The sequence below is a fragment of the Eubacterium sp. BL-380-WT-2B genome (assembly GCF_009696115.1).
GTDB classification, from domain to species: Bacteria; Bacillota; Clostridia; order Eubacteriales; family Eubacteriaceae; genus Eubacterium; species Eubacterium callanderi.
Genome location: NZ_VUMP01000006.1, coordinates 56,909 through 172,251, shown reverse-complemented (window position 1 = coordinate 172,251; position 115,343 = coordinate 56,909). Strand labels below are relative to the sequence as shown.

The following is a 115,343-nucleotide window of genomic DNA, read 5'->3' as shown; positions in this document are numbered from 1 at the left end:
CGGGATGACCCTCTTTTTGCCCGATGTAACCTTGTCTTTCCTCGTGATGGTCATCGGTATCTACCGTGTGGCCATGGGAGTTTTTTACCTGATTGTCGGTATCGCCAACCGGGTAGAGTACGGCGTGAGCAACGGCTTTAGCTTTGGGCGGGGCATTGTCGATATTTTAGTGGGGGCGGCATTTTTGCTCTGGCCCGCCACCATCATATCTTTCTTTGTCGTGCTTGTGGGCATCTGGGCCATCATCACCGGCATTGTGCTGCTGGTCATGGGCGGAAGCTCTCTGGGCATGGGCCGGATTATAAAAATTGTGCTCGGCGTGCTTCTGATCATTTTTGGTATTTTTACATTTATTAACCCTGTTGGGCAGGCAGTGTTCTTCATTGTCTTCCTTGGAATTGTGCTGGGGATTCTTGGGTTTTTCTTTATTATTCAGTCTTTCAGTATGAAAAAGAGCTATAAAGAGCTGAAAAAACTGAATGAAGGCTTCAAAGATTACGATGTGCATTAATTGAAAAGGTTGTATCTCTTTTTTACCCTTGAAACCATATAGAAATAAGGTTAAACTTATCCTAACAACTGTGTATCTTTAAGACATCAGGGTAAGATGAAACTAAGAATTAAAGTGCAAAGGAGAAAAATTAAGTGAAAACAGTACAAATTAAAAACGACATTTACTGGGTCGGCGTCAACGACCATGAAACCTACCTGTTTGAGGGCATGTGGCCCATCGATCAGGACGGGGTGGCCTATAACGCCTATATCATCAACGACGACAAGGTCGCTGTTGTGGATACGGTAAAATCCTTTAAACAGGGCGAATATATCGAAAAGATCAAGTCCATTATCGGTGACAAGAAGGTTGATTACCTCATCGTTAACCATATGGAACCAGACCACTCCAGCTCCATCGCGGATCTGCTGGCCGTTTATCCGGATATGCAGATCATCGGCAACAAAAAAACCTTCCCGATCATGAAGAATTTCTACAATATTGATAAAAACATACTGGAAGTCGCCGACGGCGATACCCTGGATCTGGGCCATCACGAGCTGCAGTTCTACATGACGCCAATGGTTCACTGGCCGGAATCCATGGTCACTTACGACGCAACCGACAAGGTTCTGTTCTCTATGGACGTGTTTGGCAGCTTTGGCAGCACCGACGGCAGTATTTTTGACGATGAAAATGATGTGGCTTCCTACGAGGACAACACCAGACGCTACTATGCCTGCATTGTGGGCAAGGTCAGCGGGCAGGCTCAGAAAGCGCTGCAGAAACTGGGACCACTGGACATTCAGACCATCTGCCCGTCCCATGGCCTTATCTGGAGAAGCAATCCAGGCTACATTGTAGATTTCTACGACCGCATGAGCCGCTATGAAACGGAAGAGGGCGTTGTCATCGCCTATGGTACCATGTACGGCAATACGCTGCACTCCGCAGAGCTGCTGGCAGGCTACCTGAAGGACGCTGGCGTGAAGACTGTTAAATTATTCGATGTTTCCAAAACCGATATTTCCTACATTGTCAGTGACATGTGGAAATACACAGGCCTGATTCTGGGCGCGCCGGCTTATTACGGCCGCATTTTCCCGAAAATGGCCAACCTGTTATACAAGGTGGAAGAAATTGGCGTAAAGAACCACAAGGTGGGCTTCTTTACAGACTTTAGCTGGAGCAACGGGGCAGACCGTTACTTTAATGCATTTACAGAAAAGGCAAAGGCCGATGTGGTTGGCGACATGGTCAACGTCCAGGGCCTGGCAGACGCAGAAGACGAAGCGAAGCTTAAGGCATTGGCAGATGCCATGGCCGCAGCCATCAAATAAGACGTTCGCCAGCCTGACCGCACTGGGAGGAGGATAAAAATGAAAATAGTAGTAGGTATGTCCGGCGGGGTGGACTCTTCCGTCGCGGCCCTGCTTTTAAAGCAGCAAGGGTATGACGTCATTGGCGTTTTTATGAAAAACTGGGAGGAAAAGGACGAAGACGGAGTCTGTACCGCCACTGAGGACTATGAAGATGTCCAGCGTGTGTGTGAGACCATTGATATTCCCTATTACACGGTAAACTTTACCAGGGAATATTACGACCATGTTTTTGCCTATTTTCTCGATGAATACAAAAAAGGCCGTACTCCGAATCCCGATGTTCTGTGCAACAAGGAAATTAAGTTCAAACGATTTTTAGATTACGCTCTGGGGGTGGTCGGCGGCGATGTGCTCGCGACCGGCCACTATGCCCAGAAGGATGTGCATGAAGGAAAATTCCGTCTGATCCGCGCCTTTGACCATAACAAGGACCAGACCTATTTCCTCTGCCAGCTTGGCCAGCATCAGCTGGAAAATGTCATGTTCCCCATCGGGCACCTCGACAAAAAGGAGGTCCGTGAGATTGCGGAAAAGAACAACCTCATCACTGCGGACAAAAAGGACAGCACGGGAATCTGCTTTATCGGAGAACGCAACTTCACCAAGTTCCTGAGCCAGTACCTGCCCGCCCAGCCCGGAGAAATCCGGGATCTCGACGGCAATATCAAGGGAAAGCACGAGGGCCTCATGTACTATACATTGGGTCAGCGCCGCGGCTTGGGTATTGGCGGACAGGGCACAGGCGAGCCCTGGTTTGTGGTGGAAAAGGACCTGAAGGACAATGTGCTCTACGTGGTTCAGGGTGAAAAGCATCCGGCTCTGTATTCCAGATCGCTGGAAGCCACAGATACCAGCTGGGTGGCCGGCGAAGCACCGGCCCGGGAGTTTTCCTGTACGGCCAAGTTCCGTTACCGGCAGCCCGATCAGGGCGTCCACGTCACGGTGAGGGACGATGGCGGACTGCATGTTGATTTCGATAAAGATCAGAAGGCTGTCACGCCGGGCCAGGAGGTCGTCCTGTATGACGGCCAGGTATGCCTGGGCGGGGCAACCATTGACAGCATTGAGAAAATTTAATACAATACCATGCAAAAAGAGCGTATTCTCCATTTGATGGGGAACACGCTCTTTTTGTGTTTATGTTAAAGGCATAATGTTTGAAAAATCAACCTCCCGGTTAAATGCGATGGCCTCCTGTCCGATACGGTCAAGCTCCGCCTTTGGCACCCCAAGCAGCATCTCCCGGGAGGAGCTCAGGAAATTGGCCATTTCCGCGATATTCACTGTGCCGAGGGCCCCTTCCACATAGTCAATAACCATCTGCACCCGGCCGCCGTAACCAAATTTCTGCGCCATGTTGGCATAAGCATCGTCCACAAAAATGTGATAATCCTTGAGAGACTGATGATAGACCTCGGTGATAAAGTCGGCCAGCTCGCTGCCGCCATAGTTGGTCGAATGGACAGATTGGGCCTGGGTGAACTCATAATAAAAACGTTTTGTGTTTTCTTCGGTCAGCAGGTTTTCATAGTAGGGGATACTGGCGTAGAAGTGAAGCTCCAGGGCATTCAAGGGTTTGTCGGTATTTTCCAACGTGTGGTCATAGAGCCGTTCAAGAAAAATTTTCAGAATGGAGGAGACGATCGCTTCCTTTTTCTTAAAATGATAGGATAATGAGCCGAGAGCAATCCCTGTATCATCCGCGATGTCCTGCATTCTTGTTTTACTGTAGCCGTCACAGTAAAAATGCTTCTTGGCATTTTCAATAATCCTTTCACGGGTGCTGCTGTTTTTTTTCTTCTCTGCCATTGTCATTTTGCTCCTTTAGCGCATTTTCGGTATCGTGCTGATATGCACTATTATAGCAGATAATCCTTAGACAAAAAAATAAAAATACTTTAAATATTTACAAAATATACTTTTACCTGAAAAACTTAAATTTTCCGATAAAATAATCGGAAAAACTTGACTTTTCAGGCAAAAGGAATTATACTTCAATTACAAGATGCTTGTGTAAATGTTTTCCGGAAAAATAAAAAGCATACTGTAGAGATAATATTGGCGTTAATACGTATTTTATGTATGAAAATCTTAGATAATATTGGAACAATTAAGATTTTTACTATGAAAGGGAGAGAAAAATGGCTGAAAAAGTTAAACCCAGAGTTTCTCAGTTTATCGTAACAATATTTGGTTTATCAGAACTGACGGCTTTAATGGTAGCAAGCCTATCGACAAGCTATTACTCATACTTTATCACGAATGTTTTGATGGTTGCACCGGCTGTAATGGGGACGATCCTGATTTTTACCAGAGCCTTTGACATTGGTACCCTGCTGCTGTCCGGTGTTGTGGAGGAGCGGATGAACCCGAGATGGGGGAAATACCGTTCCTGGCTCCTGCTGATGTGCCCCTTGGCGGCGGTCATCGGTATTTTACAGTATTCCAGCGCTGGCGGAACACAGACCGTCCAGCTCTGGATATCGGCAGTCTGCTATATTGTGTTCTTTGCGCTGTTCAATTTTGGGCGGACCGCGCAGCTGGCGCTGCTCAACGCTCTGGGGGCCACCCCCGAGGACCGGGCCATGCTGTCTGCCAGAAAGGCCCAGTTTGCGGCCGTGGCAGGGATTGTGCTCAACTCAACCTTTATGCCGCTGGTGCTGTGGTTTTCCGGCGAAACCAAGGATGCCACATCCTTTGGCTTTCTGGCAGCGGTCGTTATTTTTCAGATCGTATACCTGATTCCTCAGATGGGGCTGTTCAAGGTCTCCAGGGAATATGACAAGCCAGAGGAAAAATCGGTGGCGGTCAGGAAAAAGCTGTCGGCCAAAGAGATGGCTGAGCAGGTCTTTAAGAACCCGCCGCTCATGCTCATGCTGGTGGCGGAAACCTGCAAGACGGTGTGCAATACCCTGGTGCTGAGCATGGCAGTCTATTATTTCAGGGTTGTTGTCAATAATCTGGAATTTCAGCCGGTCTTTTCAACCGCGATCAGCATTGCGGGCTTTGTGGGCTCCTTGATTGCCGGTCAGTTCATTGTAAAAAAGCTGGGGAAGAAAAACACCTATCTCATCGGCTTTGCCGCGCCGGCCATCGCGCTGGTATGCGCCCGGCTGTTTGGCGGTCAGAGTGATATCACCTTTATGACAATCATGGTTATCGGCTGGTTCTTCTTTACCTTTATCGCGACGCCTGGCCCTGCCATGTTTGCGGACTGCGTCGAATATGGAAAATTTAAAATCGGTAAGGAAGGGCGCGCTTTCATCATGTCGCTCTACACATTGCCCATCAAAATTGGTGTCCTGATCGCAGGCGGATTTTCAGGCTATCTTTTAGCCGCTGTTGGTTATTCGGCGGAGGCTGCGGTAACGCCGCAGGTGGTTTCAGGAATATTCAGCGCCATCACACTGGCACCGGCCGCAGTACTGGCTGTTGGCTTCGTATGTATGCTTTTCTATAAACTGACAGAAAAGCGTGTCCGGGAAATTATGGAAGTGAACCGTCAGAATGACGGAATTTAATGAAGCAAAAGGGAAATGGAGGAAAGACAGTTGGATGTGAATCAATTAAAACAGGAAAGACAAGCGGATTTAAAGGCAGTATATTCAGGCAAGGTGCCTAAAAGGGTGCCCATACATCTATCCTTTGCCTTTGAAGCGTCGGTTTCCTATGCCATTGATCAGGGCATTGTGGAAAAGGGGAAGAATCTCCGCAACATCTATTGGGAACCAGAAACCTGGTACGATATCTTTGACCGGGTCAATAATGACTTTTATTCCGATATACCGCTGGGGCCTGGCGCCATACGGTTACCGATTCTATACCAGATACTGGAGGCGAAATCTATTATCATGGGGGCCACAGGCGTCATGCAGCACCCAGAGGTGCACTCGCTGGAGCCTGAGGAGTACGATGCTTTTATTGAGGACCCTTTCTTTTATATGTCGGAAACACTGATGCCGAGGCTGTACCCGGCGCTGGATACCACGCCCGGACGGCGGGCCATGGTTCTGGCACAGGCGGTCAAGGCCAACGCCGACCAGTTTGCCGTCATCGGGCAGATGATGGGTAAAATCGCTGCAAAATACGGCTATCCAGCCGCGCCCAGTGGCCGCTCCACAGCCCCATTCGATTATCTGGCGGATTTTCTCAGATCCTTTACAGGGATATCAAAGGATATGCGCCGGTACCCGGACAAGGTTGTGCAGGCCTGCGACGCGCTGGTACCGCTGATGCTGCGGGAAGGGGTTCCAAACCCGGACAGCCTGCCGCCGGATTACCGGGTGATGATCCCGCTGCACATGGGCAGCTTTATCAACGAAAAGCAGTTTGAGAAATTTTACTGGCCCTCCTTCAAAAAGCTGATGGATGGTCTGGTAGCGCCAGGAGCCGGTGTTGACCTGTTCGTGGAGGATAACTGGATGCGCCATATGGACTATCTCAAGACCTTTAACGGGTCGGTGAAAATGCAGTTTGAATACGGCGATCCAAAGCTGGTAAAGGAAAAGCTCAGCGGAACCCGCCATGTGATCACAGGCTTTTTCCCAATCTCCCTGCTGCAGTTCGGCAGTGCGCAGGAGGTTAAGGACAAGGCCAAAGAACTTATTGACATCCTGGCACCAGGAGGCGGCTATATCTTTGGATTCGACAAGGGTTTGTTCTCGCTGGAGGGCAATACCATTAAAAACCTGCATGTGCTGACCGACTTTGTCCGTGATTACGGTGTTTACAGATAAGGAGCAAAAAATGGACGATAGAAATCAAAGCTTTGAGACCAAAAATTATGTTAAATGGGATGATTATTTGAAAGAACACGATCATCTTTCAGATATTGAAAGGGCAAGCGACATCCAAAAGTATGAGGACTTAGTATTCGCGCTGGTTCTCAGGTTATTCAGATAGTATAGAAGCCCCGGCAGTGTCTGCTTGCCGGGGTTTTTTACTGGAAAGGCAAAAAAATGAAAAAGCGTATTACAGGAATTGTGCTGTCGGCCGCTGTTTTTATCGGCTACCGGTTTGTGCCGGTTCCGCAGGGATTGGAAATGTCTGGTATGCAGACCTTGGCGCTTCTTGTTATTGCTATTCTTCTGTGGGTGACAGAGGCCATGCCTCTTGGGATTTCGAGTATTTTTGTTTTGGTGCTCCCGATGTTTTTCGGACTGGCAACCATGAAGGATTTTCTGGTGGCCTTTCCCAATCCTACTCTGTTTTTCGTGCTAGCAACCTTTGGCCTGTCGGCCGCCATTTCCAAGGTGCCCACAGCCAAGCGCATTCTGCTCATACTGCTGGAGAAAATGGGGAGCAAGGTCCACCTGTTTATTCTGGCCATGATGCTGGCCACAGCGCTCATTTCCTCCATCATGTCCAACATACCGGCGACGGTGATGTTCATGGGGCTGGCCATCAGCTTTCTGGAGCTTTACGATTCGGAGGAGGAACGCAGGCGCACTGGCAGAGCCATCATGATCGCCCTGCCCATCGCGGGCATGATCGGCGGGACCATCACGCCAGCTGGCAGCTCTAACAATATTTTAGCCCTGGGTCTGCTGGAGGAGTATGCAGGAGTGACGGTGCGATTTGTGGACTGGATGGCGATCTGTATTCCAGTAGTACTGGTCATGCTGCCCCTGGCGTGGCTGCTGATCATTAAAATTTTCAGGCCGGCGCCGGTTCATCCGGATAAAATCAGGCAGTTTATTCTGGAACTCAAGACCCTGGACAAGCCGGGCAGAGAAGAAAAAATGGTGGTGTCCATTCTGGTGGTAATGATCCTTCTCTGGATTCTGAGCTCATGGATTCCGGCGCTCAATGTCACCCTGGTTTCCATCTGCGGGCTGGCGTTTATGTTTTTGCCGGGTATTGATATTTTGCACTGGAAAGATTTCAAGGATGAGGTGAGCTGGGACGTCATTCTGATGATCGGCTCTGTCCTCTGCATCGGAAATCTGATTCTGGAAAACGGTGTGGCATCCTGGCTGGCGGACACCTTCTTCAGGGTGGACAATGGAACGAGCATTATCCTGCTCATTCTTCAGCTGGCAGTTTTCATGTATATTATGCAGCTGGTGCTGCCCAATGCCCCGGCGGTCATCACCTCCACCACGCTGCCGGTTACCATTGTGGCGGAGGCGCTTGGGATAAACGCGGCTGTTCTGGTCATTCCGCTCTGTATTTTTTCAAGCTGGACCATGATCCTGCCCCTGTCTGCAGTGCCGATGATGACCTATTCTAAGGGCTACTACAGTATGACGGATATCGGCAGGGCAGGCATCCCTATTCTGGTGATTCTCGCCCTTGTGCTGGCACTTTGGATTCCTTTTATCTGCGGGGTGCTCCTTTAGTTTTATGAATGTTGAAACCTGTATATTTGCGATGAAGCCAGAGACGGCAGAGCATGAGAAAAGCCTTTCAGGATCGATCAGACCTGAAAGGCTTTTATTTATTTGAGGCTGTCCTTATTTTCCTTGCTTTCCTCAACGAGATTGTCCTTGCGGACCTCAGATTCCTCGTTTTTGATTTCCCAGTGGATCAGGGCTGTCAGGGCAGCGCGCAGCAGGATGATCCCGCCGACGATGATAAGCTCACTGGGCTGGCGGACAACGACAGTCCTCAGGATTTCGCTGCCAAGTTTGAACTCCAGTGCCATGGCCATACCCTTGGCCAGATCCAGACGGGTGGAGGGCCTGCGGCGGATATAACCCCAGATGCCCTTGATGCCCGACCATATCAGCACGCCCACGCCAACGTACTCGAAGAACAGGATTGCGTACTGGACAATGGTATTCAGAACTTCTTCCAGAATTTCCATGGCTATTCCATTGCTACCAGATTAACGTTATGGACGCCGCGCAGTACCACCAGATCACCGACGAGATCCTCGATGCTTCCCAGAAGGTCCTTTCCGTCAAGCGTCAGGATGACAACGGCAGCGTGGTTGATAGGGATATCCTGATGAATGGTAATGATGCTGGTCTTGTGCTCGCGCAGAATGTTCAGCACATTGGACAGAATTCCGGGCTCGTCGTCGAGGATCATGGAAATGGTAAATTTCCGCCCAAAATCTTCAGAGGGCTTAAAAATATAGTCTTTGTATTTGTAATAAGTGCTCCGGCTGATGCCGACGCGCTTTACCGCGTCACTGACCGATTTGCACTGGGAGGATTCCAGCAGAATGCGGGCCTCCACCACCTTGCTGTAATACTCGGGCAGTATTTTTTTGCTGACAATCAGATAATCACGTATCATAGGCTTCTCCTTAAGAGTGCTGATCGGTACAAACGCCTGTGTTGTCCGGCTCCAGCTTGAGCAGGGTCCATCCCGGCAGCTTTTCTTTTAAATACTTACCCATTTCGGCATAAAACTGGTCATTGTCTCTGGTGGTAATGGCCAGAAGTGTGGGGCCGGCGCCGCTGATGCAGGTATTAAGCGCTCCCAGCTCCCGTGCTTTTTGGGAAACCTCATCATAATGGGCGATGAGGCCCTCGCGGTAGGGCTGGTGCAGCTTGTCCTCAACGCTGACCTTAAGGATATCCGGCCGCCCTTCAGTCAGGGCAAGGTAGGTCATGGTTGCGCGGGACACGTTAAATACTGCATCCTTGTGGAATACTTTTTTCGGCAGTGCCTTGCGGGCCTCCATGGTGGACAGGGTAAAGTCCGGAATAAGGCCGTAGAACTCAAAACACTGTGAAACCTCTTTCTTGATATAGTGGTTTTCTTCCTTGAGTCCAAGGGAAACCACCAGGCCGCCGAACATGGCGGGCGCCACATTGTCGGGATGGCCCTCCATCTCAACAGCCATGTCAAAGAGCTCCTTGCCCGTCAGGGGAGCGCCGCAGAGGGTGTTGGCCCCCACCAGGCCGCCGACAATACAGGCGGCAGAGCTGCCCAGGCCGCGGCTTACAGGAATGTTGACGTCGGTGTAAATGTAAATGCCCTTTGGCCGGTAGTGGACACGGTTAAAGACCTTGAGCATGGCCTTGTAGACCAGGTTGGACTTGCCCTGGTAGCGCCGTTCGACGCCCCGGATGGTCAGCTTGCCGTTGTCCCTTTCCTCAAAGCTGAAGATGTTATATAACTGAAAAGCCATACCGAAGGCATCAAAGCCAGGTCCGATATTGGCTGTTGTTGCGGGTACGCGTACTTTTATCATGAATGGTTCACTCTCCTATTTGTCTAAAAATGCTGTGATGCAGCCGGCCATTTCCTCCGGCCTGCAAACTTTGTCGTGGCGGTTTTCTTTCTGATCCAGATCTCTCAACGGAACGGGGATTTCCGTTTGGGTCCGGGCGGCCAGCTCCTTGAGCACTGCGTAATCGTCCATGCCTTCAGGCACTTCGCCGAAGATGCTCTCATAAACGCTGCGGCCAAATTTGTACGGGCTGGCAGTGGACAGGATGACGGTCGGAGTCTCGACATCACCGGTATCCGCGCGGTAGTCGCTGTAGACCTTGCTGGCAACAGCAGTGTGTGGGTCCATGAGGTAATGGTTATACTCAAACATACGCTTAATGGCCCCGGCGGTTTCTTCCTCGTTAGCGCAGCCGGCATAGAAAACATGGTCGTCGCCCATGAAGAGAAGCTCGCGTTCCAGCGCGTAGGAGCCGTCTGTGCTCAACTGGTTCATCAGGTCTGCGATCACCTCGCTGTTGCCGCCTGTGATGTCATAGAGCAGGCGTTCCAGGTTGCTGGAGATCAGAATGTCCATGGATGGAGACATGGTTTTATAGAAATCGCGGTTGCGGTTATATTCACCAGTGTGGAAAAAGTCGGTCAGGATGTTATTTTTATTGGACGCGCAGATGAGCCGGCTGACAGGCAGACCGATGGCACGGGCGTAGTAGCCGGCCAGAATGTTTCCGAAATTACCGGTCGGCACCACAAAGTTGACAGCCTCTCCCAGGTCGATAACTGCTTTTTTGTAGAGCTGCATGTAGCTGTAAAAATAGTATACAATCTGGGGCAGCAGGCGTCCGATGTTGATGGAGTTGGCCGAGGAAAAAACATAACCCTGTTCCCGCAGCTCCTCGATCAGGCCGCTGTTGTTCAGAATTTCCTTGACGCCGTTCTGGGTATCGTCAAAGTTGCCGGCCACACCGATGACGCAGGTGTTATCGCCATCCTGGGTTAGCATCTGTTTTTCCTGGATGGTGCTGACGCCGTCCTTCGGATAGTAGACCACAATGTTGATGTGGGGCACTTTGGCAAAGCCCTCGAGGGCAGCCTTTCCAGTATCGCCGGAGGTGGCGGTCAGAATGACGATATCCTTGCTGATATCGGCGTTTTTCATGGCCGTTGTCATCAGATAGGGGAGAATGGTCAGCGCCATATCCTTGAACGCGCAGGTAGGGCCGTGGTAAAGCTCAAGAAAATAACGATCGTCTACTTTTTTAAGGGATACGGGTTCCTCATTTTCAAATTTTCCGGTATAATAGGCATTGTGGATACAGTCTTTGATCTGTTCATCACTGAAGTCGTCCAAAAAATATTTGAAAATTTCAAAAGCCAACTCTCCGTAGGTTGCATCCTTCAAAGCTGTCAGGTCAATTTTTATGTCATGGATGAATGAAGGGACGAATAAGCCGCCATCCTTGGCGATTCCTTTGATAATTCCTTCTGACGCGGACACGTTTGCTTCGCCTCCGCGTGTGCTGACATATTTTTCTTTCATAGTTCCTCCAAAATTTTTATTGAATATCCTTAATATATATGATAGAATGTTTTCGAGATAAAAACAAGTGTTTTTTTCATGAATACATTTACAGAGGTGAAAATCATTTGAATATTGGATTATTGGGGTTCGGAACCATCGGAACCGGTGTGTACGAGCTCGTCAATTTAAACAAGGGAAGGTTCGCCAAGAACCTGGACGAAAAAGTTGTGATCACCAAAATTCTGGATAAGGATCCCAACAAGAAGGTAGCTGAGGAAGACAAGGTAGCCCGCGTGGTTACGAACCCGGATGACATTATGGACGATCCGGAGATTGAGATTGTCATTGCGCTTCTCGGCGGTATGGATTTTGAGTATGGCCTTATCAAGCGGGCGCTTCAGAGCGGAAAACATGTGGTAACCGCCAACAAGGCTGTTATATCGGAGTATTTTGAGGAGCTGCTGACCATCGCGGCGGAAAACAATGTGATTCTGCGCTATGAGGCCAGCGTCGGCGGCGGGATTCCCATTATTGGCTCTTTAAAGGAAGAATTAAAGATTAACCGTGTCAATGAAATCAAGGGAATTCTCAATGGAACCACCAATTTCATTCTATCAAAGATGACTGAGGAAGGGGCCGATTTTGCGGATACCCTGAAGCTGGCCCAGAGCATTGGCTTTGCAGAGGCAGACCCGACAGCCGATATTGAGGGCTATGATGTTTCCAGAAAGCTGGCGATTTTATCCTCACTGGCCTACGGCGGCATCATCAAGGATGAGGATGTGCGCAAGCGCGGCCTGTCTGATGTGCGCGCTGTGGATATCGAGATGGCCGGCGATTACGGCTATATCATCAAGTATCTGGGTCATTCTGTGTTAAAGGAAGGAAATCAGGTCTATACGACGGTGGAGCCGGTGATGTTTAAGGAAGCTTCTATTATGAGTAATGTTAATTCCGAATTCAACATTATCTCCATTGTGGGCGACATTATCGGTGAGCTTCAGTTCTATGGCAAGGGCGCAGGTAAGGATGCCACAGCCAACGCCGTGGTGGGCGATGCCCTATACATCATCAACTGCATTAAGGACAATAACTTCCCCAAACCGCTGGTCTTCAGGAAACAGCTGGACAAAAAAGGCGTTGGCGCCTTTAAGGGCAAGTATTATCTGCGTGTGGACATTGACAGCCATGAGACCTTCGAGCATGCCTTAAACGCTGTGGACGAGGTCTGCGCACGCAAAAATATCATTGTCAGCGACAACCGGGTCTTCTTTATGACCGAGCCGGTGGAGGCAGATGTCTTTGACGCCATGGTTGCCAAAATCAAAGAAAAACAGAGCGAGTGCTTCTACGCGCGCATCTATGAATAAATAAAAGAGAACATTATTAAAGAGGAGTATGTATGGAAGATTTAATTGTGCAGAAATACGGCGGCACCAGCGTCGGCACGGTTGAAAAAATCAAGCGAGTTGCAAGGCGGATTGTGGAGACGAAAAATGCCGGCAATAAGGTCGTTGTGGTTGTTTCCGCCATGGGCAAAACCACCGATGAGCTGGTGGATCTGGCTCTGGCCATCAATCCGAATCCGCCGAGCCGCGAGATGGATGTGCTGCTGGCCACAGGTGAGCAGGTGTCCATTTCCCTTTTAGCCATGGCCATCCAGACCATCGGCCATGATGTGGTGTCTCTGACAGGCGCTCAGTGCGGCATCCAGACATCGGACGTGCACAAGCGCGCCCGTATCAGCGGCATAGACACTGCCCGTATCGAGAGAGAGCTTGCCGATGAAAAGATTGTCATTGTGGCCGGCTTCCAGGGAGTGGATGAAAACCGCGATATCACGACTTTGGGCCGAGGCGGTTCTGATACCAGTGCGGTGGCCATTGCAGCGGCTTTAGAGGCAAAATGCTGCGAAATTTATACCGATGTGGATGGGGTCTATAATGCAGACCCGCGCGTTGTGCCCACAGCCACCAAAATGGATGAGGTCTCCTATCAGGAGGTTCTTGAAATGGCCAGTCTTGGCGCCGGTGTTCTGCACCCGCGTTCTGTGGAGCTTGCTGAAAAATTTAAAATGCCGCTCATCGTAAGATCGAGCTATAATAATAACGAAGGAACGATTATCAAGGAGGATGTTAAAATGGAAAAAGTGTTAGTTAGAGGAATTGCGTTAGACGAAAATATCGCTAAAATATCAATTTTTGAAGTACCGGACCAGCCAGGGATTGCTTTCAAGCTGTTCAGCATGCTGGCCTCCGCCAATATTCACGTAGACATGATCGTGCAGAATGTCAACCGCACCGCGGTCAATGATATCTCATTCACCGTCGATGCCGACGAGCTTCAGGAAGCGGTAGAAGTATCTCAGAAGTTTGCTTTTGAGGTCGAAGCCCAGAAGGTTGCCTTTGACAAGGGCGTTGCCAAGTTGTCTGTTGTGGGTACCGGCATTGTTGCCAATGCGGAAATTGCCTCTAAATTTTTTGAATCCCTCTTTGAGCTCGGCATCAATATCCAGACCATCAGCACCTCTGAAATCAAAATTTCCTGCCTGATCGATAAAGAACGGGCCAAAGAAGCCATGATCCATATTCATAAAAAATTCGATATGTAATATACTTTATCCGGATTGCTTTAAGGCGGTCCGGTTTTTTAATCACCAGCTTTTCATCAGAGAAAATCTGCGCTATAATATAGAGTAAGAAATCGTGCTGAGGAGGGAAAGTATGAAAACAATTCAGGATTTTGCGGCACTGTTAGACGGCAGAGAATATAAAAAGGAAATGACAGAGGATGAAATCATACAGGCCAGAAAACTTGGCTTTGTCATTGTCTTTGGCTGCTCCGACGACCGGACGGTTTTTCACGGTGCCATCGAGGAGGAACGCCAGACCGTTGACGGCGGCACCCTTTATATTACGGAAAAAGGCCTGTTCGAGGACTGCCCCTGTAACTGTATCTATTCACAGGAGGCAAAGGAAAAGGCCAGCCCCATCGAGGTGAGATGGTGTAAAGGCCCCTATGTCTGGTCCTACAGAACTGAGATCCCCCACGAAAGCTTTGAGATCATCGACAATCAGCCCGCAGAAAACCTCAAGTTCTGCCAGGGAATGGTGTTTGACCTGAAAGGAATAGAATAAGCCTTTGTGCAGCGTGCATATAAGACACGCTGCTTTTTTATTTGTTTCATTTCAGTCTCCTTTGGGTAATCAAAGAATATGATGAAAAAAGGAGAAATTAGAAATGGAAAAAACCATTGGCGACAATCGAAAGCTCAGAAATGGCTTTATTACTTATTTTATTGTCCTGATCGCCCTGGGCGCTGTCTTAATTCCCGTGCTGCCGGGAGGGGCGCTGCCTCTTGAAATTGCATTCTTAATTTTATTTCCGGGTATTCCCGGCACTGTGGTGTGGTACATTACCAATAACGGCCCCAAAAAGACGCCGAAGGAATGGCTGCAGTACAACTGGTACGGTGTTGTGCTGTCCGTTGTCATTATCTTGACCGCGTTGCTGCTGCTTTTGCCGCAGTTCCGTTACCCGACGGATTACCTGTTCTTCACCCAGACTTTTGATGAGAATATTCCACGGGCAATCGAGAATGGACGGGCCTTTGAGGGCGTTCTTCAAAATCTTTTCTCAGGCCTGACACCAGAAAGCGCCTGGATGCTCAGAGCCTTTAACGTGGCTTTTCTCGTGCTTTTCGGCCTTCTTTTGGATCAGTGGCGCCGGAGTAAATCGCACAATGACCTGGTGGCTTTTCTGGTAACCACAGTCCTCATGGCTTTTTCGGTGATCACAGATTTCACCGCCTATGCAAGCCTGGTTTCCTTTATCCCGGCCGTTTGCTGTGCCGGCGTCTGTGTTATTCTGTATGACCGATTTGACAGCGCACTGGCAGACCGTGACCTTAAAACCGCTTATATCGCGCTGCTGCTGTCACTGGTCTTTTTGCTCGTGACCTTCCTGCTGGCTCAGGTTCCCACCATGGTGACCTTTGTCCTGCTGACTGGCTACGTTTATTTTAACAGGGCGGCTCAATCCTCGGTGAAATACGTCGGCTTTTTTGCTTTGCTCTTTGTGTGGGGAACTGCCATCTATTTCGGCATCGCCCAGGCTCTGGCAGGCTCGGCGCAGCGGGTGCTTAACCTTGGACTGGACCCGGCAGGCTCTCTCGGGGCCTTTGGCGGCCGCCTGCTGTGGTTCTTCGGTACCGTGGTGCCAGGCTGTCTGAATAAGATCGTTGAGGCCTTTTTCGGCTCAGCCGTCTACTACAAAGACCCCATCAATCTGGCGGTGACGCCCTATAACCAGATGGTGGCTGGCATTTTTGTATTCTGCGTTCTGTTTTTCTTTATCCTGTCGCTGGTTACCTACTATAAAACCAGGCGCAAGGCGGCGGATGTTATTTTGCTGTTACTCTTTGTGCCGCTGGCTTTTATGTATTATCTGGTGCTTCTGCCCACCACCTTTGCCTCCTACGATACCCTTGGTGTCAATGCTGTTATTGTGTTTATCATGGTATTCGGTATCCGGGACCTGGTGCTTGTTGGGCGGGATACACCCAGTAAGCTTCAGAAGCGGGTCTACGTTTCCATCATCAGCGTTCTGATTTTTCTGCTGATCCTAAACAGTAACCTCTTTACCGCGCAGTTTATTACGGGCTGAGAAGTCCGGTCCAACGCCTCTTTGTCAACGATTTTTAGTGGCAAAGAGGTCTTTTTATACGCTTTTTCAGCAAAAACTTTGATAAATTTACAACGATGCTTGTTATGTGACAAGACAGATGCTATAATAGTTGGAAAGACTGTATACACGGAGGAGAATTATGAACGAGATGGTTGAGCGGATTTTAGAGCTCAAAAAGGAAAAGGATGTCGTGATTCTGGCACACTATTACGTGACCGGTGACATCCAGGATATAGCTGATTATGTGGGAGATTCCTACCTGCTCAGCAAAAAAGCAGCAAAGGCCAGTGAAAAGGTCATCCTGTTCTGCGGCGTCGAATTTATGGGAGAGAGCGCGAAAATCCTGAGCCCGGATAAAACCGTGCTCATGCCAGATATGGAGGCCGACTGCCCAATGGCCCATATGGTAACGCCTGAGGATATCCGGCAGCTCAAGAAAGAATGTCCCGATGCGGCTGTGGTCTGCTATATCAACTCAACCGCCGAAACCAAGGCCTGTGCCGATGTCTGCGTCACCTCATCCAACGCTGAGCGGGTTGTGGCCGCCATGCCTCAGAAGGAAATCTACTTTGTGCCGGATTCCAATCTCGGCCGCCATATTGCTGAAAAGCTGCCGGAAAAAACCTTCTATTTCCACAATGGCTTCTGTCCGACTCATGCCCGCATCAGCGAAGCACTTGTCAGGAGGGCAAAGGAAGACCACCCCGGCGCCAAGGTGCTCATGCATCCCGAGTGTATCCCGGAGGCCCTGGCTCTGGCCGACTATATTGGAAGCACCTCGGGTATCATCGACTTTCCGGGAAAGGATGGCGGCGACAGCTATATCATCGCTACTGAGGAAGGCGTTATGCACCAGATGAAAAAGCAGTACCCGGACAAGGCCTTTTATATGGTCGATGACCTCTGTATCTGCGAGAATATGAAGAAAAATACTTTGGAAAAAATCCTGCGTACCCTTGAAACCTTTGACAATACAATGGAAATGGATGAGAAGCTGCGTGTGCAGGCATCCTGTTCCCTTAAAAAAATGCACGAGTTAGCACAGTAAGGAAGTGTGTGAAAATGAAGAATCATGCCGATGTTATTATCGTCGGAACCGGAGCGGCAGGTCTGTTCTGTGCCCTTAAGCTGCCCCAGAATTTGAGAATTATCATGATTACCAAGGATGAGGCTGAAAACAGCGATTCCTTCCTGGCCCAGGGCGGTATCTGTATGCTGAAGAGTCCTGAGGACTATAAAAGCTATTACGAGGATACCATGAAAGCCGGCCATTACCAGAATGACCCACAGGCCGTATCGATGATGATCAACAGCTCGCCCCATATCATTGACGAGCTGGTCCGCTATGGGGTGGATTTCAGACATGAGGGCAGTGAGTTTGCCTTTACCCGCGAGGGTGCCCACTCTACCCCCAGAATCCTGTATCACGACGATGTGACTGGCCGGGAGATCACCAGCAAGCTGCTGGAACAGGTAAAAACCCGCAGAAACATCGAGTTTCACGAGTTTACCACCATGATTGACCTGATCTGTGAAAACAGCCGGTGCTCTGGCATTGTGGCCCGGAGCAAAACAGGGGAAATCTTCCCGCTTTGCGCGGAAAACATTGTATTGGCAACAGGCGGCCTGGGCGGCCTGTTCCGCTATTCCACCAACTATCCCCACATCACCGGGGACGCTCTGGGCATTGCCATCCGGCATGGCATTGCGGTGAAAAACATCAATTACATCCAGATCCATCCCACCACCCTGTATTCCCAGAAGCCGGGCCGTTCTTTTCTGATCTCCGAATCGGTCAGGGGAGAGGGCGGTATTCTGTTAAATGCCAGGGGCGATCGCTTTGTCAATGAGCTGCTTCCCAGAGATCTGCTGACTGAGGCTATCGAGAAGCAAAAGGCCATCGACCACAGGGAGTATGTGCGTTTATCCGTCGTCCATCTCGGGGCAGAGGCCATTAAGGGGCGGTTTCCAAATATTTACAGGCATTGTCTGGAAGAGGGCTACGATATGACAAGGGAGCCCATACCCGTCACGCCGGCCCAGCACTATTTTATGGGCGGCATTGAGGTTGATCTGGACAGCCGTACTTCTTTTGAGAATCTGTACGCGGTGGGGGAAACCAGCTGCAACGGCGTTCACGGGGCCAACCGCCTCGCCAGCAACTCTCTGCTGGAGAGCCTGGTCTTTGCCGAAAGGGCAGCCCGGCATATTGCGGCAGAGCCGCGGCACAGCCTGGCCTTTGGCCTGCCATCACCGAGGGTGCTGTCAGCGCCTCAGGTGGTTCCAGATTACAAATCATTGATATTAGAGGAAATTAAGAGAGAGGACACACATTTTTATGAACAATGGTGCAACAATTAAAATAAATGTTGACGAGGCAATACTGAGCGCCCTGCGGGAGGATGTGACCAGTGAGGACATTAGCACAAACGCGGTCATGCGTGAGCCCAGGCAGGGCAGGGCAGAGCTCATCTGTAAGCAGGACGGTGTGATGGCTGGCATTGGTGTTTTCAGAAGGGTATTCGAGCTTTTAGACGATACTGCGGCCTTTGAGCTTTACTATGAGGATGGCGACAAGGTGTCAGAGGGGACCGTTATCGGTGTTGTCACCGGTGATATCCGCTGCCTGCTCACCGGCGAGCGGACGGCCCTGAATTTTCTCCAGCGTATGAGCGGCATCGCCACTTATACCAGAGGTCTGGCCGATGTGCTGGAGGGCAGCCGGACAAAGCTGCTGGATACGCGTAAGACTACGCCAAATATGCGTGTTTTTGAAAAGTACGCTGTCAAGGTCGGCGGCGGCTACAACCACCGCTATAACCTGTCCGACGGTATTCTGCTGAAGGATAACCATATCGGTGCTGCCGGAAGTGTTAAAAAAGCAGTGGCGATGGCAAAGGAATACGCTTCCTTTGTGCGCAAGATTGAGGTAGAGGTTGAAAATCTTGAGATGCTGGAAGAAGCCCTTGAGGCCGGAGCGGACATTATCATGCTGGATAACATGGATAACGAGACCATGAGAAGGGCAGTGGCCATGGTTGACGGCCGCGCCGAGACCGAGTGCTCGGGCAATGTTACCCTTGAGCGTCTGGCCGAGATTGCCAAGATTGGTGTTGATTATGTCTCCTGCGGTGCGCTGACACATTCCGCACCGATTCTGGACTTTTCACTCAAAAATCTCAGGCCCGTCAGAGTATAGAATACACGAAAAGAAAGGTTGGTGATTATTTGGACGGAGAACAGCGGCGCAGAGAAATTATGGATGTGCTCAGGACCACCAAAGCTCCCGTATCCGGCGCCTTTCTGGGAAAAAAGTTTCATGTCAGCCGGCAGGTTATCGTTCAGGATATTGCCCTGATCCGTGCGAGCTGCCCAGGCATTATCTCCACACACCGAGGCTATATTATGACTCAGCCTGCCTATGTCAGCCGGGTCTTTAAAGTCTGCCACGGCCCCGGCCAGATCGAGGATGAGCTTAACCGTATCGTGGATGCGGGCGCAAGGGCTGTGGATGTCTTTGTCAGACATGCTATTTACGGTAAAATCGAAGCTGAGCTCAATGTGTTTTCCAGGCGGGATGTGCGCCTCTTTGTGGACAAGGTCAAAAACCATGGAGTAAAACCTCTGACCGATATTACTGGCGGAGAACATTATCACACCGTGGAAGCAGACTCTGAGAGTATTCTGGATGAGGTCGAGGAGGCCCTGCAAAGTGCAGGTATTCTTATAGGCGTTGAATAAAAATAAAGCAGAAGCAGCTAAATGCTTCTGCTTTTTTCATTGTTCTCAAAAGAGCCGAATGGGTATAAATGACATTAAATAAGGGTTTCTTTTTTGATGAAACCGTTATATAATAGAATCATCAAGGAAAAGAGGTAAGAAATGAAAAAGAGACATTTAATCGCACTTTTTATGATTCTTTTGCTCCTGATCCCGGCGCTCAGCGGCTGCGGGAAAGATCTGACCACAAAAATATCTCTGGAATCAGGAGAATACTATGGCGAACAGGAAATCACCCTTTCAAATGCCGGAACCGGAACGATTTATTACACCCTGGACGGCTCTGACCCAAGGGACGGCGGAAATGAATACAATCCTGAAATGCCACTGAAGATCAACTATGGCTCAACTCTAAAGGCCTACACCAAGGAAGGCAGCAGTAAGGGGAAGGTCGTTGAGGCTACCTACACCATTAAAAACATGGAACAGACCGATCAAAGCTCGGGTGCGCTGATGTTTACATCCTATATACGAGGCACCTACCAGAGCGGCGATTCCAAAATCATCTTTAACCAGGACCGCTCACTTGAATGGCAGAACGGCTCAGATGCCGGCAGTTCGCCCTATACCATTACAATGTCCAGCGACGAGGACCCGTTAAAGGCGACCCTTACTTACATCAATAATGATGGTAAGGAGGCTAAATACGATATTGACGCCAACGCCATCTGGGAAGATGGTTCCCTGGTTATCAACGGGACTACCTACCAGCCCGTGGATGAAGAAGAGGAATAAGTGGCTGATCAGCCAATAATAAAAAGAACCGCCCAATTGAGCGGTTCTTTTTATGTATAAGAGATTAGTAGGTAAAGAACGAGGATTTATACGCGCGGCATGGTTTTAGTCGCAACAACATCCACACCAGTGCCTAAGACGTCTTTAATGATGACATCGCCCATTTTGACAGGAGCATCGACAACAATTTTGTCGATTTCTTTCATGACATCAAAGATTTTACCCTTTGGCACAGCGTCAGCTGTTTTGACAGGCAGACGAGCCATTAAAGCGCCGTTGATCACCACAGTGGTCGGGATCACACGTTTAGGATTGGTAACTTCTTCAATCCCATATTTCTCACCATTTTTACAGGTGTTGCCCGTTACAGTGTATTTGCCGTCTTTTTCTTCAACGACCATTTGGCATCCTAAAGGGCATGAAATACATGTTACATTAGTTTTCATTTTTTTGCCTCCTTCGGTTCGACAATAAATTCTATTTTACCATTTGGGTATTTTTCCAGTACTTCTTTTTTGATATTGAAGTTTACCATTTCAGCAGGCAGGAATTTTCTGGCTTTTTTGGTAGCGATCTTTTCACCGTTAATATAGGCATTGACAACGCTGTCGGCATAGACGTTGCGGACACGCATGTAGAAGGTCAGAGCATCGTCCATATTGGCCAAGGATACATGCTGCGGCACGACATAGGAGATACCCTCACCATTGACGGTGTCAAAGTTTGTTTCTGTGGATAATTCACCCTTGATATATTTGGCAGCGCCTTTACCAGCAAGTACGGATTCTTCGGATACGAAGTCAACCAGGTCATGTACATGTACAACATTACCGCAGGCAAACACGCCAGGCATGCTGGTTTCACGCAGTTCTCCGACAACCGGACCACTGGTGCGGCCATCAATATCAACGCCTGCGTTGCGGGAGATTTCATTTTCAGGAATCAAACCAACGGATAAGAGCAGGGTATCACATGGGATAAATTCCTCTGTTCCAGGAATTGGTTTGCGGTCATCACCGACCTGCATGACAGTAACGCCTTCGATACGGTCCTTGCCGTGGATAAAGGTGATGGTGTGGGATAACTTCAATGGAATATCATAGTCATCCAGACACTGCACAATGTTACGAACCAAACCATTTGAATAAGGCATTAATTCACAGACAGCCTGCACATGAGCGCCTTCCAGCGTCATACGGCGTGCCATGATGAGTCCGATATCGCCGGAACCCAGGATTACAACTTCCTTACCCGCCATGTAGCCTTCCATGTTGATGAAACGCTGCGCGGTACCGGCAGTGAAAACACCAGCGGGGCGGTAGCCCGGAATGCCAATAGCGCCGGAGGTACGTTCGCGGCAGCCCATGGTCAGGATAACCGATTTAGTTTCAATGGCTGTATAGCCGTCTTCTTCATTGATGGCGTGGACGATTTTAGTGTCGCCCTTGTCTTCCATGTCAAGAACCATGGTGTTAAGCTCATAGGGAATTCCCAGTTCAACAACCTGGTCAATATAACGTTCTGCATATTCAGGGCCTGTTAACTGTTCTTTAAATGTATGTAAGCCGAATCCGTTATGGATACACTGGTTCAGGATACCGCCGAGTTCGCGGTCACGTTCCAGAATCAGCACATTTTCAGCACCGTCTTTTTTTGCTTCTACAGCCGCAGCAAGGCCAGCAGGGCCGCCGCCTAAAATAACTACATCATAAATCATTGCTTATGCTTCCTCCCCGTTAGATTTTGTTTTTCCGCACAGGATATATGCCTTGTCCTTTGAATCGTACATAACATCATCCATTTCACAGTCCAGTTCCCGGGCTAAGATTTCGACGACTCTCGGAGAACAGAAACCGCCCTGGCAGCGTCCCATACCGGCACGACAGCGTTTTTTAACACTCTTAACAGTGGTTGCACCGGCACTGCGGTGAATAACGTCAAGGATTTCGCCTTCTGTGATGGTTTCGCAACGGCAGATAACCTTACCGTATTTAGGATCTTTAGCGATCAGCTCACGTTTTTCTTCTTCAGACAGTTCGTTAAAGTAAACGTGCTTTCTGTTTTTAGGATTGAAGTTTTCATTTTCTTTTACATCGATGCCTTGGCGTTCGAGCATTGGGATAATGATTTCTTCAACAACATACCAGCCGGCAGCCGGAATAGAGGTCAGGCCTGGAGATTCGTAGCCAGCAAAGTTGACGAAATTTTTAACCGGAGATTCTTCGATGATGAAGTCGCCGTCTGTGGTCGTGTAGGTATCCGCAACCGGTGTGTTTCTTGTACCGGCGTAAGAACGGATAATTTTGTTGAAGCTGTTCTTTAAGGTTGGGCAGTTCTTCAACGCATTTTCCTTAATGTAGTCAAGCTTATCCTGTGTGGTGGAGATATCACCTTTTTCAACAGGGGAAGCATCTGGTCCGATTAACAGGTTGCCATGTACGGTTGGGGCAACGAGGATACCCTTACCGTTTTTAGTTGGGCATGGGAAGATAACGTTGTTAACCAGTCCGCCAACTTCTTTGTCAAAGATGAAGTAGTTGCCCTTACGCGCTAAAAGTTTGAAGTAAGGTTCTCCAACCATCTTATAGATGTCATCCGCATAAACACCGGCAGCGTTGACAACAATTTTGGCTTCAATGTCTTCGCCAGTGGTTTTAATTAAGAAGGAACCATTTTTATTCTGGATATTGGTTACCAGATGGTTCAATTTAAGTGTAACACCATTGTCAACTGCATTTTCAGCAACCTTGGCGCATAATTCGAAAGGTGAAACCAGGCCGGCAGTACCAGCGTATAAAGCACCGCAGATATCAGGGTTGATGTTTGGTTCCATTTCATGAACTTCATCCTTGAACAGGATACGCATATCCGGAACACCATTAACCAGACCATTCTGATAGAGTTCGTGGAGCTTCATCATTTCGTGCTCAGTATGGGCAACGACCAGGGAACCGGTGCGTTTGTACGGAACATCCAGGTCAGCACACACCTTTTCGTACATGATGTTTCCAGGTGCATTAAATTTACCCTTTAATTTATAGGAAGGCGCATCAAAACCAGCATGAACGATAGCTGAATTCGCCATGGTAATCTGATTTCCCACATCATTTTCTCCGTCCAACAGAACCACATCCAACTGAAAGCGGGATAACTCCCGGGCTATGTAGGAACCGGCAATACCAGCGCCTATAATAGCGATATCATACATAATAAATCCTCCTTGATTTGTTATAATATATTTAAAAATATAGACAAAGTTAGTTGTTCAATAAAAAAACCACACAATCTTCTCAGAAATTTGAAATACTAAGAAAATTAGTGCGGCTCTCCATTGCCATTGATTTAGTTTTTTATTCTCCCTCAGGTTTAAGGGGTTCATCTTCTCTATTATTTTGCTCATTTTTTATGCTTGAAAAGGCGTCCCATAACGGCTTATATGAGGTACTGGCAGAGATCGCACCAGCGTCGATGCAAGAACGAACCTCTTCTTCTGTCTCGATAAACCCGCCAGTGATGATTGGAACCGTCAGCTCCTTTTTTACACTGTGGATAATCTTGGGAACGAGTCCGGGCAAAATCTCAACGGCGTCAGGCCGGATTTTTTTTGCCGAGTTAATGGAAACGTCCATGGCGGACGAGTCCAATAAAAATAAACGCTGTATGGTCATCAGACCTTCCTGCTTAGCACGGGCAACGAGAGAATTCTTCGTTGAGATAATGCCAGTAGGGTTGATCTCTTCCTTCAGATATTTGATAAAATAATTATCCTGCGCGTATCCTTTGATAAGATCCAGATGGACAAAGGCATACTTACCGGCATGGTTCACATACTCAACCATTTTTTTGAGGTTGTAGATGTTTCCGCCCAGTAAAAAGATAATCTGCGTGTCTGATGCGATGGCATCGTGAATATCCTTGGGATTTCTGACAGCGGCGATGATCGGATTCGCTTGAAACATAAGAAAACATTTTCTTGTCGACATTAGGTCCTCCTTAGACTCATCTATGCCTGTATTCTAGCATAAAGGCATTCGGAGGTAAATAGTTTTTTTAGACTTTTTGTACTTTTGTTAAAGTTTTTGTCGGGAAAGTCCGAAAACTCCCCGACAAAAACCATTCATTTTTACTTTTGATAATAAAGAGGCTTATTCAGCTTCTTCCCATCCTTTTGCACATTCTACAGCTTTTACCCAGCCTTTGTACAGTTTAGCGCGAACTTCAGAATCCATCATTGGTTCGAAGGTTCTGTCGATCTTCCATGCATCGGTAACTTCTTCTTTGCCATGCCAGAAATCTACAGCTAAACCAGCTAAGTAGGAAGCACCCATAGCGGTGGTTTCAACGATAGACGGTCTGTCTACTGGAACACCAAGGATGTCTGCCTGGAACTGCATTAAGAAATCATTGTTACATGCGCCGCCGTCAACTTTGAGAGATTTCAGAGATACGCCGGAGTCTTTTTCCATAGCATCCAGAATGTCTTTTGTCTGGTAAGCTAAAGATTCAAGAGTTGCACGGATTAAGTGGCATTTGTTTGCGCCACGTGTTAAACCAACAATTGCGCCACGAGCGTAAGCATCCCAATGCGGAGCACCCAGGCCGGTGAAAGCAGGTACCATGTATACACCGTTTGTATCTGGAACTTTCTTAGCGAAATGTTCGGAGTCTGGGGAAGTATCGATGATCTTTAATTCATCTCTCAGCCACTGGATAGCAGCACCAGCAACGAAGATAGAACCTTCAAGTGCGTAGTCAACCTGTCCGTCAAGGCCCCATGCGATGGTTGTTAAAAGACCGTTTGTAGATTTAACGAATTTTTCACCTGTGTTCATTAACAGGAAACAGCCTGTACCGTAGGTATTTTTAGCCATACCAGGTTCGAAGCAAGCCTGTCCAAAGAGAGCTGCCTGCTGGTCACCAGCGATACCGGCAATTGGAATTTCGCCACCAAATAAGGTAGTGGTTCCGAAAACACCGGAGGAAGGTTTAACTTCAGGTAATAAAGACATTGGGCATTTGAATTCAGAACATAATTTTTCATCCCATTTGAGTGATTTGATATTGAAAAGCATGGTTCTGGAAGCGTTAGAGTAATCTGTTGCGTGAACTCTGCCTTCAGTTAATTTCCAGAGCAGCCATGTGTCAATGGTACCAAATGCTAATTCGCCTTTTTCAGCTCTTTCGCGAACGCCTTCAACATGGTCTAAGATCCATAATAACTTAGTGGAGGAGAAGTAAGGGTCAAGAATAAGACCGGTATTGTCCTGAACATAATCAGCGAAGCCAGGAATGGCGTTAAAGTCATCAGCATAGCTGGCGGTACGGCGGCACTGCCAAACAATTGCATTATATACAGGTTCGCCTGTTTTTCTATCCCAAACAACGGTGGTTTCACGCTGGTTTGTAATACCGATCGCAGCGATATCATCAGCGGTTGCGCCAACTTTTGCCATTGCTTCACTTACAACACCACTCTGAGTAGCCCAAATTTCCATTGGATCATGTTCAACCCAACCTGGCTTTGGATAAATCTGAGTAAATTCTTTCTGTGCAACGCTTACAATTTCGCTTTCATGATTGAATAAAATCGCTCTTGAACTTGTGGTTCCGGCATCCAGTGCTAATACATACTTTTTAGACATAAGTATAACCCCCTAAAATAAATTAAAATATATTTATTTAATTATGCTTCTGAGATACTATCAGCATAAATAAATCAAATGTTAATAAATGGTACAGTTTTCATTAAAAAAAGGCACAAACTAACAACATTAACATATTCTTTTTATGCAATGCGAAAGTATGGCCCTCCTAGACTCCTGCCCAATATTTAGATAACAACAATTCTACTGACATGTCTGCGATTACATCACTATTATATAGGATACGTCGCACTCAGTTCGATTTAATGATATTATAGCACAATATGGATATTGTGTAAAGGATTTACAATCTAAAAACAAAGTTAATTTTTTAACAAACCCAAAAGGCGCCTGTTTAAGGGGCTTTAAGCGGATTCTGAATTTTTTTCAGAAATAATCAGGAATCCCCAAAAAATCATTTCATAGATGAAAAGAGTGTTTTTTTGTTCAACAAACATAAAATTTTGCCAATTGAAAAATTAACTTATCAATTGGGTAAAACTGTGATATAGTATAAATTAAATAACCAAAGTTCATTAGGAGGGAATTCTTATGAAAAAATTTATCAATGATGTTGAAAACGTTGAAAACGAGATGCTTGAAGGGATCGTCGATGCCCACCCGGATTATGTCAAACGCCTTGAAGGTTTAGACGTACTGGTAAGAGCAGATAAAAAAGAAGGAAAAGTAGCGCTTGTCAGCGGCGGCGGCAGCGGACATGAACCAGCTCACGGCGGTTTTGTCGGCAGAGGAATGCTGGATGCCGCGGTAGCTGGCGCTGTATATACCTCTCCAACACCGGATCAGGTTTACGAAGCAATCAAAGCAGTTGATGCCGGAAACGGTGTATTATTAGTCATTAAGAATTACACTGGTGATGTCATGAATTTTGAAATGGCTGCTGAAATGGCAGAAGGTGACGGTATTGAAGTGGCTTCTGTTGTTACCAACGATGACGTTGCAGTACAGGACAGCCTTTATACGACTGGCCGCCGCGGCGTTGCCGGAACTATTTTTGTTCATAAAATTGCTGGGGCAAAGGCAGAAGCAGGCGCTTCTTTAGCCGATGTTAAAGCTGTTGCTGAAAAAGTTATCGCCAATGTACGTACCATGGGCGTTGCCATCAAACCATCAACCGTTCCTGCGGCAGGAAAACCAGGCTTTGAACTGGCAGAAGATGAAATGGAAATCGGTATTGGTATCCATGGCGAACCGGGAACTCACCGCGAAGCTTTAAGACCGGCGAACGAAATCGTTGACCATCTGCTTGAAAAGATTTTAGCAGATATTGACTACTCAGGTTCCGAAGTTGCTGTTATGGTTAACGGCGGTGGTGCAACACCTGCGATGGAACTTTACATTCTCAACAAACGCGTTCACGATGTATTGACCGAAAAAGGCATTAAGATTGCCAAAACCTTTGTTGGCAACTACATGACCTCCATCGATATGGCTGGGGCTTCCATCAGTCTGTTAAAACTGGACGACGAAATGAAGGAACTGCTGAACGCGCCGGCAGATACCATTGCATTAACACAGTTTTAAATAATTCTTTAAATTAGATATGATATTATAATGACAGGCCTAACCGGCCTGTCATTTTAGAGCATATTAAAAATAACACAGAGACATGGAGGATATGGAGAAAACCGCACGGAACCTCCGGCTCTGTGTCTTTGTGTTTCTTTTAATCGTAGAAAGGAATTAATTATGGCAGCAACAAAAGAAAATGTATTAACTTTTATTCACCTGTTTAATGATAAAATGCAGGAACACCGTCAGGCTTTAACCGATATGGATCAGGCCATCGGTGATGGTGACCACGGTATTAACATGAGCCGTGGCATGAAAGCCGTTGAAGAAAAATTGCCAACATTTGAAGAAAAGAACATTGACGACATCTTAAAGGGTGTTGGCATGACATTGGTTTCCACTGTTGGCGGCGCATCCGGGCCATTGTACGGCACTGCGTTTATGAAGGCTGGAATGACCTCTAAGGGAAAGGATGAGCTGACCGCTGAGGATATCAGCGCAGCTCTGGAAGCCGCCATTGAAGGGATTAAACAGCGCGGTAAGTCTACCACGGGTGAAAAAACCATGCTCGATGCCATTGTACCAGCCAAAGAAGCCTATGATAAAGCTGTTGGTGAAGGAAAAGGCATTGCGGACGCACTGGCGGATGCTGAAGCTGCTGCATGGGACGGTGTCGAGTATACCAAAACAATCATCGCAACCAAAGGCCGCGCAAGTTATCTGGGCGAACGCAGCATCGGACACCAGGACCCTGGAGCAACCTCCATCACCTATTTAATTCAGGCAGCGAAAGAGGCCGGAGAACAGGCCGGAGCGTAAACCATGGTAGGAATCGTTGTTGTATCACACTCACAAAAAGTAGCGGAAGGCGCTAAGGAACTGGCGCTACAGATGGCGGCTGATGCAAAGATTGCAGCGGCAGGCGGTCTTCAGGATGGGAGCATTGGCACTGATATGGAAAAGATCACCAATGCCATCAATGAAGTTATGTCCGATGATGGCGTTATTATGTTAGTCGATATGGGGTCAGCCATCATGACCTCTGAAATGGCCATCGAGATGTCTGACAATCCTGAAAAGATTAAAATTGTCGATACTCCTGTTGTTGAGGGAACAATCTTTGGAGCGGTTGAAGCTTCAATTGGCTCTTCAATGGAACAGATTATGGACGTTTTAGCGCAGGCAAAAACTCAGCCAAAATTTTAATTATCTTCTAATTATTATTTAATGAAGGAAAGTTCAGGACCGTATGTTTAAGCACGGTCCTTTTTCTTTTTTGATGAATTGTAATTGAGAGGTCATTATTCTTGAAACCCTATTAAAAGTATGATACTATTGGGAAAATATGAGAAAAAAATATATTGTGTAAAAGGATAAGAATGAGTGTGGTATGAATGAAAAGCAAAAAAAAGTAGTTCTCTGGATAAGCGTGGTTGTATGGATGGGTCTTATCTTCATGTTTTCGGCGCAGAATTCTACAGAGTCATCCTCCTTAAGCGGGAGTGTCGTCGGTGTGATACTCCATGCCATCAAGACTATTTTTCCAGATATACGGCAGGTAGAGCTGAATCATCTGCAATTTTGGATCGGTTTTTTTGTCAGGAAGGCAGCGCACGCCTCCATTTACTTTGTTTTAGGCATATTAGTATACACAGCAATCGGAAAAAAGGTCAGCCGGAAAAAACGTTTTTTGATGACTGTTGCGGTTTGTTTCCTTTATGCGTGCACCGATGAATTTCACCAGCGTTATGTTCCAGGCAGAAGCTGCGAATTCAGAGACGTATGTATTGATACTGTTGGAGCGCTTTTGGGGATCGGATTTGTTATTTTTATCAACTGGGTAAGGCGCATTAAGAATGGCAGACCATGGAAAGAAGCCGTCCGTGACATCCGTATTCACGGAATTCTTTGGGGGATTGCTGGTGTTATCTTTGTGATTGTTTTATGCTGCCTTTACCTGTATCTCGGTAAGAATATCCTGGTGACCACAAAATATACCATGAAATCAGCGGATATACCGGAAGCCTTCGATGGCTATAAAATACTGCAGATATCGGATTTTCACTCAAAAAAATTTCCAGATAATAACGAAGGGCTGGCAAAAACGATCAGTGCGTTAAAGCCGGACATTATTGTGGCAACCGGTGATATGCTGAATGCCGCCCAGGATGATGATGGAGAGGTGTTTTTAGAGCTGATTCCAAAGATAGACCCGGATATTCCGATTTACTATGCGGCAGGCAACCATGAAACTGTTGATGAAGTAACAGATCCCAAAAGTGCAGGTGTATATTTTGAGCAGATTGCAGAGCTGGGCGTTGTTCGTCTTGACAATGAGAAGGTCGTTTTGTATAAAGACGGTGAGAGCATAGATCTGTATGGTTTGGAAACAGAGATGACCTATTACAGAGATCGAAGAAATCCAAATTTTGATAAGCTCAAGCTGAAATCAGAGCATATTGAGGAATTGATTGGTCCGGCAGAGAATTCAAGGTTTGTAGTTTTGATGGCCCATAACCCACTTTATTTTGAAGCTTATGCTAACTGGGGGGCAGATCTGACGTTATCGGGCCATATCCACGGCGGAATGATCTATGTGCCGTTTAAGGGCGGAATGTTTTCACCGGAGTATAGTCTCTGGCCGCAGTATTATGCAGGCGACTATCATATGGGCGACAAGGTTATGTTTGTAAACAGAGGGATTGGCAGCAGCGGAACCATACCGGTACGAATCCTGGATAATCCGGAAATATGCTTAATAACTCTGGAAAAGCTTCAGTAAAATGACTTCTCAACATTGGACAGTGCTGTTGAAATTAACAGCACAAAAAATAGATGATTTATAAAATAAAAAATTGATTTATTGGTTGTTTAATAGTATAATCACTTATAAATAAATTAATTAGAAGGCATTATTGATTAAAACAATAATGCTTTTAATATGTCTGAGAGCATGGGAGAAGTTAATGAAAAAAGATTCCAAGGATATGGCAGTACGTGTCGCATTCCTGATTTTTTTGGATGCTGTGGTACTCTTTTTATCCTATTTATTCGCGTTTTTGCTGACTTACAATTTCAAAATCCCCTTTAATTTTGTCAGTGGCGCGCGTTGGTTTTTAGCCATGGGGATCGGCATTAAGGTGGTTGTTTTTTTTATCACTGGTATGTACAACACCCTCTGGCGCTATGCAAGTATTGAGGAGCTCTGGCAGATCACCTTTTCTGTTATTCTTGCGAACATTCTGACCTTTGTGCTGTACTTTGCCATCGGTGCAGGGGTTCCGACAACTGTTCAGATTCTGTCATTTGTGTTTGATTTGATCATGGTAGGCGCAATCCGCATTTTTTATCGGACAGGCAGGCGCATAAAACAAGGCGTCGGAGGTAAGGGAAACAGCAGGAATGTACTGATTGTCGGCGCAGGAGAAGCGGGTATTAAGATTCTGAGGGAGCTGGCGGCAGGCGAAATGAAAAGTTATGTCGTTGGTTTTGTGGATGACAATGTCTATAAACAGAAAAAGAAAATCAATGGTTTGACAGTCTTAGGCGGCCGAGAAGATATTCCCGATATTGTCGAGGATGAACAGGTCAACGAAATCATTATTGCGCTGCCGTCTGTTCCGAAAAAGGAAATGAATGAAATCGCGGAGATCTGCCATAAGACAGGACGTCCAGTCCGGGTTTTACCCAGCTTTGATGATATCCTGAATTATGACGTCAGCCTCAGCAAGTTAAGAGATCTGCAGATAGAGGATTTACTGGACCGGGATGAAATCCATCTGGATAAAAGTGTCATTTCTGAGTTTATCAGGGGCAAAGTGGTGCTGGTGACGGGTGGTGCGGGCTCTATCGGCTCTGAGCTTTGCCGGCAGATTATCAAGTACCAGCCGAAGCAGCTTGTTATACTGGATATTTATGAGAATACACTGTATTATTTGGAACTGGAGCTGCGGCGTTATATCCACGAACTGGAAATTGAAAGTGGCTATGGCATACGCCTGGATCTGGAGATTACAAGTATTCGCGATAAAGCCAGTGTCAACAGCCTGTTTGAACGTTATCGTCCGCAGGTAGTCTTCCACGCGGCGGCGCATAAGCATGTCCCGCTGATGGAGAAGACGCCAAAGGAAGCGGTAAAAAACAACATTTTTGGGACAAGAAACGTGTTGGACGCCTGTGTTGAGTATCAAGTTGAAAAATTTGTGCAGATATCCACAGACAAGGCTGTTAAGCCAACCAATGTGATGGGAACAACCAAGCGCATCTGTGAAATGCTGATTCAGCTTTACGATCAGCATAATCAAACGGAGTTCGTCGCTGTTCGTTTTGGAAATGTCCTCGGAAGCAATGGCAGCGTTATTCCCATATTTAAAGAACAAATTGCAAATGGAGGACCGCTGACAGTTACCCATCCCGATATAGAAAGGTTTTTCATGACCATTCCCGAAGCAACACAGCTGGTTCTTCAGGCTGGCAGTATCGCCCATGGTGGAGAAATCTTTGTGCTGGATATGGGAGAACCGGTTAAAATTAAGGATTTGGCTGAGCGTATGGTCCGCCTCTCAGGCTATGAGCCTTACACAGAGATGCCGATTGTCTTTTCAGGATTGAGGCCGGGGGAAAAATTATACGAAGAGCTTTCTTACGATATGGCTGAATTTGATAAAACACGGTATAAAGATATTTTTGTTGAAAAGCCAGAGGTTTTTGATGAAATAGTAATATGTGATGAGCTTGAAAAATTGAAACAAATTGTCGATGGTGGAACAATGTCTGAGGTGATTGACCAATTGAAAGTAATCGTTCCAGACTATCACCCAAACCGTGAAACTGCTATTTAAAAAGAGATACAAGGAATATAAAAATTCCTTGTATCTCTTTCTTTTTTAAGTTATAATTGTTTTTGTTATAATAAAATAGTTATAATTTAAAGTATACAAAATAATGAAGGGAAAATTTTGATGGAAGAGATTAGTTTACATGACATACTGGATATGTTAAAGGAAAACTGGAAATTTATTGTCATTTTAACCTTGTGTTTTATGATTGTGGTTTCAGTGTTTACCATCTTTTTTATGAACAAAGAGTACAGCAGCTACACAACATTAATGATTGGTAAATCAGAAGGCTATTCTGATACAAATGCCAATGCGAACTACAATGAAGTATTGACTAACCAGAAATTAGTTGGCACCTACAGTGAAATCGCAAAGAGTAAGAGTGTTGTTTCAGAGGTTGAAAATAATTTAAACCTTGATTTAAGCGATGGACAGCTGTCCAAAATGATCGATGTCACAACCGTTAATGATACGGAGCTGATAAAGATTACAGTTACAGATGAGGACCCTGTAGAGGCAGCCAGTATTGCCAATGAAACAGCGAAAGTATTCATGTCCAATATCGGCGAATTGATGAAGATCAGTAATTTACAGGTAGTCGATGCGGCAGAGGTCAACTCCACTCCAGTTTCTCCGAATTTAAAACTGAATGTTGCGATTGCCTTTTTGCTTGGTATTGTTGTGAGTGTTTTCATTATCTTTATCAGAGAAATGCTTAATACCAGTGTTAAATCTGTTGAAGAATTAAAAGAGCTCATTGATGGGGTACCGGTTGTTGCGGTTATACCACATTCTGAAGAGCTGATGCCCCATTCTGAAGGAGGTAAAAAATAATGAAGGATTCCATAATTACCTATAAATCTCCTAAAGACCCTATCTCTGAAGCCTTCAGGAATATGCGTACCAACATTACATTTGCGGATATTGATGAGGAACTGAGGGTTCTGACGATCACAAGTACAGGTAAAGGTGAAGGGAAGTCGACAATTATTGCGAATTATGCTGTTGCACTTGCCCAGTCAAAAAAGAAAGTGCTCTTGATTGACTGTGACCTGCGTCGCCCCAGAATTCACCGTTTGTTTGAACAGCCCAATAAACGAGGACTGACAAACATACTTTTAAGAGAATGTGAACCAACAGAAGCGATCCAGACAACCGATGTGGAGAATCTTTTTATGATTTCTTCAGGGCCTATCCCGCCGAACCCTTCGGAAATTCTGGCCAGCAAGCGGCTTATTGAATTAATTAACCAGTTTAAACTGGCTTTTGATTATATCTTGATTGATGCGCCGCCGGTTGGCGTTGTAACAGATGCTGCGGTTCTTTCGCATGTAACAGATGGTTATATTGTAGTTGCGGCAATCAGCGTGACAAATAAGGAAGGGGTGCGCATGGCCCTTGAAACACTGCGCAATGTCAATGGAAATATTGTCGGTGTCGTAGCGAATAATGCTCCAGTAAGTAAACGCAGCGGTTACTACTATTATTACAGTGCTTACGAGGAAGACCAACATCAAAGCAAGAAAGAGAAGAAGCATCGGAAAATCAAAGAAAAAAGAGGAAAGTAAGGGGCAGACAGTATGATTGATATACACACGCATGTGCTATACGGTATCGATGATGGTTCCCCAACAATTGAAAACAGTCTTGAAATGCTCAGAGTTGCGGAGCGGATAGGTTTCCGAGGTGTGGTTCTAACACCACACTATATGAGCTATACAAATTTTGTTTCCAGAGTTGCTGAGAACAAAAAAAGATTGAAAGCTTTGATAAAAGCAGTTGCGGAAGAAAATATCAATATACAGCTGTTTTTGGGAAATGAGCTCTATTATGAACCGGATATGATACAAATGGTTGAAGCAGGTGAGTTTACCACCCTGAACAAAAGCAATTATTTTTTAGTGGAAACCATGCGGCATGATTCAAGTGTCGAGCATTTGCAGGAATTTCTTTACCGGTTACAGGCTAAGGGGTACTCAACGATTTTAGCACACCCTGAAAGATATGATTTTGTAAGGGAAAATCCCAATGTATTATTGGACTTTATAGATAAAGGAACCTATATACAAACAAACGCATTGAGCCTGACAGGGTTTTACGGAAGTGCGTCGAAAGAGATTGCCGAGATCATGCTGGAGCACAATATGGTCCAGTTTCTGGCCAGCGACGCACACCGTGTTAAGAGCTACGAACTGATGGAAAGAGCATTAGAACGTGCGGAAGAAATTGTTGGGCGTAAAAAGTTTGAGCAAATTATGAATTTAAATCCGGCAATCGTTCTTAGCAATAAAGGGACGATTGAGTGTAGTCCGGTCGAATACAGCCCTAAGAAAAAACATCATTTTTTCCCTTCATTTAGGAAGACTGGCAAAAAACGTTTAGGAGGGGTGGGGATTCAGTAAATGAAACATGTAAAAAATACAGTGATTGTTATTTTGTTTGTGGTGTTTTGTGTCCTTATTGTGTATGGTTTAAAAACCTGGAACAATGACGGCAAAAAGAAAGTCGCAGCAAATGCGAACCAGCCGGCTACCACTGTACAAAATACGGATAAAACCACTGCGCCAACGATTACGATTACCTCAAATAATCTTTTTAATGAGAACAATGTGACAAATGGCGATGTGTCTGTCGCGTTTAAGGCTTCTGATTTAAAGGATGCTTTTGTCAACGGAACATCTTTGAACGATCCGCAGTCCCAGGAAAAGGTAACGGAGGCTCTTCTGTCTAATCCAGGCAGTTATGAGATCATTGTGGAAGATAATAATGGCAGTAAAGCCGTCTTAAGGTTTTCCATTGATCCTAATGTGGTTATCTCTGAAGAAGGCGGAAAAAAAGCTTCTGACATTAAATCTGAGCCTTATACAGGTGAGGTAGCACAGGTGCAGCAGGGACCTGCGATTACAGCGCAGACACCAGCCGGGCTTATAAATGGGGGAACTGTCAGTTCTGAGTTTGTAACCCTGGCATACAGCAGCCCGGAGCAGATTACATCTGTTACGCTTGACGGCGAGGCAATGGAGGTCATTGGCACGGTGACGAGCTATATGTCTGGAAAACACACAGTGGTGGTTACAGACAGTAAGGGAGCAAGCTCAACCTTTACCTTTACAAATAATTATTAAAGCTAAAAAAAGAACACCCAATGTGGTGTTCTTTTTTTTAACAGTGTTTATCAGACAGTTTGATCTTCAAAGATATAGGCATCCATTTTTTCACGGACCGTTGGAATATCAAATACCAGATAGTACACACCATCAATCATCTGCCCATTGGCGTCATCATCCTGCGGGAAACGATTCTGCCGGATCCCCTGCTTGGCAAGTGAACCGTATTTGGCAGTCATATCAAGCATTTCCTGGTTAGAAAGGCTGGTGGTGATATAAGGGGCAAGATCACTGATCAGGCCTGGATAGCTGGTTACAGGCTGCTGGATCATTTTTATGACAAGCGCATTCAGGACAGTCCGCTGACGTTCAGTTCGTTTAAAGTCATTGCCGCTGGCATAACGGATTCTGGAATAAGCCAAAGCCTGCTCACCGGTTAAAAGCTGAGTACCGGACTGGTAAAGTCCTGGAATCTGGCCGGTCGCGATTTCTTCATCAGTGATGTCAATGCTGACGCCGCCGAGCATATCGATGATTTCAGGCATTGAGGTAAAATTGACGGACATAAAGTCTGTGATGTTCAGACCAAAATTTTCGTTGAGCGTGCGGATTGCGAGCTCAGGGCCGCCAAATGCATAAGCGTGGTTGATTTTATCCATTCCGTGGCCTGCGATATCAACATAAGAGTCACGCATGACAGAGGTCAGCTTGATGCGGTTATGGACATTGTCTAAAGTCAGGATCATGATCGAGTCGGAACGGCCAGTCTCGCCTTCAGCGGCGTCGATACCGTAGAGCGCAATGTTGACAATCTCTCCGTTTTTGTTTTCAGTAATACCCAGATCCTGAGCATTATCTGAAATATCAACCTTATCCATTTTGTTCATGGTATTCTGAATGTATGAGTAGGCATATAAGCCACCCCCCAAGATAAGAGCAAAAATGACAGCTACAATGATCAAAGCTGCTTTTTTTCCGGTGCTCATGCCGCCGGCTTTGTTTTTTCCCATATAAAAAGACACTCCTTATTTATTTTATAATTGACAATTATACCATATCTCCACTGCGCTTTCTATTATAATTCAAATTATTTAACAGGAACTTTGAAAAATGCAATTGTAACCGGGAACAATATTATCCATCTGGGACAATAGGGGGTGTATTTTGTTTTCGTAATGTGATATAATATGAGAAATTATTGGAAAATAACAAAGAAAGGAGGGAATACAGATCGAATCTGAATTTACACATTTACATGTCCACAGTGAATTTAGCCTTTTAGATGGTTTTGGAAGAATTAAGCAGCTCGTGAAAGAAGCAAAGGATTTGGAAATGAAAAGTCTCGCGCTTACAGACCACGGGGTGCTTTTTGGCGCGGTCGATTTTTACAAAGCATGCCTGGAGGAAGGCATCAAGCCGCTTATCGGCTGCGAGGTTTATGTTTCTCCCCGCCGTCTTGACCAAAAGGAAGGTAATATTGACACCAATCCATATCATCTGGTGCTGCTGGCCGAAAACAACGATGGCTATAAAAATCTGATGAAAGTCGTATCTGAAGGCTTTATTGATGGATTTTACTATAAACCCAGGGTTGACCATGAATATTTAAGAAAGCACCATGAAGGCATTATTTGTCTGTCGGCCTGCATTGGCGGGGAAATTCCAAGACTGATCATTGAAGGACAGCTGCAGAAAGCAAATGAAATCTGTCAGATGTATCAGGATATTTTTGGAAAGGGAAATTTTTTCCTTGAAATACAGGATCACCGTATGCAGAAGGAAGCGCAGGTCAATGAGGTGCTCATTGACTTTTCTAAAAAATATGACATTCCTCTGGTAGCGACCAATGATGTCCATTATGTCCGGAAAGCGGATGCCGAAGCCCACGATATATTGCTGTGTATTCAGACAGCGGCTTCTGTGGACGATGAGGAGCGGATGCGGTTTCCAAATAATGAATTTTATCTGAAATCCCCAGATGAAATGTCCCGGTTATTCATTGATGTGCCGGAGGCCATTGAGAATACCAACAAAATTGCCGAGCGCTGCAACGTGAGTTTTGACCTTGAAAGCGCCCATTTGCCTGAGTTTGAACTTCCAGAGGGAGAACCCTCTGCGGGTGGTTACCTGAGAAAGCTTTGTGAAGCAGGACTTAAGGCCCGGTATCAGGAGATTACGCCAGAAATAAAGGAACGCATGGACTATGAGCTGGATGTGATCCATTCCATGGGCTTTGACAATTATTTCCTGGTTGTCTGGGATTTTATTAAATACGCCAAGGATCATGACATCATGGTCGGACCAGGCCGTGGGTCCGCCGCGGGAAGCCTTGTGGCCTATGGGCTGGATATCACGACACTGGATCCCCTCAAATACAACCTGCTGTTTGAGCGGTTTTTAAACCCTGAACGAATCACGATGCCCGATATCGATTGTGATTTCTGCTATGAACGAAGACAGGAAGTCATTGATTACGTGATCAGAAAATATGGCGCAGACCATGTGGCGCAGATTATTACCTTTGGTACCATGGCGGCAAGAGGTGCAGTGCGTGATGTGGGAAGAGCTTTGAATATGCCCTACAATGCGGTGGATAAGGTAGCCAAAGAAATTCCGATGCACCCAGGGCAGAATATTACGATTGAAAGGGCTCTGGAAGAAAACAGCGAGCTTCGGAAGATGAAGGAAAACGATCCGGAGGTTTCCAAGCTTCTGGATATGGCCGAATCCATGGAGGGTCTGGCACGTCATGCCTCCACCCATGCGGCTGGTGTGGTTATTTCAGATAAGCCGCTGATGGAGTATGTTCCGCTTTACAGGAACGGAGACATGATTACCACCCAGTTTCCCATGGGACTCTTGGAAGACCTCGGGCTTATAAAGATGGATTTCCTGGGTTTGAGAACCTTGACGGTTATACGGGACGCCCTTGAAAATATAAAACACAGCCAGGGGATGAACATCAATTTAGACAACATTGATCTCGAAGACCCCAAGGTTTATAAGATGCTGTCCAAGGGAGACACCCTTGGGGTATTTCAGCTTGAGAGCAAAGGGATGATCGCTTTTATGAGAGATCTGCAGCCAGAGCATTTCGAGGACATCATTGCCGGAATCTCGCTTTACCGCCCTGGTCCGATGGATCAGATCCCCAGATATATTGAGAATAAAAAAAGTCCGGAAGCCATTACCTATCTTCATCCGATTTTGGAACCAATTCTGGATGTTACTTATGGATGTATGGTTTACCAGGAACAGGTTATGCAGATATTCAGGGATGTGGCAGGCTTTACCATGGGCAGAAGTGACCTGGTCCGCCGTGCCATGTCGAAAAAGAAAATTGATGTCATGAATCAGGAAGGTGAAGTTTTTATCCACGGCGAGGTGGATGAAAACGGCGAGACCGTCATTGACGGCGCGGTACGCCGGGGCGTGCCGGAAAATGTGGCAGAACAGATATACGCGGAAATGAAGGATTTTGCCAAATACGCCTTTAACAAATCACATGCCGCTGCATACGCGGTTATCGCCTACCAGACTGCCTGGCTCAAATGCTATTATCCGACAGAATTTATGGCGGCGTTAATGTCCTCTGTGATGGACGATGAAAAAAAGGTATCTAAATATATTGAGGACTGCCGTAAAAATGACATCAAGGTGCTGCCGCCGGATGTGAATGTCAGCTATGACAAGTTTTCTGTAAAAAACAATAAGATCTGTTTTGGCTTAGGGGCCATTAAGGGACTTGGGAAAAATGCCATTGTGTCCATTGTAAATGCCAGAGAGACCGATGGCGCTTTCAAAGGCTTTCGGGATTTCTGTGAGAAAGTCGATTTAAAGGCTTTGAATAAACGCATGGTGGAAGGCCTGATCAAAAGCGGCGCCTTTGACTATACCGGAAGTACCCGCGCCCAGCTTTTACTTGGTGCAGAGCGGATGGTGGATCAGGTGCAGCGTGAGAAGCGTGACCGCCTTGCCGGCCAGATATCCTTGCTGGATTTTGGCGGAAACAGCAGCCTGAAGGAGGACTTTTTACCCGATGTCGCACCCTTTACCAAGGAACAGCGGCTGGCGCTGGAGAAAGAGGTGCTCGGCCTGTATGTTACGGGGCATCCCCTTGAAAAATATGAGAATACCTTAAAAGAAAAGACAAACCTTAACAGCAGTATGCTTGACAGCTACGAGGACCTGAGGGATTCTGGGATCAGGGACGGCGGCGCGGTAATCATTGGCGGACTCATTGATGATGTCAAAAACCAGATCACCCGCAATGGCAAGCTGATGGCTTTCATGACACTGGAGGATTTATACGGCCGCCTGGAGGTGGTTGTATTCCCCAATACATTGGAAAAATACCGTCCTCTTCTGACCGTGGACCACGCGGTGATTGTGAGAGGTAAGATAAATTATAATGAAGAAATGAATGTTTCTGTAATCTGTGAGCAGGTCTATCCTCTCAGCCTTAAAACGGATATTCCGCAGGTGAAAGAGGAAAGAACAGCGTATGCGCCGGCTGAAAAGAAGGAGAAGCTGGTCATTCATTTTACAGATTTTACACAAAAGCCCTTGCTAAAAGAGATTAAATCCGTTTTAATGAAAACACCGGGTCCGGTACCGGTGGAGCTGCATTTTGAAAAGGAACATAAAAAATTTGGCGCAGATAAAAACCTGTGGGTAAGCGTCTGTGATGAATTAATAAATAACCTGGAAGCAATTCTAGGGCAGAATAAAGTGGAGGTACTCAAATGAAGATTGGTATTTTAACGAGTGGTGGTGACGCACCAGGAATGAACGCGGCGATCCGGGCAGTTGTCCGGACAGCCATTTATCATAAAATTGATGTTTACGGCATCAATCGCGGTTATGCAGGACTGCTGGATAAAGATATCAGCCCATTAAACGTCTATTCAGTCGCAGATATTCTGCAAAAGGGTGGTACCATTTTAAGAACCTCCAGAAGTGAGTTTTTCCCGACAGAGGCAGGACAGAAACGCGCAGCAGAGGTTCTGAGAGAGTATGGCATTGAGCATCTGATTATCATCGGCGGGGACGGGAGCCTGAGCGGCGCGCTGGCACTGAAAAAGCTGGGTGTGAGCGTTGTGGGAATTCCCGGCACCATCGACAATGACTTTGGCGCCAGTGATTTTACCATCGGCTTTGACACCGCTGTGACCACAGCCATTGAAGCCATTGGAAAAATCCGCGACACCACCTTTTCCCACAACCGGATCAATGTGGTGCAGGTCATGGGACGTACCTGCGGGGATATTGCCCTGTATGCGGGCTTCTCAGTCGGCGCGGAGGCATTGATCATCCCTGAAATTGAAACGAACCTTGAAGGAATCTGTGACCGGCTGCTGGCAGGCAAGGATCGTGGGAAGCTCCACAGCATTGTCATGCTGGCTGAAGGCTGCGGAAGCTACCGTGATTACTGTAAAAAAATCGAGGAATTGACACAGGTTACAACTAAAGGCACCAATTTAGGGTATATCCAAAGAGGTGGATCACCATCTCATTTTGACCGTAATCTTGCGAGCTTTATGGGATATAAAGCAGTAGAAGCCATCGTTAACGATAATACCGGAAATGTTGTGGTGCAGCGCAAGGGCGAGTACATTATGGTTCCCCTTGAGGAGGCGCTGGAAACACCAAAAGCTTTCCGTAAAGATATGTATAAAATTGCGAAGATTCTGTCCATTTAACGATTCAAGAAGTTTGACATAAATAATAATATAAAGTGAGGTTATAACAGTATGAAGAAAACAAAAATGGTGTGCACCCTTGGGCCTGCATCCGATTCAAAAGAGATTTTAACCAAGATGATCCAGGGCGGGCTGAATGTAGCGCGTTTGAACTTTTCCCACGGAAGCCACGAAGAGCATGCGGGAAGAATCCAGAGAATTAAGGAAGTACGTAAGGAGCTGAATATTCCAGTTGCGCTGATGCTGGACACTAAAGGCCCTGAAATCCGTACCGGGGATTTAAAAGAAGGAAAGGTTACCCTTGAAACCGGTAAAAAGATTGTGCTGACCTCAGAACAGATCGAGGGAGATGCAGACCGCGTCAGTGTCAGCTATGAAGGGCTGCCTGATGACCTGTCTGTAGGAAACAAAATTTTGATTGACGACGGACTGATCGAACTGAATGTTGACCGTATTGACGGAACAGAAATTTATTGCAGCATCGACAATGGCGGCGTACTGGGCTCTAAAAAGAGCGTCAATATTCCAAATGTCGAAATCAATCTCCCAGGTCTGACTCCAAAGGATGAAAGTGATTTAATCTTTGGGATCAAGCAGAAAGTCGATTTTGTGGCAGCGTCCTTTGTGCGCAAGCCACAGGATGTTATCGCGATCCGTAAGGTTCTCGAAAATAACGGCGGTGGAAATATCCAGATTATTTCTAAAATTGAAAACCGCGAAGGCGTTGAAAAAATTGACCGCATCTTAGCTGTTTCGGATGGTATTATGGTGGCCAGAGGGGATCTTGGTGTCGAAATCCCGGCCGAGGAAGTGCCACTGGTACAGAAAAGCATTATTAAAAAATGTAATCTTCTGGGTAAGCCGGTTATCACAGCCACACAGATGCTGGATTCCATGATCCGCAACCCGAGACCAACAAGAGCCGAAGTCGGAGATGTTGCCAACGCAGTGTTTGATGGTACAGATGCAGTAATGCTTTCCGGTGAAACCGCAGCGGGCGCTTATCCGGTACAGGCTGTTGAAACCATGGCAAATATTGTGGAAAAAACTGAACGCTCTGAAGAATACATCAATCGTCAAAAACCAGAACACGGTGAACTGACCATAACCAATGCGGTAAGTGAAGCAGCTGTTCAGATTGCGGCGAACCTGGACGCAACAGCTATTATTGCGGCGACTTCTTCTGGACATACACCGCGTATGCTGTCTAAATACCGCCCAGAATGCACTATTTTAGCCGTCAGTGATAAAGTATCCACTGTCCGCCGTTTAACCCTTTCCTGGGGCGTTTACTGCATGTATATGACAGAGCTCAGAGATACAGATTCCATGGTGCACGATTCTGTACAGGCAGCTGTAGAGCTGGGCGTTGTCAAGATTGGTGATCTGGCTGTTGTAGCTGCTGGTGTGCCGCTTGGTGTACAGGGCAACACCAATATGATAAAAGTCCATACTGTGGGCAATGCAATTATGAGTGGCATTGGTATCGGCGATAAGCCTGTAACAGGCTATGCAAAATTGATTAATGAAGATAACGCTTCCGAATTCAAGGAAGGGGATATTCTGGTTGTCAAATCCTTATCACCGGATATTTCATGGATTCTGGATAAGGCAGCGGCCATTATTACCGAAGAAGGCGGCCTGAGTTCTGAAGGCGCCATCGCCGGATTACACTATAATATCCCGGTAATCGTCGGTGTCGAAAAAGCCCTTGAAATCATTGGACATGGTAAGCTGATCTCTGTTGATCCAAAGCGTGGGATGGTTTATCAGGGTAAGGTTCGCATGGTTTAAGTTGAAAAGTGAAATAAAAAAGAGCGTGCATTTTGCAGGCTCTTTTTTAATGGATCAAATTTAAGAATCGGTTTCGGTTTCTTCCAGCCGGACAATCTTGATTTCAAGAACACACTTCAGGCTGGCTTTTGTGATGGTAACAGCGAGATTTTCATAGGTGAAGGTATCGCCGACCTTTGGTATATGGCCAAGCAAGTCAACGACCCAGCCGTTTACCGTATTAGAGTCAAGATCCTTATTTTGAAACTGAATATTGAAATATTCAAACATATCAATAAGATTGGCATGGCAGGAAACCAGGGTGGTATGCTCATCCAGTGGTTTGAAAACCTCCACAATCTGGTCGTGTTCATCCCAGATGTCGCCCACAAGCTCTTCCAGGATATCTTCAAGGGTGACAAGCCCAAAGGTGCCGCCGAACTCATCCGCGACAATGGCCATATGGGTTTTGGATTTTTGAAGCAGGCGCAGCAGGGTTGAGATTTTCATGTTTTCGCTGGCATATACCACATCGGCCACAATTCCCTGAATGGAAGTGATACCGTGGTTGATCAGTGAATGGAAATCCTTCTCGTGGATCATACCGACAATATTATCAATACTTTTAATATAGACCGGGAGTCTGGAGTAACCGGTGGTTGAAAAAAGCTGTTCTATTTCATCCAGAGGTGTTTCGAGGTCAATGGCAGTGATATCGACTCTGGGAATGGCAATATCCCCGGCGCTGAGGTCATCAAATTCAATGGCGGAACGGATCAGCTCGCTCTCATGTTCGTCCAAAACCCCTTCGTTTTGAGCTTCATCCACAATGGTTTTTAATTCCTCATCGGTAATGCTGGGGCCGTCAGAAGATTTGAAAAATTTTGACAGCAGTCTTTTCCATTGGGAAAAGACAAAGGTCAGGGGCGTCAGAAGATAAATAAAAAAATTTAAAATCGGCGCTGAAAAAATAGAAAACTTTTCAGGGCTCTCCTTAGCCATACTCTTGGGGGAAATTTCTCCAAAAATCAAGACAAGAATGGTCATGACCACAGTGGAGATGGTGACGCCCAGATCACCAAAATGTCTGGTGAAAAGAACAGTTGCCAGCGAAGCTGAGGTAATGTTCACAATATTGTTGCCAATGAGAATGGTTGAGAGCATTTTGTCGTAGTCTTTGCTGATATTCAGTACCAGAGCTGCTTTCTTATTGCCTTCAGCTGCCATGTTTTTCATGCGGATTTTGTTAAAAGTCGAAAAGGCTGTTTCGGTGGCCGAAAAATAGGCCGACATTAAAATAAGCAGTGCGAGCACAAACATCATTATTAGACTGCTACTGTCCATAAAATAAATTTTCCTCCTGAAATGTATTCGTTATTATATCCTATTATAGCATAGTCAGCCGTTCTTTTGTTAAAAACGTGCACAGATATTTATAAAGAAAATGCCCGGGTACCTTGCTGATATCCGGGCGTTAGGATTAGTTGATGTTATAGTCGATTTTGTAAATCTGTGAAATGGGCTGTCCCTTGGTGTCGCTGGTGGCTGTTTCTCTTTTTTTCTCAATAGAGAAATAGATTGTGGACTTATAGGGGTGTGCAATAATTGCCGAGGTCAGGGTGAGCGGGGCGGATATCTGCAGCTTGTTTTTTCCGTTTGCATCCATGATCCAGATGGACTGGGAAGTCTTGGTATTGATGCTGGAAAACTGTGTGTACAGAATTTTCTCCCCGTTGGGCGTATACGCTGCCGAAGTGAAATTCCCCTCACTGACAACGGAGGGCTGAGCGCCTTTGCTGATGCTGTAGCTCATGATCCGGTTGGAGTCGCCATAGTTCTGCGTATAGATAATGCTGCCATTCTGGCGGTTAATATCAAAATTTATAACATTTTCATCAATCAGAGTGGAGCTGAGCTCATCACTTCCGTCTTTTATCTCAGACAGATACAGGTTTGTTTTTTGATCATCGGTCGGGTCTGTGCCGGTGAAGATCACCGCATTATTTTTAGGATAATACTGGATATCATGGACGGGAATGCTGCGGACCGTGTGGTAAATGCGGCGGTCACCCTCTGAGGTTGCCATGACGATCTGATTATTGGAGTTGCTGTAAATAACGCTGCTGTCATCCACAATACAGATATTCGAGTTGACATTTTCCTCAGGTGAGGAAATCGTCTTTGTAACACTTTTGTCAATGGAGGTCCAGATAAGCTGGTTAGAGGATTTTTCATTTCCTGTGTCCATCCCCTTTTCCACATAGAAGACGCCTTTGGCGTATTCATCAAATTTGGCGGAAAGCTGGTGCTTTTCAGAATTGACAAAACTGGTCAGCTGGTTCTCGTTCTCACTCACCTTAAGCAAATTGATGTTATAGGTGATGGGCGGCGCCTCGGTTGTATTGAGTAACAGGAGGGTGCTCCCGTCGTAGGAAATATCCTGAACCGTTCCTGTTCCGATGTTTTCAAAGGAAAGAATCTCCATTTTACTCTGGGGGTTTTTTTGCTGAAGCAGTGTGTTGTTGAGGGCCAGCGGTTTATCCTGAGGTACCAGGAAGCTTCTGCAGCCACCGAGGAAAAAGGGAAGCGTGAGAAATAAAAGCAGCGCGATCCATTTATTCTTTTTCATTTTTTTCACCTCCGGCGAGCGCTTTTTCAATGACAGGCAAGGTTACAATCACGTTGGTACCTTCGCCGACCTGGCTGTCAACACGGATGGTACCATTGTGTTTCTCTACGATCTGTTTTACAAGGTAGAGACCAAGTCCGGCTCCACCCTCGCCCTCACTCCGGGCGCGGTCCTCATCGACACGGTAGAAGGCATTGAAAATGCGGTCCTTTTCCACGTCGGAGATACCAACACCGTAATCGCGGATTGAGACAACAATATTGCCGTCTTCGCGCGTAGAGACCACGTCGATAATATCCCCTTTGTCGGAGTATTTGATGGCGTTGTGTAAGACATTGATGAAGAGCTGTTGGAGCCGATCATAGTCGCCGAGTATTTCCGGCAGGTTTTCATCCGATTTATAATTGATCTCAATATCATTTTGACTGGATTTAATCTGCATTTGGTCAACCACATCGATGAGCAGGGCATGCAGGTCCAGGTTTGCTTTCTTAACATCAAATTCGATTTTATCGAATTGGTTCACATTCAGCAGATCATCCACAAGACGCAGCAGTCGATGGCCCTCGCGGTTGATGGTCGATAGTGAACGGTTTAGAATTTCAGGGTCCACAACCTGTCTCCGGGTGAGCATATCCGTATAGCCGATAATGGTTGTCAGCGGCGTCCGCAGCTCATGGGAAACAGAGCTGATAAATTTTTTCTGTTCGTTCTGAAACTGCTTGGTGGCGGTGACATTACGGATAATGATCATGTAGTTTTCTTCATAGCCGGCCTCCCGGATAGGGCTGCCGATAATGAGCAGGTTACGGCCGTTACAGTCAATTTCCTCTGATATGTGGTCCTTGCCGTTTTTAAGGTCATCAAACATATCCCGAAGGAAGGACTGGTACTGGAAGTCGTAGATTGTTTTGGGGTTGGATATGTTAAAGTAGGTTTTGATATAGGAATTGGACGTGATGATGTTGCCCTTTTTATCAATGGCCAGCAGCCCATCGTCGAGTGAAGCCAGAACACTGGCGAGGCGTTTACGCTCAGATTCCAGCTGAAGGATCACATTGTTGACATTCTGGGACATTTTGTTAAAAACCTGGGTAAGATCCCCAATCTCATCATCCCGGCTGTAGTGAACCATGACATTGTAGTTACCCTTGTTAATTTCGCTTGAGATGCGGGTCAGGTCCTTGATGGGCTGGACAAAATGCTTCGAAAAGGATAAGGTGACCACAACCAGAATAGTCAGGCCGAGAATCCCGCCGATGACAAACAAAAGCGTGCACAGACTGAGGAAGGAGTCCATATTGTCCAGTGAATAAATAAAACCGACGTAGCCAAGAAAATTATTGTCGATCTCAATTGGCGACACATAATAAAGAACACTGGCGTTGTCGATATTTTTTAAGGTCATAACCGGGCTGTCCTTTTGACGGGAAAGCTCAATCTCATTACTCAGGAATTGATTATCGGGGATTGAGACAGAGTCCGCGATGGCGCTGCCGGCAGCGTCGAAAAGAATAACACGGCTGTTTTCGAGCTGGGCAATACTTTTGCTGAAGGCCAGGCTGTTGTCAATATAGCGGGTCTCATTGGCCGCCTCGGAGGAACTGGCCTTTAGCTCCTGTCCGATGTAGAGCACGGCGTCCTGACTCATCACCCCGAGCTTATCCTTAGCCTGGTTGATATAGTAGTAGGTAACCCCCTGGATCACGCAGAAAATAACAATGATAAAGGTAGCGATAAAAAGGGCGATGTTGTAAACAATCATTCGCCCCCGGTAAGTCGTTTGCATTAGATTTTCCTCATTTTATATCCGATCCCAAAAACGGTTTGGATAAATTTATTGGGCTGCGTATCAATCTTGCGGCGGATACGCTGGACGTGCATGTCGACGGTCCGGGTATCGCCGTAATAATCGTAGCCCCAGATTTTTTCAAGCAGGGTATCCCGTGGAAAGACCTGCTCGAGATTGGAGGCCAGCAGATACAAAAGGTCGAATTCCTTTGGCGTTAGGTGTACTTCCTTGCCGTCAAGCAAAACGGTCCGTTCATCCGGCATGATGCTGAGAGGTCCATTCTTGATAACGGCATCGGTCTTTTTGGCGGCTGGGGCCTTGGTAGCGCGGCGGAGATGGGCCTTGATACGCGCCAGCAGCTCGCGGTTGTCAAAGGGCTTGGTCAGGTAATCATCAGCGCCCAGCTCAAGGCCGAGAACCTTGTCGATAATATCGGTTTTAGCAGTTAAAAGAATGATGGGAACATCCATCATCGGCGTCAGGGTTTTGCAGACATCGTAGCCATTGACCTTGGGCAGCATGATGTCCAGGACAATGAGGTCCGGCTCAAAGCTCTGGGCCTTTTCGATGGCCTCCTGGCCATCATAGGCGGTCTCTACCTGATAGCCCTCAAAGTCTAACTCCATTTTGATTAAATCTACGATGGCGGCTTCGTCATCGACAACTAAAATTTTTTCGTTCATGCTGTTCTCCTTCTATATAAATATCATGTAATATAATGTGTCGTAAAAGTGATCAGAACCACAGGTGGAACTGTTCTTTGTTCTGGATGGCTTTCAGGATGCGGTCATCCAACTCTGGAATGGTCTTTCGGAGCTCTTTCATCATATCCTTCATGTCCTCACGTTTGGTATGGCCGTCGGCGGGGCAGGTGCTTTTAATGACGGGCAGCTCTTTGATCTCAGGATTATAGATAATATCCTTTTCCTTAACAAAGATTAAGGGACGGATCAGGGTGATATCTTTCCGGTCAAGATAGGTTACCGGTGAAAAGGTATTGATGCGGCCCTCATAAAAAAGACTCAGGAAAAAGGTCTCGATGGCGTCATCGGCATGGTGGCCGAGGGCAATTTTGCGGCAGCCCCGCTCAATGGCCAGGTCGTGCAGTGCGCCGCGCTTCATTCTGGCGCAGAGTGCGCAGGGATTCTTTTCCTGCCGGGCCTCAAAAACAATGGGGCCAATCTGTGTTTTTTTGATGGTGTAGGGAATGTCCAGCTCAGCGCAGAGCTGAACCAAGGGTTCAAAGTCCATTCCGCCAAAGCCCATATCCAGGGTAATGCCCTCCAGTTCAAAGGGAACTGGTGAGAAATATTGAAAGCGCTTCATGGCGACCAGCAGCGCAGTGCTGTCTTTACCACCAGACAGGCCTACTGCAATGCGGTCGCCCGGGCGTATCATTTCGTATTTTTCAACTGCTCTTCGCAAAGGTCCGAGGATCTTTTTCATGATGTCTCCTTTATATAACAAACTACTGGTATTTTACCATTATACAAAGGAAAAAACAAATTTTGCATCAGGTTTTTAGCTGAAAATAAAACTTTTGGAAAGCTTGTCAGTCGCCTTTATAGTTGTTTCGGATAGAAATTAATGTTATAATTTTAAATTGCATATTCCGATATTGGAAATGCTTAAGTTTTGATAAAGATGATTAAAAACAAAGGAGAAACGAATGTCCCAGGCGATTATTAATTTTTTTGCTTTTTTACCTGACTGGCTGGAGGTTTTCATTATTTCAGCCATCCCGATTGTTGAACTCAGAGGTGCGATTCCATGGGGAACCCTGGTGCTGCATATGCCTTATTTACAGGTTTTTCTGTTATCCTGGCTTGGAAGCATTATTCCGGCGCCTTTTATACTGCTGTTTTTACCGGCGGTCTTAAAATGGATGCGCGGTACCAAGATTTTCGGCCCTTTCGCCAACTGGCTGCATACAAGAGGGATGAAAAAGTCACAGAAAATCACACAATACAAATTTTGGGGATTGATGATTTTCGTGGCCATTCCTCTGCCGGGTACTGGCGTCTGGACAGGCTGTCTTGCCGCGTCGCTCATTGAGATGGACTTTAAGCGCGGCATGCTGTCAGTTATTCTGGGCTCAGCCATCGCAGGTGTGATTGTAACAGCATTGTGTGCCCTTGGCCTTATGGCCGTTGGGGGATGATGATATGGTTCGTTTGATTGCCCTTGATCTCGACGACACCCTTCTGACAACAGACAAGCAGATTTCCCGCAAAAACCGGGAAGCGCTGAAGGCGTGTATGGACAGGGGAATCCGGGTGGTTACAGCAAGCGGACGGTTCAATGAATCACAGCTGGTGTTCATTAAGAATGTTGGACTGGGGCTCGAAAAAGAATACCACGTCGGCGACGGCGGTGGGACAATTTTTAATGAGGATAAAATTTTAAAGGTAATGGGCGCCATTGACAAAAGCCGGTATCTCAGCGTTTTAAGCCAGACCCGGGAGCTCAAGGTGCCCTGCTTTGTGGCCACGAGCCACAATATGTTTTATGATATACCAGACCAGCCGCTGTGCCGAGTCTATGGAAAGGTGCCCGGTGTGCGCCGGCCGTATATTGAACAGCTGGAGGATCTTTCGGCAATCGAAAATGCCCTTAAGTTTGTGTTTTCCTATCAGTCTGAGGAAGAGCTTGAGCGGATCCAGTCGATCCGCTGTGATGGGACCATCACTTTTCACGCAGGGCGAAATCTCATGGAAATCACCATGGAGAGCCTGAACAAATTCGCGGCCCTTACGGAGTTGGCCGGGCTTTATGGCATTGCAACCGATGAAATGGCCTGTATTGGGGACAGCGAGAATGATATTCCGATGATCGAAGGCGCCGGGCTTGGGATGGCGGTCAAAAACGCCATGGACAGCGTTAAGAAGCATGCCGATATTGTTGGTGAGAAAACCAATGACGAGGATGGTGTGGCCTGGCTTTTAGAAAAGTATATATTGTAATAAAAAAGAGGCGTGGTGAAAAGCGCTGCCAGTTTTGCCTAAAGATCAAATTCAGCGCTGTGAATAACGGCCAGGAATCGTGCGGTACTACCGTAATAGCCGGACACTGGTGAGATAAAGCATTTGCTTTAGTCAATAAGCTGCCGGTGAGAGGGTAGCGTCCGCAGAACGCTTTTGTCTTCCTTAGGTAAAAGGTTTCGTCTCTCAGGTTTTTTGACAGACTAAGATCAAATTCAGTATTGAATTTGGTCTTTTTTATGTTTACAATAGACCTTGGTGACAAAATAATGAAAAAGGAAGTGTGAAAATGCCATTATCACAGAATTTTTATAGACAAACCCGCAGGGAATTAGGCGAAAAGCTGGAGCCGGAAAGCCTGGCGATCATCTATTCTGGACGGGCAGTTCAGCAGTCTTTGGACGCGGACTATCCCTTTTATACCGATAACAACTTTTATTATCTGACCGGCATTGAGGAGCCTGATGTGACCCTTTTGATGAAAAAGGATGCAGGCGGCGAGGTTTCGGAGTGTTTATTCATTGATGAGCCAGACCCCTTCAAGGAAAAATGGGTAGGTGCTAAGATCAGTATTGAAGAAGCTCAGGCGTTGTCTGGCATTAAAGATGTTCGCTATAATACTGAGCTGGAGTCTTTTATTTTACAGGAAACCCGTTTTGATAACCTGTATTTCGATTTTACCATGCCCAAGCACCAGAGTTTTGCAACCAGCGACCCGCAGATCAAGCTGCTGTTCGCGGATATGGAGCTTCAAAATCTTCAGCCCTATCTGACCGCCATGCGGCTGATTAAAAAGCCCGAGGAAGTCCAGGCGCTGCGTGATGCCATTGAGATAACTGCGAAGGGGATTGACGCTATTCTTGAAAATCTGAAACCGGATATGAAGGAATACCAGATTCAGGCGGTTTTTGAATATACCATCAATATGATGGGCGCCCAGGGAGTTTCCTTCCAGACTATTGCGGCCTCAGGAAAAAGCGCTACGGTGCTGCATTATATTAAAAACCAGGCGACCATGAAGGGAAGCGACATGGTGCTTCTGGACCTGGGGGCCCGCTACAAGGGCTATTGCGGCGATATCAGCCGAACCTTCCCGGTTTCAGGAACATATACCGATGAACAGGCCACGGTCTACAATATGGTTCTCGAGGCCCAGAGAGAGCTGATCCAGATGTACCAGCCCGGTGCAAAAATGCTGGATATCCAACAGGCAACCAAGGATATTTTTCTTGAGAAATGTTTAAAAAACAACATCGTGCCTAAAAATAAGGACATCAATGAATTCTATTACCACGGTATCGGCCATTCGCTGGGGCTGGATACCCACGACACCAACGATAAGCGGGAATACATCCTGGAGCCTGGCATGGTCATCACCTGCGAGCCCGGTCTTTACATTGCCGAAATGGGGATGGGCGTGCGGATCGAGGATGATATACTCGTGACAGAAAACGGGCCGGAAAACCTGTCGCCGCAGATTCCAAAGGATATTAATGTTATTGAAAAGCGGATGAAGGGATAAGCTCTTTTGTTTTTTTAATGAAAGGGGCTTGACAAAATTGCCCTGTAGGTTTATCCTATTACAAGTAATTGAATATTTACCTATCCAGAGAGGTGGAGGGACAGGCCCGATGAAACCCGGCAACCAGCATAAGCATGGTGCCAATACCTGCAGTTAAACTGTAATGATGGGGTTTTTGAACGAATCTAACCCCATGCGCGCATGGGGTTCATTTTATTTAAGGATTTGAAAAATCTGTGATCTTTATCAAGGGTAAATAGAATTACGACAATACAAATTTTTAAGGAGCGAATGATGAAACAATTATTTACCTCAGAATCCGTTACTGAAGGCCATCCGGATAAAATCTGTGACCAGATCTCCGATGCGGTGCTGGACGCGATCATCGAACAGGACCCAATGGCCCGCGTTGCCTGTGAAACGTCCGTATCAACCGGTTTGGTTTTAGTGGCGGGCGAAATCACCACCAACTGTTATGCAGACATTCCCAAAATTGTCCGTGAAACCATCCGCGGTATCGGCTATGACCGGGCGAAATATGGCTTCGACTGTGAAACCTGCGCGGTTTTAACCTCCATTGACGAACAGTCCTCAGATATTGCCATGGGCGTTGACAAGGCCCTTGAAGCAAAGGAAGGAAAGCTGGAAGAAGAAGACCTGGCTACCGGCGCTGGGGACCAGGGCATGATGTTCGGCTTTGCGTGCAACGAAACACCAGAGCTCATGCCAATGCCAATCTCTCTGGCGCACAAGCTGGCTAAAAAGCTATCTGATGTACGCAAACAGGGTGTTGTCGATTACCTGAGACCAGATGGAAAATCTCAGGTGACCGTTGAGTACAACGACGGCGTACCCACCAGAGTGGACACCGTGGTCATCTCCACTCAGCACAGCGCAGATGTGGACGCTGCTACTATCCGTGAGGATATGATCGAAAAAGTTATTAAACCCGTAATTGACCCATCACTTTTGGATGAAAATACTAAATATTTTATCAACCCGACCGGCCGTTTTGTCATCGGCGGACCGCAGGGTGACGCCGGCTTAACCGGACGTAAAATTATCGTAGATACCTATGGTGGATACGGACGCCATGGCGGCGGTGCTTTCTCAGGAAAGGATCCGACAAAGGTTGACCGCTCTGCGGCTTACGCAGCCCGTTACGTTGCCAAAAACATTGTGGCGGCAGGGCTGGCGGATAAATGTGAGGTCCAGCTTGCCTATGCCATCGGTGTGGCTGAACCGGTATCCGTTTTTGTTGATACCTTTGGAACCGGCAAGGTTGCCGACGATAAAATTGCAGAGCTGGTAAGAAAGCATTTTGATCTAAGACCAGCCGCCATCATCAAGAATCTTGACCTGAGGAAACCGATCTACAAGCAGGTGGCCGCTTATGGTCATTTTGGCAGAAACGACCTGGATTTACCCTGGGAAAAAACCGACGTCGCAGAAAAATTAAAAGCGGAAGTTTAAAACAGAGGATCACAGCTGAAAAGTTGTGATCCTTTATCTTTTTGTTTCTTAAAAAGGATATAAAGTATCCAAAAATTAAGGCAAAGCGTGACCGTTTTGTGTATAATTAATGCATTCGAGTAATAATTTGAATACTTTTAGATAAAACTTGGATAGAAAATCTTGTTTTTGTGCGTTAAAAAGTATAAAATAAACTGTACAGCATCATTGGCAACTGCCAAAAGACCAAGCTGCTAGGAAGATGATTGAATGATTGAATTTATAAATGTTACAAAAACGTATGATAAAAATGAAAAAGACGCCTTAAAAAATGTAAACCTGTTTATTGATAAGGGCGAGTTTGTATTTCTGGTTGGCCGAAGCGGCGCCGGGAAGTCTACCTTTATCAAGCTCTTGCTCCGCGAAATCGACGCGAGTACCGGGACGGTTAAGATCAAGGGTCATGATATTTCCAAGCTTTCCAAAAAGGAGATTCCTTATCTTAGAAGAAAGCTGGGCGTGGTTTTCCAGGATTTCCGTCTGCTTGAAAATAAAAGTGTGTATGAAAATGTGGCTTACGCCATGGAGATCATTGGCCGGCCCGAGCGCAAGATCCGCAAAAAGGTGCCGCTGGCATTGGAAATGGTCGGGCTTTCACATCGGGCAAACCATTATCCCAATGAGCTCTCCGGCGGGGAACAGCAGCGTGTTGTTATCGCCAGAGCCATTATTAACAACCCAAGTATTCTGATCTGTGACGAACCGACAGGGAACCTTGACCCTGTGACATCGCGTGATATCATGCGTATTCTGGAAGAGATTAACAAGCATGGCACCACTGTGGTAGTTGTAACCCATGACAGTGAGATGGTTAATATTATGAAAAAAAGGGTATTAACCTTGGAAAATGGCTATCTCACCAGCGATGACGTCAAAGGACGGTACCGCAATGCGAAGTAATCACTGGAAAACAATGCCCCGGACGATCCTCCGCGATACAGCACAGAGCATGCAGCGAAACAGTCTTATGAGTATTGCGGCTGTTTTTTCCATCATTGCAGCGCTGATCATTTTGGGAATCTTTCTGGTGCTTACCATCAATATCCGTCAGGCGACGGCGAATGTGGAATCCCAGCTGGAAATGAAAATTTTTCTGAAGGTAGACTACACTGAAGAACAGCGCGCCAGCCTGGAACGGGATCTCAAGGCCAATCCTCTCATTTCTGAGGTTCGTTTTGAAACAAAGGACGAGGCTCTGGAAAATTTTTCAAGCTCACTGGACGACTACACAGGTCTTCTCAGTGATTTCAGTTCCGAGAACAACCCCATGCCCGCCTCTTTTATCATTCAGGTAAAAGACTCGGAAAGCATGGACGATGTTAAGGCTTTTGCTCTGACTTATCAGGACAAAGGGGTCGAATACGTAAAATACGGCGAGGAGTATATCAACGCTCTGCTGAATTTTAACCATTTTGCCAATACAATGAGCATCGTTGTGCTGATTGTCCTGTCAGTCATTTCATTATTTTTGATTTATAATACCATCAAGCTCACGGTGTTTGCACGCCGGAAGGAGATTGGTATCATGAAATATGTCGGCGCGACCGACGCATATATAAGAACGCCATTTGTCCTGGAGGGAACTTTTCTGGGGCTGATTGCGGCCGTTATGGCTGTGATGATCGTGCGTTTGGCTTATTACTATATATTGGGCATGCTCGGCGGCAGTGTACTGCTTCCCATGACCTCAGCATTGGCGACACCGGATCAGGTAATGGGTCAGCTGATCTTTTTCTTTACAGTTTATGGTGTGGTCATCGGTGCGGTAGGCAGTGTGTTCGCTATTCGAAAATTCTTAGACGTATAAAAAACAGGAGGGGACTTCAGAAAATGAAGAAGAAAATTTCTTTAATTGTAACGGCATTATTTTGTTTATCTTTATTTATTTCTCCGGTTTACGCAGCCACAAAAGACGAATTGCAGCAGCAAAAAGACGACGCGTCTGCAAAAAAAGAGGCTGCCCAGTACCAGGTGGATATGACCCAGAACACCATCGAAGGGATTCAGACTGAAATCAGCAAGGCTAACGCAGAGATCGACAGGATCAACGGCCAGATCAGTACTCTGGACGGACAGATCAATGATCTGACCGCTAATCTGGAAAGAACCACAGCCGAGCTGGAAGCGGCCGAAGAAAAACAGGCCAAACAGGAAGAAGAATTAAAAGAACGTGTCCGTGTCATGTATATGTACGGGAACGAAGGCTATATGCAGGTTCTTTTCTCAGCCACAGACTTCGCGGATTTCATCGCCAAGGCGGATATGATGAAATCCATCGTGCAGGCCGATAAAGACTGCGCAACAGCACTGGAAAAAACCCGTGCGGAGGTAGAAGAGAAAAAAGAAACCATTGAGACAAACAAAGCACAGGTAGAGCAGGCAAAGGCAGATCAGGAAACTGCCCTGCAAAGCCAGCAAAGTGTCAAGGCTCAGAAGGATGAGCTGTTAGCTAAGAACCAACAGGTAGTACAGCAGTATCAGGCAGAGGTTAATAAGCAGGATGAAATCCTGAAACAGGCCGATGCAGAGCTGGCAGTAATCGCTCAGCAGGAAGCTGAAGCTCTGGCAGCCCAGAGAGCACAGGAAGAAGCAGAGAGAGAGCAGGCGGCCCAGAATGGTTCTGGCGGTTCCGGCAGCGATGCGGACAGCGGCTCCTCCGGCGGCGGTAACGTCGTAGTTTCCAGCGGCTTTATGTGGCCGTTGCCAGGCAACTACACCATTACCAGCTGGTTTGGCTACCGTCCAGCTTCCGATACCAACGGTATTGGCTCCACCAATCACGGAGGAATGGACATTGCCGCCTCCACAGGCACACCGATCCATGCACCGGCTGGCGGTTATGTAACGAAGGCATCTTGGTATGGCGGCTATGGCAACTGTATCATGGTGGCCATGGACAATGGCGATACCCTGTTATTTGGCCATTTAAGCGGTTATAATGTGTCTTACGGCCAGCGTGTCAACCAGGGCGATATCATCGGCTATGTGGGCAGTACAGGCAATTCTACCGGACCACATCTGCATCTGAGCTACTTTGCGAATAACGTCACACCTGTAGATCCATGGGATTACATCTATTATTAAAATATTGACAGAATTTGGAAAGAATCGTCCGGTTCTTTCCTTTTTTATTGTTTATTTAAGGCTTTTAGTGTATTCTTTTCAGGTAAGTATTGACTCAAATTGATTTGAAAGGATTGACAATGGATAAAGGGCAGAGAAAAAAGCTCATCGTTATTGCGGTAATAGCGCTTATTGTTACAAATATTTTAACCTTTTGCCTGACAACAGGCGCCAATGTAGCGCTGGGCAATAAGGTGATTTTAAATGTTGACAGTACAGAAATGGCCGATGGACTTAAAAAACTGGTAAGCTTAAAAGGTCATATCGATAAGGAATATTATAAAGATATTGATGATACGACCCTGATGGAAGGGGCCATGAAGGGCATGTTTGAGTCCACAGGAGACCCCTACAGCGGCTATTATACTGAGGAAGAATTTCAGAAGCTGATGGAAAGCTCAACAGGCACCTACAGCGGCATTGGCGTGGTCGTGACTGAGGATGAAAGCGCGACGACCACAGTGGTTACCCCCTACAAGAACACCCCGGCGGGGGATGCGGGAATGCAGATTGGTGACAAAATCGTCAAGGTAAACGGTGAGGATGTCAGCGGAAAGGGATCCGAGTACACCGTAAGCCTGATGCGCGGCGATCCGGGCACTGAGGTGGAGGTAACCGTACTGAGGGACGGACAGGAACAGACCTTTAACCTGACGCGTCAGAGCATTGACACCCCAACAGTGGACTCCAAAGTCATTGACGGCATTGGCTATATTTCTATTTCGGAATTTACCAATAAAACCTCTGAGGGTTTTAACGCTGAGCTTGAAAATCTTCTGAGCCAGCATATCAGCGGGCTCATTATTGATCTTCGCTATAACGGCGGCGGTGTGGTTACCTCCGCGGTGGCAGTGGCAGACCGGCTGCTGGGCGATACGACGGTGGTCTACACGGTTGACAAAGACGGCAGCCGGAAGGACTATACCTCGACCGGGGAGGTGAAGCTGGACCTGCCGATGGCCGTACTCGTTAACGAAGGAACCGCCAGCTCCTCCGAGATCCTGTCTGGGGCGATACAGGATACCGGGGCTGGACAGCTTATAGGAACACAAACATTCGGTAAAGGCATTGTCCAGGAGGTTGTGCCCCTCAAGGATAAGAGCGGCTACAAGCTCACCAATGCGGAATACTTTACACCGAACGGCCGGAACATTAACGAAAAGGGCCTGACGCCCGACGTGGCTGTTTCCCAGAACGAGGCCTATAAGAACACGCTGAACGTCCCGGAAGACCAGGATTTACAGCTTCAGAAGGCACTTGAGATTTTAAAGGGTAAGTAAACAGGAGGGGAGGATCGGAGTTTTAAAACTTCGATCCTTTTTTCTGCTATATTGAACTGATTCCCATTGACAAAACCGACAGAAGTGGTACAATAAGAGAACACATGTTTCTTGGATTGAAGGGTTACAAAGGTGATTGAATGAAACCATTTAAAGTAGTATCCGACTATGAACCAAAGGGCGACCAGGAAAAGGCCATCCGGGAACTGGCCGACGGCATTGATAAAGGGTTGAAATTTCAGACCCTTTTGGGCGTCACCGGTTCTGGTAAAACCTATACCATGGCCAAGGTGATCGAAGCTGTCCAGAAGCCGACGCTGATCATCGCCCACAATAAAACGCTGGCGGCCCAGCTCGCCAACGAGTTCCGGAGCTTTTTTCCGGAAAATGCAGTGGAATATTTTGTATCTTATTATGATTATTACCAGCCGGAGGCCTACGTGCCGCATTCCGACCTTTATATTGAAAAGGACTCCTCCATCAATGATGAGATTGATAAAATGCGCCACTCGGCCACAGCGGCGCTTTTTGAACGCCGGGACGTAATTGTGGTGGCCAGTGTATCGTGTATCTACGGACTTGGGAGTCCTATTGACTACGAAAATCTGGTACTTTCTCTGCGTCCGGGCATGGAAAAGGACCGCGACGCGGTTATCCGGAAGCTGGTGGATATCCAGTATACCCGCAACGATATTGCCTTCGAGCGTAATAATTTCAGGGTAAGGGGCGATATTCTGGAGATTTATCCGGCGGCATCCTCAGGGAAGGCCGTTCGGCTGGAGTTTTTCGGCGATGAAATCGACCGGATTACCGAGATCGACACCATTACAGGCGAGATCACCGGTGAGCTCAGCCATGTTTCCATTTTTCCAGCCTCACACTATACCACCACGCCCGAAAAGCTGGATGTGGCCATCAAAGGTATCCGTGACGAGTTGGCAGACCGGTATGATTATTTTACCGAGCATAATCAGCTGGTGGAGGCGCAGCGCATTCTGCAGCGGACCAACTATGACCTGGAAATGCTCAAGGAGATGGGCTACTGCAACGGCATCGAGAACTATACACGCTACATTAACGGCTCGCCTCCAGGAGCGCCGCCCTATACGCTGATCGACTATTTCCCAAAGGACTTTTTAATCTTCGCGGATGAGTCCCATGTGTCCATTCCGCAGATTGGCGGCATGTCCTCAGGCGACAGGGCCAGAAAACAAAATCTGGTGGATTATGGCTTCAGGCTCCCGTCTGCCTATGATAACCGCCCGCTCAACTTTGAGGAGTTTGAAGGGAAAATCAATCAGATTGTTTTTACCTCGGCCACACCGAGCAAGTATGAAAAAGAACACAGCGAACAGACCGTCGAACAGATCATCCGCCCCACCGGCCTCATCGACCCTGAAATCTTTGTGCGGCCCATCAAGGGACAGATCGACGATTTGATGAGTGAGATCAATGAGACGGTATCCAAGGGAAACCGGGTGCTGGTGACCACACTCACCAAAAAAATGGCGGAGGATCTGACCCAGTATTTCAAGGAAAACGGCATTCGGGTCAACTACCTGCACTCCGACATTGACACCATCGAGCGGACAAAAATCCTCAAGGAGCTGCGCATGGGCGAGTTTGACGTTTTGGTCGGTATTAACCTTTTAAGAGAAGGGCTGGATTTGCCAGAGGTTGGACTGGTCGCGATCTTGGATGCGGACAAGGAAGGCTATCTGCGATCAGAAACCTCACTCATCCAGACCATCGGCCGCGCGGCCAGAAATGTGGAGGGCAAGGTGCTTATGTACGCGGACAGAATTACCAGGTCCATGGATTATGCCATCACCGAAACCAACCGCCGGCGGAAAATCCAGAGTGAATTCAACGAGGCCCACGGTATTATTCCGCAGTCTGTCCACAAAGAAATCCACGATTCCCTCGAGGTGACAAAGGTCGCTGAGGATCAGGCTTCCTATGTGGTGGAAGACGAGGTGATGGATGTGGAAGCTGAAATCATGAACCTCGAAGCAGAAATGCTGACCGCTGCGGAAAATCTTGAGTTTGAAAAGGCCGCCGCGCTGCGTGACCGGATTAAAGAACTGAAAGGAAATAAATGAAATACATAGACGTCAAGGGTGCCAAGGAGCACAACCTTAAAAATATTAATGTGAAGATACCGAGAGACCAGCTGGTGGTGCTGACCGGTCTCAGCGGATCGGGAAAATCCTCGCTGGCTTTTGATACCATTTACGCCGAAGGGCAGAGACGCTACGTCGAGTCCCTTTCTGCTTACGCGAGGCAGTTTTTAGGCCAGACACAGAAGCCCAATGTGGAGAGCATTGACGGCCTGTCACCGGCCATTTCCATTGACCAGAAAACCACCAACCGGAACCCCCGTTCGACTGTTGGGACAGTGACGGAAATATATGACTATTTCCGTCTGCTTTATGCCCGTATTGGCATTCCCCACTGCCCAAAATGCGGCAAGGTTATTGAGTCGCAGAGTGTGGACCAGATTGTGGACACCGTTCAGGCTCTGGAGCCCGGCACCCGGTTTCAGATTCTGGCGCCGGTGGTGCGCGGTGAGAAGGGGCAGCATAAAAAGCTGCTGGACCATTTGAAAAAGGAGGGCTATGTCCGTCTGATCGTAGACGGCGAGTCCAGAGAAACCAGTGAAGACATCGAGCTGGAAAAAAATAAAAAGCACAGCATTGAGGTGGTGGTTGACCGCCTTAAGAGCAAGGAAAACATGACCAAACGCCTGACCGACTCCATCGAGACAGCCCTGCATCTGGCAAACGGCCTGGTGATCTGTGATGTGATCGGCGGCGAACAGCAGCTTTTCAGCGAAAAGCTGTCCTGTCCAGACTGCGGCATTGCCATGGATACGCTGGAGCCCCGGACCTTTTCCTTCAACAACCCCTTTGGGATGTGTTCCGAGTGCCACGGACTCGGTTTCCACAAGGAAATTGACCCGGACTTGCTGATTCCAGACAAAAGCCTGTCCATTGAACAGGGGGCCATCAAGTTTTTCGGGCTGAAAAATGACTCCAAGATCATGGTCAATCTCATACGCGCCATTGCGAAAAAATACAATTTTACCCTGGACCAGCCCTTGACAGAAGCTCCGGACGCTTTTCTTCAGGAGCTTTTGTACGGCTCGGATGAAATTCTGGAAATCGAGTATGAGGGCAAGTTTTCGGGCACCTATACCACGACCTTTGAAGGCCTTGTCAACAATATGGAGCGCCGTTATCAGGAAACCCACTCCGAGGGTATGCGCAGCCTTATCGATAAATATATGTCTGAGATCCCCTGTCCAAAGTGTAAAGGGAAGCGCCTGAACCCCACAAGCCTTGCGGTAACGGTACAGGATAAAAATATTATTGACCTTACGGATATGTCGGTCAAAGAGCTTTTGGGCTTCTTTTCAAAGATGGAGCTCACAGAGACAGAACAGATGATTGGCGAGCAGATTTTTATTGAGATCAACGCGCGCCTGAAATTCCTCCAGGACGTTGGTCTGGAATACCTGACCCTTTCCCGTGCCGCGGGCACCCTTTCCGGCGGCGAATCCCAGCGTATCCGCCTGGCCACCCAGATCGGTTCCGGACTTGTGGGGGTGCTCTATGTACTGGACGAACCCAGCATCGGGCTGCATCAGCGGGATAACCAGAAGCTGCTGAAAACCCTGCGCCGCCTCACCGATCTCGGCAATACCCTGGTGGTGGTGGAGCATGATGATGAGACCATGGAGGAAGCCGACTGGATTGTGGATATTGGCCCCGGAGCGGGCGTTCACGGCGGCGAGATCATTGCCGAGGGAACCGTTGAGGATATCAAGAAGGTGCCTGAGTCGATTACCGGCCAGTATCTGAGCGGCAAAAAGCAGATTGAGGTGCCAAAGGAGCGCCGGGACGGTAAAGGCACGGCCATCACCATTAAGGGCGCGTCTCAGAACAATCTGAAGAACATTGACGTTTCCTTCCCGCTGGGCAAATTTATCTGTGTCACCGGTGTTTCCGGCTCAGGAAAGAGCACCCTGGTCAATGAAATTTTGTATAAGGGCGCTTCCCAGAAGCTGTACCGCAGCTTTAAGAAGCCCGGAAAATACAAAAGCATCGAGGGATTGGATGAGATTGATAAGGTCATCGCCATTGACCAGTCCCCCATCGGGCGTACCCCAAGATCCAATCCAGCGACCTATACCGGTGTGTTTGACATGATCCGTGACCTTTTTGCCAAGACACCTGAGGCCAAGGCCAGGGGCTATAAAAAGGGACGCTTCAGCTTTAATGTCAAGGGCGGCCGCTGTGAAAAATGCAGCGGTGACGGAATACTCAAAATCGAGATGCATTTTCTGCCTGATGTCTATGTACCCTGTGAGGTGTGCCACGGACAGCGGTATAACCGCGAGACGCTGGAGGTTAAGTATAAAGGGAAAAACATCGCGGATGTGCTGGATATGACGGTTGAGGAATCCCTGAAATTTTTCGAGCATCTGCCCAATATCCGCAATAAAATGCAGACCCTCTATGACGTGGGGCTTGGCTATGTGAAGCTGGGACAGCCGTCTACACAGCTTTCCGGCGGGGAAGCGCAGCGCAGCAAGCTTGCCACAGAGCTCTCAAAGCGCAACACGGGCCGCACCCTTTATATTCTGGACGAACCGACCACGGGGCTTCATATGGCGGATGTCGCAAGGCTGATCGACGTACTGCAGCGCCTGGCCGATACCGGCAGTACAGTGGTGGTGATCGAGCATCAGCTGGACATGATAAAGGTCGCCGACCATATTATCGACCTGGGGCCAGAGGGCGGCGACGGCGGCGGAACGATTGTATGCACAGGGACCCCGGAGGAAGTCGCCAAAGTGAAGGAATCCTATACAGGGCAGTACCTGGCTAAGATTTTGAATAAAACCTATGACAGGTCGTGACATCAGTATCGAGATGCCCTACGCCTGAAACAGACAATAAAATAAGCGCATGTGGTCTCTGAGCAGCCGTTCAGAGCCCCTGCGCTTTTTTGATATTATACGCCGAAAGGAGGCGATGTGTATGGGAGAAAAAAAGAATACCAAACAGGATAAAACGCAGAGCAGTCAGCCCGATGACCTCATCGTGCTGACTGAGAGAATTATGAAAGCGCATGGTAAGCGGGATCTGGAGTTTGTGATGCGGCATATGGATGAGCATGTGCTGTGGATCGGGGCCCTGCAGAACCAGTATATCCATGGGAAAAAAGCAATGCGTGCGATACTTGAGCGTGAACAGGATGTGCCCATCTGTTCAGAAGGGGTGGACTGTGAGGTTACCTACAGAACAACGGATACCGTCATTGTGACCGGCCGCCTGAATGCCTATACAGACCCGAAGACAGGCTATGTCCTTAAGCAAAACCAGCGGCTTACCTTCGTCTATCAAAAGCAGTCCGGGGGCTGGCGTGTGGTACACCTGCATGTTTCCAACGAATGGGATGTGCTTCAGGAAGGGGAGGTGTTCCCCTATGCCTGTGGCCGGGAAACTTACCGCTACATGCAAAAACAAATTGATGCAAAACAGCGGGATTCCCAAAAGCTTGAGGTGCATATCCGTAAGCGGCCATATATTCTGGAAACCCACAGTATTCTTTTCATCGAGGCCTTTAAGCACCACTGCATGATCTGCCGCGTGAGCGACCGAATTCAGGTCGATGAATCGATCACTGCCCTGGCAGAACGGCTTCCGGATGCGTTTTTAAGGGTCCACCGCAGCTTTATCATTAACCTGAACTATGTGGACCACCTGGCATACAGCTCTGTTTTTCTGTGTGATGGAATTGATATTCCAATTCCCAAGCAGCACTATCGGGAGACTAAAACACACATTATGGACAGGCTTTCCCAGCTAGGGATTACGGTGAAGGAAAATCCGGCATCCCGGTAAGTTCAGGCAGCGGGTTTGATAGCCTGTGCTACCATTGATGGTGTTTAACCGCCTATTGGTGCACAGGCCATTGATTTTTTTGGTATATTTTATATAATAAGAATTAATTAAACGTTTTAAAGAGGAGGTCCTACCATGAAAAGAACACTTCGACTTAAGAGATGTATGGCTTTTCTGCTCATCTTAACTCTGGTACTGGGTAGCAGTCCAGTGGCACTCGCTGGTGAGGCGGTTGACCTGACAAAGCCATCGGGAGCCGAGAATCAGCCAATACAGCTACAGGCAGCAGACACGATTGATGGGGTTGCTGACCTTGTCGTAACCAATTTAAAAGAGGCCGTAACCCAGGACGGACTGGAAAGCGCCAAAACCCAAAAAAGTGTCCATGCCGACGCCCGTTATATCAGCGGAACACTGACGGTCACCGGCATAAAGGATACAGACTGGTACTATCAGACTTTGGCCGGAAGCAAAAACCAGCTTAACAATCTGCACCTGGGCGGCGCCTTTGACACCGCGACAGTGGTATCGCTGAGCGTTGACCCCAAAACGCCGGCCCAGGCAGACTTTATGCTAAAGCTTCCAGAGGATGCGGTGATGTCTGAATCGGCAGGAAACCTTACTCTGGAGTCTGCCTGTAATGTGACAGCGACGGATCTGACGGTGAGCGTGCCGGTAGAGACGGTGTTTCTGGCCCTTGCCGGAGATGGCATTACTGTCGATGATCCCCAGGCAGACAAACCCTCCTACACAGCCGTTGTCAATATTGATGGCGGAAAGCTCAGCAAACGGCTGACCCAGGGTGACGTAAGCTTTGACGGCGCCTTTGCGGGCGCTTCGGTCACTTCGGTAACCACCGATGCAGATAAGACCGGATTTACAGTCAAATTTACAAAGGAGGCCAACACAGATACTTCCAGGGCACGCACTGGGCGCCTGATTCTTCCAGCAGACATCCTGACCTACACAGACGGCGCGGCTCTTAACCGCGACGTCACGCTGACAATGCCGGACGAGTATGTCCCCAAAACGGTTAACCTCACAGGCGGCGCGAGCGGCGGCCCTGTCGTCAACGGGACAGATATAGGCAAGCAGATCGCAAATCAGAGCGTGACGGTGGCGACACAGGTTCTCAATAAGATCAATGATACCGCAGGCTTTGCGGGACTTGGTTTCCTCAACATTATCACAGATCTTATCTGCAAGCTTGACGCTGGTGCGCAAGACAGTGAGCTGGCTAAAATACAGGATCAGATCAGCCAGGTCAGCCGTCAGCTGAATAACAGCACCGATGAAATTATTAACGGGCAGCGTCGGAGCGATATTCTCGCGAGGCTTAATGCTTTAAACAGTGTGGCGGGCGATCTGAAAAATGATTTTGACGCATGTAATACCTCGGCTAAAACCGCGATCCAGTACATGGCGGGCCAAACCACTGATGGACATTTAGAGGAGATTCGCACAGCCATGAGCCATGTGTATTCCAGCCAAAATAATGATAACCGTTACTATGATCATATGATGAATCTGGGCCGCGGCATCACCGGTGAGGGGGCGCTTTTAAAAGATACCGATATTTTTACTGCCTTTAAGAGCCTGTCCTCCTATAATTACGACTGGAGCAGCCAGACCCTGGACGGACGCGAGTCCTTTAACGAAGCCATCAAAAACTACTATGCCCAGGGATACGGTACTCTTCTCACCGCCATGCAGTATGATTATGACAGCAATGAAGCTGAAGCCAAAGCGAAAATCCAGGCCATTTCAGATATGCAGGCCCTATTGGAGGCGGGCGGGCTGAACCCGGCGGATGTCGAGAGTCTCAACAAGCTCATTGCCCAGTACGGCGGCAATGTGACGGATGCGGACGGCACGCCCAATGGCGGTGACATTGGTCTGTGCAATATGCGTATGCAGCGGACAAAGCAGAATATGGACAGCCTTACGGGCATACAGGCAAAGATTAACAGCCTTTACACCAGTGCTGCCCAGGGATGTAAGGCTGACCGTCAGCTGGATGCGGACGGAAAGGTTTTTAACTATCGTGTGAATAAGACCTACAATAAAACCCTGCAGGGCTTAAAGGGCAGCAGCTGTTACTACCGCAATAAAAACCACTACACTGCCAGTGACTGTACGCAGACCCAGAAAAACGACCATGCCAGCCGCAGCGATTATGAAACCATGATGCAGGCAGCACGTATCAGGAAGTACAGTTCCTTTAAGGATGAACTGACCGCTGCCGGGCTGACACAGGTTAACATGACCGCGGAAAAGACCACAAAGGCGCTGAGCGGTCTGGATGCTGCGGGCTTCTATATCGGTAACGGCTCTGTTAAAAAGAGCGGAACCTTGCTTTTTTCACGACTTAATTTTAAATACTGCCTGGCCATTATTGATATGAACGGCAGCTATGACGGTGCCCATGAATGCTACCGCTACGGCAACCTGTGGGGCAAACTCAGCTGGTAGCCCAAGGAAGAGCGGCCACTGCTGTTTTTACTGGAGGTTAAATAAGCGCAGCCGATCACAAGCTAAGTTTTTACATAAAAAATGCTAAATATTACCAATCTTTTCACGAAATGCGTTGACAGGTACTGTCTAATTAAGTATAATAAAGCTAACAAAAGAGTTTAACAGACAGTGGGTGATAAAGATGAAAACAACATTGAAGGATTTAAGACCTGGTGAATCAGGTGTGGTTGATACAATTTCAGTGGAAGGCCTTATGCGCCGTAAGCTCATGGATATGGGCGTAACCCCTGGTGTCGAGGTAATGGTCGATAAGGTAGCGCCTTTTGGAGATCCGATCGAAATTCACCTTAGAGGCTACGCGTTAAGCCTGAGAAAAAACGATGCTGAAAATATATTAATCGCCTAATTGTTTAAGATTTTGAATAAATATTAAATCACAAAAACCGCCTTTTTCGAGGTGGTTTTTCTCTTGTAAGGACAAGTTAGTTTTATGTGACATCCTAAAACCGAGGAGTATTTTATGAATTATCGCGTTGCACTGGTGGGAAATCCGAACTCTGGAAAGACCACCCTGTTTAACAGCCTGACTGGAAGCAATCTGTATGTGGGGAACTGGCCGGGCGTCACCATTGAAAAAAAGGAAGGGGATCTGCGGGATACCGCGAGCAAAATTACGCTGGTGGACCTTCCCGGCATTTATTCGCTGGCGCCCTATTCGATGGATGAAATTGTATCGAGGGATTTTTTGCTGAGTGAACCGCCGGATTTGATCATCAATATTTTAGATGCGTCAAACATTGAGCGGAACCTCTATCTGACCACCCAGCTGATGGAATTGAAGATTCCCATCATCGGCGTGCTGAACATGATGGATATTGTTGAGAAAAAGGGATTGAAGCTGGACCTCCAATCCCTGAAAAAGGGCTTTGGGTTCCCATTTATGGAGATATCCGCCCAAAAGGGAATCGGTATTGAGGCATTGATCAAGGCAGTCGAGGAAAAGCTGGAGGATGACCGGAAATCCGGGAAAGCACCGGAATTCAATCCGGTTTTTCCAGATAATATCGAAAAGGTCATCATTGATTTCGACAACCTGGTGCAGCGGTCTTACCCGGATATTCTGCCCGGCTATCCCAAAATTTTCAGAAGCATCAAGCTCATTGAAAAGGACGATGAAATTCTGAAAAAGGTGGCGAACTGCTTTGGACTGGATCAGGATATTTATGACGCCCGGGAAAAGATCCGAGAGATCAGCGGGCAGGATGTGGACAGCACCATTGCGGATTACCGCTACCGCTTTATCACAGATCAGGTAACTAGGGCTACGAAAAAGATCGGTAAAACCCATCTGGCCTTTGAGGACAGGCTGGATAAGGTACTCATGAACCGCTACGCGGCCCTGCCTATTTTCTTTATCTTTATGTTTATCATTTATTTTGTGTCCATCAACGTGGTGGGGGATGGAACAACAGGCCTTATCGAGGGTTTTATCAGCGAAATGCTGATTCCCGGCGTGACGGGCTTAATGGAAGGGCTAAACGTGGCTCCGTGGCTCATTGCTCTGGTGACAGAGGGCGCCATCACCGGTGTGGGGGCGGTTTTGACCTTTATCCCACAGATTACCGTGCTGTTCATCTTTATCTCCGTGCTGGAGGACAGCGGCTACATGGCGCGGGTGGCCTTTATGATGGACCGCGTGTTTCGGAAATTCGGTCTTTCGGGAAAATCCTTTATTCCAATGGTTGTGGGGCTTGGGTGCTCGGTGCCTGGAATTATGGCAACCCGTACGCTGGAAAACGAACGGGAGCGGAAGCTGACCATTATCCTGACTCCCTTTATCTCCTGTGGCGCCAAGATGCCGATCTATGTGCTTATGGCGTCAGCCTTTTTCTCAAAGGCCCAGTCCGTCATGGTCTTTTCCTTATATATTGTAAGCCTGCTGGTGGTTTTTGTGTCAGGCGTGATTTTGTCCAAGACGGTATTTAAAGGACAGGATTCCGGCTATCTGCTGGAGCTGCCGCCCTACCGCCTGCCGGTTCTTAAAAACACGGTTACCCAGGTATGGCAGCGTGTGAAGGAGTTTATTGTACGTGCCGGCACCATTATTTTTGCGGCCTCGGTTGTGCTTTGGTTTCTCCAAAACTTTGGTACGGACTTCCAGATGACGGCCAATGCCGATGAAAGCATTCTGGCGGCCTTCGGAAAATTCATCGCCCCGGTTTTTGCCCCGCTGGGCTTTGGCAACTGGGTGGCCAGCGTTTCGGTATTGTCGGGTATCGCGGCCAAGGAAATGATCATCAGCACCATGAGTGTCTTGACCAGTACCTTTGACGGCGGCTTTACCATGGCGCTCGGACAGATTTTTACCCCGCTTTCGGCTTACAGCTTCATCCTGTTTGTGCTCCTGGCATCGCCCTGTACGGCAGCGCTGGCGACCATGAAAAAAGAGCTGGGAAGCTGGAAAACTTTTGGCTTTGCCATTTTGTACCAAACGGGTACTGCCTATCTGATCTCCATGCTGGTCTACCAGATTGGAAGCTTGTTTATTTGATTTATCTGCGGCCTCAGGCCGCTTTTTTTGTTACCACTTTAGCATCTTTGGGTAGATATAATCCTATACAAATGAAAGCAAAATGGAGGAAACCATGAAAAAGACACAGGTATCTGCCCAAAATGGTTCGGAAGGCCGCTCTTTTGCGGCGGGGCTGAATTTTTATAAGCTCTTCTGGATTTTTATGATCGGCTGCTTTTTAGGGACGATTCTTGAAATGATTTTTTGTTTTGTAACCCAGCACGGCCTTATCGAAAGCCGATCAGGTTTGATTTACGGCCCCTTTAACCCAGTCTACGGCTTTGGAGCTGTGGTTCTGACCATTGTTTTAAGGCCTCTTGCCCATAAAAGAGACCTGATCATCTTTCTTTTCAGTATGGTCATTGGCTCAGGCTTTGAGTATCTCTGTTCAGCCTTCCAACAGTATTTTATGGGGACAGTATCCTGGGATTACAGCAACCTGCCCCTCAACATCGGCGGGCGTACCTGCCTGCTGTACGGTCTGTTCTGGGGGCTTCTGGGGCTTTTGTGGGTAAAGGACATTTATCCGTATTTCTCCAAATGGATCGAAAAAATCCCCAACAAGGTGGGGATTGTGCTGACCTGGGTGTTGGTGGTGTTTATGATTTTTAACATGGCCATTTCGGCCCTGGCTGTCCAGCGCTGGGATCAGCGTGACCATGGTGTCAAGGCGGACAATTCGTTTGAAGAATTCCTGGATAAGACCTATCCCGATGATTTTATGCGCAAGATCTATCCGAACATGATCCTTTAGGAAACTGAAGATTGAAAATGGAAAATTCAGGTACAAAAAGCCTCTGGCTTTTTGATTGAGACACGGCTTGCGCCGCAATTTAATCAAATTGCCAGAGGCTTTTTTTCGATAATTTGCCAACTCACTTATGCAAATTTATTTGTCTGCGGCCGCAGGCCGCTGCTTAAATCGCTTTTGTCAACGGCAAAAGGGTTCTGGAATTTTCAATTTTCCATTTCCTCACTGGCAGCAAGCTCTAAATTTAAATCAGGCGTCTCAGCTGGTTCCTTCCCTTTAAACACGGTGAGGATCGTGACGCCGGTCAGGATCAGCGCGCAGCCCAAAACACTCTTGACGGTGATGGGCTCGCCCAGAAAGGCGATGCCGCAGACCACGCTGGTGATGGGTTCAAACATGCTGAGAATGGCGGCTGTGGTACCCCCAGACAGCTTGACGCCAACCTGGAACAGGGTGATGCCCAGAAAGCCACAGAGCATGGCCACCAGAAAGGAGAGCAGCCACCCCATGGGGGTGATGTCAAGGGTCAGCGTTCCTGTGAACAGTCCGTAGATAAAAACAAAGCCGGCCACAAACAGGTTGATGTAAAAAGACAGCTTGAGTGGGTGCAGCGCAAGGAGGCTGCTTTTATCCAGATACAGGATGTAGAAAGCGTAGGTCAGGCCGGAAACCAGCGCTAAGAGGATGCCAAGCAGTCCACCCTCAATTTTACCGCCCATAAAAAAGCTGATACCGGCTGTGGCGATGACCAGGGCCAGGATCTTGGGCTTGGTGAGATGTTCCTTAAAGATCAGAATGGCACCCAGAGCCACGAATACCGGATAGACAAAGTGCAGGGTGGTGGCAGTGCCCACGGGAATATAATTGTAGGACTGGTACAGCATCAGTGTGGTGACAGCAGAGCCGATAAAACTGATGATCAAAAGCTGCTTAAGCTGCGTTTTTGAAAGCTTAAAGGACACCTTCTGCTGTTTTAAAATAATCCATAGGACCGGTACACAGAAAAAGGTCCTCAGAAAGGTCAGCATAATGGAATTGCTGCCGTTAAGATAGGTAATTTTTCCCATGATCGGTGTAAAACCAAAGATACAGGCCGAGAGTATGATAAACAAATTTCCTTTTAAGCTTTTCATTTTTCCTCCAACAATATAAATGCTTCCCAACAGCACAAGCATACACCATAATCAGAGGAAAAACAAGGGGTCAAAAAAGTAAAAACGGCCTGCGTGCCGGGCAGACCATTTTCAAATGAATCTTTTTAAAAAGCAGATTTGTAGATGTATTCCGAGGTCGAGGCGTGAAGGGCGCTGACGTAGTTACAGCGGAAGGACACAATATCCCCGATCTGGTAATCACGGCTGCATTCCGTAATATCCACAATCAGGTGGTCTGAGCTGGACGCGATGATTTCAAGGTTGGCATCCAGAGGCGTCAGATCCTCCATGGTGGTATCCTGCTTGCCCAGAGCGCAGATGGCCCGCTTGCGGATGCCCCGGTCTTCAAAGACCGGGGTGCAGCCATAGGCGTCACAGCCGATTTTGCCGATGGGCATGGAGGGCTTATCCTTGATCTCGATAATCTCCACATCCAGGATAAAATTGTCATCATGGAGATTTTCATAGCGCATGTTGTTGGAGGTATCGTTTCCGATAAGGATCAGCTCGCCAATGCGCAGGTTATTGATACAGGAAGGAATAGTGCCATCCTCCACCATAAAATAGGTGCTGGAGGCGCCGCCGGAGGTGATAGCGCAGTCCAGGCCAAAGCGTTTTTTAAGAAGAGTCTGGAAATCGTCGAAGCGCTCGTAGGTTTCCACAGTGGGGACGATGGCGCCGGTACAGGACAGGTTTGCGCCGATGCCCCGGATATCAATGTTTTTAAGCTTCAGCATCTCTGCCATATCCGCGCAGAATGATTCCTCTGAGAAATAGCCCTCGCGCAGATCGCCCAGATCCACCATGACCAGCACCTCATGCTTCCTGTGATGCCTGGCCGCCGCGGTATCCAGCGCCTGGACGGTTTTTAGCTCAGAGTTCAGGGAAAGGGTGGCGTACAGAACGGTTTCTTCAACCTCGGAGAGCATGGGCATTCGGATCAGCCATTTTGGACAGTCGAGGTCCGCAAGGGTGACGAGATTTTGGACACGGGAATCGCCAAGGGCAGTAACGCCGCCCGCCAGCAGGGTCTCGGCAATCTCATAATTGCCCCCGGTGCACTTGGTAATGCCAGTAACGCCGATGTTTTTTTCGGCAGCGGCCCTTACAACGGTCTGTGTATTTTCAAGAATTTGCTGTTTGTTAAATCGCAATAATGGATACATGGTTCACCTCAAAAATTTTATACGTCTTAGTATACCATGTTTTTATAAAGAGTGTATGAAGATTTTTAAAATAATTACACCCTTTCCGGCGGCTTTAGGTTGACAGTATTTTCTGCCTTGTTTATAATTAAGGGTGCACTTATAAACGTATTTTGATTATTAATTTGGAGGAACCCATGAAGATATACGACCATCATAAAATTGAGAAAAAATGGCAGAAGTACTGGGAAGACCACGATACCTTTAAAATCGAGCAGAACTCGGACAAAGAAAAGTTCTATGGTCTGGTAGAATTCCCGTATCCCTCAGGAGCCGGACTGCACGTTGGCCACGTCAGAGCCTACACATCCCTTGAAATCATTTCAAGAAAACGCCGGATGGAAGGCTTTAACGTCTTATTCCCCATTGGCTGGGACGCCTTTGGCCTGCCAACCGAGAACTACGCCATCAAGACGGGCCGCCATCCGAGAGAAGTCACCGATGAAAACATCAAGGTATTTACCCAGCAGCTGAAATCCATTGGGTACTCCTTTGACTGGGACTGCGAGATTGACACCACCGATCCAAACTATTTTAAGTGGACCCAGTGGATATTCTTACAGCTTTTTAAACACGGTCTGGTTTACAGAGACCGCACCTATGTCAATTTCTGCAGCGGCTGCAAGGTTGTTCTGGCCAACGAAGACTTCCGCGAGGGCAAATGCTCCATCTGCGGCAGCGAGGTCGTGCAGCTTGAAAAGGACGTTTGGTTCCTGAAAATCCGTGAGTATGCCGAAAAGCTTCTGGCAGGCCTGGACGATGTGGATTATCTGCCGCGTATCCGCCTGGAACAGGAAAACTGGATCGGTAAATCCATCGGTGCCGAGGTCGATTTTGACATCGCGGGCGCAGACCAGAAGCTCCGCGTTTTTACCACCCGCCCCGACACCCTTTTCGGCGTGACCTTTATGGTCATCGCGCCCGAACACCCGCTGATCGAGGAAATGAAAGACCGTATCACCAACATGGATGCCATTGTGGATTATCAGGAAGCCGCCAAGCGCAAGACAGAATTTGAGCGTGTCCAGCTGGCCAAGGAAAAGACCGGCGTCATGATCGAGGGCATCCGCGGCATCAACCCGTTAAGCGGGGAAGAAGTCCCCATTTTTATCGCGGACTATGTTATGATGGGCTACGGCACCGGCGCCATTATGGCGGTTCCGGGACATGATACCCGTGACTGGGAATTCGCGAAGAAATTTGATCTGCCCATCATTGAAGTCATCAAGGGCGGCGATGTGAGTGTAGAGGCCTATACCGATACAGCCAGCGGCGAGATGGTGAACTCCGGCTTCTTAAACGGAATGGAAGTCAAGGAAGCCATCGCCAAAACCATCGAATATCTGGAAGAAAAAGGTCTTGGCAAAAAGACCATCAACTATAAAATGAAGGATTGGGCCTTCAACCGCCAGCGCTACTGGGGTGAGCCGATTCCGATCGTTCACTGCCCGAAATGCGGCATGGTGCCTGTACCGGAAGACCAGCTGCCATTAGAGCTGCCAAAGGTCAAGAGCTACGAACCGACCGACACCGGCGAGTCTCCGCTGGCCGGCATCCCTGAATGGGTCAATACCACCTGTCCGCACTGCGGCGGCCCAGCCAAGCGCGAAACAGACACCATGCCGCAGTGGGCGGGCTCCAGCTGGTACTTCCTGCGCTATTTTGACAACAAAAATGACCAGGCACTGGCCGACTATGACAAAATGAAATACTGGATGCCTGTCGACTGGTATAACGGCGGTATGGAACACGTCACACGACATCTGCTCTACTCCCGCTTCTGGCATAAATTCCTGTATGACATCGGCGTGGTGCCCACCGCAGAGCCTTATAAAAAACGGACCATGCAGGGCCTGATTCTTGGCTCAGACGGCGAAAAAATGTCCAAGTCCAAGGGCAACGTGGTCAATCCTAACGATATCATTGATGAGTACGGCGCAGATACCCTGAGAACCTATGTCATGTTCATCGGCGACTATGAAAAACCCGCGCCGTGGTCCGAAAATGGCACCAAGGGCGCCAAGCGTTACCTGGACCGTGTCTGGAAGCTTCAGGAAATTGTGACAGACGAAACAGGCTACAGCCAGGAGCTGGAAAGCATGATGCATAAAACCATCAAAAAAGTCAACAGCGATTATGAAGAAATGAAATTCAACACCGCCATCGCTGCCCTGATGACCCTGCTCAATGAGTTTAACAGCGTGGGCAAGGTGACAAAGGATGAATTTAAAACCTATCTGCAGCTGCTGTACCCGGTAGCGCCGCATATCACCGAAGAGCTCTGGGAAATCGCCGGACTGGAAGGCTGCCTGCACGATAGCCCATGGCCTGTTTATGACGAAGCCAAAACCGTGGACGATGTCATCGAAATGGCTGTCCAGATCAACGGTAAGGTGCGCGGTAAGATCAGCCTGCCCGCCGACGCGGATAAGGAAGCCGCCAAGGCCATCGCTCTCGAGCATGAAAATATCCGCAGCTATGTGGAAGGCAAAAATATCGTGAAGGAAATCTTTGTGCCAGGTAAAATCTTTAACCTGGTTGTGAAATAAACATGAAGTATGTCGAGCTGTATACAGATGGCGGATGCCGCGGCAATGGCCAGGCCGGTGACAACATCGGCGCCATTGGCGGTATCCTCATCTATCCGGAAAAAAATATCCGCAAGGAATACAAGAAAGCCTATCCCAATACCACCAACAACCAGATGGAGCTGCTGGCAGTCATCACAGGCCTCAAGATGCTCAAAGAGCCCTGCGAGGTCGTGATCCACAGCGATTCCGCCTATGTGGTCAATGCCTACAACCAGAACTGGGTGACCGGCTGGAAGGCCAAAAACTGGAGCCGCGGCAAGGCCGGCCCCTTGAAAAACAAGGAGCTCTGGATGGAGCTGGACGAGCTGGTCAACTACCACGACGCCCGCTTCGCCAAGGTCAAGGGCCACGCCGATAACGAACTCAATAACCGTGCCGACGCGCTGGTGAATGAGGCGATGGATGCGTATGGGAAATGAGAAGAGATTAAAAATAAATATTCAGGGAGAGCTTATAAGCTGCTATCCCTAGCCCCAAAGAGAACCGATATGCCGCCAAATTAACTCCCGGCATATCGGTTTTTAAATCCCTATACCACCTGCTTAAAATATGGGATCACTCATCCCATCATTTTAAAATAAATGTAAAACGATTACGGAGGTAATCGCAGAAAGGAAATGCAAATGGAAGCAAACACGCAGTACCATTTCATCAACTACGATGACGCTGTCAAGGCCTATGAGGGAGAATATCCGCGGCTGACGCGGGACAAGGTGGCGGAGCTTTTTTCGGATTTGAAGCGCGGGGCGCCGGTGGCGTTTATCAACCGGGGAACGCCGGCCCAGCCCATGACAGCCATTGTATTCGCGGATGAGACAGTGCTTTTGTGGCCGCGGTCACCGCATTTTGTGGTGGACGCTATCGGACGGTATTTTGACAAGGACATGAAGCAGTGTCGAAGAAACAATCGAAAACGATTTGGTTACAGGCGGCACTTTCCCATCATTTTGGGTGAGGAGCTTCAGCTTTTACCAGTTGTGACAAAACTTCCTGATGGCGGCAGAGGAATCAGTTTTCTCTGCCGTCATTTTTTTATCCATTTGAGCGAGGAAAAAATGCTGGTATCATTAAGTGGATTGGCTGTTGCTTACTGCTGCTCGTCAACTCTGATCAAGGATAAAATTCTGGAGCTGACACGGCTTTGCCGGGCATTATTTATAAAAGAGCTGCTTAAAAACGGGCACAGCTTTAGCCTGGCGAATAACCCTGCCTGCCGCAGCTGTGCTTTGCTTGGGGTGTGCCATGACCTGTTTTATGCAGCCTATGGTTTTTAAGGTTTCAAAAATAAAAAAGAAACCCTTCAGATCAAACTTTTGGGCTGAATCGGAGAAAAACAACCGTTTTATATCATTTTGAAGCAAAAAAGTCTCAATTTATGGGGCTTTTTTGTTTTTTTGAGGGGATTTTCGCGCTGAAGGAACTTTGATTTGTGCGGTTCTAATGCTTTAGAATGGCATTAACACCCGGTAAACGGCGGTGAATTGCAAATCAGGAGGACTGAAATGAATCAGACCAAAAATCTTAAGAAGCCTGCGGACATGAATGGAATGGAGCGCGTAAAAGCGCGGAAGGATTTACGCCATTACCCGGTGCCGGATTATTTAAAGGATCTGGGCGTCTCGAGCATGGCGGATTTAACCGAGGAGATACCCCTGGTTTACCACTGTGACAATCCATTTTTCCAAGAGAACAAAGGTTATCCGATCCGCGAAACACCCGAGGAATTATGTAGAGAGACCTTGGCCGGAAGCCTTGGGCAGATTTGCAGGGTAAAGCTGGGCAACAGCGCACATCCGCTGCATATTTTTGAAGCGATGTGTGACGGCAGACCGCTGAAAGAATGCATCTTTCCGGATGGCAGCACCCATCTGTGCGCCCAGGGTGAGATTGAATCTGAAGGGGAGACGCCGCTTTCGGATAAGGATATCGAAGCCTTTCAAAGCCCACTGCTGAGGGCAGCCACAGATCAGGCCTTCCTCAGTGATTCCATCGACATGAAGCGCTGGGTGTACCGCCTGCGCGGCCCATGGTCGGACACATATTTTGTATTGATTGAAAAAGGAGAAGCCCATGAATAAGCATATAACCTTAAAGATAAACTGTTTTGAAAGCCTCTTGTTTGGGAGTATCCGCATCCTGGTGGAAACAGTGGATGTGCGGGCTCACAACAAAGCCATCGAGAGGGAGATCCGTGAGATTCAGAAACGCATCATGTATGATATGGACTGCGAACTTGTCAGCAAAGCCATGGACCGGCTCATCGCACTCAAAAAGCAGATGCTGAGGACCGGGGACGGGCGGAAAGAGTGGTTTGTGGTAAAGGATGTCTGCAGGGCCCTGGGGTATAAGAGCCACTGCGGGGCGCTGCGCACCCATGTGCGCAGTGAGGATGTGACAAAGCGGGAAATCCGCGACGCCAATAATCACCGCCAGAAAATGCTGGTCGTCAATGAAAGGGGACTGGACGCGCTGATCCTCGGCGGCCGGCTGCACGCTGCGCCATTTTTCAAGGGGTATATCACTGGGGTGATACTGCCCTCGATCCGGGGAGTAAAACCGTGGTTCCCCTGGCCCTGTGTGGAAACGGTGTGCGCTGGATGTGTCCCCGGCCCCTTTGGAGTGAATCATGAATTACCTGACTGAGCTTCTGGCCTTTTACAGATGGCTGGAGACCACGCTCATCAGCCCGATCTAGCAGGCTTACTGGCATCTGCTCATGTGCGCCAACAACAGGGCCGCTGTCCGGGATGAGCTTGGGGACTGGTACTGGCCTGTGGACTTTAATCTTCCCAACACGGTGGTCATGCGGTTTCTGGGCCTCAAAAAGCACTATCAGGTCGTGCACCTCAGAGACCAGCTGATCCGCACCGGGCGGGTGCAGTATGAAAAGCACCCTGCCCAGCGGGCAGGCACCTATCGCCTGCATCCTTTTAACCAGGGACTTGAGGCGATCTGGATTACTGCGGAGAGGGGGTGCGTGCGCACACAGGTCTGGAACGTCGCGGGCAGCCCGTCCGCACCTGGGCTGGAAACGTACATAAATCCTTTAAACAATAAAAAAGCTTTTCTATCAGGTAGTATTCCTGAGGACACGCTGTCCCCCAACGGCTTTAATCTGCTTCCTGAGATCTCTGAGGAGGAAAAGGCAGTGATCCGGGCAAGGTTTCCGGATAACGATGTGGCCGCCTTTTACGCGATTTGGGAGGCACGCGAGAAAAAACAGATGGAGACTAAAAACCTATGGAGGTGACGAGATGAATCGATATGGCACAGGTCCCGGCATCCTGCACAAGCGCCGGCCCTACCTGGTGGAAGCGGAATGCAGGGTGCAGGTGGGCTTTTATGCCCGGACTGTGGAAGAAGCGGAAGATTTATTCGGCGAGTACTGCCAGGCTGTGGAGGACAGGCACCCGGAGATTGTATTGAGTATAACGGATCTTTATGAGGATGAATAGGAGGGGGGAATGAATCAATACAAAGAGATCGACGCGTTGGTCGGAACCTACAAAAATGGACAGAAATACCCCCCAAACAGCCCAGAGCGGGAAAACGCAAAAGTGGCGGGAGAAATGCTCATCATAACCTTTAAGCCCCTGGTGCTGTCCGTGATGAGCAGGTTTCAGGTGCCAGATGAGCAGTTTGAGGATGGCTTTCAGGACGGTCTTCTGGCCTTCATGAAGGGATTGGAGCGCTTTGATCCTGAGCGCGGCACAGCTTTTAATGCTTTTATACGCACCCATCTGTGTCAGTATTACAGAAAATGGAAAAGTGGGCGCTTTAATCAGTCGGTGACGGCCAAAAAACGGCTTGACGACAAAGCACCAGGAACGCAGGGGCTCACCTTTGCAGACACGCTGGCAGATGAAGCCCCCGGCCCCGAGAACGGTTTTATCTGGAAGAAAGAAAACGAGCGCCATCAAAGGAAACTGGCAGAGGGCCTTTCACGGCTGACAACCAAGCAAAAGGAGGTGATCAACGACCATTACACATTGGGATTGAGTCTTCGGGAGATCGCGGATAAACAGGGAAAAGCACATCAGTCGGTATGCGAAACACATACGGCCGCCCTGAAAAAATTAAAAAAGTTTTTTGAATAATACCCTGCCGTTTTTCAAAAATCCGGTATGTATAGAGTGTAGGGCAAAACGCCGCACAAAATACAAACCGAAAAGGAGAAAACACATGGCAATTGAAAAAACAGTGGAATCGGTGGGGATGAAGATCACCGTCAATCATGGCGAAGTGGGTGGAAAGATCGTCAAGTCCTCCAAGACCTACGGCGACGTCAAGGAGGGCGTGACCGACGCCGCCTTTGTGGCCACCGCCAAAGCCATCACCGGCATGCAGGAGCCCATCCGGGAAAAACAGGTAAAGGTGACCGCCGAAGAGATGGTTGAAATCGCATAGCGATTTCAACCATGGAGAATGAAGAATTGAGAATGGAGAATTAAAGGGCAAACCGGCAGAGCCGGTTTGATTTTCATCAAAATCGCATCGCGATTTTGTTCCGAAATTCTCCATTCTGCATTCTCAATTCTCCATTAAAAAAGAATACAGGTAAACCAGACCCCCAAAATTAAAAATAAGAAGGAGACTACAAAAATGCCAACAACCAGCAAAGATTTAACCATCACCTTCCAGCGCGCAGACGGGAAGGATCATAAAATCACCATCCCGGATTACAAGGAGGGCATCACCGACGCCGAAATCAAGGCCGGGGCCCAGTCCATCGTGGACCAGGGCGCCTTTGAGCCCGAGGGCTTCGCCCTCGCCAAGGTCGTGGCCGCCGTGCGGGTGGACACCACCAAGACCGACGTGGCCATTGAGGAAACAGCTTAAAAAAGGGGCGAAAGCCCCCTTTTTTAAGTGGAAGGTGGAAGGTGGAAGGTGGAAAGTGTTGGTACAAATCTGCAACCTTCCACCTGATCAAGAAGGGAGAACCCAATGAAAAACATCTACAAAACCATCAGTCGAAGATTAATCCTCTCAATCATGCTCCTCGTGTCCTGCGTCTTTTTCATCGGTATGAGTTTTGGACCGGAGGAGGCAGCGGATAAAGCGCCACCGCCCACAGTATCGGAAACAGCGACACAGGCGTCCGAACCAACCGTATCAGCGCCGGAGACGGAACCCCCGCCCGACGGGGACGTCACCGACGGCCCCTGGGCCTCGGCGCATTTCCTTATGGACGAGTATGCCTGCGACTGCGCCGGCGACTGTGACGGCTGGCCCGCGGAGATGGACCCGGAGCTGCTGGAGAAAATCGAGGCGCTGCGGTGTGCGTTTGACCGGCCCATCATCATCACCTCGGGTGTTCGCTGTGAAAGACGCAATGCCGAGGTGGGCGGCATTGAGAATTCCTGGCACCTGAGTGGCCACGCGGCGGATTTGTACTGCCCGGGGGTTCCCTGTGACGAGGTGGCCGCTGTTGCCCGCACCCTGGGGCTTGGGGTCATCGAGTACCCTTACCAGCAGTTCGACCATGTGGAGATCTGGCGCTAAAGCGGTGAAAAGGGCTGTTCGTGCGGTTGGAGGACATGCTGATTCAGAAGCGTTGATTTTAAAGACTAAGTGTGGTAAAGTATGCATAAAACATGACAGATTTTAGACTGGAGGAATCTATGGAGCTAAGCAAGAAAACAGTCCGTACAATCATCGGCCTCATTGTGCTCACTCTGCTGCTCGCAGCGGGGCTGCGAAATTTTGGATCGGTGTGGGAGGCCTTTAACTTTGTGATCGGTTTGATCTTTCCCTTTATTCTGGGCGCGTGCATGGCCTTTCTCTTAAATATTCCCATGAGCGTCATCGAGCGCCATCTCTTTAGCGAAAAGCGCGTGAAGGGGCCTAAAATACGCAGACTGGTACGGCCTTTAAGCCTGGTGCTGGCACTTTTGCTGGTGCTTTTGATTATTGTGATTGTGATCTTTATCATTGTACCTGAGATCGCCAATACGGTCGGCGTTCTGGCGAACAGTGTGCCGGACTTTGTGAAGCAGGTGGAGGAATGGGCCACAGGCCTGGCAGGCAGCTATCCGGACATTGCGAAGCAGATCAGCGAGATAACCATCGACTGGACGAATTTTGGCTCAGAAATTGTCGATTTCCTGCAAAAGGGTCTCATGAGCTTTGTGGGCTCCACCTTTAACGTGGCCAGCAGCATCGCGAGCGGTGTGGTCAACTTTTCGCTGGGCTTCATCTTTGCCCTGTATGTGCTTTTGCAGAAGGAAAAGCTGGGCTCCCAGTTCAGAAAGCTTTTCTACGCCTACCTGCCGGAAAGGGTGACGGATAAGCTTTTAGAGGTCTTCCGCCTGTCCAACAGCACCTTCAGCAGCTTTGTGACCGGCCAGTGTACCGAAGCGGTGATCCTGGGCGCCATGTTTGTGGTGGTCATGCTGATCTTCAGGCTGCCCTACGCGCTGATGATCGGCGTGCTCATTGGCTTCCTGTCTCTGATTCCAATTTTTGGGGCCTTTATCGGCTGCTTCGTGGGGGCGTTTTTGATCCTCATGGTAAACCCCATGCAGGCGTTCTGGTTTATCGTCATTTTCCTGATCATCCAGCAGATCGAGGGAAACCTGATCTACCCCCATGTGGTGGGCGGCTCCGTGGGGCTGCCGTCCATCTGGGTGCTGGTGGCGGTCACCATCGGCGGCGGCGCCATGGGCATCACAGGAATGATCATCACCATTCCGCTGTGCTCGGTCTGCTACACGCTTCTGCGTGAGGCCACCGGCAAGCGCCTGAGCAGACGGCGGGTTCCGGAGGAAAAATATCGGATCGCAGGCGAGGCCGCACTGCCCGGGCAAGAAGAGCATCTGGACGAAATGTAAAATAAATGCCCCCCGGATTTAACAATTTCCGCCTTTTTTAAAGGCAGCTGTATCCCGTGTACCCCGGTCTCATGTCGGCCGGGGGTTTTTTATGCCCGTCCTCACTCGATTCTTTTGAAAATTTCCCCGGTCTGCTCAATGAAAAGACGGGTATCGAGGTGCTCGTTGCCCAGGGTCTGGTGGATAAAAAGCCCGTCAGACAGGAACAGAAGCAGCCAGGCCAGATAATCGGCGGGCACCTCGCTGGTGCGCTCGCTGATGCGCGCTGCGATGTATTCGGCAAATTCGCGGTAGCGTGACAGGAGCTTTTCCCGGATGCGCGCGTTGCCCAGCATGGCGTCGTAGAAAAAGTGGAGCCGCATCCCAGCGGTGCCCACATCGCCCTCCAGAACAAATTTTATGAGCCGGTGCAGGGAGGTGTCCTTTTCAGGATTTTCGACCCAGGCCACCAGGTTTTCGTACTGTTCGTCCAGATAACGGTCTGTGATGTCGAACAGAATGTCATTTTTGCTCTTGTAGTGGTAGTAAAGTGTTCCCTTGGAGATCCCCGCGCAATCGGCGATTTCGGCCAGGGAGATGTCAGATATTTTCTTGGTTTGCAGGAGGTCCTCGGTCGCCTTTATGATCAGTTCCCGGACGTCGTCCTTTCTCGGTGCTGCCATGTTCATCGCTCCCTTCATTTTTTTACAGTATAGCCTGTAATTTCTTTTTTGTCGAGCCGTTTTTAAGAGAAGGAAAGTAAACCTTGACAGAGGCTGAGAGAATTTGATACTATTAGCTTAAGAAAAGTCGGTCATATAACCGACTTGATAGTTGATGATTAACTATTAACTATCAACTATCAACTATCAACTATCCATTATCCATTATCCATTATTCACTAGATAAAGGGGTGATTAAGTGAATGCAGAAAAAATGACCCGCAGACTGCGCGCCCGCTTTGGAGAGACGCTTTCTGTACGGCTTGAGGACCGCGTTATCCGTGTAACCGGGCAGCTTTCAAACTGGGAGGACATCGTCTCGGCCTGCAGCATGTGCGTCAGTAAAAAGCCAGGCGTGCACGTGGTCAACGATATTATTTTTACGGGAGCCCATATGCCCGAAATGCGTGTGCCCGCGCTGAAAGACAAGGCCCTTGATGGGGCCCGGCCGGATGTGCTCATCATCGGGGGCGGCATCTCAGGGGCCAGCATCGCCAGGGAGCTGACCAGATGGCAGCTTGATGTATTGTTGGTGGACAAGGAGGCTGACCTGGCCATGCACGCCTCAGGCAGAAATGACGGCGAGGTGCACCCCGGGGTCGATTTAAACAAAGGGTCGCTGAAGCAGCACTATGTGCTTCTGGGCAACCAGATGTTTGATACGGTCTGCGACGAGCTGGACGTGCCCTTTGAGCGGTGCGGGCAGTATGTGGGCTTTACAAGCAAGGCCCTGTACCCTTTTATCCGAGCCTATGCCTGGCAGCGCCGCCATGTGTGTGGTGTGGCGGATACCCGACTCATGGGGCGCCAGGAGCTGCGGGAGCGGGAGCCGCGCCTCAACCGGGATTTTAAATTTGCGCTGTTTAATCCAAGCGCCGGGTGTGTGTGCCCCTATGGCCTCACCATTGCCTACGGCGAGAACGCAGTGCAGAACGGCGCGCGGATCAGCCTGAACACCGCCGTGCTTGGCATGAAGGTTGAAAACGAAGCCATCACCGCGGTGGAGACGAACCGGGGGACGCTGTACCCGGGGCTTGTCATCAACGCGGCCGGGGCCTTTGCCGAGGACATCGCCCGGATGGCCGAGGATTGTTTTTATTCCATTCATCCCCGCAGGGGGACCAACTCGATTCTGGATAAAAAGGCCGGGGGCCTGCTCTCTGGCATCGCCTCTATCAAGACACTGGAAAAGAACGTTGCTCACACCAAGGGCGGCGGCATTCTGCACACGGTTCACGGCAACCTGCTGGTAGGCCCCAACGCGGTAGAAACCTGGGAGAAGGAAAACTTCGCCACCGAGCAGTCCGCCATTGACGCGGTGTTTGAAAAGCAGAAGCTGACCGCCCCCGACCTCCGGGAACGGGATATCATCACCTATTTTACCGGTGTGCGCCCGGCGACCTTTGAGGAGGATTTTGTCATCGAGCAGGGCCGGCGGACAAAGAACCTGATCCACTGCGCGGGCATCCAGTCCCCGGGCCTCACGACCGCGCCGGCTGTGGCAGTGGATGTGGCTGAAATGGCGGCAGGCCTTCTGGGCCAGACGCGCGCCGTTCTGCCCAACGACCGTTTTAACCCCAGGCGGAAGGGCATTCCTGTTCTGAGGGAGCTGCCTGAAAAGGAGCGGGACCGTATGATCCGGGAAAACCCAGATTATGGTGTGATTGTGTGCCGGTGTGAGGAGATCAGCAAGGGTGAGATTCTGGACGCGCTGAGGTCACCGCTTTCGGTACCCACAGTGGACGGCGTAAAAAAGCGCGTGCGGCCCGGCATGGGCCGCTGCCAGGGCGGATTCTGTATGCCGCTGGTTACACAGATCATCAGCGAGGCCACGGGTATGCCCATCGAGGCGGTGCGTAAGGCCGGTGACGGCGCGGTCATCAGCTATGGAAAGACAAAGGAGGGAAGCCAGTGAAAAGCGTTGATGTTTTAGTCATCGGCGGCGGGCCAGCCGGTCTGGCGGCCGCCATCGCCGCGAAAAAGGAAGGTGCTTCGGTACTGCTCATTGAGCGTGAAGCCCGTCTGGGCGGCATTATGAAGCAGTGTATCCACGATGGCTTTGGCCTGATCCGCTTTGACGAAAAGCTGTCAGGGCCAGAGTACGTGGAGCGCTTTATGGATGAATTTTACGCTCTGGGCATCCCAGCCTTGCTTCAGACCTTTGTCACCTCGGTCTGTGAGAAGGAGGATGGCTTTGGCGTGACCGCGGTCACCCGAGAGGGCATGGCCGAGATCACGGCCCGCGCCATGGTTCTGGCCACCGGCTGCCGGGAGCGCACCGCCCGCCAGGTCTTTATCCACGGCACCAGGCCGGCTGGCGTCTTTACCGCCGGCACCGCCCAGCATTTTGTCAACCTTATGGGCCAGATGCCCACCAGGCGATGCGTGATTCTGGGCAGCGGCGATATTGGCCTCATCATGGCCAGGCGGCTGACGCTGGAGGGCGCCGAGGTGCTGGGCGTGTACGAGGTCAAGCCCACACCGTCGGGCCTTACCCGCAATATCGTCCAGTGTCTGGAGGATTATGAAATTCCTCTGCACCTCTCGCACACCGTCACTCGCGTCTTTGGGCAGGAGCGGCTGGAGGGCGTGGCCGTCGCCCGGGTAGATGAAAAGCTGAATCCCATCCCCGGCACAGAGGAAACCATTGCCTGCGACGCGCTGATCCTGTCCGTGGGCCTCATACCCGAAAATGAGATGGCCGAGCGTCTCGGAGCCGCCCTTGATCCGCGGACCAGAGGCCCGGTCTGCGATGACCGGCTGATGACAAGCGTGGACGGGGTATTCTCCTGCGGGAACGCCCTTCACGTCAACGACCTGGTGGACTATGTGTCCGAGAGCGGCGAGCTGGCCGGCAGGGCCGCTGCGGCTTACCGTCCGGGCCAGCGTGAGCAAAGTCTCGAAATTACACCGGATGATTCCATCGGCTATCTGGTGCCCCAGCGCGTCCGCCGGACCGGAGGGCTTGAACCTGCCGTCTTTTATTTCAGGAGCCGTGAGATCCTGAAGCGCGGCACCTTTACCCTGAGGGCAGACGGCCAGCCAGTGTTTGAGAAAAAGCTCAGAAACCTGAAACCCCCGGAAATGGAGCGCCTGGTCGTTGATTTTGGCGACCTCAGCCTGGATGAGGGCATCCGGCTGACCGCCGCCATCGAAAAGGGGGAAGCGTAAATGCGAGAAATGACCTGTATCACCTGTCCCAACGGCTGTATCCTGTCGGTTGAGGAAAAGGACGGCCGCATTGTGGTGACGGGCAACCAGTGCCCCAAGGGGGAAGCCTTTGCCAAAAGCGAGCTGACAAACCCCATGCGGACCATCAGCACCACCGTCAGCACCAGGGACCCGGCAGTGCCCGTCGTCCCGGTGAGGGTATCTGGCGAGATTCCAAAGGACCGGATTTTCGATGTGATGGAGGCAATCAACCGCCTTACTGTTACCGCGCCAGTCGGCCGCGGCGCCGTCCTGGCTGCCGATGTGCTGGGCCTGGGCGTGGATGTGATCGTGACCAGCGATGTGCTGATCACAGGCATGAAAGGAGAAAAAAATGCGTCATAAACCCTATAGAGGCTTTGAGCCCAAGTGGGTCAAAACCCCGGCCCCGGCGGACAGCTACCGCTCAATCTTCAGATGGGGCGATCCTGAGTTTGTCAAATATCCCAAGGAATCCCTGTTTAAGATGATGAAGGAAAAATTCCAGATGACGGATGAGGATTTCAAAACCTACGCGGGCGACATTGGCATGGACAGCGTGAAGCTTGACAGGCCCTGTCAGCTGCAGAAGGCCCATCTGGAGGCCTTCAGGGCCATTGTGGGGTCCGAAAACGTGACCACTGAGGACTACCCAAGGCTGGCCGTGGCCTACGGTAAAACCGGCTACGACGCAGCCCGCCTGCGTGAGAAGCGGATTGACAGCCTGCCCGATGTGGTGCTCTACCCCAGCGAGACCGAAGAAATTGAAAAAATCGTGGCCTACTGCACCGAGCACAGCATTCCCCTGTACGTATACGGCGGGGGCAGCAGCGTGACCCGGGGCGTGGAGCCCATCAAGGGCGGCGTTTCGCTGGATATGCGCAAAAATTTCAACAGAGTGCTGTCCTTCAACGAGACCGACCAGACCATCACCGTGCAGAGCGGAATCTCCGGCCCGCAGCTGGAGGACGCCCTTGAAAACGCCCCGGCGCGCTTTGGGGCCCGGCGGGCCTACACCTGCGGCCACTTCCCGCAGTCCTTTGAGTACAGCAGTGTCGGCGGCTGGGTTGTCACCCGCGGCGCGGGCCAGAACAGCACCTATTACGGCTGTATCACCGATATTGTGCTGTCCCAGAAATACGCCACGCCCATTGGCGTCATCCAGACCAGCCACTACCCCAGAGAGGCCACCGGGCCCGATCTCAACCAGATCATGATGGGCGGTGAGGGCGCTTTTGGCGTGCTCACCGAGGTCACGCTCAAGGTATTCCGCTACATGCCGGAAAACAGAAAACGCTTCTCCTATATTTTTAAGGACTGGGAAACTGCCAGAAAGGCGGCCCGTGAGATGATGCAGTGCGAAGCTGGTTATTCCTCCGTCTTTCGTCTGTCCGACGCCGAGGAAACAAACCTCATGCTGCGTCTCTACAATGTGGACGAAACCCCGCTGTGGAAGCTCCTGGACCTCCGGGGTTACGAAGACATGCGGCGGTGCCTGTTCCTGGGCTTTACCGACGGCGAGAAAGGCTTTTCTAAAAATGTGGCGAAAAATATCCGGCGCATCGCCCACCGCTACGGAGGTATGAGCCTGACCGCCTACGTGACCAAAAGTTGGGAAAAGGGACGCTTTAACGACCCTTATCTGCGGGACACCATGCTGGACTTCGGCGTGATGACCGACACCCTGGAATGCTCGGTCAACTGGTCCAATATGGGCAAAGTTCATAAAGAGGTGCGCGCTGTGTGCCACGCCCTGCCAAACACCATTGTCACCACCCATATGTCCCACTGTTATCCACAGGGTGCCAACCTGTACTTTATCTTCATCACCAAAATGTCCGACGCCGAGGCCTTTAAGGCCTACCACGCCACCATTCTGGACGCGATCCAGAAATCCGGCGCAGCCATGAGCCACCACCACGGCATCGGCAAAATGTTCGCCCCCTGGCTGGAAGGCCAGATCGGGCGCAGGGAATACGGCGTCTACCGGGCTCTGAAAAATTATTTTGACCCCGGCTACAACATGAACCCCGGCGGCACACTGGGGCTGGATTTGGAAGAAGGGGAGAAACGGTTCTTAAAGGAAATTGAGAATTGAAAATGGAGAATGGAGAATTAAAAGAGCAAAATCGCGGAGCGATTTTGATGATAATCAAATCGGCACAGCCGGTTTGGCCCTATAATTTTCCATTCTCAATTCTTCATTCTCCATTGTAAAAAGGGGGAGGCAAGCATGAATGACCGAATTGTACTTGTGTTTGACGTTGGCACCCAGAGCTCCAGGGCGGAGCTTGTAAATGACCGGGGCGAAATCCTGGGGAAAAGCCAGATCCGGCACGAGCCGCCCTATGTCTCAAAGGAGCCCGGCTTTGCCGAGCGGGACCCGGAGCTGTATTACCAGAATATCTGTGAGGCGGCAAGGCAGCTGAGGGGGAGCTGCCCATCCCTTTGGGACCGGATCGAGGGCGTTTCCATCACCACCATCCGGGATACTGTGGTGTGCGTGGACAGCGATGGAAAGCCCCTGCGGCCGGCAATCCTGTGGCTGGACAAACGCCTGGCGAGCGGCGCGCCCAAATTGCCGCAGCTCTCAAAGGTGCTTTTTAAGGCCGTTGGGATGGATGCCACCGCCAAACTCCAATACCAGAAATCCCACTGCAACTGGATAGCCGAGAACGAGCCGGAAATCTGGGAAAAGACCCACCAGTATCTGCTGCTCAGCGGCTACCTGATCTACCGCCTCACCGGCAATATGGCTGACACGGCTGCCAGCCAGGTGGGGCACATCCCCTTTGACACCCAGCAGCGGGGGTGGCAGAAAAAGGGCGCTCTGACCCGCCCCATCTTTGACGTCGAAGCCGAAAAGCTCTGCCCCATCGTGGAATCGGGCGAGGTGCTGGGGAAAATCACCCCAAAGGCCGCCGGGGACACTGGCCTTGCCGAGGGGCTGCCCCTTATCGCCTCCGGCTCCGACAAGGCCTGCGAGGTGCTGGGCCTGGGCTGCACCACGAAGGAAAAGGCCGCCATCGGCCTGGGCACCACCGCCATGATCACTTTTACCATCGACCGTTATCTGGAGCCAGAGCGCTTCATCCCGCCTTATCCCTCCATTATCCCGGGGAATTTCACCCCAGAGATCGAGATATTCCGGGGCTACTGGCTCATCTCCTGGTTTAAGCAGGAGTTTGCCGAAAAAGAGGTGCGCCAGGCCAGAGAGCTGGGCGTCCCGGCCGAGGAACTGCTGAACCGGCGCCTTAAAGAGATACCGCCCGGCTGCGAGGGCTTGCTGTTCCAGCCCTATTTTACCCCCAATGTCACCATGCCCACCGCCCGGGGCGCGGTCATTGGCTTTTCAGACTGCCATACCCGTATTCATATTTACAGAGCCATCATCGAGGGCATCAACTTCGCACTTATGGACGGCATGCGCCTCATGGAAAAACGGGCAGGTCACTGCTTTGAGGAAATCTACCTGGGCGGCGGCGGTTCCCAGAGTGATGAGATCTGCCAGATCACAGCCGATATGTTCGGCATTTCCGCAGTCCGCACCCAGACCCACGAGGTGGCAGGCATCGGCTGCGCCGAAGCCGCCTTTGTGGGCCTCGGCGCCTTTAAGGACTACCATGAGGCTGTGGCCGCCATGGTGCACAAAAAGGACGTTTTTACCCCAGATATGGAGCAGTATAAAATCTATAAAGAGCTCTATCACGAGGTGTTTAAAAACATTTACGGCTGCCTGTCAGGGCTCTACAGCAGGCTGCACGAAATTTACCACCGAAAATAAAAAGAACGAAAAAAGAAGATGCGGCGTTTTGCCGCATCTTCTTTTTAATCATTTTCTCCCAGCACCAATATCCCGGCGCCCAGCAGGTTTGGGCCCACATGGGTGCCCAGGGTACAGTCGACCTCGCCCTCATACAGGTTTTCAAAGTTCGGCAGCACTCTGGTGTAGTGGGCCTTGACGGCGTCCATCTCATCCGGACAGCCGCCGTTTGCGACCATGAGGATATAACGCGCCCCCTCCGGAGCGTGGGATTTCGCCAGGTCGATCATCTTTTGGATGGATTTCCGGCGCCCGCGCACCTTGGCCACGCTCATCAGCTGGCCATCATCACTGAAGGTGATGATGGGCTTCACATTGAGCAGCGTGCCGGTCATGGCTGTAATCAGGCCGATGCGGCCGCCCTTCTGCAGGTACTCCAGAGTGTCAATGCTGAAAAAGACTTTGGTGTTGGCGATGAGGCGGGGCAGGATGGTCTTGATTTCCTCAAAGCTCCGGCCCGCCTCAATGAGCTCCGCAGTGTGCACAGCGATGGCGCCAGTGCCCAGGCTTCCGCTCAGGGTATCCACCGCGTGCACGTTCAGGCCCTCAAACTCACCGCCAATCAGCCGCACAAGGTTAAAAGTACCGCTCAGACCGCTGGAAAAAATAATGGCGAAAACCTTGCGGTATCCCTTGTCGTAAATTTTCTGAAAAAGTGTGCGAACCTCATCTGGAGACGGGAGGGAAGTCTTTGGGATCTCCGATGGGAGTTTGTCATAAACCTGGGCGGCTGTGATGTCCACCCCGTCAGTATAGGCTTTGCCGCTGAAGATGATTTTCAGCGGCAGAATGTGCAAGTCGTGCTTTTTAATCAATGTCTCTGGGATATCCGCGCAGGAATCCGTCAGCACGGCAATTTTTTCTTTATTCATCTGCATGCTCCTCTTTTTTACTATTCTGATTGGCCTCGTGCATGCGCGCAAGCAGGGCCTCGATGGTGTCCATTCCGGTTTGCAGGGCCTCAAAATCCTCCGGAGGGGTATTTTCCATTACCTGAGCATAGCGGCTCTGGATCACCTGGTCGATTTCCTTCAGCGTTTCCTGTCCCTTCTCCGTCAGCGAGACAAGGACGACCCGTTCATCATTTTTATCCCTGAAACGGTTCAAAAAGCCGGCCTGAGCCAGTTTTTTACACATGTTGGAAACATTGGCCTTGTTAAGCTTCAAGGTATCGGCCAGGGCACCAATGGTGATGGTATTCGCGTGCTTGACCTCTGTCAGGACACGGCTTTGCAGAATTGTCAGCCCGTTATCGCTCAGCACGTCGGCGAACAGGGCATCAATTTCAGTGGTCACATGCCGCACATAGTCGATTAAAATATCTGCGAATTTTAGAACCTGATCAATATACATGGCAAAGGCCGCCTTTCATTTGTTGTAGTCTAAAATATGTTTACAGTACATATATTATAGTTTAAAGTTAAATTTGTCAATAAAAAGATTCGCAGGCGTTTTCACAGGGTATAAAAATAGGATTCTATGCAATTTTTTAAGAAACTATGCTATACTAAGCAGGATAACCGATAAAATTGAAAAAAATGCTAAAAAGTAAAAAAGGGGTGATTTAATTGCTGAGTGCATACACACTTCCCATAAAATTTGCCTGTCTGGTGTTTCCGGTCCTGGCAGCGTTTTTTACCATTCCCTACGCTGTTTATCAATATCGGAAATACGGTTCGTTGCTGGTGCTCAGAGTCGTGATCGTCTATTCGTTCATTCTATATATGACCTGCGCCTATTTTCTGACCATGCTGCCGCTGCCGCCCATCGCGGAGGTCGCCCGCTATACCAGCCCAACCATGGATCTGGTGCCCTTCCATGCCTGGACAAACTTCTGGGAAAACACCAGCCTGGTCCTCTCAGACCCCAGCACCTATCTTGGAGCGATGAAAGAGCAGTGCTTTTACGAGCCTTTTTTTAATATCCTGCTGTTGGTGCCCCTGGGCGTCTACCTGCGGTATTATTTCAGGCGAAGCTGGTGGCAGGCCATCCTCATCGGTTTTCTGGTGAGCCTGTCCTTTGAGCTGATCCAGCTGAGCGCCCTGTTTGGGATATATCCAAGGCCCTACCGCCTGTTTCAGGTGGATGACCTGATCAACAACACCTTCGGCGCTCTGGTGGGTTTCTGGATCACACCGGTTTTCAGCTTTTTTCTGCCCTCGCGGGACCGGCTGGACGAGGTATCCTACAAGCGGGGACGCACCGTTACCTATATGCGGCGGGGCTTTGCCTTTCTCTTTGACTGGGCCATTCTCACCGGGGTTCTGCACCTTGCCGGGCGGGTGTTTGGCAGCCCGACCTTAAGCGATATGCTGGCAATGGACGGCAAACGCTCGGTGGTGCTTTACATCATTGTTATTGTCCTGTATTTCATTCTGTTACCGTGGCTGACCCGGGGAAGGACCATTGGAAAATTTTTGGTTGGTATCCGGCTCATGTCCGAAAATAAACGCCCGCCAAAGCTTTTCCAGTACATCCTGCGCTACGGCCTTCAGTATCTCTTGGTCATACCAGCCCCCTTTATCGCCATGAAGGTCTATGAGCTCCTGCCCCTGTACACCGGGACCGCCCATACCATCCTCATGGTGATCGCCCTGGCCTTTGGTTTGGTCTTTGCTGTTTTCATCGTTCAGCTGCTCATCTCTGTCTTTACCGGTGAGACTCAGATTTTTTACGAGTCTCTGAGCCATACGATCAATGTGAGCACTGTGCGAAATGGGCGGCGGAAAAGGCGGCAGCGTTAATGACATCCATATTACTAAAAGCAGCCGCATTTATTCTAGGGAGAGCGCAATGGATACTGTCACCAAGATTATGCTGAATATTACCCTGACGTCAGCCATTGTGACAGGATTCTGCGTTTCTGAGAAAAGCGGCACACTCTTTACCCTGGTGCTGTTTAGGTTTTTCTGCAATGTGGGGATGTATCTTGTGGGCTTTGTGATCAGTATACGCAAAGGCAGGGAAAAAAAGGCGCTGTATACCCTGAATATGCCGGGGTATAATGTCCTATTTCTACCTGCCGCTGCGGCAAGTACTGGTCATTTTGCTCTTTTCGCCGATCACAGTACTGTCGCCGGTATTTACAGAAAAATGCGGGGGTGACGCGGGCCTTTCCAGCTTTGCGGGCTCGGTGTCTATTTTGGTCAGCATTGTGATTATGGTAACACTGATCGCAGCCATGCACATCGGCTAAGGACAGAAGCCTTGTTTTATGCTATAATGAAGATATAAAATTTTAAAGAGGAGAGTCGAGGATGCGAGAAAAGAGCGTTTCATTTTTATGCACACTGCTGGTTTTGATGGCCTGCTTTTGCGTATCAGTTTTTGCCGAGGAGACCATCACCGTGACGACGAGCCCGGCCGATACCATTACCGATACCTCCGCTATTTTGAGAGGGGTATATTATACCGATGGTGCAGACATTACCGAACGCGGCTTTGCCTATAAGCCAGCCGAAACTGGCGATGAAGACTATAAAAAAGTGGTAATGCATGGCGACAACAGCGTCACCAAGTTCGGCTATACGCTGGATACGCTGATTCCGGATACGGCTTACACCGCCATGGCCTATGTCAAGACCGAATCGGGCGTGCACTATGGCCTCGAAATTGAGTTCCGCACTCTGGCGGCGCCTGCCAAGCCCAGCGAAGCGGCCGGGGAAACACCGGAAACTGGGATAGTGGAAGATGCCCTGACAGCTACGATGCCCATGCTGCTGATGCTGTCCATGGCGCTGTCCTCCATGGTGCTGTTTAAGAATAAAGCACGATGAAAATCGCAGTGATTGGTTACAGCGGATCAGGCAAGTCGACGCTTGCTAAACATCTGGGGGAGGAGACCGGGTATCCGGTGCTCCATCTGGATAAGGTCAACTTCCTTCCAGGCTGGCAGGAGCGGGACCGCGCAGAAGCGAGGGCGGTGGTCACAGCCTTTATGGCTCAGGACGACTGGATCATCGACGGCAACTACGGCGATCTCCACTGCGGGCTTCGCATGGTTGCGGCGGATAAGATCATGATGCTCTGCCTGCCGAGGCGGGTCTGCTTTCCGAGAGCCTGTCTGCGCTACCTCAAATCCAGGAACCAGGTCCGGGAGAGCATGGCGGAGGGCTGTGAGGAAAAATTTGACTATGCCTTCGCCAAGTGGATTTTAAAGGACGGGCGCAGTAAACGCCACAGGGACTGGTACCGCAGTCTTCAGGAAGCTTATCCCGAAAAGGTTTTTTTCTGCCAGAACAGCCGGGATGTCAGGAAACTGCTAGAGAGCGGGAAAATATGGCAGTCTGAGTGTTGAGACAGCATCGCAGCAGCGGAGCTGTCTCTTGTTTTTTTGATGGCGGCACCCTTGTCCGGATACAGGCTGAACACTGTCCCATCCTGCTTAAAAACCAGATAAAGGCAGCCTGGACTATCAATAATCCTCAAGGCTGCCTTTATTTGATTATGCCTCGCCCTTTAAATGCTCCAGAATCTGGTCGGCGTTTTCGGCGGGCTTTACTTTTTCATAAACCTTTTCGATCATACCAGCTTCGTCAATGATGTAGGTGGTGCGCACAATGCCCATATAGGTTTTGCCGTACATTTTCTTTTCCTTCCATACATCATAGGCCTGGATAACCTCGGTTTCCGGGTCGGAGAGCAGCAGAAAGGGCAGCTCATACTTCGAGGCAAAATTGGTGTGCGAGCGGGTGCTGTCCTTGCTGACGCCAATGACAACCGCGCCCAGAGCCTCAAATTCAGAATACGCGTCCCGGAAAGTGCAGGCCTGGGTGGTGCAGCCCTTTGTATTGTCCTTGGGATAAAAATAAAGAATAACCTTTTTTCCTTTAAAATCAGAAAGGCTGACCGGATGTTTGTCTTTATCAGGCAGTGTGAAATCCGGGGCCTTGGTACCTTGCTGTAACATCATTTGCTCCTTTTCTTACTTTTCTTAATGGAATACCCTTATTTTACACTTTGGAACGGTGCCATGCAACAAAACTTTAAAAAAATTAATAAGGTACCTTGACAAATGTGTGGAAAGGGTGTAAAATTCAATCATAAGGTACCTGAATAAAAGAAGCGGCGGCGGAACGCCCTCGCTTCACGAATCGAAAAGGAGATAAAAAATGAACGAACTCAATGAAAAATTAATGGAACAGTTCAGAAAATACCAGGTTTTAATGCACCAGGGAATGCGCCGCTTTGCGCCGAGAGGGCCAAAGGAAGACCCACACCACGGACAGGGAAAAGTGCTTGTGATGCTGGCTGAAAATGACGGCGTCAGCCAGAAGCTGCTGACTGAGCAGTCCGGCATACGCCCGGCGTCTCTGAGCGAGCTGATCATCAAGCTTGAACGGAACGGGCTGGTGGAACGCCAAAGAAATGAAGAGGACAAGCGAAACAGGAACGTTTATCTGACAGAGGAAGGAAGAGCGCTGGCAGAAACCATCAAAAGCCGAAAGGATGAATCCGCAGATTTTCTTTTTGATGTTTTATCGGAAGAAGAAAAAGAAACCCTCACGGTGCTTTTCGATAAGCTGATCACCTCACTGGAAGATAAAGTAGCGGATATGGATGAAGAAATGCCACCGCTTGCCCCGCCGCATCCTCATTTACCGCACGGAGGTCCCCATGGCCCGCATCATGGCCCTCATCATGAGCACTTTGGCGGCCCGCACGGTCCTCATCACGGCCCCGGCCCCCATGATCCAGAGCATCCGCAGCCTCCGCGCCATCCAGAAGCAGAGGAAGAGGATAAAATTGTACTGGATGTTCTTAATGAAGAACAAGAAGAGGAATAATTCGATATGATTTACCCGGTTTTGTATGCGAATGGGGCAACAAAACCGGGATTTTTTTGTCAAAATATATCTGCAAATCTATTTTACAAAAGGAAATGAATCCGATATAATTGATTTACAAGAAACGTAAACCATTGCAACGGCACCGGATATTTTGTTTTAACAAAAATTCAAGCGATTTTATTTTGAAATGAGGTACGAGATGTTTACAGCGTTTAACTTAACAATGGATGAAAAAGAGATGGCCCGGCTGGAAAAGGGAGCGCCATGCTCAGATGCGGATGAAAGTGTGAATCAGGCGAAAGTTGTGGAGGAACTGAAAAAATACCTCGGAATGGGGGCCGCTTTTGACGGCGAGGCTCTGCTTTCCGAGTGGTTTCCAGAGCTCAAATTCCAGGTGTTTTTATCCCACGCTCTGGCAGATGGGCCTTTGGCGTCCAGGCTTGAGCGCTGGCTTCAGAAAGAGCTGGGAGTTTCAGTCTTTGTGGATTCGTGGATCTGGAAGGCAGCAGACGAGCTGGTAGCCGGGGGATTTGCGCCCGGCCATGTCTACCCTGTCCTGCACATGGCCTTGGGCAAGATGATCGCCCAGTGTGAGTGTGTGATTTTCCTGAACCCATATCATTCGCTGAAGAAGGAGGGAACCGTTGAAGAAACACCGTGGATTTACGCAGAACTTCAGACAGCCCGTATGACGCGGAAGAAAAAGCCGGAGCGCTTTAAGAAATTTCATTTTGCCGTCACGCTCGGCACCCAGTTAAAAATAGAGTTTGATCCGCAGCTGCCTAATTTGTTACTTTTAAGCGCAGAGGATCTCGAAAAATGGTGCAGCCAGCAGCATATTGTCTCAGAGGATGTCTATCATTTGGATTTGCTCTATCTTCAAAAGCAAATTATTATCTAAATTTAAAATGCCATCTGACGAATTTCTCCGTTAGATGGCGTTTCGCTTATTTGGCGGCAATGGGGAAGCAGCATTCTGTTACCCATTTTTCAGGCTCGCTGGTATCGCCAGGCCCCACATGGTAGACATTGAACATGGTGCCGTTGGTTCGGTAGCCGTTTTCCTCAATCCACCTCATGGCTGTGATGTTGACATCGGTGATCTGGTCATAGGCGCCAGTGAAAGTGACGCTTGCCACCAGGCGGGCGGGCAGTTTTTTAAAATAGACGTGCCCGGTATCCTGGTAGCTGCCAATGACAGACACCTGAACTTCTACATCCGGGTTGGCTTCATTGTATTCTGCATCGTGGTAGGTCGCGGTGCTGAAGGGCGGGGTGGCGAACTTGGGATGCTGGGGTGCGATTTCAGCGTGCAGCTTTTCCCAGAGGCGGCCTTCTTCAGTGTAGGTACTCAGGGTATCACGCAGGCTTGCAACCTGACAGGAGGGTAATTCTTTTGCAACAACGATATAATTTTTCATGATTTCTTCCTTTCTGCGAAGCCTTTCACCAGCGGCTTTCAGCTGCCAGAGCTGAACCTGCAGTTTTTCAGCTTCCTTCAGCTTCTTCTGGTAGCAGGCTTCAATGTGCGTTTCAAGAGCCTGGGAAGTGCTGCTGCTTTCAAGAATTTCACCGATGGCTGTCAGGCTCAGGCCCATGCGCTGCAGAGAGACAATGGTGCTGACAGTCGTCAGCTGAGAAGCTGTGTAGTAACGGTAGCCGGTAAAGGGGTCAACCCGTTCTGGAAGCAGAAGCCCCATCTCCTCAAAATGGCGCAGCATTCGGACGCTGACGTGGCAAAGTTTAGAAAATTCTCCAATTTTCAGCATATTCCCATCTCCTTTCAAAGTTGGTTTTCTTGAGCTCATCCTTAGTATAATCCCTCACATAATGGCAGAGTCAAGGAAGAAAATAAAGTTTTTCAGTCCAGTAAATAGTGCAGCAACCGTTCAGGGTCATCGAGGAACATTTTGGTCAGGCAATAGGGCTCGGTATCTCTGTAGGAGGTCAGGGACAGACGGCCATCGGGGGATAAAACATAAATATCTGCCTTGGGGCAGGCCAGCAGAATGGGAGAGTGGGTCGCGACAATAAACTGGGAGCCGTCCCGTGCCAGGTTGTGGATCAGGGATAACAGTGTCATCTGGCGTGAGGCGGACAGGGCGGCCTCGGGCTCGTCTAGAATATAAAGTCCCTTGCCTCGGAAGCGGCTCTGGACCAGTGCCAGAAAGCTTTCGCCGTGGGACTGGGCATGAAGAGAGCGACCGCCGTAGCTTTTGTACAGGCCAGTCCCTTCGGGTTCATTCTCCATCCGGTCAATTTCTGCCGCAACATTGTAAAAGCTCTCAGCTCTTAGAAAGAAATTGTCTTTGGGAAGGGCGAGGCCCTTGGTCAGATTGATGAACTGATACAGGACGGAGTGGGTATCGTGGGAATGAAAATCAAAATTCTTTGACCCGCCCTCTGGGTTAAAGCCATACTTCACCGCCAGTGCCTCCAGCAGGGTAGATTTGCCGGTACCGTTTTCGCCGCAGAAAAAAGTGACGTTCTTTTCAAAGAAAAAGGGCTCAAGCTGCTGAATGACTGGCAGGTTGGAAAGATAGCTCTGAGTGTAGGCCGGATCATTCCGGTCAATGGAAAAGCCACTGAGATAAAGGGTGCTGAACATTGGATACCTCCTCGATGTATCGGTTGTCTTTATTGTACCAGTTAAAGGACAAAAAGCAAAACCAGAATGCCGCGGTCCTCTTATATGAATGTCAAGCGTGAATTGTTAAATGTTTGTTAAATCTTCGGCAGTCTATTGTGTTTTGGCAGTCACTCTTTTATAATGACATCAACAGATTGTTTGGAGAAATGATGATGAACAATGCCGTTGTTGCCCTTGTCTTTATAGACAATATCCGCATTGAGAATAGGTGAGACGCAGCCTGTACCCTCAGGGATACGGGGTGTGTCTTTTTGCGTGACGGTGGTTCATCTGGTAGGAGGAAAGTGAAAAGTTATGGGTGTTACTGATGTTTTGGGTTTACTCGGAGGGTTAGCCCTGTTTCTGTACGGAATGCAGATGATGAGCTCGGGTCTTGAAGCGGCTGCGGGCAATCGTATGAAGCAGATACTGGAGCGGCTGACCGCCAACCGGTTTCTGGGAGTGGCCGTTGGGGCGGCCATCACGGCGGTCATTCAGTCTTCATCCGCCACAACCGTCATGGTTGTTGGCTTTGTGAACTCAGGGATGATGACTCTGATTCAGGCGGTCTGGATCATTATGGGCGCCAATATTGGTACGACGATTACGGGCCAGCTCATCGCGCTCGATGTGGGGGCGCTGGCGCCGCTGTTCGCTTTTTGCGGCGTGGCATTGGTGGTTTTTACCAAAAAGGTTAAGCTGCACCACTGGGGCCTGATTGTCGCCGGACTGGGGATTTTGTTCATCGGTATGGATATGATGAGTACAGCGATGATGCCGCTTCGTGACTCACCGGCCTTTGTCAATCTGATGACCCGGTTTTCGAACCCGGCCCTCGGGATTCTGGCAGGGGCTGTTTTTACCGCTGCGATTCAGTCTTCATCCGCTTCAGTCGGAATTTTGCAGGCGCTGGCCGTCAGCGGCGTAATCGGCCTGCCAAGTGCGGTGTATGTGCTGTTTGGACAGAATATCGGGACCTGTATTACCGCGGTGCTGGCGTCCATTGGCACCAGCCGCAACGCCAAGCGCACCACAGTCATCCATTTACTGTTTAACATCATTGGAACGGTTGTTTTTACAGTCATTTGCATGCTGACGCCGCTTACGGCCTTTGTCGAGTCCCTGTCTCCGGCAAATCCAGCAGCCCAGATCGCCAATATGCACACACTGTTCAATATTGCGACAACGCTGATGCTGCTGCCCTTTGGCACGCTCCTGGCAAAGGCGGCGGTCAGAATTCTGCCCGAGCGCCCTTCAGAAAAAAGCGGCGAGCACCAGCTTTTATACATCAAGCCTGTTGAGGCTTCGCTGGAATACCAGATGGGTACCTCTGCCATTATCGTGAACGGTGTGTGGCGTGAACTGCGGCGCATGGCGAAAATGGTCACAGAGAACCTGGAACAGGCATTTCAAGGGGTTTTGGAAAAAAGCAGCCGCTATACAGAGGATGTGGCAAAATCAGAAGAGTATGTCAATTATCTGAATACCGAGATTTCCAGGTACATTTCGCATGTCATAACCTATGAGCTCAATGAAGAAGATGGGGTTCTGGTTTCCGCGTTTTTCAAAATCTGCGGCAGCCTTGAGCGCGTGGGGGACCATGCGGTCAATATCAGTGAACAGGCCAGGCTTCTGGAGGAAAAACATATCGGATTTACAGAGGAGGCCCAGGAAGAAATGCGGTCGCTTCAGCAGGTCAGCATTGGCGTGCTGGACTCACTCAGCCGGCTGGAGGCCATTACTGAAAAGAGGCTGACTGAAATTGCCGATTATGAACAGAGAATGGATGATTTGACGCTTGATTACCAGAGAAACCAGATTGCCCGGATGCGAAAAGGCCTCTGTTCGGACGAAGCCTGTGTGATTTATTCCGAAATACTTATGGATATTGAGAGCATCGGCGATCATATCCTGAGCATCGGCGAGGTGCTGGTGCAGGCCAGCGCCTCCAAAACAACGGTCGATATGGAACAGGAAGCTTATGCGAGGTAAGGATTAATATGGAAACTGAAAAACGGCGGGCTTTTATCATTGATTTTATGTATTTTGCCATTCTTGCGCTTCTGTGCTTTGCGGTACTCAAATATGCCATGCCGTTGCTGGCTCCTTTTATCATCGGCTTCGCTCTGGCCTATCTGCTGAAAGGGCCAATCCGCCTGTTGTCCGGAAAACTGCGCCTGAACGGGAAAATATCGGCGATTGTGGTGGTGCTTGTCTTTTACGGTACCATCGGCACGCTCATTTCACTCCTCGGGGTTAAGGCATTTGCGGCTTCCAGAGAGCTGATTTTTAATTTGCCCCAGATTTATGCCCTCCATGTGGAGCCAGTGCTCATGGGGATTTTTGACGGGGTAGAGCAGTCAGTGCTCAGGATGGATCCCGCCCTGGTAGCAGCCCTTGAGGAGATGTTTAACCGTCTGGTGCAGTCTCTGGGGCAGATGGTTTCCAGCTTGTCCATGGGGGCTATGGGCACCGTATCGGATATTGCGTCTTCGCTGCCCGGGCTTTTTATCAAGCTGCTGTTACTCATTATTTCCACCTTTTTTATCGCCATCGACTATGACCGTCTGACAGGCTTTGTCATGCACCAGTTAAATGGAAAGACCAGGACAGTTTTTGTTCAGATCAAGGAATACGTGGTGGGAACACTCTTTGTGTGTATCCGCTCCTATGCGCTCATCATGAGCATTACCTTTGTTGAGCTCGTTATTGGCCTGACCCTCATCGGTGTCGACAATGCTCTGATCATCGCCTTTGTCATTGCGGTGTTCGATATTCTTCCGGTACTGGGCACAGGTGGTATCATGATCCCCTGGACTGTGATTACAGCCCTGCAGGGGAACTATCCGCTGGCATTGGGGCTGCTGCTGGTCTATCTGGTGATCACAGTGGTACGAAACATTATTGAACCGAAAATTGTGGGAAGCCAGATCGGCCTTCATCCGGTGATTACGTTGGCCAGCATGTTTGTGGGTCTGCAGCTTTTTGGCGTTGTAGGGCTTTTCGGTTTTCCGATCGTGCTCTCACTGCTGTGCCATCTGAACGAAACGGGCACCATCCACCTGTTTAAGCCAGTGGAGGATACCCGGTAGGTTAAAGGGATTGCTTTAGAGATTAAAAGGAGAGGCTGCGGCAAAACGCCGCAGCCTCTCCTTTTTCTTTAAGCTTCGATAATTTCGCGCTGTGCTTTTTTGGGAAGGCTTTTGAGGACTGTCTCGTAGGCGCTGTCGAGCATTTTTTGAACCGTGTCCTCTGGCACGCCGCCTTCGAGGTAGAGCGTGTTCCAGTGAACTTTATTCATATAATAGCCGGGAATAACCGTGCCGGGATAAGCGGCCCGGAGAGTCAGTCCCTCCTCAGGCGGCAGTTTCATGGTGACGATGGGATCACCGGTTTTATGCTCCCCCATATAGGCGAACATTTTTCCATGAAGCAGATATTTCATCGCCTTCCATTCGGCCTGCCAGACCTTCTCGACACCCTTTTTATCCAGACAATAGGCGTCGATCCATGAAGCGTTATTCATTTATTTCCTCCGCCAGCTCTTTGGCCAGGAATTGGACATAGGGAAGCGGGCACATGGTGCGCTCGGCGGTCGCCTCAATGCTTAACCCCTGGGATAAAAACCGCTTGATCACCAATGAGAGAGGCTCTCCAACCTCGATAATGTGGTGATCAGGGTCATAAAAGCGGATCACCCGCTGTCCCCACGCCTGGGTAAACATTGGCCGTACCAGCGCGGCGCCCCAGCTTTCCAGAACCTTGAGAAATCCGTCCAGATCATCCTCTTCAAAGTACAGCTCCTTATCATTGCCGCCAAAGCAGACAGCATTTTCCGGTTTGTCGATGAATTCCAGCCAGGTTTCCTTTGTCTGGAGAGCCACGCCGCAGTCATAGCTGACATTGACGCCCAGATCCATGGCAACCTTGAGCCCCAGAAGCTTTTCATAAAAAGCGCGGGATTTTTCCATATCGGATACGACAAGCATGAATGCATTATATTTCATATAATCTCCTTTACCGGTGGTGTCAATCTTTCCAGTTCCACCATTTTAGTTTTTCAGGCTCATGCTCGGTATTCTCAGCGAAGTAAACCGCCAGCCGGTAAACATAGAGAACACATCGGTCCAGCTGCTCACCCCTCTGCCGGCATTCTCTGCGATACATCGCCTCAGGGTCCGCCCCCTTCAGCGAATTGACCGTGCTGTAGCCAAGCTCCAGAAGATGCCTCTCCATATTTGGTCCAACGCCGGGAATGGTTTGTAAATCACTTTTCACGAGCATCACCTCTTTGTTCTGTTACTATAAACTAAAACTTGTAGGATTCATTGTAAAAATCCGACATGTGAGCATAGTATTTTGTCGGTGATATACCGCAGACTGCCTTAAAATCATGGTTGAAATGCGATTGGTCATAGTAGCCCAGCGCGTGCGCGAGCTTTGTGAAAGCGACTGGATCTTTTTCCATGCGCTGCATGGCGAGGTTGATGCGGGTCAGCCGGGTAAAAGTTTTATAGCGCATTCCCAGAGCTTCTGTTATGAGACGCTGGAGGTGGCGTTCGGAATATCCGATTTTTTCAGCCGCAGTGCTGACCGTGGACTGGCAGCTGACATGCTTCAGAATGGGCGAAAGGGGCCGGGGATTGCCGGGCATTTCCGCTAAGGCGGTCAGAAGCAGTGTGTCAATCGCATTGCTGAGGTAAGCCACCCTTTGGCTTTGCTCAAAGGCATTCTTTATCCCAATGCTCAGGGAAGGACACACGAGATCAAGCGGTTCCCTGCGGTCTGTAAAATCCTTGAGGTTCAGCCCCAGAAGCCGGTTCGCGCCGCCGGGAAGGAACTCGATAAAAAAACGCAGGGGGATGTTTTCAGCATCGCCGAAAACCACCACCGTTTTGGTGGTAGGGCCCCAGAAACAGCCGGACAGGGCTCTGCCGTCATAAGAAAAGACAACACAGCCGCTGGCATCGGGAATCAGCGTCAGCTTTTCAGGAAGGTGGCTTTTGGGCTGTGCTCCCTGGGCGCAAAAGGTGTAATGCGCGATATAAGGCCTTAGTAGTGGATGAGGCGCGATGTAGAGATGTGTGGGGGTGTGGGCCAGAATGGATAATTCCGGCCGTTTTTCAGGCTGCTGCATGGTGTTCCTCCTGTTGTAGTGAGTCCATTATACCTGAAATAACTTAAGTGTTCGATGATAAAATAAAAAATGGCTTGACCTTGTCATCATGTCAAGGTATAAACTACAGATGAACCGGTTCAGAAAATGAATGACACAGGAGGTAAGGATGTTCACCATTGGAGAATTTTCAAAGCTGGGGCGTATTTCACCGCGTATGCTCCGGTATTATGACGCCATGGGGTTGCTTCGGCCCACCCGTATTGGTGAAAATGGCTACCGTTATTACGAAGCCGCGCAGCTGGAAACCCTGGCGGAGATTGAGACACTGAAGGACTACGGCTTCGCCCTGTCTGAAATCGGCGAGCTGCTCACTCTGTCCGGGCAGGAGCTGGCTGTAAGACTCCACCGCAGGCGGTTGGCGGCCTATGATGAAATATATACCCTCAGAAAAAAGCTCCGTCAGATGGAGGACGCCATGATGAAAATGGAAAAATGCAATTTGTTAAAGGACCAGTATCACGTTATTGTAATGGAAACACCAGCACAGCGGGTTTACGGTATCCGCCGGAAAATTAACATCAGCGAAACCGGAGACCTGTTTGAGGAGCTGTATAAAAAAGTCGATGAGCTGGGGCTTACGCGCTGCGGCGCAGCGCAGCAGGTTTATCTGGGTGAGGAATTCAGCTATGAAAGTATGGATATCGAGGCTCAGGTAGAAGTAAGCGGTGAACACCCGGACGTTAAAGTCATACCGGCGCGCCTGTGTGTTGCCACTACACATATCGGCCCCTTTGAGGGCCTGCACAACGCTTATGACGCGATCTGCTCGTGGCTGGCCGAGCACCCTGAATATAAGGTAACCGGCCCCTCGGTCGAACGCTACCTGAAGGATGTGGATATGGTTAAAGATGAGGAGGAGCTGGAAACAGGGATTTTATTTCCAGTACAAAAGCTGCAGTAAGCAAAAAGAGAAGATGCGGTGTTTCGCCGCATCTTCCCTCTGAACGTTCTTCTGGGCTCTCTATACTTCAATTTTATCGGCATGGTCCATCCAGGGGCTGGTGGTAACCACAAAACGAACCGTTTCAGTGCCCTTATTTTCAAGACGGTGGATTTCTCCCGGCTCCAGATGAATAAAATCACCAGCCGAGTAGGTGCTTTCAACATCATTTACGGTCATGGAGACAGTCCCTTTCAGTATATAAAAGTTTTCTTCCATAATCTTATGGTAATGGGGGGACACCACATTGCCAGGCAGCAGCTTGACAATACCAAAATTTGAGGTCGGACCCATCATCAGGTATTTTGGCCCGTGATCGCCGTGACGGTACGCTTTTTCGTCTTCGTGAAGTGTGAACATAATCAATTTTCCTTTCCGGTGGAGTGGTTTTATTATAAACCATAAAAATAGAAACGGCAAATAAGCCTAAATTTAGCTTGACAGAAGCTTGGATTTATTATAGAATAGCACCAATCCAGAATAATCAAAACGACGAACGAGAGAAGTAGGTAATGACGGGTGTATCCAGAGAGCCGCGGCAGGTGGAAATGCGGCAGCACAGAAATTACTGAATGGACTTGGGAGTGCGGTCTGAAACCATGAGGGAGTAGGCGCCGACGGGAGCCCCATCCGTTATCAGCGGGGTGCATATGATGGTATGTAAAATGAGTGGGTGTGCTGTAAGGCAGTGCATCAATTTGGGTGGTATCGCAGAAGTTACAGACTTTTGTCCCTTAGCATGGGACAAAAGTCTTTTTTTGATTATTTGGGCAAAATTAACATACAGAAGGAGAAAGAACAATGGCAAAAATACCTTACCGTTTCTATTTAAGTGAAGAGGATCTGCCAAAGCAGTGGTATAACCTGCGGGCAGATATGAAGGAGCAGCCAGACCCTCTGATCAACCCAGGCACCATGCAGCCCGCGGTGGAGTCCGACCTGTATCCTGTATTCTGTGAAAAGCTGGCGCACCAGGAAATGGATGGTGAAACCCGGTATTTCGATATTCCAGAACCCGTTCAGGAAATGTATCGAATCTATCGTCCATCCCCGCTGATCCGGGCCTACAACCTGGAAAAAGCGCTGGATACCCCGGCCAAAATCTACTACAAATTTGAAGGCAACAATACCTCCGGCAGCCATAAGCTCAACTCAGCCATCGCCCAGGTGTATTACGCCAAGGAGCAGGGACTGACCAGCCTGACAACAGAGACCGGAGCCGGCCAGTGGGGAACAGCCCTCTCAGAGGCAAGCTCTTATTTCGATATCCCCCTGACCGTGTATATGGTAAAGGTTTCCTATGAACAAAAGCCCTTCAGGAAAGCCGTGATGCAGGTCTTTGACGGAAAAGTAGTGCCGAGCCCCAGTGAAACCACCGACATCGGCCGAAAAATTTTAGCGGAAAACCCGGGAACAACCGGAAGCCTCGGCTGCGCCATCTCCGAGGCCGTGGAAACCGCAGTCAAAACCGAAGGCTGCCGCTATGTGCTTGGCTCTGTTCTCAATCAGGTGCTGCTGCATCAGTCCATCATCGGCCTCGAGAGCAAAAAGGCAATGGAGATTCTGGGAGAATACCCCGATGTTGTCATTGGCTGCGCTGGCGGCGGTTCGAACCTTGGCGGTCTTATAGCGCCGTTTATGCAGGATAAGCTCACCGGAAAAGCCGATCCCAGAATCATTGCCGTCGAGCCCGCGTCCTGTCCGTCGCTGACCCGCGGCCGCTACGCCTATGATTTCTGCGATACAGGCAAGATCACCCCGATGGCGAAGATGTATACCCTGGGCAGCGGTTTTATTCCATCGGCCAACCATGCCGGCGGCCTGCGCTACCACGGGATGTCTCCGATTTTATCCAAGCTGTACCACGACGGCTATATGGAAGCCACCTCTGTAGAGCAGACCCGCGTGTTTGAAGCAGCGGTTTATTTTGCAAAAAAAGAAACCATTCTGCCAGCGCCTGAATCTGCCCACGCCATCCGCGCCGCCATGGATGAAGCCCTGCGCTGCAAGGAAACCGGCGAAGCCAAGACCATCCTCTTTGGCCTGACCGGCACCGGCTATTTTGATATGACCGCCTACTCAGCCTACCTTGAAGGCAGAATGAACGACTATATCCCAAGCGATGAGGATCTGCAGAAAGGCTTTGACAGCCTGCCGAAAATCCCGGGGATTCAAGAGTAGAGCAAGAAAAAAACAGAGACTGAAATCAGCCTCTGTTTTTTCTTATTCTGCTTCGCGTAGACGTTCCACAATACTCTGTTTGATGGTGCTCCGGTAAGAAATAACCGGAATCAGCACAGATAAGGCTAAAAGGATGGGGTAGGTGATGAGCAGCGGTGTAATGATAAAGTGGTAGGAGAAAAACCACAGGGACGCAGTAACGCCACGAAGGATAATGGCAGAGAAGAAAATGCCAAGAACCAGAGAGAACAGCATGGTTCCAAGGGCATAGTAAAGCCCCTCCAGACAGAGCATTTTCGTCAGCTGGCTTCCAGTCATACCAATGCTCTGAAGCATGGCGAACTCCCGCCGTCTGGTAATAATACTGGTCAGAATGGAATTGACAAAGTTCAGGATACCAATGAGACCAATGATAAAAGTCAGAATACCGCCGATGACCAGAATCATCTGCCGCATGCTCTCAAATTCGTTGATAATGAGCTCGCGGGATTCGTAGTCCATTGTGGGCTCGCTCTTTTCAGTATAATTTTTCAGGAAGGCTTCCATTTCACCCTCCAGGCTGTCAGATACGTCAAAGGTGTACTCCATCAGAGGCTGGTCGGGGTCAAGACTGCTGTACACCTCGGATGGGAGATAGAAGTTGTAGCCCCAGCTGCTTCGGTCCGATGCCACGTTCAGGTTTACTTTGGATTTTGCCAGCACCTCGTAAGTATGCGGCGTACCATTCTTGTCATACAGGGTAACGGGCTGGCCAAGGCTGAAAGGAGCACTGTAAGGATAGGGATTGCCGTAATCGTCACACTCATAAGCGGCAATGATGTAGTTTCCGCTAGCAAGCTTTTCAGCGTCTGCAGTTCCCTCTAAGACCGTGAGTTTATCCAGCACGAAAGGGTCCACACCGTATACAGAGGCGAAGACCTGCTCACCATTTTTGCTGTATTCGGTTTCTCCGGGAGGATTGTCCATTTTGATGTTCTGACTTTTTCCGCCAAAGACCCGCCCGCCCGCTTCAAAGCCTGGCTGAGATTCGACCAATTGGATAAAGCTATCAGACAGAGTGTTCTCAGGGCCCGTATAGTCATAATTAAAATAATCAGCGTGGGCAATAACAAAGTCTGTGTTGGCCCATCGGCTTACGTATTTTTCCATGTCCAGCCCTCTGGACAGCGTGAACACCGTGTTCAGGAGCACGAGGCTCAGAGACAGTGAAATGATTACAAGGATCGTTCTACCCCGGCTGCGGCCGAGATTAGAAAGCGCCATGCGGTAAAGCCTGCCGCCGTCTGTTGATTTTTTCTGTTTTTTTCGTTCTTTTCCACCTTCGGTATAACGAACCGCCTCAATGGGAGATACTCTTGAGGCAATGCGCCCGGGCTTGCGTGTGCTGATGAAAACTGTCACAATGGCAAACAGGGCAGAGCCGATAAAAATCAGCGGGTTCAGTGAGACATAAACGCCGTTGTCCGCGCTGTAGTTACTGGCCGATAAAAGAATGGGAATCAGGGCTTTCCCGGTGAAAAAGCCAATAATCAGACCAATAGGAATGCCGATGGCTGAAAGCAGAACAGCCTGCCGGTTAAGGATATGCCGAATCTGCCGCCCAGTCGTTCCAATGGTTTTTAACAGGCCATAAAAACGAATATCCCGGATAACAGATATCTGAAAAATATTGTAAATAATCAGATAGCCTGTGAACACAATAAGGATAATGGCAGATGAAGCTGCCAGAACAGTGGCAGGGCTTAATGAGAAGTTTGAGGACAGGTAAGCCCAGTTGACATTGGAGGCAATGTAGTCAGGCGCTTCGGAATCCGAAGCGTTGAAGCCACTCTCGGTGATCACCTGATGAAGCTTGGCATCGAGATTAAAGCTGTTTCTAAACAGAATATAGGCATTTACCACTCCGGCCATCTGGCCGTCTCCCGGGTCAGCCTGGCTGAGAATATCAGCATTTTCAGAGACAAAAGCCTGAGAGACATAAATCTGTCCGACATTAAAAACCGGGTCGCTTTCCCAGTAGCCAGAAAGAATAAAGTTACGGGTAAAAACCTGGTCCTGGATGGTGTAAGTCAGGGGAACAGTGGCGCCAACCTCGTGAGGCAGGCCCAGCATGTCGAGGGTTTTAGTATCCGTGATGATCTCATTGGCAGACTGGGGCTTCTGTCCTTCTGTCAGGCGGATACCTGCGAATTTTAAGCCTGTATCGTCTTTATACCACATCTCAGACCGGCGTTTCAGCAGTTCTGGGTTGTCTACTGAGTCTGCCATCAGGCGGTCGTAGCTGATCTCCTTAATCAGAGGATGGTTTTTGATTTTGTCAAATTCTTCATCGTTCAGGTACTTTAAAACCGCGTGCCCGTCCCCGCCGGCCTGGCGGATGGTCTGCTGCTGGAAGGTTTCCACGACACCGGTGCCCATGGTGAAAAGCGTGGTGAACAGAATGGTGGTCAGGGCAATAGCCACAATGGCGATGAGGTTGCGGAGCTTATTGGCTTTAAAGCTCTTGAGGGCAATCCTGTCCACGGCTTTTTTATTTTTGACCTTAAGCATAGCAGCCACCACCTGTGATCTGACCATCCTCGATGTGGATGATCCGGTCTGCCATCTGAGCGATTTCCTCATTGTGGGTGATCATCACAATGGTCTGATGAAAGTGCTCGCTGGTGATTTTTAAAAGACCCAGAACATCCAGACTGGTTTTGGAATCCAGATTACCGGTGGGTTCGTCGGCCAGGATAATGGCCGGCTTAGAGGCAAGGGCCCGGGCAATGGCGACGCGCTGCTGCTGGCCGCCGGAAAGCTGGCTTGGAAGGCTGTAAAGCTTGCTTTTAAGCCCGAGGATATCAATGATTTTGCTTACGTATTTTTTATCAACGGCATGGCCGTCCAGCTCGATGGGCAGGACGATATTTTCATAAACATTGAGGACTGGCACCAGGTTGTAGTTTTGAAACACAAATCCAATTTTGCGGCGTCTGAAAATGGTCAGGGCGTCATCCTTCAAATCGAAGATGTTTTTGCCATCCACCATTACGGAGCCTGATGTAGGGCGGTCCAGTCCGCCGAGCATATGTAAAAGCGTGGATTTTCCACTGCCTGAGGTGCCGACAATGGCTGAAAATGAGCCTTCTTCTATCTCAAGGGACACATTGTCAAGAGCCTTTACAGTGGTTTCACCTGTACCGTAATATTTTTTTAGCTGTTTTGTCTGTAGAATGATCATAATGACCTCCATAATTGATAGTCTGTACGGAGTAAGAACTCCATAAACAAACTATAACAAAAACTTCTTTCCATGTTCTTTCCGGAATCTTACAGTTTTGACAGATTTCATTTAAAAGGCAGAAGTTTCTTCCTTTTTTTGAAAAGAGCGTGGCAGAAAAACAGAGAAGCAGGAGCCTTTACCGGGTTCGGAGGAAACCTTGATATAGCCGCCCTGCAAGGTGATAATCTCCCGGGAGAGGTAAAGGCCAATGCCAACGCCTTCTTCCTGGCTGACTGCGGAGGAACGGTAGAAGCGGCTGAAAATCTTGGGTATTTCGTCTTCGGAAATACCAATTCCAGTGTCTGAGACATCGATTCGGCAGAATAATTCATAGGCCTGCGCGGTGACGCGAATTTCTCCGCCCGGCGGGGTGTATTTGAGTGCGTTGTCCAGAATATTATAAAGAGCCTCCGCTGTCCATTTGAGATCAAAGCAGGCGGACAGGTTCTGCGGAACATCCATAATAAGCGTGACAGAACGGTTTTGAGCTTTTTTTAATACCCCCAGCGCGGCGCTTTCTAAAAGCACATCCATGGCGGAAGTCTCGGGTGAAACCTGAACAATGCCGTTTTCAAGCCGGGAGGCCTTGATCAGTGACTGGATCAGAAAATCAAGCTTTGCGCTTTGCCGGCCAATCTCATCTGCCAGCATCTGAGCAGATTCTGGCAGGCCTGACTGTTCTGCCAGCAAGTCAGAATAAAGCCTCAGGTTGGCAATGGGCGTTTTAGTCTGGTGGGAAATATCGCCGATAAGGGTCTGGACCTGATCCCGCTCAGATACAGTGCGGCTGCTGCGGGCACGGCTGGCGCTCAGAAAATGATGAAGCTTGGTTTCAAGGGCTGAGAGGCGGCTTTCGTCAAAAGCATTTTCTTCAAAGGTGTTCTCAAGAGCGCTGTCAAGCATTTGGTCCAGACAGGTAAGGGTCCGGCTTAAGCGGAATAGGCAAAGGATAAAGAACCCGCCGAGGAGAATGGCCGATATTGAAATAAGGATAACGGCTGCGTTCATTTTACGTCACCGCCCAGGTATACCCCAGGCCATAAACTGTCTGGATATACACAGGCTTTGAGGAATTGTCCTCGAGCTTGCTGCGCAGACGGCGTATGGTCACAGAGAGGGCGTTTTCATCCACAAAGTCCATGCTGTCTCCCCAGACCTTTTCCAGCAGCAGATCTCTGGTGACTGTGGTGCCGCGGTTTGCCAGCAGCAGCTTTAACAGCTTCTGCTCCGTTTTGCTGAGCGTCAGCTCATCTTCTCCTTTTAAAAAAACCATTTGGTCAAAATCAAAAGTAAAGGCGTCGATTTTTATGCGGTTTTGCCGTTCCTTCTGGCTTCGGCGCAGCAGCGCGGCGATGCGGGCACGCAGAATCGCCAGGCTGAAGGGCTTCGTGATATAGTCATCTCCGCCGTTTTCAAGGCCGATGACCACGTCCATTTCCATATCGTTGGCGGTCAGAAAAATAATGGGAACAGCAGAACGGCGCCGTATCTCCTGGCACAGCTCCAGCCCATTGCCGTCAGGCAGATTTACATCCAGAACGATCAGGTCAAAGGTATTGTCTGTCAGTTTTTCTCTGGCCTCCTTAATGGAAAAGGCGGAAAGTGTGGTATAAGAATCGTTTTTTAAGGACAGCACAAGTCCCTGGTTCAGGGCGCGATCATCCTCAACGATGAGTATTTTTGATGGTTTGTCCGTCATAGGTACCTCCTTGTACGCAGTTCAGTATAACCAGAAAAGCAGCAAAATGCAAGAAGAAGCGCTGCAGTTCAAATATGACACGACCTGTCAGATTCTGTCTGGTATAATATAGAGAGAAAGAAAAAGGAGAAATCAATGGAAACAATACCGGCCAAAACACTGGTCACCAAGAATAAAAATACCGCGTGGTTTGGAACAGAATACAGCATGAATATTTACAGGGGCTGCTGCCACGGCTGCATTTATTGTGACAGCCGCAGCGAATGCTACCAGAATACAGATTTTGACACGGTAAAGAAAAAGCAGGACGCCCTCAGGCTCATCGCCCGTGACCTTAAAAGTAAAAAGAAAAAAGGTGTGGTAGGAACTGGCGCCATGAGCGATCCCTACAATCCCTTTGAGAGAAAGGAGCGCCTGACCAGGGAAGCGCTCAATCTCATTGACCATTATGGCTTTGGCGTGGCCATCGCGACCAAGGGGAGCCTGGTCACACGGGATATTGATCTGCTGTCGCGTATACAGAGCCACTCCCCGGTTATCTGTAAGGTCACGATCACAGCGGCGGACGATGCATTGAGCGGTATTGTCGAGCCTGGGGCCCCGCCAAGTAGCAAACGGTTTGAGGCAGTAAAAGCCCTCTCAGACGCGGGCATCTATATCGGCATTTTGCTGATGCCGATTCTTCCCTTTATTGAGGACAACACAGACAATATCCAGTCGATTGTGGAGCAGGGGGCAAAGTGCGGCGCACGTTTCATTTATCCCGGTTTTGGTGTTACCCTTAGAGATGTCCAGAGAGATTATTATTTTAATCAGCTGGACCAGCATTTTCCCGGACTCCGGCAAAAGTATATGCGGCGATACGGCAATGATTATAGCTGCGGAGCTTCCAGAGCACATGAACTTTACACGTTTTTAGAAAATGTCTGCGGTCAGGCGGGCCTCAATTTCAGGATGAAAGATATTATCAAAGACTACAAAGGCCAGTATCAATGTGAACAGCTGTCATTTCTGAGATGACACGGCGTTTCGCCGCCTTCCCTTTTTTATTTTTGTTCTTTTTTTCAGCGGAAGATGTTAGAATGAAAAGACAATCATGGACAAAAGGAGAACAAAATGAAAAATAGAATTATAATCATTGACGATGATCCTAAGCTGTGCGCCCTACTCGAAAAATGTGTCACCTGCGATGGCTTTGAAGCGGCCTGCGCCAGTGACGGCCGCGAAGGGCTTGAAAAGTTGGAGGAGGGCAGCCCGGTGCTCGTGGTGTTGGATGTAATGATGCCCGGTCTGGACGGCTTCGAGGTGCTCAGGAAAATCCGTGAAACCAGTGCGGTACCAGTATTGATGCTGACAGCCCGGGACGATAATATCGACAAGGTATACGGGCTCCGGCTCGGGGCGGATGATTATCTCACAAAGCCCTTTGATATTAATGAGTTCAGCGCCAGGGTTCATTCGCTGGTGAGGCGCTACACCATTCTCAACGGAAGCGGGGAGGAAATCCTTGGCAGGCTGAGCTTTAAAAATCTTGAAATCGATCCGGACAGGCGGCTGGTTACAGTTTGCGGCAGAGGGATTGAGCTTCAGGCAAAGGAGTTTGATATTTTGTATTATCTGGCCAAAAACAAAGGGCGCGCCCTGACAAAGAAGCAGATCTATGAGGAGGTCTGGCAGGAAGAATACCTGTATGATGACAGCAATATCATGGCGCATATCAGCAAAATACGCAGACTTATTGAGCCGGATTCCAAAAAACCGACCTATATTCAGACCATCAAGGGCGTAGGCTACCGTTTTAACGCGGAGGTGTGATCATGGAAGGATTGGAAATGCTGCTGACAGCGCTTTTGTTCCTTGCCGGCAGCGCGGCTCTTATTTTGGCAGGGAAACTCTATCAGGCACGCAAAAGCGTCCGGGATATGAATGAGGCACTTGAAGATATCCGAAACGGCAATCTGAACCGCCGTATGCTGGCAGCGCCGGATAATATTGTGGCGCCCTTTTTTTATAAAATCAACGCTATTACGGAGGGGGATCGGGATACAATCGCGGAGCTCAATGAGCGCGATCAGGCCAACCGGCAGATGATGACCAGCCTTTCCCACGACGTCCGGACGCCGCTCACCACCCTGATCGGCTATCTGGACGCTGTCCACAGCCACCTGGTTGAGGGAGCGGAGCGGGAAGAATACATCGAAACAGCCCGGGAAAAGGCCCACAGCCTCCAGATGTATGTGGATGATCTTTTTGAATGGTTTAAGCTGAACTCCAACGAGCGGGTGCTGGAAATCGCTCCGGTGAATGTGACGGAAATGACCCAGACCGTTCTGAGTGACTGGCTTCCGGTTTTTGAGCAAAATGAAATGAATTATGCTTTTTTTATCCCGGAAAAACGCATGACTGTCTCTCTGGACACAGCGGCTTACAGAAGGATTTTAAATAATCTGATACAAAACGTGGTGAGCCACAGCGGCGCTTCTGCGATTTCTGTTGGTGTAGAGGAAAAGAAAGACAGTGTGGAGATATGGGTAAAGGATAATGGAAGGGGGATACCAGCGGAGGAGCTGGACCATATTTTTGATCGTCTTTATAAATGTGACCCTGCCAGAATGGGCAAGGGCAGCGGCCTTGGGCTCTCCATTGTGGAGCAGCTGGTCCGGCTGCAGAACGGCGATATCCGTGTAATGAGCGAAGTGGGAAAGGGGACGCGTTTTCTCCTGGATTTTAAGCTGGTTTGATGAAAGACAAGGTTAAAGCAAGGTTGAGGCAAGGTTGGGGCAGGACACAGGTGGTATCATAGCAGTATCAACAGAGGAGGAACTGAACGATGAAGGAAAAATATGTTATCGCTACAAAAAATCTGACAAAGGTTTATGGCGATCAGGTCAGCGTTTCGTCTCTTGATCTGCATGTGCGCAGGGGAAAGATATATGGCCTGCTGGGCCGCAACGGCGCAGGAAAAACCACCACCATGCGAATGCTCCTGGGATTAACTGAGCCCACTCAGGGCGCTATCCGTATTTTTGGGAAAGACCCGCTTAAGGACGGTAAGGCCCTGTACCCGAGAATTGGAAGCCTGATCGAGTCGCCGGGCTTTTATCCCAACCTGACGGGAACAGAAAATTTGAGTATTTTCGCCACGCTTCGTGGCATTCCGAGGAAGGAGGCAGTTAAAGAATCCCTTGAGCTTGTGGGGCTTCCATACAAGGATAAAAAGCTTTTTTCCAAGTATTCGCTGGGTATGAAACAGCGCCTGGCTATTGCCCTGGCTGTCATGCACGACCCCGAGCTTTTAATTCTGGATGAGCCCATCAATGGCCTGGACCCCATCGGCATCGCAGAGATCCGTGATCTGCTCAAAGCCTTTGCGAAAAAGGGAAAAACCATTCTGGTATCCAGCCACATTCTTTCAGAAATTGAGCTTTTGGCCGATGATGTGGGCATTATTGATAACGGTGTGCTTTTGGAGGAGGAACGTATGTCTGTGCTCAGGGATAAAAACCAGATGTATATCCGTTTTGTTTTATCCGATACGGCTAAAGCAGCGCGGATTCTGGAAAAGGTCTTTAAAACCAATGATTTCAGTATTGACGACAGACACACGCTGCGGCTCTTTGACACCAGCCTGCGGGTTGGTACGCTGACAAAATGTTTTGTGGAGAATGAGCTGGTGGTAGACGACGCCCACACCTGTGAGGATACCCTGGAGGATTATTTCAAAAAAGTTACGGGGGGTGTCGGCATTGCTTAAGCTTGTGCGCTGTGAGTTCTTAAAGCTGAAACGCAAAAAATTTGTGATTTTTATCGTTTTGGCGGCCTGTATCATGCCTATTCCGCTTACGGCCATTGTCCTGAAAACCGGCATCGGGCAGAGCGCGGACAATGTGATGCCGCCCGCGGAAATGTATGACGGCCTGTTTGGTATGATTGTGGGCTTTGGAAATTTTATCTCCATGCCCTGCATTATCGGGATCGTGGCAGCCATGCTGTTTTACATGGAAAGGGATAACGACACGCTAAAAAATCTGCGAACCATTCCCTTAAGCAGTAATCAGATTATCGCGGCCAAGATCATTACATTGTTCATATTAGGCATTTTTTATTCCGTTGCGCTCATGGCCTCATCCATGGTGGGCGGACTGATCGGCGGCGGTATCAATGGGGTGGGCTATAAGCTGTGGATCAGCATTATGACAGGTATTCTCCTGACTGCCGGAACCCTGCCGGTGGTCATTGCCATTGTCTTTTTCAATCGGAGCTATATTTTTTCGATTCTTCTGTCCCTGGTTTATGCGG

Annotated in this window: 108 protein-coding genes, 1 riboswitch and 1 other annotated feature (2 of these 110 running past the window's edge); of the genes, 75 read left to right on the top strand and 33 right to left on the bottom strand. The window is 49.0% G+C overall.

Annotated features, from left to right (window positions below; all coding sequences use genetic code 11):
* The 3 genes from FYJ53_RS13255 to mnmA form a co-directional block, all read left to right on the top strand.
* Positions 1 to 511, top strand: the 3' portion of a protein-coding gene (locus tag FYJ53_RS13255; RefSeq protein ID WP_013381455.1) for an HdeD family acid-resistance protein. It extends 104 nt beyond the left edge of the window; 511 of the gene's 615 nt are visible here — the last part of the coding sequence; the start codon falls outside the window, past its left edge; its stop codon occupies positions 509 to 511.
* Positions 512 to 645: 134 nt separating this feature from the next.
* Positions 646 to 1,833 (top strand): FprA family A-type flavoprotein, encoded by a 1,188-nt coding sequence (locus FYJ53_RS13250; protein WP_013381454.1) that lies wholly within the window; start codon positions 646 to 648, stop codon positions 1,831 to 1,833.
* A gap of 39 nt (positions 1,834 to 1,872) precedes the next feature.
* Complete coding sequence (gene mnmA / locus FYJ53_RS13245; protein WP_013381453.1) at positions 1,873 to 2,952, top strand: tRNA 2-thiouridine(34) synthase MnmA; 1,080 nt, start codon at positions 1,873 to 1,875, stop codon at positions 2,950 to 2,952.
* A 60-nt stretch (positions 2,953 to 3,012) separates the two neighbouring features.
* Here the strand turns inward: mnmA and FYJ53_RS13240 are convergent, their stop codons facing one another.
* Positions 3,013 to 3,684, bottom strand: coding sequence for a TetR/AcrR family transcriptional regulator (locus FYJ53_RS13240; RefSeq protein WP_172610901.1), 672 nt, complete (start codon positions 3,682 to 3,684; stop codon positions 3,013 to 3,015).
* Between the two features lie 332 nt (positions 3,685 to 4,016).
* On the opposite strand from FYJ53_RS13240, the gene FYJ53_RS13235 reads away from it, so the two are divergent.
* From FYJ53_RS13235 to FYJ53_RS13220, 4 genes are read left to right on the top strand one after another with little or no spacing between them, the layout of a single operon-like run.
* Positions 4,017 to 5,396 carry an MFS transporter gene (locus FYJ53_RS13235; protein ID WP_013381449.1) on the top strand — a complete coding sequence of 460 codons (1,380 nt, stop codon included), beginning with the start codon at positions 4,017 to 4,019 and terminating at the stop codon, positions 5,394 to 5,396.
* Between the two features lie 36 nt (positions 5,397 to 5,432).
* Entirely contained in the window at positions 5,433 to 6,611 is a 1,179-nt protein-coding gene (locus FYJ53_RS13230) for a uroporphyrinogen decarboxylase family protein (RefSeq protein ID WP_227162900.1), read from the top strand.
* Positions 6,612 to 6,621: 10 nt separating this feature from the next.
* Positions 6,622 to 6,777 carry a hypothetical protein gene (locus FYJ53_RS13225; protein ID WP_154557373.1) on the top strand — a complete coding sequence of 52 codons (156 nt, stop codon included), beginning with the start codon at positions 6,622 to 6,624 and terminating at the stop codon, positions 6,775 to 6,777.
* 56 nt (positions 6,778 to 6,833) lie between these two features.
* On the top strand, positions 6,834 to 8,216 hold the full coding sequence (locus FYJ53_RS13220; RefSeq protein WP_013381446.1) for a DASS family sodium-coupled anion symporter: 1,383 nt from the start codon (positions 6,834 to 6,836) through the stop codon (positions 8,214 to 8,216).
* Positions 8,217 to 8,314: 98 nt separating this feature from the next.
* Here the strand turns inward: FYJ53_RS13220 and FYJ53_RS13215 are convergent, their stop codons facing one another.
* The 4 genes from FYJ53_RS13215 to thrC are packed head-to-tail and all read right to left on the bottom strand — an operon-like array spanning position 8,315 to position 11,542.
* On the bottom strand, positions 8,315 to 8,683 hold the full coding sequence (locus tag FYJ53_RS13215; RefSeq protein ID WP_013381445.1) for a DUF1622 domain-containing protein: 369 nt from the start codon (positions 8,681 to 8,683) through the stop codon (positions 8,315 to 8,317).
* Between the two features lie 2 nt (positions 8,684 to 8,685).
* Positions 8,686 to 9,120 (bottom strand): ACT domain-containing protein, encoded by a 435-nt coding sequence (locus FYJ53_RS13210; protein ID WP_013381444.1) that lies wholly within the window; start codon positions 9,118 to 9,120, stop codon positions 8,686 to 8,688.
* A gap of 10 nt (positions 9,121 to 9,130) precedes the next feature.
* A complete protein-coding gene (gene thrB / locus FYJ53_RS13205) occupies positions 9,131 to 10,024 on the bottom strand; it encodes a homoserine kinase (protein WP_013381443.1) in 894 nt (297 codons plus the stop codon).
* A 15-nt stretch (positions 10,025 to 10,039) separates the two neighbouring features.
* Complete coding sequence (gene thrC / locus FYJ53_RS13200; RefSeq protein ID WP_013381442.1) at positions 10,040 to 11,542, bottom strand: threonine synthase; 1,503 nt, start codon at positions 11,540 to 11,542, stop codon at positions 10,040 to 10,042.
* A 107-nt stretch (positions 11,543 to 11,649) separates the two neighbouring features.
* Here thrC and FYJ53_RS13195 point away from each other — a divergent pair, with 107 nt between their 5' ends.
* The 9 genes from FYJ53_RS13195 (at position 11,650) to FYJ53_RS13155 (ending at position 20,725) form a co-directional block, all read left to right on the top strand.
* Positions 11,650 to 12,894 carry a homoserine dehydrogenase gene (locus FYJ53_RS13195; RefSeq protein WP_154557372.1) on the top strand — a complete coding sequence of 415 codons (1,245 nt, stop codon included), beginning with the start codon at positions 11,650 to 11,652 and terminating at the stop codon, positions 12,892 to 12,894.
* Between the two features lie 32 nt (positions 12,895 to 12,926).
* Positions 12,927 to 14,135: an aspartate kinase gene (locus tag FYJ53_RS13190; RefSeq protein ID WP_013381440.1), complete on the top strand. Its 1,209-nt coding sequence runs from the start codon at positions 12,927 to 12,929 to the stop codon at positions 14,133 to 14,135.
* 112 nt (positions 14,136 to 14,247) lie between these two features.
* Positions 14,248 to 14,661: a hypothetical protein gene (locus tag FYJ53_RS13185; protein ID WP_013381384.1), complete on the top strand. Its 414-nt coding sequence runs from the start codon at positions 14,248 to 14,250 to the stop codon at positions 14,659 to 14,661.
* A 103-nt stretch (positions 14,662 to 14,764) separates the two neighbouring features.
* Positions 14,765 to 16,189, top strand: coding sequence for a hypothetical protein (locus tag FYJ53_RS13180; RefSeq protein ID WP_013381383.1), 1,425 nt, complete (start codon positions 14,765 to 14,767; stop codon positions 16,187 to 16,189).
* A gap of 160 nt (positions 16,190 to 16,349) precedes the next feature.
* Entirely contained in the window at positions 16,350 to 17,258 is a 909-nt protein-coding gene (nadA, locus tag FYJ53_RS13175; RefSeq protein WP_148428628.1) for a quinolinate synthase NadA, read from the top strand.
* A gap of 14 nt (positions 17,259 to 17,272) precedes the next feature.
* Positions 17,273 to 18,571 (top strand): L-aspartate oxidase, encoded by a 1,299-nt coding sequence (locus FYJ53_RS13170; protein ID WP_013381381.1) that lies wholly within the window; start codon positions 17,273 to 17,275, stop codon positions 18,569 to 18,571.
* Positions 18,549 to 19,409, top strand: coding sequence for a carboxylating nicotinate-nucleotide diphosphorylase (gene nadC, locus FYJ53_RS13165; RefSeq protein WP_013381380.1), 861 nt, complete (start codon positions 18,549 to 18,551; stop codon positions 19,407 to 19,409). Before FYJ53_RS13170 ends, nadC begins: the two co-directional genes overlap by 23 nt.
* A gap of 29 nt (positions 19,410 to 19,438) precedes the next feature.
* The gene (locus FYJ53_RS13160) at positions 19,439 to 19,951 is read left to right on the top strand and encodes a transcription repressor NadR (RefSeq protein ID WP_013381379.1); all 513 of its coding nucleotides are present in this window, start codon (positions 19,439 to 19,441) and stop codon (positions 19,949 to 19,951) included.
* Positions 19,952 to 20,092: 141 nt separating this feature from the next.
* Positions 20,093 to 20,725 carry a chitobiase/beta-hexosaminidase C-terminal domain-containing protein gene (locus FYJ53_RS13155; protein ID WP_013381378.1) on the top strand — a complete coding sequence of 211 codons (633 nt, stop codon included), beginning with the start codon at positions 20,093 to 20,095 and terminating at the stop codon, positions 20,723 to 20,725.
* 86 nt (positions 20,726 to 20,811) lie between these two features.
* On the opposite strand, the gene FYJ53_RS13150 is transcribed toward FYJ53_RS13155, so the two are convergent.
* The 5 genes from FYJ53_RS13150 to glpK all read right to left on the bottom strand — a co-directional run bounded on the left by FYJ53_RS13150 (position 20,812) and on the right by glpK (position 26,367).
* Positions 20,812 to 21,171, bottom strand: a complete 360-nt coding sequence (locus tag FYJ53_RS13150) for a DUF1667 domain-containing protein (protein WP_013381377.1) — start codon at positions 21,169 to 21,171, stop codon at positions 20,812 to 20,814.
* Positions 21,168 to 22,442 (bottom strand): NAD(P)/FAD-dependent oxidoreductase, encoded by a 1,275-nt coding sequence (locus FYJ53_RS13145; RefSeq protein WP_013381376.1) that lies wholly within the window; start codon positions 22,440 to 22,442, stop codon positions 21,168 to 21,170. Before FYJ53_RS13145 ends, FYJ53_RS13150 begins: the two co-directional genes overlap by 4 nt.
* 3 nt (positions 22,443 to 22,445) lie before the next feature.
* Positions 22,446 to 23,933, bottom strand: coding sequence for an NAD(P)/FAD-dependent oxidoreductase (locus tag FYJ53_RS13140; protein WP_013381375.1), 1,488 nt, complete (start codon positions 23,931 to 23,933; stop codon positions 22,446 to 22,448).
* Positions 23,934 to 24,075: 142 nt separating this feature from the next.
* The gene (locus tag FYJ53_RS13135) at positions 24,076 to 24,708 is read right to left on the bottom strand and encodes a glycerol-3-phosphate responsive antiterminator (protein ID WP_013381374.1); all 633 of its coding nucleotides are present in this window, start codon (positions 24,706 to 24,708) and stop codon (positions 24,076 to 24,078) included.
* 162 nt (positions 24,709 to 24,870) lie between these two features.
* Entirely contained in the window at positions 24,871 to 26,367 is a 1,497-nt protein-coding gene (gene glpK / locus FYJ53_RS13130) for a glycerol kinase GlpK (protein WP_013381373.1), read from the bottom strand.
* 552 nt (positions 26,368 to 26,919) lie between these two features.
* Between glpK and dhaK the strand changes: the two genes are divergently transcribed.
* The 9 genes from dhaK to FYJ53_RS13085 all read left to right on the top strand — a co-directional run bounded on the left by dhaK (position 26,920) and on the right by FYJ53_RS13085 (position 35,863).
* Complete coding sequence (gene dhaK, locus FYJ53_RS13125) at positions 26,920 to 27,912, top strand: dihydroxyacetone kinase subunit DhaK (protein ID WP_013381371.1); 993 nt, start codon at positions 26,920 to 26,922, stop codon at positions 27,910 to 27,912.
* A gap of 165 nt (positions 27,913 to 28,077) precedes the next feature.
* Positions 28,078 to 28,719: a dihydroxyacetone kinase subunit DhaL gene (gene dhaL, locus FYJ53_RS13120; protein WP_013381370.1), complete on the top strand. Its 642-nt coding sequence runs from the start codon at positions 28,078 to 28,080 to the stop codon at positions 28,717 to 28,719.
* A 3-nt stretch (positions 28,720 to 28,722) separates the two neighbouring features.
* The gene (gene dhaM, locus FYJ53_RS13115; protein ID WP_013381369.1) at positions 28,723 to 29,106 is read left to right on the top strand and encodes a dihydroxyacetone kinase phosphoryl donor subunit DhaM; all 384 of its coding nucleotides are present in this window, start codon (positions 28,723 to 28,725) and stop codon (positions 29,104 to 29,106) included.
* A 184-nt stretch (positions 29,107 to 29,290) separates the two neighbouring features.
* Entirely contained in the window at positions 29,291 to 30,682 is a 1,392-nt protein-coding gene (locus FYJ53_RS13110; RefSeq protein WP_013381368.1) for a VanZ family protein, read from the top strand.
* A gap of 184 nt (positions 30,683 to 30,866) precedes the next feature.
* On the top strand, positions 30,867 to 32,741 hold the full coding sequence (locus FYJ53_RS13105) for a nucleoside-diphosphate sugar epimerase/dehydratase (protein ID WP_013381367.1): 1,875 nt from the start codon (positions 30,867 to 30,869) through the stop codon (positions 32,739 to 32,741).
* A 120-nt stretch (positions 32,742 to 32,861) separates the two neighbouring features.
* Complete coding sequence (locus FYJ53_RS13100) at positions 32,862 to 33,572, top strand: YveK family protein (RefSeq protein ID WP_148428624.1); 711 nt, start codon at positions 32,862 to 32,864, stop codon at positions 33,570 to 33,572.
* On the top strand, positions 33,572 to 34,306 hold the full coding sequence (locus tag FYJ53_RS13095; protein ID WP_013381365.1) for a CpsD/CapB family tyrosine-protein kinase: 735 nt from the start codon (positions 33,572 to 33,574) through the stop codon (positions 34,304 to 34,306). The genes FYJ53_RS13100 and FYJ53_RS13095 overlap by 1 nt, the downstream gene beginning before the upstream one ends.
* Positions 34,307 to 34,318: 12 nt before the next feature.
* Entirely contained in the window at positions 34,319 to 35,140 is an 822-nt protein-coding gene (locus tag FYJ53_RS13090; RefSeq protein ID WP_154557371.1) for a tyrosine-protein phosphatase, read from the top strand.
* Entirely contained in the window at positions 35,141 to 35,863 is a 723-nt protein-coding gene (locus FYJ53_RS13085) for a hypothetical protein (protein ID WP_013381363.1), read from the top strand.
* A gap of 50 nt (positions 35,864 to 35,913) precedes the next feature.
* On the opposite strand, the gene FYJ53_RS13080 is transcribed toward FYJ53_RS13085, so the two are convergent.
* Positions 35,914 to 36,855 (bottom strand): LCP family protein, encoded by a 942-nt coding sequence (locus FYJ53_RS13080; RefSeq protein ID WP_148428622.1) that lies wholly within the window; start codon positions 36,853 to 36,855, stop codon positions 35,914 to 35,916.
* A gap of 220 nt (positions 36,856 to 37,075) precedes the next feature.
* Here FYJ53_RS13080 and FYJ53_RS13075 point away from each other — a divergent pair, with 220 nt between their 5' ends.
* The 3 genes from FYJ53_RS13075 to pyk are packed head-to-tail and all read left to right on the top strand — an operon-like array spanning position 37,076 to position 43,341.
* Positions 37,076 to 40,594: a DNA polymerase III subunit alpha gene (locus FYJ53_RS13075; RefSeq protein WP_038350663.1), complete on the top strand. Its 3,519-nt coding sequence runs from the start codon at positions 37,076 to 37,078 to the stop codon at positions 40,592 to 40,594.
* Positions 40,591 to 41,547 carry a 6-phosphofructokinase gene (gene pfkA, locus FYJ53_RS13070; protein WP_013381359.1) on the top strand — a complete coding sequence of 319 codons (957 nt, stop codon included), beginning with the start codon at positions 40,591 to 40,593 and terminating at the stop codon, positions 41,545 to 41,547. Before FYJ53_RS13075 ends, pfkA begins: the two co-directional genes overlap by 4 nt.
* A 51-nt stretch (positions 41,548 to 41,598) precedes the next feature.
* A complete protein-coding gene (gene pyk, locus FYJ53_RS13065; protein ID WP_013381358.1) occupies positions 41,599 to 43,341 on the top strand; it encodes a pyruvate kinase in 1,743 nt (580 codons plus the stop codon).
* A gap of 60 nt (positions 43,342 to 43,401) precedes the next feature.
* On the opposite strand, the gene FYJ53_RS13060 is transcribed toward pyk, so the two are convergent.
* From FYJ53_RS13060 to FYJ53_RS13040, 5 genes are all read right to left on the bottom strand, one after another.
* Complete coding sequence (locus FYJ53_RS13060; protein WP_013381357.1) at positions 43,402 to 44,664, bottom strand: HlyC/CorC family transporter; 1,263 nt, start codon at positions 44,662 to 44,664, stop codon at positions 43,402 to 43,404.
* 136 nt (positions 44,665 to 44,800) lie between these two features.
* Complete coding sequence (locus tag FYJ53_RS13055) at positions 44,801 to 45,949, bottom strand: hypothetical protein (RefSeq protein ID WP_038350662.1); 1,149 nt, start codon at positions 45,947 to 45,949, stop codon at positions 44,801 to 44,803.
* Complete coding sequence (locus FYJ53_RS13050) at positions 45,936 to 47,738, bottom strand: ATP-binding protein (protein ID WP_154557370.1); 1,803 nt, start codon at positions 47,736 to 47,738, stop codon at positions 45,936 to 45,938. Before FYJ53_RS13050 ends, FYJ53_RS13055 begins: the two co-directional genes overlap by 14 nt.
* The gene (locus FYJ53_RS13045; protein ID WP_013381354.1) at positions 47,738 to 48,424 is read right to left on the bottom strand and encodes a response regulator transcription factor; all 687 of its coding nucleotides are present in this window, start codon (positions 48,422 to 48,424) and stop codon (positions 47,738 to 47,740) included. The genes FYJ53_RS13050 and FYJ53_RS13045 overlap by 1 nt, the downstream gene beginning before the upstream one ends.
* Before the next feature lie 52 nt (positions 48,425 to 48,476).
* Positions 48,477 to 49,187, bottom strand: a complete 711-nt coding sequence (locus tag FYJ53_RS13040; RefSeq protein ID WP_013381353.1) for a tRNA 2-thiocytidine(32) synthetase TtcA — start codon at positions 49,185 to 49,187, stop codon at positions 48,477 to 48,479.
* Between the two features lie 223 nt (positions 49,188 to 49,410).
* Between FYJ53_RS13040 and FYJ53_RS13035 the strand changes: the two genes are divergently transcribed.
* The 15 genes from FYJ53_RS13035 to FYJ53_RS12965 all read left to right on the top strand — a co-directional run bounded on the left by FYJ53_RS13035 (position 49,411) and on the right by FYJ53_RS12965 (position 69,872).
* Positions 49,411 to 49,902: a small multi-drug export protein gene (locus FYJ53_RS13035; RefSeq protein WP_013381352.1), complete on the top strand. Its 492-nt coding sequence runs from the start codon at positions 49,411 to 49,413 to the stop codon at positions 49,900 to 49,902.
* A 4-nt stretch (positions 49,903 to 49,906) separates the two neighbouring features.
* Positions 49,907 to 50,704: a Cof-type HAD-IIB family hydrolase gene (locus FYJ53_RS13030; RefSeq protein ID WP_013381351.1), complete on the top strand. Its 798-nt coding sequence runs from the start codon at positions 49,907 to 49,909 to the stop codon at positions 50,702 to 50,704.
* A gap of 307 nt (positions 50,705 to 51,011) precedes the next feature.
* A complete protein-coding gene (locus tag FYJ53_RS13025) occupies positions 51,012 to 52,244 on the top strand; it encodes an aminopeptidase P N-terminal domain-containing protein (protein ID WP_013381350.1) in 1,233 nt (410 codons plus the stop codon).
* 77 nt (positions 52,245 to 52,321) lie between these two features.
* Positions 52,322 to 52,417: riboswitch (SAM riboswitch) on the top strand.
* Positions 52,418 to 52,535: 118 nt separating this feature from the next.
* Positions 52,536 to 53,717, top strand: a complete 1,182-nt coding sequence (gene metK, locus FYJ53_RS13020; protein WP_041689901.1) for a methionine adenosyltransferase — start codon at positions 52,536 to 52,538, stop codon at positions 53,715 to 53,717.
* 249 nt (positions 53,718 to 53,966) lie between these two features.
* Positions 53,967 to 54,656 (top strand): cell division ATP-binding protein FtsE, encoded by a 690-nt coding sequence (gene ftsE / locus FYJ53_RS13015; RefSeq protein ID WP_013381348.1) that lies wholly within the window; start codon positions 53,967 to 53,969, stop codon positions 54,654 to 54,656.
* Complete coding sequence (ftsX, locus tag FYJ53_RS13010; RefSeq protein ID WP_013381347.1) at positions 54,646 to 55,563, top strand: permease-like cell division protein FtsX; 918 nt, start codon at positions 54,646 to 54,648, stop codon at positions 55,561 to 55,563. Before ftsE ends, ftsX begins: the two co-directional genes overlap by 11 nt.
* A 23-nt stretch (positions 55,564 to 55,586) precedes the next feature.
* Positions 55,587 to 56,840 (top strand): murein hydrolase activator EnvC, encoded by a 1,254-nt coding sequence (locus FYJ53_RS13005; RefSeq protein WP_013381346.1) that lies wholly within the window; start codon positions 55,587 to 55,589, stop codon positions 56,838 to 56,840.
* Positions 56,841 to 56,959: 119 nt separating this feature from the next.
* Complete coding sequence (locus tag FYJ53_RS13000) at positions 56,960 to 58,159, top strand: S41 family peptidase (protein WP_154557369.1); 1,200 nt, start codon at positions 56,960 to 56,962, stop codon at positions 58,157 to 58,159.
* A 140-nt stretch (positions 58,160 to 58,299) separates the two neighbouring features.
* The gene (uvrB, locus tag FYJ53_RS12995; protein WP_148428614.1) at positions 58,300 to 60,261 is read left to right on the top strand and encodes an excinuclease ABC subunit UvrB; all 1,962 of its coding nucleotides are present in this window, start codon (positions 58,300 to 58,302) and stop codon (positions 60,259 to 60,261) included.
* Complete coding sequence (gene uvrA, locus FYJ53_RS12990; RefSeq protein ID WP_154557368.1) at positions 60,258 to 63,083, top strand: excinuclease ABC subunit UvrA; 2,826 nt, start codon at positions 60,258 to 60,260, stop codon at positions 63,081 to 63,083. Before uvrB ends, uvrA begins: the two co-directional genes overlap by 4 nt.
* Positions 63,084 to 63,204: 121 nt before the next feature.
* On the top strand, positions 63,205 to 64,071 hold the full coding sequence (locus FYJ53_RS12985) for a LytTR family transcriptional regulator (RefSeq protein ID WP_187367929.1): 867 nt from the start codon (positions 63,205 to 63,207) through the stop codon (positions 64,069 to 64,071).
* Positions 64,072 to 64,206: 135 nt separating this feature from the next.
* A complete protein-coding gene (locus tag FYJ53_RS12980; RefSeq protein ID WP_148428608.1) occupies positions 64,207 to 66,543 on the top strand; it encodes a hypothetical protein in 2,337 nt (778 codons plus the stop codon).
* Positions 66,544 to 66,727: 184 nt separating this feature from the next.
* On the top strand, positions 66,728 to 66,952 hold the full coding sequence (locus FYJ53_RS12975; protein WP_013381339.1) for a FeoA family protein: 225 nt from the start codon (positions 66,728 to 66,730) through the stop codon (positions 66,950 to 66,952).
* A gap of 114 nt (positions 66,953 to 67,066) precedes the next feature.
* Positions 67,067 to 69,097, top strand: a complete 2,031-nt coding sequence (feoB, locus tag FYJ53_RS12970) for a ferrous iron transport protein B (RefSeq protein ID WP_013381338.1) — start codon at positions 67,067 to 67,069, stop codon at positions 69,095 to 69,097.
* Positions 69,098 to 69,191: 94 nt separating this feature from the next.
* Positions 69,192 to 69,872, top strand: coding sequence for a putative ABC transporter permease (locus FYJ53_RS12965; protein ID WP_041689900.1), 681 nt, complete (start codon positions 69,192 to 69,194; stop codon positions 69,870 to 69,872).
* 203 nt (positions 69,873 to 70,075) lie between these two features.
* Here FYJ53_RS12965 and FYJ53_RS12960 read toward each other — a convergent pair whose 3' ends face one another.
* Positions 70,076 to 71,002 carry a DMT family transporter gene (locus tag FYJ53_RS12960; RefSeq protein ID WP_013381336.1) on the bottom strand — a complete coding sequence of 309 codons (927 nt, stop codon included), beginning with the start codon at positions 71,000 to 71,002 and terminating at the stop codon, positions 70,076 to 70,078.
* A 125-nt stretch (positions 71,003 to 71,127) separates the two neighbouring features.
* The gene (locus FYJ53_RS12955) at positions 71,128 to 72,189 is read right to left on the bottom strand and encodes an alanine/ornithine racemase family PLP-dependent enzyme (RefSeq protein ID WP_013381335.1); all 1,062 of its coding nucleotides are present in this window, start codon (positions 72,187 to 72,189) and stop codon (positions 71,128 to 71,130) included.
* A gap of 176 nt (positions 72,190 to 72,365) precedes the next feature.
* On the opposite strand from FYJ53_RS12955, the gene leuS reads away from it, so the two are divergent.
* The 12 genes from leuS to FYJ53_RS12895 all read left to right on the top strand — a co-directional run bounded on the left by leuS (position 72,366) and on the right by FYJ53_RS12895 (position 81,649).
* Positions 72,366 to 74,777, top strand: a complete 2,412-nt coding sequence (gene leuS / locus FYJ53_RS12950) for a leucine--tRNA ligase (RefSeq protein ID WP_013381334.1) — start codon at positions 72,366 to 72,368, stop codon at positions 74,775 to 74,777.
* A 2-nt stretch (positions 74,778 to 74,779) separates the two neighbouring features.
* The gene (locus FYJ53_RS12945; RefSeq protein ID WP_013381333.1) at positions 74,780 to 75,238 is read left to right on the top strand and encodes a ribonuclease H; all 459 of its coding nucleotides are present in this window, start codon (positions 74,780 to 74,782) and stop codon (positions 75,236 to 75,238) included.
* Between the two features lie 204 nt (positions 75,239 to 75,442).
* Complete coding sequence (locus tag FYJ53_RS12940) at positions 75,443 to 76,093, top strand: hypothetical protein (RefSeq protein WP_013381332.1); 651 nt, start codon at positions 75,443 to 75,445, stop codon at positions 76,091 to 76,093.
* Positions 76,094 to 76,321: 228 nt separating this feature from the next.
* Entirely contained in the window at positions 76,322 to 76,897 is a 576-nt protein-coding gene (locus FYJ53_RS12935) for a hypothetical protein (protein WP_013381330.1), read from the top strand.
* On the top strand, positions 76,890 to 77,462 hold the full coding sequence (locus FYJ53_RS12930; RefSeq protein WP_013381329.1) for a BRO family protein: 573 nt from the start codon (positions 76,890 to 76,892) through the stop codon (positions 77,460 to 77,462). The genes FYJ53_RS12935 and FYJ53_RS12930 overlap by 8 nt, the downstream gene beginning before the upstream one ends.
* A 73-nt stretch (positions 77,463 to 77,535) precedes the next feature.
* Positions 77,536 to 78,069 (top strand): restriction endonuclease subunit S, encoded by a 534-nt coding sequence (locus FYJ53_RS12925; protein WP_320075258.1) that lies wholly within the window; start codon positions 77,536 to 77,538, stop codon positions 78,067 to 78,069.
* A 4-nt stretch (positions 78,070 to 78,073) separates the two neighbouring features.
* Positions 78,074 to 78,274 (top strand): hypothetical protein, encoded by a 201-nt coding sequence (locus FYJ53_RS12920; RefSeq protein ID WP_013381327.1) that lies wholly within the window; start codon positions 78,074 to 78,076, stop codon positions 78,272 to 78,274.
* Between the two features lie 9 nt (positions 78,275 to 78,283).
* Positions 78,284 to 78,916, top strand: coding sequence for a sigma-70 family RNA polymerase sigma factor (locus tag FYJ53_RS12915; protein WP_148428606.1), 633 nt, complete (start codon positions 78,284 to 78,286; stop codon positions 78,914 to 78,916).
* A gap of 85 nt (positions 78,917 to 79,001) precedes the next feature.
* Entirely contained in the window at positions 79,002 to 79,226 is a 225-nt protein-coding gene (locus tag FYJ53_RS12910) for a hypothetical protein (RefSeq protein ID WP_013381325.1), read from the top strand.
* A gap of 195 nt (positions 79,227 to 79,421) precedes the next feature.
* Positions 79,422 to 79,658 carry a DUF2922 domain-containing protein gene (locus FYJ53_RS12905; protein ID WP_013381324.1) on the top strand — a complete coding sequence of 79 codons (237 nt, stop codon included), beginning with the start codon at positions 79,422 to 79,424 and terminating at the stop codon, positions 79,656 to 79,658.
* Positions 79,659 to 79,763: 105 nt separating this feature from the next.
* Entirely contained in the window at positions 79,764 to 80,321 is a 558-nt protein-coding gene (locus FYJ53_RS12900; RefSeq protein ID WP_013381323.1) for a D-Ala-D-Ala carboxypeptidase family metallohydrolase, read from the top strand.
* Between the two features lie 119 nt (positions 80,322 to 80,440).
* A complete protein-coding gene (locus FYJ53_RS12895) occupies positions 80,441 to 81,649 on the top strand; it encodes an AI-2E family transporter (RefSeq protein WP_013381322.1) in 1,209 nt (402 codons plus the stop codon).
* Between the two features lie 101 nt (positions 81,650 to 81,750).
* On the opposite strand, the gene FYJ53_RS12890 is transcribed toward FYJ53_RS12895, so the two are convergent.
* Positions 81,751 to 82,311 (bottom strand): TetR/AcrR family transcriptional regulator, encoded by a 561-nt coding sequence (locus FYJ53_RS12890; RefSeq protein ID WP_013381321.1) that lies wholly within the window; start codon positions 82,309 to 82,311, stop codon positions 81,751 to 81,753.
* A gap of 238 nt (positions 82,312 to 82,549) precedes the next feature.
* Here FYJ53_RS12890 and FYJ53_RS12885 point away from each other — a divergent pair, with 238 nt between their 5' ends.
* The 5 genes from FYJ53_RS12885 to FYJ53_RS12865 all read left to right on the top strand — a co-directional run bounded on the left by FYJ53_RS12885 (position 82,550) and on the right by FYJ53_RS12865 (position 89,323).
* Positions 82,550 to 84,265: an NAD(P)/FAD-dependent oxidoreductase gene (locus FYJ53_RS12885; protein ID WP_148427957.1), complete on the top strand. Its 1,716-nt coding sequence runs from the start codon at positions 82,550 to 82,552 to the stop codon at positions 84,263 to 84,265.
* Positions 84,262 to 85,521 carry an NAD(P)/FAD-dependent oxidoreductase gene (locus FYJ53_RS12880; protein ID WP_148427959.1) on the top strand — a complete coding sequence of 420 codons (1,260 nt, stop codon included), beginning with the start codon at positions 84,262 to 84,264 and terminating at the stop codon, positions 85,519 to 85,521. The genes FYJ53_RS12885 and FYJ53_RS12880 overlap by 4 nt, the downstream gene beginning before the upstream one ends.
* A complete protein-coding gene (locus FYJ53_RS12875; protein ID WP_013381318.1) occupies positions 85,522 to 85,905 on the top strand; it encodes a DUF1667 domain-containing protein in 384 nt (127 codons plus the stop codon).
* Complete coding sequence (locus FYJ53_RS12870) at positions 85,895 to 87,637, top strand: FAD-binding oxidoreductase (RefSeq protein ID WP_013381317.1); 1,743 nt, start codon at positions 85,895 to 85,897, stop codon at positions 87,635 to 87,637. Before FYJ53_RS12875 ends, FYJ53_RS12870 begins: the two co-directional genes overlap by 11 nt.
* A gap of 135 nt (positions 87,638 to 87,772) precedes the next feature.
* On the top strand, positions 87,773 to 89,323 hold the full coding sequence (locus FYJ53_RS12865; protein WP_148427961.1) for an FGGY-family carbohydrate kinase: 1,551 nt from the start codon (positions 87,773 to 87,775) through the stop codon (positions 89,321 to 89,323).
* Between the two features lie 44 nt (positions 89,324 to 89,367).
* On the opposite strand, the gene FYJ53_RS12860 is transcribed toward FYJ53_RS12865, so the two are convergent.
* Both FYJ53_RS12860 and FYJ53_RS12855 read right to left on the bottom strand, forming a co-directional pair.
* Positions 89,368 to 90,234, bottom strand: coding sequence for a DegV family protein (locus FYJ53_RS12860; protein WP_073383575.1), 867 nt, complete (start codon positions 90,232 to 90,234; stop codon positions 89,368 to 89,370).
* The gene (locus FYJ53_RS12855) at positions 90,227 to 90,715 is read right to left on the bottom strand and encodes a MarR family winged helix-turn-helix transcriptional regulator (protein WP_013381313.1); all 489 of its coding nucleotides are present in this window, start codon (positions 90,713 to 90,715) and stop codon (positions 90,227 to 90,229) included. The genes FYJ53_RS12860 and FYJ53_RS12855 overlap by 8 nt, the downstream gene beginning before the upstream one ends.
* Positions 90,716 to 90,930: 215 nt before the next feature.
* Here FYJ53_RS12855 and FYJ53_RS12850 point away from each other — a divergent pair, with 215 nt between their 5' ends.
* From FYJ53_RS12850 to FYJ53_RS12835, 4 genes are all read left to right on the top strand, one after another.
* Positions 90,931 to 92,106 (top strand): VanZ family protein, encoded by a 1,176-nt coding sequence (locus FYJ53_RS12850; RefSeq protein ID WP_154557367.1) that lies wholly within the window; start codon positions 90,931 to 90,933, stop codon positions 92,104 to 92,106.
* Between the two features lie 260 nt (positions 92,107 to 92,366).
* On the top strand, positions 92,367 to 92,558 hold the full coding sequence (locus FYJ53_RS12845) for a hypothetical protein (RefSeq protein ID WP_123876079.1): 192 nt from the start codon (positions 92,367 to 92,369) through the stop codon (positions 92,556 to 92,558).
* Positions 92,559 to 92,619: 61 nt separating this feature from the next.
* Positions 92,620 to 93,138, top strand: coding sequence for a hypothetical protein (locus tag FYJ53_RS12840; protein WP_013381309.1), 519 nt, complete (start codon positions 92,620 to 92,622; stop codon positions 93,136 to 93,138).
* Positions 93,135 to 93,659: a DNA topology modulation protein FlaR gene (locus FYJ53_RS12835; protein ID WP_148427965.1), complete on the top strand. Its 525-nt coding sequence runs from the start codon at positions 93,135 to 93,137 to the stop codon at positions 93,657 to 93,659. The genes FYJ53_RS12840 and FYJ53_RS12835 overlap by 4 nt, the downstream gene beginning before the upstream one ends.
* 147 nt (positions 93,660 to 93,806) lie before the next feature.
* Here FYJ53_RS12835 and bcp read toward each other — a convergent pair whose 3' ends face one another.
* Entirely contained in the window at positions 93,807 to 94,271 is a 465-nt protein-coding gene (gene bcp, locus FYJ53_RS12830; RefSeq protein ID WP_013381307.1) for a thioredoxin-dependent thiol peroxidase, read from the bottom strand.
* 202 nt (positions 94,272 to 94,473) lie between these two features.
* On the opposite strand from bcp, the gene FYJ53_RS12825 reads away from it, so the two are divergent.
* Positions 94,474 to 95,148 carry a MarR family winged helix-turn-helix transcriptional regulator gene (locus FYJ53_RS12825; RefSeq protein ID WP_013381306.1) on the top strand — a complete coding sequence of 225 codons (675 nt, stop codon included), beginning with the start codon at positions 94,474 to 94,476 and terminating at the stop codon, positions 95,146 to 95,148.
* A gap of 202 nt (positions 95,149 to 95,350) precedes the next feature.
* Positions 95,351 to 96,052, top strand: a complete 702-nt coding sequence (locus tag FYJ53_RS12820) for a toll/interleukin-1 receptor domain-containing protein (protein WP_013381305.1) — start codon at positions 95,351 to 95,353, stop codon at positions 96,050 to 96,052.
* 46 nt (positions 96,053 to 96,098) lie between these two features.
* Here FYJ53_RS12820 and FYJ53_RS12815 read toward each other — a convergent pair whose 3' ends face one another.
* Both FYJ53_RS12815 and FYJ53_RS12810 read right to left on the bottom strand, forming a co-directional pair.
* Positions 96,099 to 96,920, bottom strand: coding sequence for a MerR family transcriptional regulator (locus FYJ53_RS12815; RefSeq protein ID WP_177190844.1), 822 nt, complete (start codon positions 96,918 to 96,920; stop codon positions 96,099 to 96,101).
* Between the two features lie 92 nt (positions 96,921 to 97,012).
* On the bottom strand, positions 97,013 to 97,759 hold the full coding sequence (locus FYJ53_RS12810; protein ID WP_013381303.1) for an AAA family ATPase: 747 nt from the start codon (positions 97,757 to 97,759) through the stop codon (positions 97,013 to 97,015).
* 336 nt (positions 97,760 to 98,095) lie between these two features.
* Here FYJ53_RS12810 and FYJ53_RS12805 point away from each other — a divergent pair, with 336 nt between their 5' ends.
* The gene (locus FYJ53_RS12805; RefSeq protein WP_013381301.1) at positions 98,096 to 99,772 is read left to right on the top strand and encodes a Na/Pi cotransporter family protein; all 1,677 of its coding nucleotides are present in this window, start codon (positions 98,096 to 98,098) and stop codon (positions 99,770 to 99,772) included.
* An 8-nt stretch (positions 99,773 to 99,780) separates the two neighbouring features.
* A complete protein-coding gene (gene ytvI / locus FYJ53_RS12800) occupies positions 99,781 to 100,872 on the top strand; it encodes a sporulation integral membrane protein YtvI (RefSeq protein WP_013381300.1) in 1,092 nt (363 codons plus the stop codon).
* A gap of 68 nt (positions 100,873 to 100,940) precedes the next feature.
* Here the strand turns inward: ytvI and FYJ53_RS12795 are convergent, their stop codons facing one another.
* The 4 genes from FYJ53_RS12795 to FYJ53_RS12780 are packed head-to-tail and all read right to left on the bottom strand — an operon-like array spanning position 100,941 to position 102,917.
* Positions 100,941 to 101,306 (bottom strand): MmcQ/YjbR family DNA-binding protein, encoded by a 366-nt coding sequence (locus FYJ53_RS12795; RefSeq protein WP_013381299.1) that lies wholly within the window; start codon positions 101,304 to 101,306, stop codon positions 100,941 to 100,943.
* Positions 101,299 to 101,787: a VOC family protein gene (locus tag FYJ53_RS12790; protein WP_013381298.1), complete on the bottom strand. Its 489-nt coding sequence runs from the start codon at positions 101,785 to 101,787 to the stop codon at positions 101,299 to 101,301. Before FYJ53_RS12790 ends, FYJ53_RS12795 begins: the two co-directional genes overlap by 8 nt.
* 22 nt (positions 101,788 to 101,809) lie before the next feature.
* Positions 101,810 to 102,064, bottom strand: a complete 255-nt coding sequence (locus FYJ53_RS12785; protein WP_041689898.1) for a helix-hairpin-helix domain-containing protein — start codon at positions 102,062 to 102,064, stop codon at positions 101,810 to 101,812.
* 25 nt (positions 102,065 to 102,089) lie between these two features.
* Positions 102,090 to 102,917, bottom strand: a complete 828-nt coding sequence (locus tag FYJ53_RS12780; RefSeq protein WP_013381296.1) for an AraC family transcriptional regulator — start codon at positions 102,915 to 102,917, stop codon at positions 102,090 to 102,092.
* Between the two features lie 148 nt (positions 102,918 to 103,065).
* Between FYJ53_RS12780 and FYJ53_RS12775 the strand changes: the two genes are divergently transcribed.
* Positions 103,066 to 103,860, top strand: coding sequence for a GyrI-like domain-containing protein (locus tag FYJ53_RS12775; protein WP_013381295.1), 795 nt, complete (start codon positions 103,066 to 103,068; stop codon positions 103,858 to 103,860).
* Between the two features lie 60 nt (positions 103,861 to 103,920).
* Here the strand turns inward: FYJ53_RS12775 and FYJ53_RS12770 are convergent, their stop codons facing one another.
* Positions 103,921 to 104,259, bottom strand: coding sequence for a cupin domain-containing protein (locus FYJ53_RS12770; RefSeq protein WP_013381294.1), 339 nt, complete (start codon positions 104,257 to 104,259; stop codon positions 103,921 to 103,923).
* A gap of 123 nt (positions 104,260 to 104,382) precedes the next feature.
* Positions 104,383 to 104,637, top strand: a binding site (T-box leader).
* 63 nt (positions 104,638 to 104,700) lie between these two features.
* Here FYJ53_RS12770 and FYJ53_RS12765 point away from each other — a divergent pair.
* Entirely contained in the window at positions 104,701 to 106,080 is a 1,380-nt protein-coding gene (locus FYJ53_RS12765; protein WP_013381293.1) for a TrpB-like pyridoxal phosphate-dependent enzyme, read from the top strand.
* Between the two features lie 42 nt (positions 106,081 to 106,122).
* Here FYJ53_RS12765 and FYJ53_RS12760 read toward each other — a convergent pair whose 3' ends face one another.
* From FYJ53_RS12760 to FYJ53_RS12745, 4 genes are all read right to left on the bottom strand, one after another.
* A complete protein-coding gene (locus FYJ53_RS12760) occupies positions 106,123 to 108,630 on the bottom strand; it encodes an ABC transporter permease (RefSeq protein WP_013381292.1) in 2,508 nt (835 codons plus the stop codon).
* Positions 108,623 to 109,303, bottom strand: a complete 681-nt coding sequence (locus FYJ53_RS12755; RefSeq protein ID WP_148427967.1) for an ABC transporter ATP-binding protein — start codon at positions 109,301 to 109,303, stop codon at positions 108,623 to 108,625. Before FYJ53_RS12755 ends, FYJ53_RS12760 begins: the two co-directional genes overlap by 8 nt.
* Positions 109,304 to 109,414: 111 nt before the next feature.
* On the bottom strand, positions 109,415 to 110,353 hold the full coding sequence (locus FYJ53_RS12750; RefSeq protein ID WP_073383570.1) for a sensor histidine kinase KdpD: 939 nt from the start codon (positions 110,351 to 110,353) through the stop codon (positions 109,415 to 109,417).
* Between the two features lies 1 nt (position 110,354).
* Positions 110,355 to 111,044, bottom strand: coding sequence for a response regulator transcription factor (locus FYJ53_RS12745; RefSeq protein WP_013381289.1), 690 nt, complete (start codon positions 111,042 to 111,044; stop codon positions 110,355 to 110,357).
* Between the two features lie 135 nt (positions 111,045 to 111,179).
* On the opposite strand from FYJ53_RS12745, the gene FYJ53_RS12740 reads away from it, so the two are divergent.
* The 5 genes from FYJ53_RS12740 to FYJ53_RS12720 all read left to right on the top strand — a co-directional run.
* Positions 111,180 to 112,064 (top strand): radical SAM protein, encoded by an 885-nt coding sequence (locus FYJ53_RS12740; protein WP_148427969.1) that lies wholly within the window; start codon positions 111,180 to 111,182, stop codon positions 112,062 to 112,064.
* Between the two features lie 96 nt (positions 112,065 to 112,160).
* Positions 112,161 to 112,859, top strand: coding sequence for a response regulator transcription factor (locus FYJ53_RS12735; protein WP_013381286.1), 699 nt, complete (start codon positions 112,161 to 112,163; stop codon positions 112,857 to 112,859).
* A 2-nt stretch (positions 112,860 to 112,861) separates the two neighbouring features.
* The gene (locus tag FYJ53_RS12730; protein ID WP_148427971.1) at positions 112,862 to 113,785 is read left to right on the top strand and encodes a sensor histidine kinase KdpD; all 924 of its coding nucleotides are present in this window, start codon (positions 112,862 to 112,864) and stop codon (positions 113,783 to 113,785) included.
* 89 nt (positions 113,786 to 113,874) lie between these two features.
* Positions 113,875 to 114,798, top strand: a complete 924-nt coding sequence (locus tag FYJ53_RS12725; protein ID WP_013381283.1) for an ABC transporter ATP-binding protein — start codon at positions 113,875 to 113,877, stop codon at positions 114,796 to 114,798.
* Positions 114,791 to 115,343, top strand: partial view of an ABC transporter permease gene (locus FYJ53_RS12720; protein ID WP_013381282.1) — the 5' portion only. It continues 242 nt past the right edge of the window; only the first 553 of its 795 coding nucleotides appear in the window; it begins with the start codon at positions 114,791 to 114,793; its stop codon lies off the right edge, out of view. Before FYJ53_RS12725 ends, FYJ53_RS12720 begins: the two co-directional genes overlap by 8 nt.

Excerpts from the sequence above, each read along its gene's own strand:
- thrC (WP_013381442.1), bottom strand. The coding sequence starts at position 11,542 with ATGAAAGAAAAATATGTCAGCACACGCGGAGGCGAAGCAAACGTGTCC.
- FYJ53_RS12825 (WP_013381306.1), top strand. The coding sequence starts at position 94,474 with ATGAACGAACTCAATGAAAAATTAATGGAACAGTTCAGAAAATACCAG.
- FYJ53_RS12780 (WP_013381296.1), bottom strand. The coding sequence starts at position 102,917 with ATGCAGCAGCCTGAAAAACGGCCGGAATTATCCATTCTGGCCCACACC.
- FYJ53_RS12975 (WP_013381339.1), top strand. The coding sequence starts at position 66,728 with ATGAAAACAACATTGAAGGATTTAAGACCTGGTGAATCAGGTGTGGTT.
- FYJ53_RS13080 (WP_148428622.1), bottom strand. The coding sequence starts at position 36,855 with ATGGGAAAAAACAAAGCCGGCGGCATGAGCACCGGAAAAAAAGCAGCT.
- FYJ53_RS13035 (WP_013381352.1), top strand. The coding sequence starts at position 49,411 with ATGTCCCAGGCGATTATTAATTTTTTTGCTTTTTTACCTGACTGGCTG.
- FYJ53_RS13145 (WP_013381376.1), bottom strand. The coding sequence starts at position 22,442 with ATGATTTATGATGTAGTTATTTTAGGCGGCGGCCCTGCTGGCCTTGCT.
- leuS (WP_013381334.1), top strand. The coding sequence starts at position 72,366 with ATGAAGATATACGACCATCATAAAATTGAGAAAAAATGGCAGAAGTAC.
- mnmA (WP_013381453.1), top strand. The coding sequence starts at position 1,873 with ATGAAAATAGTAGTAGGTATGTCCGGCGGGGTGGACTCTTCCGTCGCG.
- FYJ53_RS12810 (WP_013381303.1), bottom strand. The coding sequence starts at position 97,759 with ATGTTCAGCACCCTTTATCTCAGTGGCTTTTCCATTGACCGGAATGAT.
- nadC (WP_013381380.1), top strand. The coding sequence starts at position 18,549 with ATGAACAATGGTGCAACAATTAAAATAAATGTTGACGAGGCAATACTG.
- FYJ53_RS12770 (WP_013381294.1), bottom strand. The coding sequence starts at position 104,259 with ATGTTCACACTTCACGAAGACGAAAAAGCGTACCGTCACGGCGATCAC.
- FYJ53_RS13055 (WP_038350662.1), bottom strand. The coding sequence starts at position 45,949 with ATGAAAAAGAATAAATGGATCGCGCTGCTTTTATTTCTCACGCTTCCC.
- FYJ53_RS13225 (WP_154557373.1), top strand. The coding sequence starts at position 6,622 with ATGGACGATAGAAATCAAAGCTTTGAGACCAAAAATTATGTTAAATGG.
- pyk (WP_013381358.1), top strand. The coding sequence starts at position 41,599 with ATGAAGAAAACAAAAATGGTGTGCACCCTTGGGCCTGCATCCGATTCA.
- FYJ53_RS12945 (WP_013381333.1), top strand. The coding sequence starts at position 74,780 with ATGAAGTATGTCGAGCTGTATACAGATGGCGGATGCCGCGGCAATGGC.
- FYJ53_RS12740 (WP_148427969.1), top strand. The coding sequence starts at position 111,180 with ATGGAAACAATACCGGCCAAAACACTGGTCACCAAGAATAAAAATACC.
- FYJ53_RS12755 (WP_148427967.1), bottom strand. The coding sequence starts at position 109,303 with ATGATCATTCTACAGACAAAACAGCTAAAAAAATATTACGGTACAGGT.
- FYJ53_RS12790 (WP_013381298.1), bottom strand. The coding sequence starts at position 101,787 with ATGAAATATAATGCATTCATGCTTGTCGTATCCGATATGGAAAAATCC.
- ytvI (WP_013381300.1), top strand. The coding sequence starts at position 99,781 with ATGGAAACTGAAAAACGGCGGGCTTTTATCATTGATTTTATGTATTTT.
- FYJ53_RS12840 (WP_013381309.1), top strand. The coding sequence starts at position 92,620 with ATGCGAGAAAAGAGCGTTTCATTTTTATGCACACTGCTGGTTTTGATG.
- FYJ53_RS12960 (WP_013381336.1), bottom strand. The coding sequence starts at position 71,002 with ATGAAAAGCTTAAAAGGAAATTTGTTTATCATACTCTCGGCCTGTATC.
- uvrA (WP_154557368.1), top strand. The coding sequence starts at position 60,258 with ATGAAATACATAGACGTCAAGGGTGCCAAGGAGCACAACCTTAAAAAT.
- FYJ53_RS12785 (WP_041689898.1), bottom strand. The coding sequence starts at position 102,064 with ATGCTCGTGAAAAGTGATTTACAAACCATTCCCGGCGTTGGACCAAAT.
- FYJ53_RS12890 (WP_013381321.1), bottom strand. The coding sequence starts at position 82,311 with ATGGCAGCACCGAGAAAGGACGACGTCCGGGAACTGATCATAAAGGCG.
- FYJ53_RS13085 (WP_013381363.1), top strand. The coding sequence starts at position 35,141 with ATGAAACATGTAAAAAATACAGTGATTGTTATTTTGTTTGTGGTGTTT.
- FYJ53_RS12735 (WP_013381286.1), top strand. The coding sequence starts at position 112,161 with ATGAAAAATAGAATTATAATCATTGACGATGATCCTAAGCTGTGCGCC.
- FYJ53_RS12860 (WP_073383575.1), bottom strand. The coding sequence starts at position 90,234 with ATGAATAAAGAAAAAATTGCCGTGCTGACGGATTCCTGCGCGGATATC.
- FYJ53_RS12855 (WP_013381313.1), bottom strand. The coding sequence starts at position 90,715 with ATGTATATTGATCAGGTTCTAAAATTCGCAGATATTTTAATCGACTAT.
- FYJ53_RS12940 (WP_013381332.1), top strand. The coding sequence starts at position 75,443 with ATGGAAGCAAACACGCAGTACCATTTCATCAACTACGATGACGCTGTC.
- FYJ53_RS13155 (WP_013381378.1), top strand. The coding sequence starts at position 20,093 with ATGAAAAAGAGACATTTAATCGCACTTTTTATGATTCTTTTGCTCCTG.
- pfkA (WP_013381359.1), top strand. The coding sequence starts at position 40,591 with ATGAAGATTGGTATTTTAACGAGTGGTGGTGACGCACCAGGAATGAAC.
- FYJ53_RS13135 (WP_013381374.1), bottom strand. The coding sequence starts at position 24,708 with ATGTCGACAAGAAAATGTTTTCTTATGTTTCAAGCGAATCCGATCATC.
- FYJ53_RS13215 (WP_013381445.1), bottom strand. The coding sequence starts at position 8,683 with ATGGAAATTCTGGAAGAAGTTCTGAATACCATTGTCCAGTACGCAATC.
- FYJ53_RS12865 (WP_148427961.1), top strand. The coding sequence starts at position 87,773 with ATGAATGACCGAATTGTACTTGTGTTTGACGTTGGCACCCAGAGCTCC.
- FYJ53_RS13050 (WP_154557370.1), bottom strand. The coding sequence starts at position 47,738 with ATGCAAACGACTTACCGGGGGCGAATGATTGTTTACAACATCGCCCTT.
- FYJ53_RS13090 (WP_154557371.1), top strand. The coding sequence starts at position 34,319 with ATGATTGATATACACACGCATGTGCTATACGGTATCGATGATGGTTCC.
- FYJ53_RS12775 (WP_013381295.1), top strand. The coding sequence starts at position 103,066 with ATGTTCACCATTGGAGAATTTTCAAAGCTGGGGCGTATTTCACCGCGT.
- FYJ53_RS13060 (WP_013381357.1), bottom strand. The coding sequence starts at position 44,664 with ATGGACAGTAGCAGTCTAATAATGATGTTTGTGCTCGCACTGCTTATT.
- FYJ53_RS13025 (WP_013381350.1), top strand. The coding sequence starts at position 51,012 with ATGCCATTATCACAGAATTTTTATAGACAAACCCGCAGGGAATTAGGC.
- glpK (WP_013381373.1), bottom strand. The coding sequence starts at position 26,367 with ATGTCTAAAAAGTATGTATTAGCACTGGATGCCGGAACCACAAGTTCA.
- FYJ53_RS13210 (WP_013381444.1), bottom strand. The coding sequence starts at position 9,120 with ATGATACGTGATTATCTGATTGTCAGCAAAAAAATACTGCCCGAGTAT.
- FYJ53_RS12910 (WP_013381325.1), top strand. The coding sequence starts at position 79,002 with ATGGCAATTGAAAAAACAGTGGAATCGGTGGGGATGAAGATCACCGTC.
- FYJ53_RS13040 (WP_013381353.1), bottom strand. The coding sequence starts at position 49,187 with ATGAAAAAGATCCTCGGACCTTTGCGAAGAGCAGTTGAAAAATACGAA.
- FYJ53_RS12935 (WP_013381330.1), top strand. The coding sequence starts at position 76,322 with ATGAATCAGACCAAAAATCTTAAGAAGCCTGCGGACATGAATGGAATG.
- FYJ53_RS13180 (WP_013381383.1), top strand. The coding sequence starts at position 14,765 with ATGGAAAAAACCATTGGCGACAATCGAAAGCTCAGAAATGGCTTTATT.
- FYJ53_RS12930 (WP_013381329.1), top strand. The coding sequence starts at position 76,890 with ATGAATAAGCATATAACCTTAAAGATAAACTGTTTTGAAAGCCTCTTG.
- FYJ53_RS12900 (WP_013381323.1), top strand. The coding sequence starts at position 79,764 with ATGAAAAACATCTACAAAACCATCAGTCGAAGATTAATCCTCTCAATC.
- FYJ53_RS12835 (WP_148427965.1), top strand. The coding sequence starts at position 93,135 with ATGAAAATCGCAGTGATTGGTTACAGCGGATCAGGCAAGTCGACGCTT.
- FYJ53_RS12905 (WP_013381324.1), top strand. The coding sequence starts at position 79,422 with ATGCCAACAACCAGCAAAGATTTAACCATCACCTTCCAGCGCGCAGAC.
- FYJ53_RS12845 (WP_123876079.1), top strand. The coding sequence starts at position 92,367 with ATGTCCTATTTCTACCTGCCGCTGCGGCAAGTACTGGTCATTTTGCTC.
- FYJ53_RS12765 (WP_013381293.1), top strand. The coding sequence starts at position 104,701 with ATGGCAAAAATACCTTACCGTTTCTATTTAAGTGAAGAGGATCTGCCA.
- FYJ53_RS13185 (WP_013381384.1), top strand. The coding sequence starts at position 14,248 with ATGAAAACAATTCAGGATTTTGCGGCACTGTTAGACGGCAGAGAATAT.
- FYJ53_RS12760 (WP_013381292.1), bottom strand. The coding sequence starts at position 108,630 with ATGCTTAAGGTCAAAAATAAAAAAGCCGTGGACAGGATTGCCCTCAAG.
- FYJ53_RS12920 (WP_013381327.1), top strand. The coding sequence starts at position 78,074 with ATGAATCGATATGGCACAGGTCCCGGCATCCTGCACAAGCGCCGGCCC.
- FYJ53_RS12815 (WP_177190844.1), bottom strand. The coding sequence starts at position 96,920 with ATGCTGAAAATTGGAGAATTTTCTAAACTTTGCCACGTCAGCGTCCGA.
- FYJ53_RS12745 (WP_013381289.1), bottom strand. The coding sequence starts at position 111,044 with ATGACGGACAAACCATCAAAAATACTCATCGTTGAGGATGATCGCGCC.
- ftsX (WP_013381347.1), top strand. The coding sequence starts at position 54,646 with ATGCGAAGTAATCACTGGAAAACAATGCCCCGGACGATCCTCCGCGAT.
- FYJ53_RS13030 (WP_013381351.1), top strand. The coding sequence starts at position 49,907 with ATGGTTCGTTTGATTGCCCTTGATCTCGACGACACCCTTCTGACAACA.
- FYJ53_RS13170 (WP_013381381.1), top strand. The coding sequence starts at position 17,273 with ATGAAGAATCATGCCGATGTTATTATCGTCGGAACCGGAGCGGCAGGT.
- dhaK (WP_013381371.1), top strand. The coding sequence starts at position 26,920 with ATGAAAAAATTTATCAATGATGTTGAAAACGTTGAAAACGAGATGCTT.
- nadA (WP_148428628.1), top strand. The coding sequence starts at position 16,350 with ATGAACGAGATGGTTGAGCGGATTTTAGAGCTCAAAAAGGAAAAGGAT.
- FYJ53_RS12805 (WP_013381301.1), top strand. The coding sequence starts at position 98,096 with ATGGGTGTTACTGATGTTTTGGGTTTACTCGGAGGGTTAGCCCTGTTT.
- FYJ53_RS12820 (WP_013381305.1), top strand. The coding sequence starts at position 95,351 with ATGTTTACAGCGTTTAACTTAACAATGGATGAAAAAGAGATGGCCCGG.
- feoB (WP_013381338.1), top strand. The coding sequence starts at position 67,067 with ATGAATTATCGCGTTGCACTGGTGGGAAATCCGAACTCTGGAAAGACC.
- thrB (WP_013381443.1), bottom strand. The coding sequence starts at position 10,024 with ATGATAAAAGTACGCGTACCCGCAACAACAGCCAATATCGGACCTGGC.
- FYJ53_RS13005 (WP_013381346.1), top strand. The coding sequence starts at position 55,587 with ATGAAGAAGAAAATTTCTTTAATTGTAACGGCATTATTTTGTTTATCT.
- ftsE (WP_013381348.1), top strand. The coding sequence starts at position 53,967 with ATGATTGAATTTATAAATGTTACAAAAACGTATGATAAAAATGAAAAA.
- FYJ53_RS13000 (WP_154557369.1), top strand. The coding sequence starts at position 56,960 with ATGGATAAAGGGCAGAGAAAAAAGCTCATCGTTATTGCGGTAATAGCG.
- dhaL (WP_013381370.1), top strand. The coding sequence starts at position 28,078 with ATGGCAGCAACAAAAGAAAATGTATTAACTTTTATTCACCTGTTTAAT.
- FYJ53_RS12895 (WP_013381322.1), top strand. The coding sequence starts at position 80,441 with ATGGAGCTAAGCAAGAAAACAGTCCGTACAATCATCGGCCTCATTGTG.
- FYJ53_RS13105 (WP_013381367.1), top strand. The coding sequence starts at position 30,867 with ATGAAAAAAGATTCCAAGGATATGGCAGTACGTGTCGCATTCCTGATT.
- FYJ53_RS13045 (WP_013381354.1), bottom strand. The coding sequence starts at position 48,424 with ATGAACGAAAAAATTTTAGTTGTCGATGACGAAGCCGCCATCGTAGAT.
- dhaM (WP_013381369.1), top strand. The coding sequence starts at position 28,723 with ATGGTAGGAATCGTTGTTGTATCACACTCACAAAAAGTAGCGGAAGGC.
- uvrB (WP_148428614.1), top strand. The coding sequence starts at position 58,300 with ATGAAACCATTTAAAGTAGTATCCGACTATGAACCAAAGGGCGACCAG.
- metK (WP_041689901.1), top strand. The coding sequence starts at position 52,536 with ATGATGAAACAATTATTTACCTCAGAATCCGTTACTGAAGGCCATCCG.
- FYJ53_RS13220 (WP_013381446.1), top strand. The coding sequence starts at position 6,834 with ATGAAAAAGCGTATTACAGGAATTGTGCTGTCGGCCGCTGTTTTTATC.
- FYJ53_RS13140 (WP_013381375.1), bottom strand. The coding sequence starts at position 23,933 with ATGTATGATATCGCTATTATAGGCGCTGGTATTGCCGGTTCCTACATA.
- FYJ53_RS13240 (WP_172610901.1), bottom strand. The coding sequence starts at position 3,684 with ATGGCAGAGAAGAAAAAAAACAGCAGCACCCGTGAAAGGATTATTGAA.
- FYJ53_RS12965 (WP_041689900.1), top strand. The coding sequence starts at position 69,192 with ATGAAAAAGACACAGGTATCTGCCCAAAATGGTTCGGAAGGCCGCTCT.
- FYJ53_RS12985 (WP_187367929.1), top strand. The coding sequence starts at position 63,205 with ATGGGAGAAAAAAAGAATACCAAACAGGATAAAACGCAGAGCAGTCAG.
- FYJ53_RS12955 (WP_013381335.1), bottom strand. The coding sequence starts at position 72,189 with ATGTATCCATTATTGCGATTTAACAAACAGCAAATTCTTGAAAATACA.
- FYJ53_RS12730 (WP_148427971.1), top strand. The coding sequence starts at position 112,862 with ATGGAAGGATTGGAAATGCTGCTGACAGCGCTTTTGTTCCTTGCCGGC.
- FYJ53_RS12875 (WP_013381318.1), top strand. The coding sequence starts at position 85,522 with ATGCGAGAAATGACCTGTATCACCTGTCCCAACGGCTGTATCCTGTCG.
- FYJ53_RS13095 (WP_013381365.1), top strand. The coding sequence starts at position 33,572 with ATGAAGGATTCCATAATTACCTATAAATCTCCTAAAGACCCTATCTCT.
- FYJ53_RS13110 (WP_013381368.1), top strand. The coding sequence starts at position 29,291 with ATGAATGAAAAGCAAAAAAAAGTAGTTCTCTGGATAAGCGTGGTTGTA.
- FYJ53_RS12750 (WP_073383570.1), bottom strand. The coding sequence starts at position 110,353 with ATGAACGCAGCCGTTATCCTTATTTCAATATCGGCCATTCTCCTCGGC.
- FYJ53_RS13190 (WP_013381440.1), top strand. The coding sequence starts at position 12,927 with ATGGAAGATTTAATTGTGCAGAAATACGGCGGCACCAGCGTCGGCACG.
- FYJ53_RS12725 (WP_013381283.1), top strand. The coding sequence starts at position 113,875 with ATGAAGGAAAAATATGTTATCGCTACAAAAAATCTGACAAAGGTTTAT.
- FYJ53_RS12925 (WP_320075258.1), top strand. The coding sequence starts at position 77,536 with ATGTGCGCCAACAACAGGGCCGCTGTCCGGGATGAGCTTGGGGACTGG.
- FYJ53_RS13235 (WP_013381449.1), top strand. The coding sequence starts at position 4,017 with ATGGCTGAAAAAGTTAAACCCAGAGTTTCTCAGTTTATCGTAACAATA.
- FYJ53_RS12795 (WP_013381299.1), bottom strand. The coding sequence starts at position 101,306 with ATGAATAACGCTTCATGGATCGACGCCTATTGTCTGGATAAAAAGGGT.
- FYJ53_RS12980 (WP_148428608.1), top strand. The coding sequence starts at position 64,207 with ATGAAAAGAACACTTCGACTTAAGAGATGTATGGCTTTTCTGCTCATC.
- FYJ53_RS13100 (WP_148428624.1), top strand. The coding sequence starts at position 32,862 with ATGGAAGAGATTAGTTTACATGACATACTGGATATGTTAAAGGAAAAC.
- bcp (WP_013381307.1), bottom strand. The coding sequence starts at position 94,271 with ATGTTACAGCAAGGTACCAAGGCCCCGGATTTCACACTGCCTGATAAA.
- FYJ53_RS13150 (WP_013381377.1), bottom strand. The coding sequence starts at position 21,171 with ATGAAAACTAATGTAACATGTATTTCATGCCCTTTAGGATGCCAAATG.
- FYJ53_RS12915 (WP_148428606.1), top strand. The coding sequence starts at position 78,284 with ATGAATCAATACAAAGAGATCGACGCGTTGGTCGGAACCTACAAAAAT.
- FYJ53_RS12870 (WP_013381317.1), top strand. The coding sequence starts at position 85,895 with ATGCGTCATAAACCCTATAGAGGCTTTGAGCCCAAGTGGGTCAAAACC.